General features: G+C 71.0%; 98 protein-coding genes, 5 tRNA genes, 1 other RNA gene and 3 pseudogenes (2 of these 107 only partly in view). 59 read left to right on the top strand and 48 right to left on the bottom strand.

Annotated features, from left to right (window positions below; translation table 11 throughout):
- From cydD to STSP_RS08310, 3 genes are all read left to right on the top strand, one after another.
- On the top strand, positions 1-2733 hold the 3' portion of the coding sequence (gene cydD, locus STSP_RS08320; protein WP_067274091.1) for a thiol reductant ABC exporter subunit CydD. Its footprint begins 819 nt before the window's first position; only the last 2733 of its 3552 coding nucleotides appear in the window; its start codon lies beyond the left edge, outside the window; it ends in the stop codon at positions 2731-2733.
- A 95-nt stretch (positions 2734-2828) separates the two neighbouring features.
- A complete protein-coding gene (locus STSP_RS08315; protein ID WP_078066985.1) occupies positions 2829-4595 on the top strand; it encodes a sensor histidine kinase in 1767 nt (588 codons plus the stop codon).
- 145 nt (positions 4596-4740) lie between these two features.
- Positions 4741-5832, top strand: a complete 1092-nt coding sequence (locus STSP_RS08310; RefSeq protein WP_067274149.1) for a M23 family metallopeptidase — start codon at positions 4741-4743, stop codon at positions 5830-5832.
- 83 nt (positions 5833-5915) lie between these two features.
- On the opposite strand, the gene STSP_RS08305 is transcribed toward STSP_RS08310, so the two are convergent.
- The 3 genes from STSP_RS08305 to STSP_RS08295 all read right to left on the bottom strand — a co-directional run bounded on the left by STSP_RS08305 (position 5916) and on the right by STSP_RS08295 (position 8559).
- The gene (locus STSP_RS08305) at positions 5916-6782 is read right to left on the bottom strand and encodes an HAD-IIB family hydrolase (protein WP_067274087.1); all 867 of its coding nucleotides are present in this window, start codon (positions 6780-6782) and stop codon (positions 5916-5918) included.
- 160 nt (positions 6783-6942) lie between these two features.
- On the bottom strand, positions 6943-7848 hold the full coding sequence (locus tag STSP_RS08300; protein ID WP_078066984.1) for an LLM class flavin-dependent oxidoreductase: 906 nt from the start codon (positions 7846-7848) through the stop codon (positions 6943-6945).
- Positions 7849-8010: 162 nt separating this feature from the next.
- Entirely contained in the window at positions 8011-8559 is a 549-nt protein-coding gene (locus tag STSP_RS08295; protein ID WP_067274147.1) for an RNA 2'-phosphotransferase, read from the bottom strand.
- 528 nt (positions 8560-9087) lie between these two features.
- On the opposite strand from STSP_RS08295, the gene STSP_RS08290 reads away from it, so the two are divergent.
- The 5 genes from STSP_RS08290 (at position 9088) to STSP_RS40040 (ending at position 13004) form a co-directional block, all read left to right on the top strand.
- Positions 9088-10095, top strand: coding sequence for an ABC transporter ATP-binding protein (locus STSP_RS08290; protein WP_067274082.1), 1008 nt, complete (start codon positions 9088-9090; stop codon positions 10093-10095).
- On the top strand, positions 10085-10990 hold the full coding sequence (locus tag STSP_RS08285) for an ABC transporter permease (RefSeq protein ID WP_067274079.1): 906 nt from the start codon (positions 10085-10087) through the stop codon (positions 10988-10990). Before STSP_RS08290 ends, STSP_RS08285 begins: the two co-directional genes overlap by 11 nt.
- A complete protein-coding gene (locus STSP_RS08280) occupies positions 10987-11898 on the top strand; it encodes an ABC transporter ATP-binding protein (protein WP_067274077.1) in 912 nt (303 codons plus the stop codon). Before STSP_RS08285 ends, STSP_RS08280 begins: the two co-directional genes overlap by 4 nt.
- Positions 11899-11908: 10 nt before the next feature.
- Positions 11909-12628: an ABC transporter permease gene (locus STSP_RS08275; RefSeq protein WP_067274075.1), complete on the top strand. Its 720-nt coding sequence runs from the start codon at positions 11909-11911 to the stop codon at positions 12626-12628.
- 109 nt (positions 12629-12737) lie between these two features.
- Positions 12738-13004 (top strand): SGM_3592 family protein, encoded by a 267-nt coding sequence (locus STSP_RS40040; protein WP_078066983.1) that lies wholly within the window; start codon positions 12738-12740, stop codon positions 13002-13004.
- Between the two features lie 468 nt (positions 13005-13472).
- Here STSP_RS40040 and STSP_RS08270 read toward each other — a convergent pair whose 3' ends face one another.
- From STSP_RS08270 to STSP_RS08230, 9 genes are all read right to left on the bottom strand, one after another.
- The gene (locus STSP_RS08270; RefSeq protein WP_067274072.1) at positions 13473-14300 is read right to left on the bottom strand and encodes an HAD family hydrolase; all 828 of its coding nucleotides are present in this window, start codon (positions 14298-14300) and stop codon (positions 13473-13475) included.
- Positions 14297-15574 carry a serine--tRNA ligase gene (gene serS / locus STSP_RS08265; protein ID WP_067274070.1) on the bottom strand — a complete coding sequence of 426 codons (1278 nt, stop codon included), beginning with the start codon at positions 15572-15574 and terminating at the stop codon, positions 14297-14299. Before serS ends, STSP_RS08270 begins: the two co-directional genes overlap by 4 nt.
- 623 nt (positions 15575-16197) lie before the next feature.
- Positions 16198-17133 carry a prephenate dehydratase gene (pheA, locus tag STSP_RS08260; protein WP_067274068.1) on the bottom strand — a complete coding sequence of 312 codons (936 nt, stop codon included), beginning with the start codon at positions 17131-17133 and terminating at the stop codon, positions 16198-16200.
- Between the two features lie 79 nt (positions 17134-17212).
- Positions 17213-18460 (bottom strand): iron uptake transporter deferrochelatase/peroxidase subunit, encoded by a 1248-nt coding sequence (efeB, locus tag STSP_RS08255; protein ID WP_067274066.1) that lies wholly within the window; start codon positions 18458-18460, stop codon positions 17213-17215.
- 5 nt (positions 18461-18465) lie between these two features.
- Entirely contained in the window at positions 18466-20532 is a 2067-nt protein-coding gene (locus tag STSP_RS08250) for a copper resistance CopC/CopD family protein (RefSeq protein ID WP_067274063.1), read from the bottom strand.
- A gap of 25 nt (positions 20533-20557) precedes the next feature.
- Positions 20558-21022, bottom strand: coding sequence for a copper chaperone PCu(A)C (locus tag STSP_RS08245; protein WP_067274144.1), 465 nt, complete (start codon positions 21020-21022; stop codon positions 20558-20560).
- A 71-nt stretch (positions 21023-21093) separates the two neighbouring features.
- Positions 21094-21750 carry an SCO family protein gene (locus STSP_RS08240; RefSeq protein ID WP_067274060.1) on the bottom strand — a complete coding sequence of 219 codons (657 nt, stop codon included), beginning with the start codon at positions 21748-21750 and terminating at the stop codon, positions 21094-21096.
- 158 nt (positions 21751-21908) lie between these two features.
- Positions 21909-22655 carry a YcnI family copper-binding membrane protein gene (locus STSP_RS08235; protein WP_408646244.1) on the bottom strand — a complete coding sequence of 249 codons (747 nt, stop codon included), beginning with the start codon at positions 22653-22655 and terminating at the stop codon, positions 21909-21911.
- Positions 22656-22764: 109 nt separating this feature from the next.
- Positions 22765-23610, bottom strand: coding sequence for a hypothetical protein (locus tag STSP_RS08230; RefSeq protein WP_067274058.1), 846 nt, complete (start codon positions 23608-23610; stop codon positions 22765-22767).
- 251 nt (positions 23611-23861) lie between these two features.
- Between STSP_RS08230 and STSP_RS08225 the strand changes: the two genes are divergently transcribed.
- The 3 genes from STSP_RS08225 (at position 23862) to STSP_RS08215 (ending at position 26276) form a co-directional block, all read left to right on the top strand.
- Positions 23862-24317, top strand: a complete 456-nt coding sequence (locus STSP_RS08225) for an ATP-binding protein (protein ID WP_067274056.1) — start codon at positions 23862-23864, stop codon at positions 24315-24317.
- A 141-nt stretch (positions 24318-24458) separates the two neighbouring features.
- Positions 24459-25427: an intradiol ring-cleavage dioxygenase gene (locus STSP_RS08220; protein ID WP_067274054.1), complete on the top strand. Its 969-nt coding sequence runs from the start codon at positions 24459-24461 to the stop codon at positions 25425-25427.
- A 21-nt stretch (positions 25428-25448) separates the two neighbouring features.
- Entirely contained in the window at positions 25449-26276 is an 828-nt protein-coding gene (locus STSP_RS08215; protein ID WP_232789559.1) for a triphosphoribosyl-dephospho-CoA synthase, read from the top strand.
- Positions 26277-26357: 81 nt separating this feature from the next.
- Here the strand turns inward: STSP_RS08215 and STSP_RS08210 are convergent, their stop codons facing one another.
- Positions 26358-27818 carry an aminopeptidase P family protein gene (locus STSP_RS08210; protein WP_067274048.1) on the bottom strand — a complete coding sequence of 487 codons (1461 nt, stop codon included), beginning with the start codon at positions 27816-27818 and terminating at the stop codon, positions 26358-26360.
- 132 nt (positions 27819-27950) lie between these two features.
- Positions 27951-29441 carry a PP2C family protein-serine/threonine phosphatase gene (locus STSP_RS08205; RefSeq protein WP_232789558.1) on the bottom strand — a complete coding sequence of 497 codons (1491 nt, stop codon included), beginning with the start codon at positions 29439-29441 and terminating at the stop codon, positions 27951-27953.
- A 470-nt stretch (positions 29442-29911) separates the two neighbouring features.
- On the opposite strand from STSP_RS08205, the gene STSP_RS08200 reads away from it, so the two are divergent.
- Entirely contained in the window at positions 29912-30577 is a 666-nt protein-coding gene (locus STSP_RS08200) for a bifunctional DNA primase/polymerase (RefSeq protein ID WP_067274046.1), read from the top strand.
- A 459-nt stretch (positions 30578-31036) separates the two neighbouring features.
- Here STSP_RS08200 and STSP_RS08195 read toward each other — a convergent pair whose 3' ends face one another.
- Together STSP_RS08195 and STSP_RS08190 are read right to left on the bottom strand one after the other, a co-directional pair.
- Entirely contained in the window at positions 31037-32026 is a 990-nt protein-coding gene (locus tag STSP_RS08195; protein ID WP_067274043.1) for a DUF5926 family protein, read from the bottom strand.
- Between the two features lie 166 nt (positions 32027-32192).
- Positions 32193-32732 (bottom strand): ATP-binding protein, encoded by a 540-nt coding sequence (locus STSP_RS08190; RefSeq protein ID WP_067274041.1) that lies wholly within the window; start codon positions 32730-32732, stop codon positions 32193-32195.
- Between STSP_RS08190 and STSP_RS40735 the strand changes: the two genes are divergently transcribed.
- Positions 32689-32814, top strand: coding sequence for a hypothetical protein (locus STSP_RS40735; protein ID WP_269801031.1), 126 nt, complete (start codon positions 32689-32691; stop codon positions 32812-32814). The genes STSP_RS08190 and STSP_RS40735 overlap by 44 nt on opposite strands.
- Before the next feature lie 79 nt (positions 32815-32893).
- On the opposite strand, the gene STSP_RS08185 is transcribed toward STSP_RS40735, so the two are convergent.
- On the bottom strand, positions 32894-33730 hold the full coding sequence (locus tag STSP_RS08185; RefSeq protein ID WP_067274038.1) for a glycerophosphodiester phosphodiesterase: 837 nt from the start codon (positions 33728-33730) through the stop codon (positions 32894-32896).
- Between the two features lie 304 nt (positions 33731-34034).
- Here STSP_RS08185 and STSP_RS08180 point away from each other — a divergent pair, with 304 nt between their 5' ends.
- The gene (locus STSP_RS08180) at positions 34035-35627 is read left to right on the top strand and encodes a S1C family serine protease (RefSeq protein ID WP_067274036.1); all 1593 of its coding nucleotides are present in this window, start codon (positions 34035-34037) and stop codon (positions 35625-35627) included.
- Between the two features lie 122 nt (positions 35628-35749).
- Positions 35750-35834: transfer RNA gene (locus STSP_RS08175), tRNA-Ser, on the top strand.
- Positions 35835-35971: 137 nt separating this feature from the next.
- Here the strand turns inward: STSP_RS08175 and STSP_RS08170 are convergent.
- On the bottom strand, positions 35972-36352 hold the full coding sequence (locus STSP_RS08170; RefSeq protein ID WP_107441230.1) for a site-specific integrase: 381 nt from the start codon (positions 36350-36352) through the stop codon (positions 35972-35974).
- 127 nt (positions 36353-36479) lie between these two features.
- Between STSP_RS08170 and STSP_RS40035 the strand changes: the two are divergent.
- Positions 36480-36641 (top strand): annotated as a pseudogene (locus tag STSP_RS40035) (DNA-binding protein); the annotation flags it as partial.
- Positions 36642-38413: 1772 nt separating this feature from the next.
- Here STSP_RS40035 and STSP_RS40935 read toward each other — a convergent pair.
- Together STSP_RS40935 and STSP_RS40930 are read right to left on the bottom strand one after the other, a co-directional pair.
- Entirely contained in the window at positions 38414-38722 is a 309-nt protein-coding gene (locus STSP_RS40935) for a site-specific integrase (protein WP_067274034.1), read from the bottom strand.
- A gap of 479 nt (positions 38723-39201) precedes the next feature.
- Positions 39202-39435 (bottom strand): hypothetical protein, encoded by a 234-nt coding sequence (locus STSP_RS40930; protein ID WP_198547294.1) that lies wholly within the window; start codon positions 39433-39435, stop codon positions 39202-39204.
- Between the two features lie 118 nt (positions 39436-39553).
- Here STSP_RS40930 and STSP_RS08155 point away from each other — a divergent pair, with 118 nt between their 5' ends.
- Entirely contained in the window at positions 39554-40054 is a 501-nt protein-coding gene (locus STSP_RS08155; protein ID WP_107441229.1) for an RICIN domain-containing protein, read from the top strand.
- 170 nt (positions 40055-40224) lie between these two features.
- Here the strand turns inward: STSP_RS08155 and STSP_RS08150 are convergent, their stop codons facing one another.
- Positions 40225-41076, bottom strand: coding sequence for a tetratricopeptide repeat protein (locus STSP_RS08150; RefSeq protein ID WP_067274026.1), 852 nt, complete (start codon positions 41074-41076; stop codon positions 40225-40227).
- A gap of 129 nt (positions 41077-41205) precedes the next feature.
- On the opposite strand from STSP_RS08150, the gene STSP_RS08145 reads away from it, so the two are divergent.
- Entirely contained in the window at positions 41206-41724 is a 519-nt protein-coding gene (locus STSP_RS08145) for a GNAT family N-acetyltransferase (protein WP_067274136.1), read from the top strand.
- A 19-nt stretch (positions 41725-41743) separates the two neighbouring features.
- Here the strand turns inward: STSP_RS08145 and STSP_RS08140 are convergent.
- Positions 41744-41896 (bottom strand): annotated as a pseudogene (locus tag STSP_RS08140) (IS5/IS1182 family transposase); the annotation flags it as partial.
- 171 nt (positions 41897-42067) lie between these two features.
- The gene (locus STSP_RS08135; RefSeq protein WP_067274024.1) at positions 42068-42616 is read right to left on the bottom strand and encodes a GNAT family N-acetyltransferase; all 549 of its coding nucleotides are present in this window, start codon (positions 42614-42616) and stop codon (positions 42068-42070) included.
- 275 nt (positions 42617-42891) lie between these two features.
- Here STSP_RS08135 and STSP_RS39055 point away from each other — a divergent pair, with 275 nt between their 5' ends.
- The gene (locus tag STSP_RS39055; RefSeq protein ID WP_157902792.1) at positions 42892-43281 is read left to right on the top strand and encodes a hypothetical protein; all 390 of its coding nucleotides are present in this window, start codon (positions 42892-42894) and stop codon (positions 43279-43281) included.
- 417 nt (positions 43282-43698) lie between these two features.
- Positions 43699-44286, top strand: a complete 588-nt coding sequence (locus STSP_RS08130) for a hypothetical protein (RefSeq protein WP_067274022.1) — start codon at positions 43699-43701, stop codon at positions 44284-44286.
- A 29-nt stretch (positions 44287-44315) separates the two neighbouring features.
- On the opposite strand, the gene STSP_RS08125 is transcribed toward STSP_RS08130, so the two are convergent.
- A complete protein-coding gene (locus tag STSP_RS08125; RefSeq protein WP_067274019.1) occupies positions 44316-45182 on the bottom strand; it encodes a bifunctional DNA primase/polymerase in 867 nt (288 codons plus the stop codon).
- Between the two features lie 219 nt (positions 45183-45401).
- On the opposite strand from STSP_RS08125, the gene STSP_RS08120 reads away from it, so the two are divergent.
- From STSP_RS08120 to STSP_RS08090, 7 genes are all read left to right on the top strand, one after another.
- Positions 45402-46577: an acyl-CoA dehydrogenase family protein gene (locus tag STSP_RS08120; protein ID WP_067274016.1), complete on the top strand. Its 1176-nt coding sequence runs from the start codon at positions 45402-45404 to the stop codon at positions 46575-46577.
- A 146-nt stretch (positions 46578-46723) separates the two neighbouring features.
- Positions 46724-47659: a bifunctional MaoC family dehydratase N-terminal/OB-fold nucleic acid binding domain-containing protein gene (locus STSP_RS08115; protein WP_067274132.1), complete on the top strand. Its 936-nt coding sequence runs from the start codon at positions 46724-46726 to the stop codon at positions 47657-47659.
- Position 47660: 1 nt separating this feature from the next.
- The gene (locus STSP_RS08110) at positions 47661-48875 is read left to right on the top strand and encodes an acyl-CoA dehydrogenase family protein (RefSeq protein WP_067274013.1); all 1215 of its coding nucleotides are present in this window, start codon (positions 47661-47663) and stop codon (positions 48873-48875) included.
- Positions 48872-49354, top strand: coding sequence for a MaoC family dehydratase (locus STSP_RS08105; RefSeq protein ID WP_067274010.1), 483 nt, complete (start codon positions 48872-48874; stop codon positions 49352-49354). The genes STSP_RS08110 and STSP_RS08105 overlap by 4 nt, the downstream gene beginning before the upstream one ends.
- A complete protein-coding gene (locus STSP_RS08100) occupies positions 49351-50517 on the top strand; it encodes a lipid-transfer protein (RefSeq protein ID WP_067274007.1) in 1167 nt (388 codons plus the stop codon). Before STSP_RS08105 ends, STSP_RS08100 begins: the two co-directional genes overlap by 4 nt.
- A 223-nt stretch (positions 50518-50740) precedes the next feature.
- Positions 50741-51346, top strand: coding sequence for a SigE family RNA polymerase sigma factor (locus STSP_RS08095; RefSeq protein WP_067274004.1), 606 nt, complete (start codon positions 50741-50743; stop codon positions 51344-51346).
- Between the two features lie 109 nt (positions 51347-51455).
- Entirely contained in the window at positions 51456-53111 is a 1656-nt protein-coding gene (locus STSP_RS08090; RefSeq protein ID WP_067274002.1) for a long-chain fatty acid--CoA ligase, read from the top strand.
- Positions 53112-53183: 72 nt separating this feature from the next.
- Here the strand turns inward: STSP_RS08090 and STSP_RS08085 are convergent, their stop codons facing one another.
- Both STSP_RS08085 and STSP_RS08080 read right to left on the bottom strand, forming a co-directional pair.
- Positions 53184-58016: a PAS domain-containing protein gene (locus STSP_RS08085; protein ID WP_078066978.1), complete on the bottom strand. Its 4833-nt coding sequence runs from the start codon at positions 58014-58016 to the stop codon at positions 53184-53186.
- 327 nt (positions 58017-58343) lie between these two features.
- Entirely contained in the window at positions 58344-58793 is a 450-nt protein-coding gene (locus tag STSP_RS08080) for an SSI family serine proteinase inhibitor (RefSeq protein WP_067273999.1), read from the bottom strand.
- 230 nt (positions 58794-59023) lie between these two features.
- On the opposite strand from STSP_RS08080, the gene STSP_RS08075 reads away from it, so the two are divergent.
- The 3 genes from STSP_RS08075 (at position 59024) to STSP_RS08065 (ending at position 62008) form a co-directional block, all read left to right on the top strand.
- A tRNA-Ser gene (locus STSP_RS08075) sits at positions 59024-59114 on the top strand.
- A 244-nt stretch (positions 59115-59358) separates the two neighbouring features.
- Positions 59359-59431 (top strand) — tRNA-Arg (locus tag STSP_RS08070).
- Between the two features lie 198 nt (positions 59432-59629).
- Positions 59630-62008, top strand: a complete 2379-nt coding sequence (locus STSP_RS08065; RefSeq protein ID WP_067273996.1) for an MFS transporter — start codon at positions 59630-59632, stop codon at positions 62006-62008.
- Between the two features lie 91 nt (positions 62009-62099).
- Here the strand turns inward: STSP_RS08065 and STSP_RS08060 are convergent, their stop codons facing one another.
- Complete coding sequence (locus STSP_RS08060; protein ID WP_157902791.1) at positions 62100-62819, bottom strand: hypothetical protein; 720 nt, start codon at positions 62817-62819, stop codon at positions 62100-62102.
- Between the two features lie 276 nt (positions 62820-63095).
- Between STSP_RS08060 and STSP_RS08055 the strand changes: the two genes are divergently transcribed.
- The 6 genes from STSP_RS08055 (at position 63096) to STSP_RS08030 (ending at position 70694) form a co-directional block, all read left to right on the top strand.
- The gene (locus tag STSP_RS08055) at positions 63096-64022 is read left to right on the top strand and encodes a DUF2797 domain-containing protein (protein ID WP_067273991.1); all 927 of its coding nucleotides are present in this window, start codon (positions 63096-63098) and stop codon (positions 64020-64022) included.
- Positions 64023-64144: 122 nt separating this feature from the next.
- On the top strand, positions 64145-64525 hold the full coding sequence (locus tag STSP_RS08050) for an antibiotic biosynthesis monooxygenase family protein (RefSeq protein WP_067273988.1): 381 nt from the start codon (positions 64145-64147) through the stop codon (positions 64523-64525).
- A 163-nt stretch (positions 64526-64688) separates the two neighbouring features.
- Positions 64689-65429, top strand: a complete 741-nt coding sequence (locus STSP_RS08045) for a response regulator transcription factor (protein ID WP_067273986.1) — start codon at positions 64689-64691, stop codon at positions 65427-65429.
- The gene (locus STSP_RS08040) at positions 65426-66991 is read left to right on the top strand and encodes a sensor histidine kinase (RefSeq protein ID WP_067273984.1); all 1566 of its coding nucleotides are present in this window, start codon (positions 65426-65428) and stop codon (positions 66989-66991) included. Before STSP_RS08045 ends, STSP_RS08040 begins: the two co-directional genes overlap by 4 nt.
- 26 nt (positions 66992-67017) lie before the next feature.
- Positions 67018-68415 carry a bifunctional glycosyltransferase family 2/GtrA family protein gene (locus STSP_RS08035; protein ID WP_067273981.1) on the top strand — a complete coding sequence of 466 codons (1398 nt, stop codon included), beginning with the start codon at positions 67018-67020 and terminating at the stop codon, positions 68413-68415.
- Positions 68416-68528: 113 nt separating this feature from the next.
- Positions 68529-70694 carry a mannosyltransferase YkcB-related protein gene (locus STSP_RS08030; RefSeq protein WP_067274127.1) on the top strand — a complete coding sequence of 722 codons (2166 nt, stop codon included), beginning with the start codon at positions 68529-68531 and terminating at the stop codon, positions 70692-70694.
- Here the strand turns inward: STSP_RS08030 and STSP_RS08025 are convergent, their stop codons facing one another.
- Complete coding sequence (locus STSP_RS08025) at positions 70695-71552, bottom strand: endonuclease/exonuclease/phosphatase family protein (protein ID WP_067273978.1); 858 nt, start codon at positions 71550-71552, stop codon at positions 70695-70697.
- A gap of 243 nt (positions 71553-71795) precedes the next feature.
- Here STSP_RS08025 and STSP_RS08020 point away from each other — a divergent pair, with 243 nt between their 5' ends.
- Positions 71796-72590, top strand: coding sequence for a TetR/AcrR family transcriptional regulator (locus tag STSP_RS08020; protein ID WP_067273976.1), 795 nt, complete (start codon positions 71796-71798; stop codon positions 72588-72590).
- An 83-nt stretch (positions 72591-72673) separates the two neighbouring features.
- On the opposite strand, the gene STSP_RS08015 is transcribed toward STSP_RS08020, so the two are convergent.
- The 5 genes from STSP_RS08015 to STSP_RS07995 form a co-directional block, all read right to left on the bottom strand.
- The gene (locus STSP_RS08015; protein ID WP_067273974.1) at positions 72674-73144 is read right to left on the bottom strand and encodes a PPOX class F420-dependent oxidoreductase; all 471 of its coding nucleotides are present in this window, start codon (positions 73142-73144) and stop codon (positions 72674-72676) included.
- A gap of 56 nt (positions 73145-73200) precedes the next feature.
- Positions 73201-74019, bottom strand: a complete 819-nt coding sequence (locus tag STSP_RS08010; RefSeq protein ID WP_067273971.1) for a YceI family protein — start codon at positions 74017-74019, stop codon at positions 73201-73203.
- Between the two features lie 231 nt (positions 74020-74250).
- On the bottom strand, positions 74251-76821 hold the full coding sequence (locus STSP_RS08005) for an MFS transporter (protein ID WP_078066977.1): 2571 nt from the start codon (positions 76819-76821) through the stop codon (positions 74251-74253).
- A gap of 32 nt (positions 76822-76853) precedes the next feature.
- Entirely contained in the window at positions 76854-77345 is a 492-nt protein-coding gene (locus STSP_RS08000) for a MarR family winged helix-turn-helix transcriptional regulator (protein ID WP_067273968.1), read from the bottom strand.
- 273 nt (positions 77346-77618) lie between these two features.
- Positions 77619-77894, bottom strand: coding sequence for a hypothetical protein (locus STSP_RS07995; protein WP_067273967.1), 276 nt, complete (start codon positions 77892-77894; stop codon positions 77619-77621).
- A gap of 273 nt (positions 77895-78167) precedes the next feature.
- On the opposite strand from STSP_RS07995, the gene STSP_RS07990 reads away from it, so the two are divergent.
- Positions 78168-78377, top strand: a complete 210-nt coding sequence (locus STSP_RS07990) for a hypothetical protein (RefSeq protein WP_067273965.1) — start codon at positions 78168-78170, stop codon at positions 78375-78377.
- Between the two features lie 46 nt (positions 78378-78423).
- On the opposite strand, the gene STSP_RS07985 is transcribed toward STSP_RS07990, so the two are convergent.
- From STSP_RS07985 to STSP_RS39520, 5 genes are all read right to left on the bottom strand, one after another.
- Positions 78424-79281, bottom strand: coding sequence for a hypothetical protein (locus STSP_RS07985; RefSeq protein WP_067273963.1), 858 nt, complete (start codon positions 79279-79281; stop codon positions 78424-78426).
- Between the two features lie 111 nt (positions 79282-79392).
- On the bottom strand, positions 79393-80244 hold the full coding sequence (locus STSP_RS07980) for an RNA polymerase sigma factor SigF (RefSeq protein WP_067274123.1): 852 nt from the start codon (positions 80242-80244) through the stop codon (positions 79393-79395).
- A 244-nt stretch (positions 80245-80488) separates the two neighbouring features.
- Complete coding sequence (locus STSP_RS07975; protein ID WP_078066976.1) at positions 80489-81433, bottom strand: RNA polymerase sigma factor SigF; 945 nt, start codon at positions 81431-81433, stop codon at positions 80489-80491.
- 181 nt (positions 81434-81614) lie between these two features.
- A complete protein-coding gene (locus STSP_RS07970; RefSeq protein ID WP_067273957.1) occupies positions 81615-81908 on the bottom strand; it encodes a Dabb family protein in 294 nt (97 codons plus the stop codon).
- 52 nt (positions 81909-81960) lie between these two features.
- Positions 81961-82137, bottom strand: a complete 177-nt coding sequence (locus STSP_RS39520) for a hypothetical protein (RefSeq protein WP_198547292.1) — start codon at positions 82135-82137, stop codon at positions 81961-81963.
- A 515-nt stretch (positions 82138-82652) separates the two neighbouring features.
- On the opposite strand from STSP_RS39520, the gene STSP_RS07965 reads away from it, so the two are divergent.
- Positions 82653-83549 carry an arylamine N-acetyltransferase family protein gene (locus STSP_RS07965; protein ID WP_078066975.1) on the top strand — a complete coding sequence of 299 codons (897 nt, stop codon included), beginning with the start codon at positions 82653-82655 and terminating at the stop codon, positions 83547-83549.
- 54 nt (positions 83550-83603) lie between these two features.
- Here the strand turns inward: STSP_RS07965 and STSP_RS07960 are convergent.
- The 4 genes from STSP_RS07960 to STSP_RS07945 form a co-directional block, all read right to left on the bottom strand.
- Positions 83604-83688, bottom strand: a tRNA-Ser gene (locus STSP_RS07960).
- Between the two features lie 81 nt (positions 83689-83769).
- Complete coding sequence (gene tadA / locus STSP_RS07955) at positions 83770-84198, bottom strand: tRNA adenosine(34) deaminase TadA (protein WP_078066987.1); 429 nt, start codon at positions 84196-84198, stop codon at positions 83770-83772.
- 120 nt (positions 84199-84318) lie between these two features.
- A complete protein-coding gene (locus tag STSP_RS07950) occupies positions 84319-84858 on the bottom strand; it encodes a tRNA adenosine deaminase-associated protein (protein WP_067273952.1) in 540 nt (179 codons plus the stop codon).
- A gap of 251 nt (positions 84859-85109) precedes the next feature.
- The gene (locus STSP_RS07945; protein ID WP_067274121.1) at positions 85110-85289 is read right to left on the bottom strand and encodes a hypothetical protein; all 180 of its coding nucleotides are present in this window, start codon (positions 85287-85289) and stop codon (positions 85110-85112) included.
- A 129-nt stretch (positions 85290-85418) separates the two neighbouring features.
- Here STSP_RS07945 and upp point away from each other — a divergent pair, with 129 nt between their 5' ends.
- Positions 85419-86054, top strand: coding sequence for a uracil phosphoribosyltransferase (gene upp / locus STSP_RS07940; protein WP_067274120.1), 636 nt, complete (start codon positions 85419-85421; stop codon positions 86052-86054).
- 188 nt (positions 86055-86242) lie between these two features.
- On the opposite strand, the gene STSP_RS07935 is transcribed toward upp, so the two are convergent.
- Positions 86243-86878, bottom strand: a complete 636-nt coding sequence (locus STSP_RS07935; protein WP_078066974.1) for a LytR C-terminal domain-containing protein — start codon at positions 86876-86878, stop codon at positions 86243-86245.
- Between the two features lie 164 nt (positions 86879-87042).
- Positions 87043-87339, bottom strand: coding sequence for a type II toxin-antitoxin system VapB family antitoxin (locus STSP_RS07930; protein WP_003999914.1), 297 nt, complete (start codon positions 87337-87339; stop codon positions 87043-87045).
- 456 nt (positions 87340-87795) lie between these two features.
- Between STSP_RS07930 and STSP_RS07925 the strand changes: the two genes are divergently transcribed.
- Together STSP_RS07925 and STSP_RS39050 are read left to right on the top strand one after the other, a co-directional pair.
- Positions 87796-88146, top strand: coding sequence for a hypothetical protein (locus STSP_RS07925; protein WP_157902790.1), 351 nt, complete (start codon positions 87796-87798; stop codon positions 88144-88146).
- A 79-nt stretch (positions 88147-88225) separates the two neighbouring features.
- Positions 88226-88378 (top strand): hypothetical protein, encoded by a 153-nt coding sequence (locus tag STSP_RS39050; RefSeq protein ID WP_157902789.1) that lies wholly within the window; start codon positions 88226-88228, stop codon positions 88376-88378.
- 50 nt (positions 88379-88428) lie between these two features.
- On the opposite strand, the gene STSP_RS07920 is transcribed toward STSP_RS39050, so the two are convergent.
- Positions 88429-89019, bottom strand: coding sequence for an HhH-GPD-type base excision DNA repair protein (locus tag STSP_RS07920; protein ID WP_067273945.1), 591 nt, complete (start codon positions 89017-89019; stop codon positions 88429-88431).
- 217 nt (positions 89020-89236) lie between these two features.
- Between STSP_RS07920 and STSP_RS07915 the strand changes: the two genes are divergently transcribed.
- Positions 89237-89827 (top strand): rhodanese-like domain-containing protein, encoded by a 591-nt coding sequence (locus tag STSP_RS07915; protein ID WP_067274119.1) that lies wholly within the window; start codon positions 89237-89239, stop codon positions 89825-89827.
- 40 nt (positions 89828-89867) lie between these two features.
- Here the strand turns inward: STSP_RS07915 and STSP_RS07910 are convergent, their stop codons facing one another.
- Entirely contained in the window at positions 89868-92405 is a 2538-nt protein-coding gene (locus STSP_RS07910; protein ID WP_067273942.1) for a SpoIIE family protein phosphatase, read from the bottom strand.
- Between the two features lie 348 nt (positions 92406-92753).
- On the opposite strand from STSP_RS07910, the gene STSP_RS07905 reads away from it, so the two are divergent.
- From STSP_RS07905 to STSP_RS07880, 6 genes are all read left to right on the top strand, one after another.
- Positions 92754-94064: an ABC transporter substrate-binding protein gene (locus STSP_RS07905; protein WP_067273941.1), complete on the top strand. Its 1311-nt coding sequence runs from the start codon at positions 92754-92756 to the stop codon at positions 94062-94064.
- Complete coding sequence (locus tag STSP_RS07900; protein WP_067273938.1) at positions 94061-95038, top strand: carbohydrate ABC transporter permease; 978 nt, start codon at positions 94061-94063, stop codon at positions 95036-95038. Before STSP_RS07905 ends, STSP_RS07900 begins: the two co-directional genes overlap by 4 nt.
- Entirely contained in the window at positions 95035-95934 is a 900-nt protein-coding gene (locus tag STSP_RS07895; RefSeq protein WP_067273935.1) for a carbohydrate ABC transporter permease, read from the top strand. Before STSP_RS07900 ends, STSP_RS07895 begins: the two co-directional genes overlap by 4 nt.
- A 27-nt stretch (positions 95935-95961) precedes the next feature.
- The gene (locus STSP_RS07890; protein WP_067273932.1) at positions 95962-97275 is read left to right on the top strand and encodes a glycoside hydrolase family 36 protein; all 1314 of its coding nucleotides are present in this window, start codon (positions 95962-95964) and stop codon (positions 97273-97275) included.
- Positions 97272-99299, top strand: coding sequence for a beta-galactosidase (locus STSP_RS07885; protein ID WP_067273929.1), 2028 nt, complete (start codon positions 97272-97274; stop codon positions 99297-99299). Before STSP_RS07890 ends, STSP_RS07885 begins: the two co-directional genes overlap by 4 nt.
- An 89-nt stretch (positions 99300-99388) precedes the next feature.
- Positions 99389-100177 carry an Fpg/Nei family DNA glycosylase gene (locus tag STSP_RS07880; RefSeq protein WP_067274118.1) on the top strand — a complete coding sequence of 263 codons (789 nt, stop codon included), beginning with the start codon at positions 99389-99391 and terminating at the stop codon, positions 100175-100177.
- Positions 100178-100310: 133 nt separating this feature from the next.
- On the opposite strand, the gene STSP_RS40925 is transcribed toward STSP_RS07880, so the two are convergent.
- Positions 100311-100667, bottom strand: coding sequence for a CAP domain-containing protein (locus tag STSP_RS40925; protein ID WP_332835352.1), 357 nt, complete (start codon positions 100665-100667; stop codon positions 100311-100313).
- Between the two features lies 1 nt (position 100668).
- Between STSP_RS40925 and STSP_RS40920 the strand changes: the two genes are divergently transcribed.
- The 6 genes and pseudogenes from STSP_RS40920 (at position 100669) to STSP_RS07850 (ending at position 108365) form a co-directional block, all read left to right on the top strand.
- Positions 100669-101136, top strand: a complete 468-nt coding sequence (locus STSP_RS40920) for a hypothetical protein (RefSeq protein WP_332835351.1) — start codon at positions 100669-100671, stop codon at positions 101134-101136.
- A gap of 824 nt (positions 101137-101960) precedes the next feature.
- Positions 101961-102719, top strand: a complete 759-nt coding sequence (locus STSP_RS07870) for an IclR family transcriptional regulator (RefSeq protein ID WP_067273924.1) — start codon at positions 101961-101963, stop codon at positions 102717-102719.
- A gap of 164 nt (positions 102720-102883) precedes the next feature.
- Positions 102884-104017, top strand: a pseudogene (locus STSP_RS07865) (PP2C family protein-serine/threonine phosphatase); the annotation flags it as partial.
- A gap of 546 nt (positions 104018-104563) precedes the next feature.
- Positions 104564-105517, top strand: coding sequence for an SMP-30/gluconolactonase/LRE family protein (locus tag STSP_RS07860; RefSeq protein WP_067273921.1), 954 nt, complete (start codon positions 104564-104566; stop codon positions 105515-105517).
- 219 nt (positions 105518-105736) lie between these two features.
- A complete protein-coding gene (locus STSP_RS07855) occupies positions 105737-107023 on the top strand; it encodes an LPXTG cell wall anchor domain-containing protein (protein ID WP_067273919.1) in 1287 nt (428 codons plus the stop codon).
- A gap of 388 nt (positions 107024-107411) precedes the next feature.
- Positions 107412-108365, top strand: a complete 954-nt coding sequence (locus STSP_RS07850) for a DMT family transporter (RefSeq protein WP_067273917.1) — start codon at positions 107412-107414, stop codon at positions 108363-108365.
- A gap of 82 nt (positions 108366-108447) precedes the next feature.
- Here the strand turns inward: STSP_RS07850 and STSP_RS07845 are convergent.
- A tRNA-Ser gene (locus STSP_RS07845) sits at positions 108448-108532 on the bottom strand.
- Positions 108533-108603: 71 nt separating this feature from the next.
- Here STSP_RS07845 and ffs point away from each other — a divergent pair.
- The 4 genes from ffs to STSP_RS07825 all read left to right on the top strand — a co-directional run.
- An RNA gene (ffs, locus tag STSP_RS07840) (signal recognition particle sRNA small type) lies at positions 108604-108702 on the top strand.
- Between the two features lie 156 nt (positions 108703-108858).
- Entirely contained in the window at positions 108859-111258 is a 2400-nt protein-coding gene (locus STSP_RS07835) for a DNA polymerase III subunit gamma and tau (RefSeq protein ID WP_067273915.1), read from the top strand.
- 247 nt (positions 111259-111505) lie between these two features.
- The gene (gene purD, locus STSP_RS07830) at positions 111506-112765 is read left to right on the top strand and encodes a phosphoribosylamine--glycine ligase (protein WP_067273912.1); all 1260 of its coding nucleotides are present in this window, start codon (positions 111506-111508) and stop codon (positions 112763-112765) included.
- Positions 112766-113080: 315 nt separating this feature from the next.
- A protein-coding gene (locus STSP_RS07825; protein ID WP_408646245.1) for a hypothetical protein crosses the window boundary here: on the top strand, positions 113081-113947 show its beginning. Its footprint extends 1203 nt past the window's final position; only the first 867 of its 2070 coding nucleotides appear in the window; its start codon is at positions 113081-113083; its stop codon lies beyond the right edge, outside the window.

Genomic DNA, 113947 nt, shown 5'->3' with positions numbered 1-113947 from the left:
CTGTACATCGGCCTGGTGATCCTGGTGCTCGCTCCCGAGGCGTATCTCCCGGTACGGCAGGGGGGCGCGCAGTACCACGCGGCCGCGGAAGGGCTGGCTGCCGCCGAGGAGATCTTCGACGTCCTGGAGACGCCGGTGCCGGCCACCGGGACGGGAGTCGTGCCGGATGGGCCGATCAGCTTCGAGCAGGTGACGGTCCGCTACCCGGGCCGGTCGTCGGCGGCGGTCACCGATGCCTCCTTCTCGGTCGCCCCGGGGGAGACCGTGGCGCTCGTCGGGCCGAGCGGCGTGGGCAAGTCGACGCTGTTGAACGTGTTGCTGGGGTTCGTGGAGCCGAGCGAGGGGCGGGTGCGCCTCGGCGGCGCGGAGCTCTCCGAGGTGTCGCGGGAGGCATGGCACGAGCGGGTCGCGTGGGTGCCGCAGCGTCCGCACCTGTACGCCGCGTCGATCGCCAAGAACGTACGGCTGGCGCGGCCCGACGCCGACGACGAGGCGGTGCTGCGCGCCCTGCGCGATGCGGGGGCGTACGACTTCGTGGCCGCGCTGCCGGAGGGCGTGGAGACGATGCTCGGCGAGGACGGTGCCGGGCTGTCGGCAGGACAGCGGCAGCGGCTTGCGCTGGCCCGCGCGTTCCTGGCCGACCGGCCGGTCCTGCTCCTCGATGAGCCGACCGCTTCGCTGGACGGGGCGACCGAGGCCGACGTGGTGGACGCGGTACGGCGGTTGGCGGTCGGGCGGACGGTGCTGCTGGTCGTCCACCGGCCCGCGCTGCTTGCGGTCGCCGATCGGGTCGTGCGACTGGAGGCGGCGGAAAGCGAGGACGGGGTGCGCCTTGCGGAGGCTTCCGGCGCGCGGCCGCTCTCTCGTACGGATCTGAGGGACCGGGGCGGCTCCGCCGGGCTCGCCGCGGTGGGCGCTCACGCGGACGCGGACGGGCCGGCCAAGGAGACGGAGGCAGAAGGGGCCGCAGACCGCCGCGGCCGGGCGCTGGCACGCGTGCGTGCCCTCGCCGGTGCCCGGCGCGGGCGGCTCGCGCTCGCCCTGCTGCTCGGCAGCCTCGCCCTCGGCAGTGCCGTCGGGCTCATGGCCACCTCCGGGTGGCTGATCTCGCGGGCGTCGCAGCAGCCACCGGTGATGTATCTGATGGTCGCGGTGACCGCCACGCGCGCGTTCGGCATCGGGCGGGCCGTCTTCCGGTACGCCGAGCGTCTCGTGTCGCACGACGCCGTGCTGCGGATGCTGGCCGACACCCGGGTCGCGGTCTACCGCCGTCTCGAGCGGCTCGCGCCCGGAGGGCTGCGCACCACGCGCCGTGGCGACCTGCTCTCCCGGCTGGTCGCCGACGTGGACGCGCTGCAGGACTACTGGCTGCGGTGGCTGCTGCCGGTCGGCGCGGCGCTCGTCGTCAGCGCACTCTCCGTCGGCTTCACCGCATGGCTGCTGCCCGAGGCCGGGGCCGCCCTCGCTCTCGGCCTGCTGGTGGCCGGGGTGGGCGTACCCCTGGTGAGCGGCGCCGTCGCGCGGCGCGCGGAGCGCAGGCTAGCCCCCGCACGCGGCGTCCTCGCGACCCGGGTGACCGACCTGCTCACCGGGACGGCTGAACTGACCGTCGCCGGTGCGCTCCCCGCCCGTACCGCCGACGTGAAGCAGGCCGACGCCGCGCTGACCCGGATCGCCTCCCGCGCCGCCACCGCCACCGCACTCGGCAACGGCCTCTCCGCGCTGACGTCCGGGCTGACCGTGGCGGCCGCTGCCCTGGCCAGTATCCAGGCCGTCCACGAGGGCCGGCTCAGCGGGGTGGCGCTCGCGGTCGTCGTGCTCACGCCGCTGGCCGCGTTCGAGGCCGTACTGGGACTCCCGCTGGCCGTGCAGTACCGGCAGCGGGTGAAGAAGAGCGCCGAACGGGTGCACGAGGTGCTGGACGCCCCCGTGGCCGTGCAGGAGCCTGAGCAGCCGCGGGAGGCGCCCGTGACGCCCTTCCCGCTGCGGGTCACCGGGCTGAGCGCCCGTTACGCCGGTCAGCACCGCGACGCGCTCGCGGGCGTCGACCTGACCCTGGAGCGGGGGCGCAGGATCGCCGTGGTCGGGCCGTCCGGATCCGGCAAGACGACGCTGGCGCAGGTCCTGCTGCGGTTCCTGGACGCGCGTGAGGGGACGTACACGCTCGGCGGAACGGACGCCCGCGCCCTGGACGGCGACACCGTGCGCCGCTTCGTCGGGCTGTGCGCGCAGGACGCGCATGTCTTCGACAGCTCCGTACGGGAGAACCTGCTGCTGGCCCGCAAGGACGCGACCGAGGCCGAGCTGCGCGAGGCCCTCGCACGGGCCCGGCTGCTCGACTGGGCCGACGCACTGCCCGAGGGCCTCGACACGCTCGTCGGCGAGCACGGGGCCCGGCTGTCCGGGGGGCAGCGGCAGGGGCTCGCGCTCGCCCGTGCGCTGCTCGCCGACTTCCCCGTCCTCGTACTGGACGAGCCCGCCGAACACCTCGACCTGCCGACGGCCGACGCGCTCACCGCCGATCTCCTCGCCGCGACGGAGGGCAGGACGACGCTGCTGATCACGCACCGGCTGGCCGGACTGGAGGCGGTGGACGAGGTGATCGTGCTGGAGGAGGGGCACCCGGTGCAGCGAGGCGAGTACGCGGCACTGGCTGCGGTGGACGGACCGCTGCGCCGGATGCGCGAGCGGGAGGCCGCGACGGAGGGGCTGGCCGCGGAGGCGGTCGCGTAAGGCCGACCGCCGACCCGACCGCTTTGCCGTGCGGCGGTCTGTCCCGTACGGCCGCCCGACTTTCCGCCTCAAAAAGTACTAATTACGCTCTTGGCATGGCAGCAGCAGCCACCCCAGGTCCAGGACCCGACCCCCACGGCGGGCAGCCGGTGGCCTCCGGCGCGGCAGCAGCCGCGGGGCCCAGCGAGACCGTCGCCCCGGCGACCCGGAGCCTGCAGGGGCTGCCCGCCGAGCTGACCGCGCGGCTGCCGCAGCTCCTCGAGGCGATGCGGTCCGTCGGCACCGGACTGGAGCTGCACACGACGCTGGACCGCATCTGCGAGACCGCCGCCGAGCTGGCGGACGCCCGCTACGCCGCTCTCGGGGTCGTCGCCGAGGACGGCAACGGGCTTTCGGACTTCGTCTACTACGGCGTCGACGAGAGCACGGCCTCGCTCATCGGCCGGCTGCCCGACGGGCAGCGAGGTCTGCTCGGGGCGCTCATCCACCAGCCGGAGCCGGTGCTGCTGGCGGATCTCACGGCCGATCCGCGCTCCTGCGGCTTCCCGCCCCACCATCCGCCGATGCGGTCCTTCCTCGGCGTTCCCGTCCGCGTCCAGGAGAAGATCTTCGGCAACCTCTACCTGGCCGAGAAGCGGGGCGGGCGCGAGTTCAGCGTCCACGACCGCGACATGGTCCGCGTGCTCGCCACCGAGGCGGGCATCGCCATCGGCAACGCCCGGCTTTACGACGCGGCCAAGCAGCGCGAGCGCTGGATCGACGGCTCGGTCGCCGTGACCACCGCACTGCTGTCGGGCGGCGATGCCGAGGACGCGCTGCAGATCGTCGCGGAACAGGCGCGCCGGCTCTCCGGTTCGGCGGCCGGGATCATGTCGCTGCCCGCGGACGACGGCGGACTCGAGATCGTCGCCGTGTCCTCGGAGCATGCATCGAGCCTCCTGGGGGCGGTCGTCCCGCCGGAGAGCCGAGCCGTCGCCGAACTCCTGGACGGTAAGGCGGTGTTCGTGGACGACGCGGCCACCGACCCGCGTCTGATCACCGATCTGTCCCGCGACTACGGGCCCATGATGATGCTGCCGCTGCAGAGCGGCGGCCGGATTCTGGGCGGTCTCGTCACGCCACGCGCGCGTGGCGCGCGGCCGTTCACCGAGACCGAGCGGACCCTGGCCACTCAGTTCGCCTCGCAGGCCGCCCTCGCGCTGATGATGGCGGAGGCGCAGCGCGACCGGGAGCGGCTCGCGGTGTACGAGGACCGCGACCGGATCGCCCGCGATCTGCACGACCTCGTCATCCAGCGCCTGTTCGCCACCGGGATGATGCTGGAGAGCGCCCAGCGCAGGTCCGTCGTGCCCGAGGTGCAGGACGGCGTCAGCAAGGCGGTCGACGAACTGGACGTCACGATCCAGGAGATCCGCACCGCGATCTTCGCGCTGCAGCAGGGCCCGGCCGAGGCGCCCTCGAGCCTGCGCACACGCGTGGTGCGCGAGATCAACATGGCGGCCGTGCCGCTCGGTTTCACGCCCTCGTACCGCTTCCTCGGCCCTGTCGACGCAGTGGTCGGGGAGATGACCGGCAAGAACCTCGTCGCGGCGCTGCGCGAGGCGCTCTCCAATGCGTTCCGGCACTCAGGGGCCTCTCGTATCGAGGTCGTCGTCGACGCCGGCGTGACCCTCCCGGACGGGCGGCAGGGCGTACGACTGACCGTCTCGGACGACGGCGTCGGCATCCCGGAGGGCGGCCGCCGCAGCGGTCTGAGGAACCTGAAGCGGCGGGCGGAGTCGCTGGGCGGGGACAGCTGGCACGGGCCGGGCATCGGCGAGGACGGGGGCGGCACGACGGTGGTGTGGCAGGCCGCCTGCTGAGCCGCAGCTCCTGGCGGGCCGAATGGGGCCGCAAAGGGCCTGATCGGCGGTACGGGTCTCGTCCGTACGGGTTATCGCTCCCCCCTCGTGCACGCGTTGCACCGGTATGTCCCGTTATATACGGACAACGATCCGACTCATGTTCATGCGCCTCTTTCACCGCCGCCCCCACCGTGTGCCGGTGCTGCTGTGTGCACTGCTCGCCCTCGCAGCCGGTGCCCTCGTAGCCGGGCCGGCTGCCGCTTCGCCCGACCCTGGTGGCCGGTTCGGCCCGGGCGACCCGGGCGTTCTGAGTGCCGGCGCCGAGGTGGCACAGCTGTACGAGGACGCATCGGCGGCCGCCCAGCAGTACGAGACGACCCGGCGCGCGGCGAAGGAGCAGGAGGCCAGGGCCCGGAGGCTCGAGGGGCTGCTCGCCAGGGAACGGCGGGAGATCGCCGCCCTACGCGGCGATCTCGGCCGGATCGCCCGCGCCCAGTACCGCAGTGGCGGGGGGCTGCCGCGGACCGCTCAGCTGCTGCTCGCGGACAGCCCGGAGGACCTGATCCGCGGCCAGCAGGCGGTATGGCAGGCCGATCTCGCCGTCGACAACGCGGTCTCGAAGAGCCGCAGGGCCGAGGCGCGGCTGTCGGCCGACGAGAGGAAGGCCGCCGCGGCCTGGCACTCCCTTGCGGAACGGAACGGAGAGCTGGCGCAGTTGAGGCGGGACATCGCGGCGAAGCTCGAACGGGCGCTGTGGAAGCTGCAGGGCGAGGCCGACCGGTCGGTGGCGACGGGCAAGTGCAGCAAGCCCGTCCGGCTGAAGCAGCCGAAAACGCGCACCACGCGCGCGTGGGTCGCGCCGGTGAAGTCGTACAGGCTCTCCGCCGGTTTCGACAGCGTCGGGCAGCACTGGGCGCACCGCCACACCGGGCAGGACTTCGCCGTGCCCATCGGCACTCCGGTGCGTGCGGCGGGCGCGGGCCGTGTGGTGAGCGTCTCGTGCGGCGGCGCCTTCGGCGTCGAGGTCGTGCTGGAGCACTCCGGCGGCTACTACACGCAGTACGCCCACCTCGCCGCCGTCACCGTCACCAAGGGGCAGCGGGTGCGGGCCGGGCAGTGGGTGGGGCAGTCGGGGACGACCGGGAACTCCACGGGGCCGCACCTCCACTTCGAGGTGCGGCTCACGCCGAAATGGGGTTCGGCGGTGGATCCGACGCGGTGGCTCAAGGAGCGCGGGGTGCGGCTCCGGCCGTGACGACCGTTGCCGTGCAGTTGCCGTCCAGCTGCTCGTAGCCTCTGCAGCTTCAGCCCGTGCAACCTGCCCCTGCTGCCGGACCCCTACAGCCCGGCCAGGATCTCCTCGATGACGATCGCCACGCCGTCCTCGTTGTTGGCGACCGTGTGGCCGGACGCGACGGCGAGCACGTCGGGATGGGCGTTCCCCATGGCGTACGAGGTGCCTGCCCAGGTGAGCATCTCCACGTCGTTCGGCATGTCCCCGAAGGCGACGACCTCCTGCGGTGTGATGCCGCGCTCGGCGCAGCACAGGGCCAGCGTGCTCGCCTTGGAGACTCCGGGTCCGCTGATCTCCAGCAGGGCGCTCGGGCTGGAGCGGGTGATCGCCGCCTTGTCGGCCGCGTGCGCACGGGCCAGCGTCAGGAACTCGTCCGGGACGAGCGTCGGGTGGTGCGCGAGCAGCTTCAGCACGGGCTGGTCCGCCACGTCGGAGTCCTCGGCCAGGAGCTTCTCGGCGGGTGCGACGCTCTCGCCGGGGTCGAGCTGCAGGGGCGGATACGTCGGTTCGTGGTGCAGCCCGCCGGTCCGCTCGACCGCGAACGAGGTGCCGGGCGCGGCGGCGCGCAGCGTGTGCACCACGTCGAGGGCGCTCGCCGGCTCGAGCGCCCGGATCTTGACGAAGCGGTGGCCGCCCGCGTCACCGTGCAGATCGACCACCGCCGCGCCGTTGCCGCAGATGGCGAGGCCGTGCCCATGGACGTGGTCGCTGACGACGTCCATCCAGCGTGCGGGGCGGCCGGTGACGAAGAAGACCTCGATCCCGGCGGCCTCGGCGGCGGCGAGAGCGGCGATGGTGCGCTCGGAGACGGACTTGTCGTCGCGCAGCAGGGTGCCGTCGAGGTCTGTGGCGATCAGCCGAGGCGGTACGGAGAAGGCCGGGGTCCGGGGCCGTGCGGAAGCTGAGGTCACGCCCCCCAGTGTCGCGCATATGCCAGCACGGCCGTGCGGTGGGGCGCACATCTGAGTACTTCTCGCCCGCTGAGCAGGCCGCCGGGCCCGTCAGTCGAGGTCTGTCAGCCGGGGCTCGTCAGTCGAGGCCCGTCAGTCCAGGCCCGTCAGTCCAGGCTCGTCAGCCGAGCTGCTGGACGGCCTCCGTGGCGATCCGCTCGAAGATCTTCTCGTCCGCTGCGAAGTCCGACTCGGGGATCGGCCAGTGGACCACGATCTCGTTGAAGCCGAGCGCCGCGTGGTTGCCCGCGAAGTCCACGAAGGCGTCGAAGGAGTCCAGCGGACGGTCCGGGGTGAACCCGGTGAGCAGGATCTTGTCGAGTTCCGCGACATCGCGGCCCAGCGTCTCGCAGGCCGCGCCCAGCTTCTCCACCTGGCCGCGGATGGCTTGCAGTGACTGCTCGGGGGTGCCCGTCTCGAACAGCTTCGGGTCTCCCGTCGTCACCCATGCCTGGCCGTGGAGTGCGGCCAGCTTCAGACCGCGGGGCCCGGTGGCGGCCACCGCGAAAGGCAGCCGGCGGCGCTGGACGCAGCCCGGGATGTTGCGCGCCTCGAAGGCGGAGTAGAAATCCCCCTTGTACGACACCCCCTCTGTACCGTCCTCGGTGAGCAGCGTGTCGAGCAGCTGGACGAACTCGGCGAAACGGTCCGCCCGCTCGCGCGGCGACCATGGGTCCTGGCCCAGCGCGGTGGCGTCGAAGCCCGTGCCGCCCGCGCCGATGCCCAGCGTGATCCGGCCGTTCGACACGTCGTCGAGCGAGATCAGGTCCTTGGCGAGCGTCACAGGGTGCCGGAAGTTGGGCGAGGTGACGAGCGTGCCCAGGCGCAGCCGCTCGGTGACGGCCGCGGCCGCGGTCAGCGTCGGCACCGCCCCGAACCACGGCCCGTCCCGGAAGGTGCGCCAGGAGAGGTGGTCGTAGGTGTACGCCGCGTGGAAGCCCAGCTCCTCGGCCTGCTGCCACGTCGCGCGGGCACCCTCGTGCCAGCGGCGGTACGGGAGGATCACTGTGCTCAGACGCAGACTCATGCCTCCGAGCCTAAGCGGCGGCGGAGCGTGAGCGCTGCCGGGACCGTGTGCGGGAGCGCTGTTCGGATCGCGTTCGTGAGCGCTGCCGGGACCGTGTGCGTGTGCGCTGACGGGAATGTGCCGGAGCCGCCAGGGCCTCCTTCGAGCAGGAGGCCGGTGCCGTCAGTGCTGGTCCGGAAACCGCAGGTACTCCGGGGGTACCTCCGCCGTGAGCCATACGCCGTTGGCGCTGACGCGGAACACGTGTCCCGCGCGGTGCATGGTCCCGGCGTCGACAGACAGCACGACGGGGCGGCCGCGCCGGGCACCGACCCGCGTCGCGGTCTCGCGGTCGGCGGAGAGGTGCACGTCGTGGCGGGCCATCGGCCGCAGTCCCTCGGCGCGGATCGCGGACAGATTACGGGCCACGGTGCCGTGGAAGAGATACGTGGGCGGGGTTGCCGGGGGCAGCCCCAGGTCGACGTCCACGGAGTGTCCCTGGCTGGCGCGGATCCGGCTGCCCTCGATCGCGAACCGTCGTTTGTCGTTGACGGCGACCACATGGTCGAGCTCCTCCCGCGTGAAGCGAAAGCCGTGCGCGGCGGCCGCGGCGATCAGCGTGTCGATCTCCACCCAGCCGCCCTCGTCCAGGGTGAGGCCGATCCTCTCCGGCTGATGACGCAGATGCTTCGCCAGGTACTTCGACACCTTCACGGTGCGTCTCTGGTCCATCCGGCCAGCGTGCCCGTCGGCCGGGCCGGCGCGCACTCGGTTTTGACTCACTCTTTCCGGGTCGGATGTTTGATCCACAAGCAACTGCGTTTTCCACAGGGAGAATTGACGGTTCTGTGGACAACTAGCGGGAGGAATCAGGAACGTTGATCAACTAACCTGACTGCTTCGCAAACTTGTCCACATACGTGCCTAATATTCCTATCGGTGCAGTCTGTTCGGCGGGAAGTTCGGCCGATGGTGATGGGCGTTCAAGTGAATCAGGCGAAGAGTCAGGGCCGTTGGTCAACTAGTCAGCGAACACGGATAGTTCGCTAGGCGCGCTGCCAGACGCTCCGAACTTTGACCTGCAGGTCCCCGAATGTGAACTATGCGCAGTATGCGTAGATATGCCCAACTCATTCCCCAACTCGCCCATGCAAGACCTGAGGGTGACCCCTACGGGCCCGTACTACCGAAGTCTGACCACGGACAACCCCCTGGTCTGACGACCGCCGTTGCCCTCGCCACTAGTTTCGAAACGTGACTGTGATCTCGACCGAAAGCCTGAGCAAGCGGTTCCCGAGGGTGACCGCGCTTGACCGGCTCTCCGTGGACATCGGGCCCGGTGTGACCGGACTCGTCGGAGCCAACGGGGCCGGCAAGTCCACACTGATCAAGATCCTGTTGGGTCTTTCCCCCGCCACCGAGGGCCGCGCCGACGTGCTCGGGCTCGACGTGGCGACCGAGGGCGCCGCCATCCGTGAGCGCGTTGGCTACATGCCCGAGCACGACTGCCTGCCGCCCGACGTCTCGGCCACCGAATTCGTCGTCCACATGGCGCGCATGTCCGGGCTGCCGCCCACAGCCGCCCGCGAACGCACGGCGGACACGCTGCGCCACGTCGGTCTGTACGAGGAGCGCTACCGCCCCATCGGCGGCTACTCGACCGGTATGAAGCAGCGCGTCAAGCTCGCCCAAGCGCTCGTGCACGACCCGCAGTTGGTTTTCCTGGACGAGCCGACCAACGGCCTCGACCCGGTCGGCCGTGACGACATGCTCGGCCTGATCCGGCGCGTCCACACCGACTTCGGCATCTCGGTCCTCGTCACCTCGCACCTGCTGGGCGAGTTGGAGCGCACCTGCGACCATGTCGTGGTCATCGACGGCGGCAAGCTGCTGCGCTCCAGCTCCACCACGGACTTCACGCAGACCACGACGACCCTCGCGGTCGAGGTCACCGACACCGACGAACACCCGGACGGCACACGCGCGTTGCGCGACGCGCTGCACGCGCGCGGGGTGACCACAGACGCGGGCGGCGGCCTGCCGGGCGCCGGGCACACGCTGCTGCTCACGGCGGAAGGCGAGGAGACGTACGACCTCGTGCGCGACCTCGTCGCCGACCTCGGCCTGGGACTTGTCCGCATGGAACAGCGCAGGCACCACATCGCGGAGGTGTTCCGGCCGGACCAGACGCAGCAGCGCGAGGGAACGGACCGTCGGCACCAGGGCACGGACAGTGAGCGGAAGGAGGCGGTCCACCATGGCGGTTGAGCAGCCCCTCGCGGGCGCCGGTGAGCAGACGCGGATCCACAACATCGGCTACCGCACCTACGACGGCCCCCGACTGGGCCGTGCGTACGCCCGCCGTTCCCTCTTCTCGCAGTCCCTGCGCGGCGCGTACGGACTCGGCCGCTCGGCCAAGTCCAAGGTGCTGCCGATGCTGCTCTTCGGGGTGATGTGTGCCCCGGCGGCGATCATGGTCGCGGTCACGGTCGCGACCAAGCTGAAAGACCTGCCGATGGACTACACCCGCTACGCGATCGTGATGCAGGCCGTCATCGGCCTCTACATCGCATCGCAGGGCCCGCAGTCCGTCTCGCGGGACCTGCGCTTCAAGACGGTCCCCCTGTACTTCTCACGGCCCATCGAGCGCGGCGACTACGTCCTCGCGAAGTACGGGGCGATGGCCTCCGCCATGTTCGTCCTCACGGCGGCGCCGCTGCTCGTGCTCTACATCGGGGCGCTGCTGGCCAAACTTGACTTCTCGGACCAGACGGAGGGCTTTCTGCAGGGGTTGGTCTCGGTGGCGCTGCTCTCGCTGCTCTTCGCCGGAATCGGTCTCGTCATCTCGGCGGTCACACCCCGCCGCGGCTTCGGCATCGCCGCCGTGATCGCCGTCCTGACGATCTCGTACGGCGCGGTCTCCACCCTCCAGGCCATCGCGCACATGCAGGGCAGCGACGGCGCGGTGGGCTGGCTCGGCCTCTTCTCGCCGATCACACTCATCGACGGCGTGCAGACGGCCTTCCTGGGCGCCACGTCCTCCTTCCCCGGAGGGGAAGGACCCTCGACCGGCGCGGGCGTCGTCTACCTGCTCGTCGTCCTGGGACTCATCGCCGGAAGCTACGGCATCCTGATGCGCCGCTACCGAAAGGTCGGACTGTGACCACGATCGACATCGACCACGTCTCGCGCTGGTTCGGCAACGTGGTGGCCGTCAACGACATCACCATGACCGTCGGCCCCGGCGTCACCGGACTCCTCGGCCCCAACGGCGCCGGCAAGTCCACCCTGATCAACATGATGGGCGGCTTCCTGTCCCCCTCCACCGGCTCCGTCACCCTCGACGGCCGCCCGATCTGGCGCAACGAGCAGATCTACCGGCACATCGGCATCGTCCCCGAGCGCGAAGCCATGTACGACTTCCTCACGGGCCGCGAATTCGTCGTCGCCAACGCCGAGTTGCACGGCCTGAACGAACGTGCCGCCCAACGGGCCCTCGCCACGGTCGAGATGGAGTACGCACAGGACCGCAAGATCTCCACGTACAGCAAGGGCATGCGGCAGCGCGTCAAAATGGCGTCCGCGCTGGTCCACGAGCCGTCCGTGCTGTTGCTCGACGAGCCCTTCAACGGCATGGACCCGCGCCAGCGCATGCAGCTGATGGACCTGCTGCGGCGCATGGGCGACGAGGGCCGCACCGTCCTCTTCTCGTCGCACATCCTCGAGGAGGTCGAGCAACTCGCCTCCCACATCGAGGTGATCGTCGCCGGACGGCACGCGGCGAGCGGCGACTTCCGCAAGATCCGCCGGCTGATGACCGACCGCCCGCACCGCTATCTCGTGCGCTCCAGCGACGACCGCGCCCTCGCTGCCGCGCTGATCGCCGATCCGTCGACGGCGGGCATCGAAGTGGACGTCACGGAAGGCGCGTTGCACATCCAGGCCGTCGACTTCGGCCGGTTCACCGCGCTGCTGCCGCGGGTGGCCAGGGACCACGGCATCCGGCTGTTCACGGTCTCGCCGTCCGACGAGTCCCTCGAGTCCGTCTTCTCGTATCTGGTCGCGGCGTAGGAGGCCGAAGATGTACGACCCCACAGTCGCCCGGCTCACCTACCGGGCCCTGCTCGGCCGCCGCCGGGCCCTCATCCTCTTCGCGCTGCCCGCCCTGCTGCTCGTGATCGCAGGTGCGGTACGCGCCCTCACCGGCGCCGACGACCAGATCGCATCGAACGTACTCGGCGGGTTCGCGCTCGCCACGATGGTGCCGATCATCGGCGTCATCGCCGGCACCGGGGCGATCGGACCGGAGATCGACGACGGCTCGGTGGTGTATCTGCTCGCCAAGCCGGTCAAGCGGCCCACGATCATCTTCACCAAGCTGATCGTCGCCGTCGCCGTGACGATGGTCTTCTCCGCGATCCCCACCTTCGTCGCCGGGCTGATCCTCAACGGCAACGGCCAGCAGATCGCCGTCGCCTACACCGTCGCGGCGCTGATCGCGTCCATCGCGTACGCCGCGGTCTTCCTGCTCCTCGGCACGGTCACCCGGCACGCGGTGGTCTTCGGACTCGTGTACGCCCTCGTCTGGGAGGCCCTGTTCGGGTCGCTGGTGCCCGGGGCGCGCACGCTCAGCATCCAGCAGTGGTCGCTCGCGGTGGCCCAGAAGGTCGCCGGCTCGGACCTTGTCACCTCGGACGTCGGGCTGCCGCTCGCGACGGTTTTGCTGGCGGGCGTCACGGTGGCCGCCACCTGGTACGCGGGGCAGAAGCTGCGGACGCTGACGCTGGCCGGAGAGGAGTGACGCGGCGGCACGCGTGCGTGCCGGTTCTGCGATCTTGACGGCGCTTTCACCCTCCCATCCGGACACTGGGTGGGAGGCGAGCGCTTCCGCCATGCAGGAAGGAGCCACGATGGCATCGGAACCGAGGCCCGAGCGGGGGGCCGATGAGGGTACGCCGGGTGGGGCTGAGGGTACGCCGGGTGGGGCCTGGGACGACGTCGTACTCGACGAGGGGTTCATACGATCCGCAGAGGCGTCCGAGCCCTCGGCACGCGCCCGTATGCTCGCCGCCCGGTGGCGCAAGCAGCCTCCGGAGCCGGAGCCCTGGCGTAGCGACGAGCCTCCGGCGGGGTGGTTCTGGAGCCGGGCGCGGCGGCGCAGGTGGCGCAGGGGGTAGGCGGTCGGTCGGGCTCGGACTTCTTCTCGGACTCGGTCTCGATCTCGGAAATAAATGGGTGGCGGCCGACTTCCCGTGTGGGCACAGTAGTTCTGTCCACGCGCCGCCATCGGCGCCATCTTCTGGGAGAGGAGCGCGACGGTGTCCATCAGTGGTCCGTCGAGCTCCCGGCAGGGCAGCCCGCGGCAGGCTCCGGAGTAGTCACTGCACTCCGTGGAGCCGCCGCGTGGGAGTTGCCCGGGGCGGCCGCTTCGAGCGCGCGAATCGCTTCGCGCGGGCCGCCCACCCAGGCGCTTCGCTGTGATTCGGCGGGTTCTGTTGTCCTGGTGGACGTTGTGCGTCGGGTGGGCGCACGTCGTGGGGCTGTGCCCACCCTCCCCCCCAGCTACCGCTGGGAGGTGCCTCCAGCCCTGCGGAACGCCTGCCCACAGCGGGAGCGGTAGCGGCAGGGCGCGGCTTAGCCGCCAGCTACGTCAGCAGGCGTTCCAGGACCACCGCGATGCCGTCTGTTTCGTTTGATGTTGTTTGTTCGTCTGCTACTGCCTTCAGTTCCTGGTGGGCGTTGGCCATGGCTACGCCGTAGGAGGCCCAGGCGAACATCGGGATGTCGTTGGGCATGTCGCCGAAGGCGATCGTCTCCGCGGGGTGGGCGCCGAGCCGGCGGGCGGCCAAGGAGAGGCCGGTCGCCTTCGTGAGGCCGAGGGGGAGCAGTTCGACGATGCCTTCGCCGGCCATCGTCACGCCCACCAGATCGCCCGCGGTCCGCAGAGCCACCGAGGCGAGCTCGTCGTCGGTGAGCCCCGGGTGCTGGATGTACAGCTTGTTCAGCGGTTGCGACCAGACGTCGGAGATGTCGGTGAAGGGGACGTACGGCAGCGGGCCGTCGTGCGTTTGGTAGCCGGGGCCCACCAGCACCTGGCCGTCGATGCCGTCGCGGCTCGCGGCCAGCGCCAGCGGGCCGACCTCCGCCTCGATCTTCGCCAGCGCCAGGCCGGCGACCCGGCGGTCCAGGGTCACGGAGGTGAGCAGACGGTGCTCGCCCGCGTGGTAGACCTGCGCGCCCTGGCCGCACACCGCGAGTCCCTCGTAGCCGAGGTCGTCGAGGATGTGCCGGGTCCAGGGCACCGCCCGGCCGGTGACGACGATGTGGGCGGCGCCCGCCGCGGTGACCGCGGTGAGCGCCTCACGCGTGCGTGCCGACACCGTCTCGTCGGAACGCAGCAACGTTCCGTCGAGATCGGTGGCGACCAGCTTGTAGGGAAAGGGGGCGGCGGAGGGAGCAGCGGAATCGCTCACTTGGCGACCGGCTCCAGAAGCTCACGTCCTCCGAGATACGGACGCAGCACCTCCGGCACCCGCACGGAGCCGTCGGCCTGCTGGTGGTTCTCCAGGATCGCCACGATCGTGCGCGGTACGGCGCACAGCGTGCCGTTGAGCGTCGCGAGCGGGCGGACCTGCTTGCCGTCGCGGACACGGATCTGCAGGCGGCGGGACTGGAACTCCGTGCAGTCCGAGGTCGACGTCAGCTCGCGGTACTTGCCCTGGGTCGGGATCCACGCCTCGCAGTCGAACTTGCGGGCGGCCGAGGAGCCCAGGTCGCCCGTGGCCACGTCGATCACGCGGAACGGCAGCTCCAGCGAGGTCAGCCACTGCTTCTCCCACTCGAGGAGACGCTGGTGCTCGGCCTCAGAGTCCTCCGGTGCGACGTACGAGAACATCTCGACCTTGTCGAACTGGTGGACACGGAAGATGCCGCGGGTGTCCTTGCCGTGCGAGCCGGCCTCGCGGCGGAAGCACGGCGAGAAGCCCGCGTACCGCAGGGGCAGCCGGTCGGCGTCGATGATCTCGTCCATGTGGTACGCGGCGAGCGGCACCTCGGACGTGCCGACCAGGTAGAGGTCGTCGTCGTCCAGGTGGTAGACGTCCTGCGCCGCCTGGCCGAGGAAGCCGGTGCCGGCCATCGACTGCGGGCGGACCAGCGCCGGAGTGAGCATCGGCGTGAAGCCGGCCGCAGTGGCCTGGGCGATCGCGGCGTTCACCAGGGCGAGCTCGAGCAGCGCGCCGACACCGGTGAGGAAGTAGAAGCGGGAGCCGGACACCTTGGCGCCGCGCTCCACGTCGATGGCGCCGAGCGTCGTGCCGAGCTCCAGGTGGTCCTTGGGCTCGAAGCCCTCGGCCGTGAAATCACGGATCGTGCCGTGCTTCTCCAGGACCTTGAAGTCCTCCTCGCCGCCTACGGGCACGTCGGGGTGCACGAGGTTGCCCAGCTTGAGCAGCAGCTCCTGGGTCTCCGCGGCGGCCTGATCCCGTTCTGCGTCGGCTGCCTTGACCGCGGCGGCGAGCTCGCCCGCCTTCTTCAGCAGCTCCTGCTTCTCGTCGCCGGAGGCCTTGGGGATGAGCTTGCCGAGCGACTTCTGCTCGGAGCGCAGCTCGTCGAAGCGGACGCCGGACGACCTGCGCCGCTCGTCGGCGGAGAGCAGGGCGTCGACGAGCTCGACGTCCTCTCCACGGGCGCGCTGGGAGGCGCGAACACGGTCGGGGTCCTCACGAAGCAGGCGAAGGTCAATCACACAGCAAGGCTACCGGTGCGCGCTTCCCGCTCACGAACCGATATCTGGGTATGTGTGTTTTGAGCGATATGCCGGAATGGGAATTCGTGCGGGCCCGGGTGGATGTGCGCCGGGGAAGCGACATCGCAGCGTACCGTCAATAAACGGGGCGCGATTCCCTGAATCGGGGCAGATGCGATGCGGTGTCTTGACTCGATCACCTTGTGTGGGGCGGCACTTGGGGCTCCGTTGTCCACAGGAATCCATGCGCGGAAAAGTTATCCACAGGCTGTGTGCAAGATCTGTGGATGCCGGAAGTGATCATTCCGAAAGCCGCAAGCGGGACGGCGCATTCCCGGTTCAAACCGCCCGTGGGTCCCCTTTCGGGTGGAAATGGTTCGCCCCAAAGGGTTGATCAAGTGAAACGGGTGGACGACGGGTGATGTGGGTGAGAGTGGAGAGACATGGGCGGCGGAGAGCGATTTGTCGACTGTGTCGTGCGTAGTGCACTTCGTTGTCGACTTGTCCCCAGGTCGAGAAGCCAACCTGTGGATAACTGCTGTGGATGAGGAAAATCTGCAGGTAGGACCGTAGGGGGTACCGGTGGATAACTCTGCTCAGAGCCGCCCGTGCCGGCGGACCAGTCAGAACCGCCCGTCCCGGCAGCGCGTCAGCCAGTCCGACGCCTCCGCGAAGTCGCCGTCGGACGTCCCGGGCCTGAGAGCCCGCACATCCTGGGGCGAGACATCGGCCTGGGGATACGACCCGAGGAACCGCACCTTCAGGCAGATCCGCTTGAGCCCCATGAGGGCCTCGCCGACCCGGGGGTCCGAGACGTGCCCCTCGGCGTCGATCGCGAAGCAGTAACTCCCGATGCCCTCGCCGGTCGGCCGGGACTGCAGCAGCACCAGGTTGACCCCGCGTACCGCGAACTCCTGGAGCAGTTCCAGCAGTGCACCCGGGTGGTCGTCGCGCTGCCAGATGACCACCGACGTCTTGTCCGCCCCGGTCGGGGCCGCGGGCCGGGCGGGGCGGCCGACCAGCACGAAGCGGGTCTGCGCGTTCGCCGCGTCGTGGATCTCGGTGACCAGAGGCTCCAAGCCGTAGGTCGCCGCCGCGAACTCGCCCGCGAAGGCCGCGTCGTAGCGGCCCTCCTGCACCAGTCGCGCGCCGTCGGCGTTCGATGCGGACGACTCCCACACGGCGTCCGGGAGGTTCGCCGCCAGCCAGTTGCGGACCTGCGTCTGCGCAGCCGGATGCGCGGTCACCGTCTTGATGTCGGCCAGCTGCGTGCCGGGCCGGACCAGCAGCGCGAAGGTGATCGGCAGCAGCACCTCGCGGTAGATCATCAGCGGCTCGCCCGCGATGAGCTCGTCGAGGGTCGTGGTGATGCCGCCCTCCACGGAGTTCTCGATCGGCACGAGCGCGGCCGCGGCCTCGCCGGCGCGCACGGCGTCGAGAGCCGCGGACACGGTCACCATGGGGACGAGCTCCCGCGTGGCGGCTTCCGGGAGCTTGCGGAGTGCGGCCTCGGTGAAGGTGCCTGCGGGGCCGAGGTACGTGTAGCGGGTGGCGGACATACCGTCACCCTAATGCCAGCCGCCACTGCGGCTTCCGCACGCGGCCTCCGACCCCGCTCGATCAGGCTTATCAGGCTGATCAGGCTTCCAGCAGCCGCTGTCCGACGTACTCGCCCTTGGCCGCGCCGCCCGGCACGGCGAAGAGGCCGCTCGACTCGTGCCGGATGAACGGAGACAGGGCGTCGCCGCGGTCGAGCTTGCGCTGCACCGGTACGAAGCCGCGCAGCGGGTCGGCCTGCCAGCAGATGAAGAGCAGGCCCGCGTCCGGCACTCCGTCCGCATCGAAACCGTCGTGGAAGGAGAACGGCCGGCGCAGCATCGCGGCCCCGCCGTTCTGGTCGGGCCGTGTGATGCGGGCGTGCGCATTGATCGGGATGACGAGGTTGCCGTCGGCGTCGGTCTGCTCGAGCTTCGGTTCGGTCGTCTCGGTGCCGCCGGTGAGGGGCGCGCCGTCGGACTTGCGCCGCCCTATGACGTTCTCCTGGTCCTTCTGGGACAGCTTCTCCCAGTCGTCGAGGAGCATCCGGATGCGGCGTACGACGGCGTAGGAGCCGCCCGCCATCCAGGACGGGTCGCCGGAGGTCGGCACGAAGATGCGCTGGTCGAAGTCGTCGTCCGTCGGCTTCGGGTTGTTCGTGCCGTCGATCTGGCCCATCAGATTGCGGGCCGTCATGGGTCGGGCGGTCGCGCCGGGCGAGCGGTTGAAGCCGTTCATCTGCCAGCGGACGCGTGCGACGCCACGGGCCTCCGTCTGGACGGCGCGCAGCGCGTGGAAGGCGACGAGCGCGTCGTTCGCCCCGATCTGCACCCACAGGTCGCCATTGCTGCGCGCCTGGTCGATGTGGTCCGAGGAGAAGTCCGGCAACGGATCGAGGGCCACCGGGCGCTGCTTCTCCAGGCCCGTGCGCGAGAAGAAGGTGGAGCCGAAGCCGAAGGTCACGGTCAGGGACGAGGGCCCGGCATCGCGCGCGACGTCGGTGTCATCGCTTGCGGCGGCCTCGCCCGCCATCAGCCGCTCCGCCGTCGCCGACCAGCGGCGCAGCAGCGCGGCCGCCTCCTTGCGGCCCGCACCGGCCACCAGGTCGAACGCGATGAGATGGCCGTGGCCCTGCATCGGCGTCGTGATGCCTGGCTGATGTTTCCCGTGAAACATCACCTCTTCGGAGCCGAGGGAGGTAAGCGGCGCGGCGGCCGTGCCGCCCGAGCCCTCACCGGAGCCCGAGGACGCCACGGCGTACCCCGCGGCACCGCCTGCGGCGCCCAACGCGATGCCGGTGGCGCCGGCCGTACCGAGGAGGCGTCGTCGGGAAATGGACTGGTCAGGCATGGTGGTCAGCCGATCTTCACGTTCTTGTTGACGGTCACCTGGTCGATGTCCGAGGTCCGCACGGTCACGGCGACCTTCCAGTCGCCGGCCATCGGGATCTGCACCCCGCGTGCGCTCCAGTGCCCGGTGAGGAGGTGGTCGGGGGTGACGGGCAGCGGCCCGATGTCCTTGGACGTGAGCGTGAAGGACACCTTGATCTCGGGGATGTCGAAGGGCTTGCCGTTCGGGCGCTTCACATAGACATGCATCTCGTTGCTGCCGGTCCGGCCCGGCGTCAGATCGAGCGACACGGTGCCCTTGCCGTCCTCGCCGCCCGTGTCGAACGGAATGTCCAGGGAGACGGGTCCGCTCAGCTCCGATGCCGCGCTGGTGGCACGCGCGGCCTCCTGCTCCGTACGGCCCGGCTCGGTGGACGTCAGTACCGTGGTGACCGCGAGCAGCACCACGGCGACGCCGGCTTCGGCGAGCACGGAACGGCGCAGGCCGAAGCGGTGCGGATCGGCGTCCCGGATGCGCTTCTTGCGCGCGGTGGCCATGGCGGCCTGCTGGCGGGCGAGTTGGGCGGCGCGTGCGGCGTCCCCGCCCGCCTTCCCCTCGGCGGACCCCGGTCCCTCGGGCGGCACGGTGACGCGCTCGCTCGTACTGTGTGCCGATGCGGCCTGCGCGGCGTGTGCCGATGCGGCCTTCGCGGCGGTTTCGGCGCCCAGCTCGTCCTCGGCGTCCACACCGGGTGTGTCCGTGAGTCGCGCGGTCCACCGGCGGGAGATCCAGGCGATGCCCACCAGTACGGCGACCAGCCCGACCTTCACGAGCAGCAGCTGCCCGTACGCCGTACCGGTGAGCGCCGACCAGGAGCCGACCTGGCGCCACGACTGGTAGATGCCGGTCGCCGCCAGCACGGTGACGCTGCCGAGCGCGATGCGCGAGAAGCGGCGTACGGCTGAGGCCTCGATCGAGGGCGCGCGGTACAGCGACACCAGCAGCGTCGTCAGACCGCCCAGCCAGGCCGCGACCGCTAGCAGATGCAGCACGTCGACGGGCATCGCGAGCCCTGCCTGGATACCGGTCGAGGCGTGCTCGGCCATGGCCCAGGTGGCGGCGAGGCCCGCCGCGACGACGGTGCCGCCGATGGCGAGGCCGAAGGCGAGGTCGCTCTTCCGGCTGTCGGCCTCGGCGTGCTGGTCGGTCCCGCCGTGCCGGTCGGTGTCGCCGTGCCGGTCGGTGTCGCCGTCACCGCCTGCGGCATCGTGGGTTGCCTCGTCCCCCTGGTCTCCCTGCTCCCCGTCTTCCGCATGCCTGACGTACGCCCCGAACAGCACCGCGATGAACAGAGCGGCCGCGGCGAGCAGCAGCAGGCGTGAGCTGAGTGCCGCTCCGGTCTTGGTCTGCAGCACCGTGCCGAGCTGCCCCAGGTCGAAGACGTCGGCGAGCTTCCCCGAGCCGGTGTACGCGCCCCGCATCAGCAGCATCGCGAGGGTGGCCGCGGTCAGCGCGACCCAGCCGGAGACCACGACCCGCTGCACCGCCCGCACTCCGGCGCCGCGCGGCCAGCAGGCCAGTACGAAGGCGGCCCCGCCGACCATGACGATGAACCCGGCGTACGACACATAGCGCGCAATGCCGTAGAGCCCGCCGACGATACCGCCGCCCGCCGTCTGGTCCCCCAGCGCGACCGAGGTCTTGGACGGCGCGCCCACCGAGAACGTGAAGGCGCCGGAGACCGGGTGGCTGTCGGCCGACACCACCTGGTAGGCGACGGTGAACGTGCCGTTGGGCAGCCCCGAGTGCAGCTTCACGCTGTAGACGTCGCTGCCGAGGTTCTCGGGGCTGCCGGTGTCGACGCGCTTGCCGGCCGGGTCGAGCACCCGGATCGAGCCGTCCGACATCGCCACGTCCTCCGAGAACGTGAGCGACACCTGCTTCGGCGCCGTGGCGACCACTGCCCCCTGCTTGGGGTCGCTCCCGAGCAGCGCGGCATGCGCCGATGCGGGCGCGGCACCGGCGAGGAGCGCGCCCGTCACGGCGATCAGCAGCGCCAGAAGATGCCCGAAGCGAGGAGCGATGGACCTCATGGACTCTCCGTCCTCTGACTGCGTCTCAGTGATGGCTTGACGGGTTGTACGTGGCGGCCTTCACCGGCACCTCAACGGTGATCGTGCCGGACTCGGCGAAGTGCAACTCGACGGAGACCTTCTCGCCCAGCTTCGGCCTGTGCGTGAGCTTGTCGAACATCACGTGGTTTCCGCCGCGTGCGAAGTCGAGCCTGCCGCCCGCGGGTACGTCGAAGGACTTCTGCTCCTTCATCGCCCCGCCGTCGGTGGTGTGGAGGGTGACGTCGGCGGCTATGTCGCTGGTGACGGAGGTGAGCTCGTCCGCGCCGCCCGAGTTGGTGACGGTGAAGTATCCCGCGGCCATGTCGGCCGTCGGCGGCACCGGCATATAGGCCCCGCTCACCTTCAGGTCGGGCTTCTTCGAGGCCGCGTCCGTCTGCGCCGAGCCGTCGGCGGAGCCGCAGCCGGTGAGCACGAGCCCGGCGGCGACGAGCAGCGCGCCGCCGGTCATGAGTCCCTTGGCGCCGCCGGTCGCGAGTCCCCTCGCGTCGCGGGCGCCGGTCCGCGTGCGGACCCCGCGCCTCACGGCGTCTCCCCCTTGATCAGCTTCGGCAGGTCCTTCGTGTAGTCGTCGACCGTGGCGTCCTCGCCGTACAGGACATAGCCCGCGTCGGTCTTCGGGGAGAAGGCGACGACCTGGGTGCCGTGCATCGAGACGACCTTGCCGTTCTTGTCCTTGGTCGGCGGCTCGATGGAGATGCCGAGCTGCCGGGCGCCGGCCTGGATGGTGGAGAAGTCCCCGGTCAGGCCGATGAAGTCGGGGTCCTGCGCCTTCAGCCAGCTGGCGAGCGCGGACGGGGTGTCCCGCTCCGGGTCGGTGGTGACGAAGACGACGCGCAGCTTGTCCTGCTCGGCCTTGGGCAGCTGCTTCTTGGCGACCGCGATGTTGCTCATGGTCAGCGGGCAGACGTCGGGGCAGTGGGTGTAGCCGAAGTAGATCAGCGTCGGCCTGCCCTTGGTCTGCTCGACCAGGTCGTACTTCTTGCCGTGGGTGTCGGTGAGAACCAGGTCCGGCTTGGTGAACGGCTTGTCCAGCACGGTCGCGGCCTTGTCCGAGCTGCCCGACTCCACGGACACCTCGGCGACGGGCTTCTTGCCGTCGTCACCGCTGCCGCACGCGGAGAGGGTCAGCGTTGCGGCGGCCACCAGCGCGGCGGCGAGGAGGGTGTTCTTGCGCATACGAAAATGTCCCAGATGTGAGGTGTCCGGTCGGCGCCGGGGTCGTCCGCAGCCATGAGCCATCGGCGCGACCCCGGGCCCACCGGGTGGTTGCTCAGCTGCCCAGCCGCTCGGCGCCCGGCAGGCGCATGTCCGGCATGGGCAGCTGCCGGTCGAGATCAGCTGCTGGGGCGCCTGCGCCGGGCCAGCACGCCGAACGCCACGCCCGCTACGCCCACGGCGATGCCGACGATGCCGAGGACGCGTGCGGTGGTGTCGCTGGAGTCCGCCGAGGCAGCCGCCGTCTCGGCCGTTCCCGAGTCCGGCGTGGACTCGTCCGAGGAGGCCGTGTCGCCCGAACCGCCGCCGTGGTGGCCGTCGGTCGCCGCCGACAGCTCCAGCACCGGCGCCGGGTTCTCCGGCTCCTCCTGGCCCTCCTGCTGCACCTCGATCCAGCGCACGACCTCCTTGTTGGAGTACGTCTGGATCGCCTTGAAGACGAGCTCGTCGGTGTCCTCCGGCAGCTGGCCGACGGAGAGCGGGAACTTCTGGAAGTAGCCGGGCTGGATGCCCTTGCCGTCGGCGGTCCAGGTGACCTTGGAGACGGCCTCGGTGATCTTCTCGCCGTGCATCTCGAGCGGCTTGTCGAGCTTGGACCTGGTGACCTCGACCTTCCAGCCGTCGACGGGCTGGGGCATCACGGAGGCGAGCGGATGGTCGGTCGGGAAGCTCACCTCGAGCTTCGTCGTCGAGGCGTTGTCGCGCTCGTTCGGCACCTTGAAGTCGATGACGGCGTACCCGCCCTTGGCCGCCTCGCCCTCCGGCTGCACGGTGACGTGCGCGAAGGCAGGGGCGGAGAACAGCAGGACGGCGGCGCCGGCCGCGGCGACCACGACGGGCAGACGGGAAACCTTCAGAGGGTTCATGCGGGAGAACACTCCACTTCAGCAGTGTTGTCGTCGGAAGGTGGCGCGCCCCATGGGCACGCGCGCGTGCCGCACGGCACCTCCTCCGTCGAGTGGAGTGGTGCGCGTGTCAGGCAGCGAGAAGGAACGCGGCCGCGGATGGCGGCCCGCGCCTGATCACCGTGTGCTGAAGTGCGGAGACACGCGGCTTCGCGGGCCGGAGCAACGCGGTGCGCGGCGTACGCGGACCCAGCTCCGGCGCCGTGGGAAGCCCGGTGAGCAGGGCGCGTACGAGCGCGAGGGCACGGCGCAGCGACCGTACGCGCGCCGCTTCGGCGACTCCGTGCGCGGAAAGCCGCAGAAGGCGCCCCAGTGCGATGTCGCCGCGGCGCAGCAGCCAGCCGGCGACGACGGCCGCGAGCACGTGCGCGAGAAGCATGGGCAGGGACGGCAGCAGCGAGGCCGCGGAGCCGGTGGCGGTGGACGCCGCCGCGGTGTGGTCGTGCAGGGACCCGCCCGGTTCGAGGCCCGCGCCCGAGAGGATCCGCTGGGCCTGGGCCGGGCTGATCGCCGCGGCTCCGGCTCCGCACACCAGCCGTGCGGCCCGCTCCACCAGTGCGGCATCCGTGAGCGCCGACGACGAACCGGCGCCCCCCGCAGACGAAGTCCCGCCGACGACGCCCATGGCCATCTGCGTACCGCCCTGGGCGAAGCCGAACAGCGTGTGCAGCGCGGCCTGACCCACGGCCAGCACCGCGGCGATACCGGGCAGGGCACGCTCACGCCCGGCGAACGGCACCGCGACGGCGAAGACGGCGAAGGACGACACCCCGAGCGCCCACAGCGGGAGCGCCTCGCAGGAGGCGAGCACATGGCCTGCCGCGGACAGCGCGACGCAGACCGCGGTGAACACCGCGGCCCTGAGGATCCGGAGATCGACTCCGTCGTGCGCCGTGCGCTGGCGGGGGGCAGTCATGGCCGAGCCATCATCGCACTGGCCCTGACCGCTCCGTACGGCAGGTCCGCAAGGTCACGCCACGCCTGGAGAATCCCGATGTATACGCAAGATTCCTTTCGGTCCAGATCTCCAGCCGGCCTGCCCATACACCGACTCGCCCAGCCGCCGCATCCGCCGTCCGAGCGGCATCGCGTCAACCCTGTGCTTACTTCGTGCGCTTGTGGCAATACGTATCCGTATGTCGAGCCGCAGCCAGGAGGCTGGAGAGCATGAGCATGTGGTGGTCCCTCCATTTGCGGCGTGAAGCTGCGAGCGTGCCGCTCGCCCGGCGCCTGCTGATCGGGACGATGGAGACCGCGGGCGTGGACCCCGATATCTCGTACGACCTGTCCGTCGCTCTGAGCGAGGCCTGCGCCAACGCCGTGGAGCACGGAGGGGAAGCGGCCCCCGGCGGATCCGCGGGCGCGTACCGGGTGACGGCCTACCTCGACGGCGAGAAGTGCCGCATCGAAGTCGCCGACTCCGGCCCCGGATTCCCGGCCGGACGCCCCCGCCCGGCGGCACGTCCCGCCGCCGCCGACGCCGAACACGGCCGGGGCCTGTGCCTCATTCGGGAGCTCGCCGATCATGTGCAGTTCGGCAACAAGCCGGGCAGAGGCGGCGCGGTGGTCAGCTTCGACAAGACCCTCAAGTGGCGGGAGGACGCGCCGCTGGTGACGGTGTAGCGGTCACCGCAGCCGGTGTAGCGGTCACTGCGGCAGATGGAGCCGTCACCGCAGCCGATGTAGCCGTCACCGCAGGCCACCCAGGACATCCACAGCTTGCGCCGATGCCCTTCCGAGGAATCCTCCCTAGCGTCCCGTCACATGACGGGAAAACACTCTGACAAGTCCCTCACCAGACGTCGCGCCCTCGCCGTCGGCGGCGGCGTGGCCGGAGCCGGCGGCCTCGCGCTCGCCGGGTACCAGGGAGCCTTCGCCGACGAGGTGGGCGACGCGGCCACGGCCGCCGCCAGCTCCACCAGCTCGTCCAGCGGGACGTGCGTCCTCATGTCGAGCGTCACCGAAGGGCCGTACTACCTGGACGGCGCCCTCGTGCGGAAGGACATCACCGAGGGCAAGGCGGGCGTCCCGCTGACCCTCCGCATCACCGTCCAGGACACCACCGAGTCCTGCGCGCCGGTCGCCGGAGCGGCCGTCGAGATCTGGCACTGCGACGCCTGGGGCTACTACTCGGGCTACACGACAGCCAACCCGGGCGGCAGCGCCCCCGCCGAGAGCGAGGACGGCTCCACCGCCAACGACCAGACGTATCTGCGGGGTTATCAGATCGCCAATGCCAGCGGGGTGGTGAAGTTCGAGACGATCGTCCCCGGCTGGTACACGCCGCGCACCTGCCACATCCACGTCAAGGTGCACACCGGCGGCGAGAAGGAGGACGGCACCTACGAGGGCGGGAAGGTCAACTACACCGGCCAGCTGTTCTTCGACGACGACGTCGCCGAGGCGATCTTCGAGCTGGAGCCGTACGCGAAGCACACCGGTTCCTACACGAAGCTCGACGACGACATGGTGTACGACGGCGGGGGCGCGTCCAGCGGACTGCTGACCCTCAAGCCGGTGCACAAGAGCGACCCCTCGAAGGGATACAAGGGGTTCATCACCCTGGGCATCGACGCCGACGCCGAGAACGACGGTGCGGGCAGCGGCGGCGACGGCGGCACGCCCCCGAGTGGCGCCCCAGGTGACGCACCCAGCGGTGCCCCGAGCGACGCGCCCAGCGGTGCCCCGAGCGACGCACCCAGCGCCTCCGCATCCGAGTCCGCCTCCTCGTAGCCGTATGGAACGCGTAACCGAATGAAAACCGCCATGGACCGCAAGGACGAGGCGCTGGCGACGGCCGCCGTGGACGCCCTGATCGAGCAGCTCCGGCTCACCCCCAAGCCGGGACTGCCCGACGCCCGCGACCTCGAGGCACTCGCCACCCGCCAGGACCTGAGTTCCCTGCGCTGGTCGGCCAAGGCGCTGGCGCCCGGCCTTGCGGCCATGGCGGCGGCCGCGCGCCGTATCGGTGAGCCCGGCCGCGCCCTCCGCGAGGAGCTCGGCGCGATCGGCCGGGCCACCGAGCGCTCGGCGCGGCTGGCGGGCGCCGGCCACCGCGGGGCGCTGTGGACGCTCGGCCTGCTGGTCGCCGCGGCCGCCCTGGAACCCCGGGCCGTACCGAGCGACATCATGGCCACCGCCAAGCGCATCGCGGCCCACCCGGACCGCCGCGCCCCGCGACGGCCCTCCGTGGGCTCGACGGTCTCCGCCAAGTACGGCGCGGCGGGCGCACGTGGCGAGGCGCGCGCCGGTTTCCCGCATGTGCGCCGGGCGTCGGAGGCGCTGGCCAGGGCAGGCGCCGACGGGACCTGCGCCCGGCTGGACGCCCTGCTCACCGTGATGTCCATGCTCCAGGACACGGGGCTGCTCTACACCGCGGGCCCCCACGGTCTGCGCCGTGTCCAGGCGGGCGCCCGTGCCGTCCTCGACGCCGGAGGCACCGCCACAGAAGAGGGCCGCGCGGCGCTCGCGCAGTTCGACGCCGGCCTTCGGGGCGACGGTCTGCACCCCCGCGGCAGCGGCAGCCTGCTCGCCGGCGCGCTCTTCCTGAACTCCCTGCCCGTCATGCCGGCCCCCGTGTGACGGGCAGGGCCGTACGCACCCCGGATACGGCAGCGGCCGGGCGCCGCCAAAGCGCCCGGCCACCCCGTACGAACGGTCTTCTCAGCCCTTGAGCTTCGCCATCCACAGCTCGACCTCGTCGGATCGGCGCGGCAGCCCCGCCGACAGGTTCCGGTTGCCGTCCTCCGTCACGAGGATGTCGTCCTCGATACGGACACCGATGCCGCGGTACTCCTCCGGCACCGTCAGATCGTCCGCCTGGAAGTACAGGCCCGGCTCCACAGTCAGGCACATACCGGGCTCCAGCGTGCCGTCCACGTACGTCTCGGTCCGCGCGACCGCGCAGTCGTGGACGTCCAGGCCGAGCATGTGACCGGTGCCGTGCAGGGTCCAGCGGCGCTGCAGCCCCAGCTCCAGGACGCGCTCGACCGGGCCCTCGACGAGCCCCCACTCGACCAGCTTCTCGGTCAGCACGCGCTGCGCCGCGTCATGGAAGTCGCGGTACTTCGCGCCCGGCTTCACGGCCGCGATCCCGGCCTCCTGGGCCTCGTACACGGCGTCGTAGATCTTCCGCTGGATCTCGCTGTACCGGCCGTTGATCGGCAGCGTGCGAGTGACGTCGGCCGTGTAGAGGGTGTGGGTCTCCACGCCCGCGTCCAGCAGGAGCAGGTCGCCGGAGCGCACCGGGCCGTCGTTGCGCACCCAGTGCAGGGTGCAGGCGTGCGGCCCTGCCGCGCAGATCGAGCCGTAGCCGATGTCGTTGCCCTCGACGCGGGCGCGCAGGAAGAACGTGCCCTCGATGTAGCGCTCGCTGGTCGCCTCGGCCTTGTCGAGGACCTTCACGACGTCCTCGAAGCCGCGCACCGTCGAGTCGACGGCCTTCTGCAGCTCGCCGATCTCGAACTCGTCCTTCACCAGGCGGGCCTCCGAGAGGAAGACGCGCAGCTCCTCGTCGCGCTCGCCCGTCACCTTGTCGGTGAGCGCGGCCTCGATCCCGGCGTCGTAACCCCGCACGACCCGGACCGGGCCCGTGGCCTCGCGCAGCTTGTCGGCCAGCTCACGCACATCGGCGGCGGGCAGGCCGTACAGCTGCTCGGCCTCCGCGAGGGAGTGGCGGCGGCCGACCCACAGCTCGCCCTGGCCGTCCAGCCAGAACTCGCCGTTCTCACGGTTGGAGCGCGGCAGCAGATAGATCGTCGCCTCGTGGCCCTCGGCCTTCGGCTCCAGGACGAGGACGCCGTCCTCGGTCTGGTTTCCGGTGAGGTACGCGTACTCGACGGAAGCGCGGAACGGGTACTCGGTGTCGTTCGAGCGGGTCTTCAGGTTGCCCGCGGGGATGACGAGGCGCTCGCCGGGGAAGCGCGCGGAGAGCGCGGCGCGGCGGCGGGCGGTGTGCTCGGCCTGGGGGATCGGCTGCAGGTCGCGCAGCTCGGTGTCGGCCCAGCCGGACTTCATGTTCTCGGCGAGCTCATCGGAAACGCCCGGGTACAGGCCGTTCTTGCGCTGCTTGATCGGCTCTTCGGTCTCGGTCTCCGGCTCCGGGAGCTCGTCGGCCACGGTCATCCTCCTCGATACGGCACTGGATCTTCCCCCAGGCTCTCAGCTGTGGCGGAGCAGAGGGGCCCCCACCATCGTACGGCCGCATGTAAGGGCGACCAGGCCCGAAGGACCTGTCGCGCTACGCGAGCGCCCGGCTCACTCGAAGCGGGCCGCCAGCAGCACCACGTCCTCCTCGCTGTCGGCCTCCGCGAGCCCGCCCGGCAGCATCTGGCGCAGCACATGGTCGGCGATGCCGCCGGGATCCTGGCGCAGCAGCCGCGGCACGCCGGCCGCCGCCGCGTGCAGCCGCGCGAAGGCCCGGTCCATCGGATCGCCGGTGCGCTGCAGCAGTCCGTCGGTGCACAGAAGCACCGTTTCTCCTGGCTGCGGCCTGATCTCCACGCTCGGCGCCTCCCAGCACGCGAGCATCCCCAGCGGCGCGGACAGCGAGGTCTCCACGAACTCCGTGCGCCGCTCACCGACGATCAGCGGCGGGCTGTGCCCGGCCCCGGCCAGCGTGATCTTGCGCAGCCCGGGTTCGCAGTACGCGAACAGGGCGGTAGCGCTCCGGGCCGGCTCGGTCAGCCGCATCAGCAGCTCGAGATCGGACAGCACCGCGACGGGATCCTCGCCCTCCATCACCGCATACGCCCGCAGGGACGCCCTCAGCCGCCCCATCGCCGCCACCGCGCTCGGCCCGGACCCGGTGACGGAGCCGACGGCGAGTCCGAGCGCGCCCTCGGGCAGCGGCAGCGCGTCGTACCAGTCGCCGCCGCCGCACGGGCCGGTGCGATGGCGGGCGGCCAGCTGCACTCCGGCGACCCGGGGCAGCCTCGTCGGCAGCAGCTCGCCGGTGATGGTCGCCACCGTGGAGCGGGCCCGCTCCAGTTCGAGCAGCCGGGCCAGGTGCTCGGTGGCGTAGTGCGCGTAGAGACCCACGAGGTGCCGCTGTCGTTCGACGGGCTCGGCCGGCTCGTCGTACAGCCAGACCACCGCGCCGAGCAGGCCCGCCGCGTCCGTGGCCAGCGACAGCGTGTAGCTCGCGGCGAAGCCGAGGCGGGACGCGACGGCGCGGTGGCGCGGATCCAGCCCTTCTTCCGCGAACAGGTCGGGGTGGGCGATCTCGGCATCGCCGCCCGGCAGACCCTCCAGGATCCGGCCGTACGCGGTGGAGCTGCGCGGCACCGTCTCCATGTGGCCGAGGTCGGCGCGGCCCAGGCCGAGGCCGATCGTGGTGTCAGGGCCGCGGCCGTCGGCCGGCTCCAGGACCACGAGCCCGCGGCGGGCGCCGACGAGAGCGGCTCCGGCGTCCAGCAGTTCGTGCAGGGCGCCGTCCAAGGACGCCGTGCGGGCCAGCCGTTCGGTGAGTTCGTGCAGCGTGGTGAGGTCGGAGACCCAGCCGGCGAGCCGGTCCTGGAGCACGGTGCAGGGGGCGCTGGGGGAAGCAGTGGACGGGGAGTCCGATGCGGAGGATGCGGGCGCGACAGTGTGTGCGGGCTGGGGAACCGTTGAATCGATTCCAGCCACTTTCGGAAGGTGCGGGGCGTTCATGGCGTCCGGCTTCCGGGACGGTGCGTATTGCCCAATAGCATCGCAAACCCCCATGTCAATCTGCGCCGCTAGCAGTGTCTCCACATCTACACGCACTCATGAGGGGATGTCCAGCATTGTCCTGCGGGATTCGTGGTGTCCATGAGGTGCGCTCGATGATAGGAACTTGGCTGAAAATTGCCCCAGGTAACGGCATATTGCGGTCGACTGGTTTTCGTTCGACGGAGCGTCATCGCGGTTGTGATGGGTACGTACTCGGTGAAGGCCAGGGGCAGTTGGGACCATCCCGGAACCTGGCGCCGGAGCCGGGCGTCTTAACCATCGACGACCGCGACCCCATCCTCCCGTGGTGGAGGCGGCAAGAACCACGCGCGACGGCAAACGCCAGGCGCCGCCACCCCACGCCATGCTTTTAATGGACGCAGCCGACGCTTGGCTGTAGCGGCTACTCGGGGTTTCCCCCTGCCCTCAGGCTGGGGTGTGATGCGCCTGCTTGTACGCACAGTAAGTGATGCACACATGGTGTGACGTGACCCTCGGCGTTCAACGGAAAGGAACGAGCGCTCATGCGCGAGATCCCCGGAAGGCGACGCAGGTTCCTCTCCAGGCGAACCAACGGGAGGCCTGAGTTGATCAGCGCGGCCCTGACCTTCGCGACCGCATGGCAGTGGCCCGTACTCCCGGGCGTGGGGCTCCGGACGGGGGGCGGTGCCCTCTGCGCCTGCCCCGACCCGGAATGCACGGTGCCCGGCGCTCATCCCTTCGACCCTGCTCTGCTGGCCGCCACCACCGACGAGCGCATGGTGCGCTGGTGGTGGACCAACCGGCCCGAGGCGCCGATCGTGCTCGCCACCGGAGGCCGCGCCCCGTGCGCGGTCAGCCTGCCGGCCGCCGCGGGCGCCCGCGCCCTCGCGGCGCTCGCCCGCGGGGATGTGCGGCTCGGCCCGGTCGTGGCCACGCCTGACCGCTGGTTCGTGCTGGTCGCGCCTTACTCCCTGGAGCGGCTCGGCGAGCTGCTGTACGCCAAGGACCACGTGCCCGGCTCGCTCCGCTTCCACGGCGAGGGCGGCTATCTGCCGCTGCCTCCCTCGGTGACCGGCCAGGGCCAGGTCCGCTGGGAGCGCGCTCCGCTCCCCGGCTCCGCGGCCCCCTGGGTGCCGGATGTCGAGGCCGTCGTGGACGCCGTCGTGGAGGCCCTCACTCGTACGGGTGTGAGCGCGCCCGAGTTGTAGGGCCGACCGGCGCGCGGCGAACTGTGCATGTGCGAACCGCCGTTATCTTCGGGCCATGGTCTGTTCCCGGCGGGCGTCCCCGGATCTCCGGAGACGTTCGAGGCGTTGCCCCGGCCGCGGTGGCGCTCAGGACGCGATAGCCGGCTCGCGACCGGCTCGGACCGAGGAACGGACCGCACGGCTGCGCATCCAGACGCGGCCGCCGCCCGGTGCGGCTGCGAACTCTCGTCCCACGACGGCCTCGAGACCCCGGGCCGCGAGGTGGACATGGAAGCGCCCGGTTGCTGGCGACGGGGGATGCACCAGCAACCGGGCTCAATTGAACGGTAACAAGAGATCGGCTATTCGCAAATTCGATCTCGTGGATCCCGGGGCCGAATTACCTGCATTCGCAGGGAGTTGTGACAGGTCTCACGACCGATCCAAGGATCTCCGGCCGACGGTTCGCGCAGCTGTGCGTCAGCTGAGCGTTACCTGTCGATTCGTGAGGCCACCGCGGGCGCGGCGCTCGTCCGCCGTGAGCGGCGCATCGGAGGCGAGTGCCCCGGCGAGCCGCTCGGCGAATTCAGCCGCCGGCTTCTCGATGTCGTCCGCCGAGACGCCCGAGGGCAGATCCCAGACCGGAACCGTGAGTCCGTGCGCGCGGAACGAGCCGACCAGGCGCGTGCCCTCGCCGAGCCCCGACGCACCGGCCGCGTGCAGCCGCGCGAGCGCGTCGATGAGCTGCTCCTCCGGATACGGCATGACCCAGCGCAGGTGGTTCTTCTCCGGGGTCTCGCACCAGTACGCGGCGTCGACGCCGGAGAGCTTCACGGTGGGGATCGCGGCGGCGTTCGCGCGCTCCAGCGAGGCGGTGACCTCCGGCGACGCGTTCTCGGAGTCGGGGACCCAGAACTCGAACCCCGAGTGGACGACCGGCTCGAAGGGCGCCTTCGGGTCGAGGAGGTCCTGCAGACGCGGGCCGTCCGAGGGGGCGCGGCGGCCCTGGATCGGCGTGCCCGGCTCGGCGGTCAGCGCGCGCTGCAGGGTGTCGGCGAGATCGCGGCTGATGTCGCCGGACGGGGTGTCGTTCTGCAGGCCGAGCAGTACGGAGCCGTCGTCGCGGCGCAGCGCGGGCCACGCCATGGGCAGCACGGTCGCGAGGGTCACCGACGGGACTCCCTCCGGAAGCCCCTCCTTGAGGGTCAGTTCGACCGTCGCGGCCGGCACCAGCTCGCGCAGCGCGATCCAGTCCGCCTCGCCGGCCAGGCCCTCGAAGGGGCGGTGCACCAACTCGGTCACGGCGTGTGCGGCGGCCCGGCCGTGGCATGCCTTGTAGCGGCGGCCCGAACCGCACGGGCAGGGTTCGCGGGCTCCGACCACCGGCACGTCACCCTCGGCGCCCGTGGCGCGGGCGCCAGTGGTGATCTGCGCCTTCTTGGCCTTGGTCTGACTGCGCTTCTTGGCCATCTTGGGTGTCTCCCGCCAGCGGCTGGTCCTGTTACGGGCGCGAGCCTAGCCGCTCGTACGGACAGCGGCGGGGATCAGCCCGGCACGACGGCCGTGGCGGCGGCACAACCGGGGCAAGTCGGTCCCATCGCGGACTCCACCGGACTCCGGCCCGGGCGGTGCCGGTTCAGTCCATGTCGTCGAAGGCGTCAGCGAAGTCCAGGTCCGGCAGGGCGGACACCGGTGGGGCCGCAATGCGCGTAGCGAAGTCTTCGCGCCGGTGCCCGTGCACATCGTCGTGGACCACGACCCAGACCGTGACCTCGCCGTGTGCGTCGTCCCGGACGCCCCAGTCGTCGGCCAGTGCCGTGATGATGTTGAGCCCGCGGCCGCCATGTGCGGTGACCGAGGGCGTGGCCGGAACCGGGCGGGTCGGACCACCGCCGTCCGTCACCTCGACCGTCAGCCGGCCGCCTGCGTCCACGCTCCACGCGGCCCTGACATCCCCATCACCTGCTAGGGCGTCGCCCAGCGGTCTGCCGTGTCGGCAAGCATTGCTGAGCAGTTCGGAAAGGATCAGTACTGCATCGTCTATGACCGAATCCGGTACGCCGCCTATGCGCAACTGATTGCGCATCCGGTGTCTTGCTTCCCCCACGCCCGCAGGGCCATGGGGTACGGCCATGCTTGACGACGTGGGCACCTCCTGTGCCACCACCAACGCCACCCCCGAGACCTCCTTCGCCCCACGCCACGGTGTGGATGCCCCGATGGGTTCGATGGGAAACCGGCCACTACGCGTCCTGTGACGCACTCGTCACGATCGAATACAGATCGAACGCGCCGGAGCACTCCCTGTAACAGGCGCTCGGTGCGGTGTAAGAGGAGCTAATTCCGGCCAAGCTGGGACAGAACCTGCCTGGGGCGGTTGGTGATGATCGCGTCGACGCCCAGTTCGGCGCAGAGCTCCACATCGGCGGGCTGGTCGACGGTCCAGACGTGCACCTGGTGGCCCGCCTGCTTCAGCCTGGCGACGTATCCCGGGTGGCTGCGGACGATACGGATGCCGGGACCTGCGATGCGCACCCCGACGGGCAGGCGTCCGTCGCGCAGCCGCGGGGAGAGGAACTGCATCAGGTATACGACCGGCAAGGTGGGCGACGCCGCCCGGATGCGGTGCAGGGAGCGCGCCGAGAAGCTCATGATCCGTACCGGCGAGGGCCCCTCCGCGGGCGGGGCGTCGAGTCCGAAGCGCTTGAGCAGGGACAGCAGCCGCTCCTCGACCTGGCCCGCCCAGCGGGTGGGGTGCTTCGTCTCGATGGCCAGCCCCACCGGACGACCCGCGTCGGCCACGAGTTCGAGCAGCCGTTCCAGGGTGAGGACGGAGGTGTCCTCCGGGTCCGGGCTCTCCTCCCAGTCCGGGCTCTCCTCCCAGCCGCGGTCCCCGGCGGGCGTCTGCGTCTTCTTCCAGGATCCGAAGTCGAGCGCGGCGAGATCGGCGAGTTCCAGGGCCGAGACGGCGCCGCGGCCGTTGGACGTACGGTTGACGCGTCGGTCGTGGACGCAGACGAGATGACCGTCGGCGGTCAGCCGCACATCGCATTCGAGCGCGTCGGCCCCGTCCTCGATCGCCTTCTTGTACGCGGCCAGGGTGTGTTCGGGAGCGTCCTCGGAGGCTCCGCGGTGGGCGACGACCTCGATCAGGTGCTGTCGTGCGTAGGTCACCGCGTCATGGTGCCACCGCCGCTGGGTAGATGTGCCAGGGGCGGGCCCGAAGCGGGTTCCGGAGACGCCGCCGGAGAGCGGCGGAGTGGAGCGGCCGGCTCCGGCCGGAGGGCGCTCCCCGGATGCGTCCGTTTCATCCGAGATAAAGGATGGCATCGGACGCACAGGAACGGCTTATGGTGCCCTGACGTCCCTTGGTAAAAGCTGGCCGCATACATATTGCACAGCTGGCCCGTGCCGGATCGTGCCCTTGGGCGAACCGAGTACGACCGAGAAGAACAGCCGTGGATCGAGGAGAAGAGCTGTGAGCACCGAGAACGAGGGCACTGCGGTACCCCCGGCCCCGTCTGCACCTCCCGTGCCGGTGGAAACTCCCGCCACATCCGCCGCATCGGCGGCGCCCGGCGGCTCGGCGCCCGGAACGCAGGGCGAGGGCACTGCGGGCGCCACGGCACATCAGCAGGGCGACACCGTGACGCAGGTCGCGCACGGGCAGGCCGCGCACGATCAGAGTGCCTTTGGTCAGGGTGCGGGTGCCCATGGTGCGGGTGCCCATGGTGCGGGGTACCCGCACGCCGGTGCCGCCGCTCATGGGACGCCGGGACAGGGCGCCCCGGAGCCGCACGGCGGTGCGGTGCCGAACGGTGGCGCGGCGTCGCACGGCAGTGCCGCCGCCGGTGACTGGCCGCCTCCCCCGCCGCCGGCCGTCCCCGCGCACGCAGGAGGAGGCGGCGGATCCGGCTGGGGATCCTCGTACCAGCCCCCGGAGCCGAAGCCGGGCGGGCGGCGCGGGGGACTTGTCGCCGCGGTGCTGGCCGCCGCGCTGCTGGCGGGCGGCGTCGGCGGCGGCGTCGGCTACTGGGCGGCGGAGCGCAACGACGCCGCCAGCGACTCGACCACGGTCTCCGCCTCGAACACGCCGCAGGACCTGAAGCGCGACCCGTCCTCGGTCGCCGGGATCGCCGCCAGAGCACTGCCCAGCGTCGTGACCATCGAGGCCACGGCCGGCGACGGAGAGGGTGGCACGGGCACCGGCTTCGTCTATGACAAGCAGGGCCATATCCTCACCAACAACCATGTGGTGGCCTCCGCGGCGGACGGCGGCAAGCTCACCGCGACCTTCTCCGACGGCAAGAAGTACGACGCCGAGGTGATCGGCCGCGCCCAGGGTTACGACGTCGCGGTCATCAAGCTCAAGAACGCCCCGGACAATCTGAGGCCGCTGCGGCTCGCCGACTCCGACAAGGTGGCCGTCGGCGACGCGACGATCGCCATCGGCGCACCCTTCGGCCTGTCGAACACGGTGACCACGGGCATCGTCAGCGCCAAGAACCGCCCGGTGGCCTCCAGCGACGGCACGGGCACCACCAAGGCGTCGTACATGAGCGCCCTGCAGACCGACGCCTCCATCAACCCGGGCAACTCCGGCGGCCCGCTGCTCAACGCGAACGGCGATGTCATCGGCATCAACTCGGCCATCCAGTCCGCGAGCAACGGCCTGGACGGCGGCCAGGCCGGCTCGATCGGCCTGGGCTTCGCGATCCCGATCAACCAGGCGGTGAACGTCGCCAACCAGCTGATCAAGACGGGCGAGCCGGTGTACCCGGTGATCGGCGCCTCGGTCTCCCTCGAGGAGAACGGCGACGGCGCGAAGATCACCGAAGAGGGTGCCGACGGCGCCGACCCGGTCACCCCGGGCGGCCCGGCCGACAAGGCGGGCCTCAAGCCCGGCGACGTCATCACCAAGCTCGACGACACGGTGATCGACAGCGGTCCGACCCTGATCGGCGAGATCTGGACCCACGAGCCCGGCGACACGGTCAAGATCACCTTCAAGCGGGACGGCAAGGAGCACACGGTCGACGTCGTCCTGGGCGAGCGCAAGGGCGACAGTTGACGCGACGGCGGCGGGGCCGGTCCCGCCGCCGCATGGGTCGTGGCGTCCCGGGGCGGGACGCTCCCGTCCCCATGTCCGTGACAGGTAGGCTGTAGCCGCTCCGTCCCAGGCGGCCGGGGCGAGGTGGGTTGCCCGAGCGGCCTAAGGGAACGGTCTTGAAAACCGTCGTGGCGCAAGTCACCGTGGGTTCAAATCCCACACCCACCGCGTGCAGGTCAGCTTAGGTGCTGGTCAGAAGGGGTGTCCTGGACAACGGGACACCCCTTCCGCGTGCAGCCTGTCTCACCCGTTCTCGCCCATATCCCACCCTTGACCAGTGCGTATGGGCCATCCGTGGGCCAGGATCAGGGCGCGTCCCCCTCGTCGAGCGCGCGGGAGATCAGGTCGTTGGAGCGCTTCTGACCGCCCTTGAGGATCTTCGCGTAGAAGCGGTACAGCACGGCGATGCTGTGGCCGGCGCGAGCGGCGACCTCCGCCGGGTCCACTCCCGATTTGATCCAGAGGGAAACGCCCGCGTGGCGCAGGGAGTACGGCACGGCCGCGAGGTCGGACTCGACCTCGCGCGGGGACAGTACCGCCTTTCGTGCTCTCTCCCAGATGTCGCAGTACTCGGTGGACGGGACCCGTCCGCCCCGAGCAGCCCGGAACAGTCGACCGTCATCGGCCGTGCCGTAGCGCGCGATGTGCTCCCGGAGCAGGTGCACGAGTACGGGCGGGATGGGCACTGTTCGCGTCGCACCACGCTTTCGCCGCTTGAGTCCGCGCGTCTCGTACGACGTTCCGTCAGACGCGCAGGTGTACGCGCCTTGGCCGGGGAAATCGCTGCCGACAGCCGAATAGTGGGAGAAGGCGGCGCGCGGTACCTCCGGCCGTACTTTTCCGTGGGGGGATCAGAGGACTGCCGCAAAGTGCAACGTCCGAGAGACCGGCGTGGAATGCACGACGTCCGTCTCTCGCTATCACAGCGGCGTTTCGCCCCTATGGTTCTACGACATGGTTGGCAACGTGTGGTAATGGCTCGCAACCGTCGGAGCTTAAGGGGCCGTGATCACTGGCCCCAAAGCAGCTCCAGCCCAAAGCCGCTCCACCGACCTGGGGTAGAGCTAGCGGGCCAAGCCGCCATGTTGCTGAGTACTTGAAGGACCGTCAGACCGTGTTGTGAGTGTGCTAACAAGCAACTTCAACCTCTCATACAGCAGCGGGAAGTTCTCCACACGTGGCGGATGGCGGGCTCGGCGAGCCGCTTCACACGCGCCCGAACTGGTGATCATTACGTGTTGTAGTCCTATTTACTCGCCCCTGGGGCGAAATGATTGTGGCGGGAAGCCCGGCGCTGGCCAGGCTCACCACGGCCTAGAGGAGTAACGCATGAGTCCTGCACGTAGGACCCGGCTTGGCCCGCTACCGCACTGGAGAACATTCCGCACCGGCGGCGCGATGGCTGCCGTGACTCTCGTGGTGCTGGGCGCGACCGGTGCCGCGACGGCGACGCTGCACTTGCAGGAGAAAACGGCGAGGGAGAACACGGCTGCCGCCCCGGCGGGCCTCCCGGCTGGCGGCGACGGGTGCCTCTACTACGACTGGGACAGGGGCGAGTACAAGGACAAGTGCGGCTCGAAGCCGCATTCGACGCACTACCGCAAGCCGCACCACCGGAAATCTCCGGGGCCCACGGGACCCTCAGGCCCCCCAGGACCCCCCGGACCCACCGGCCCTCCTGGAAGCCGTGGGCCCTCTGGGCCTAGTGGACCACCAGGAACTCCGGGCCCCTCTGGGCCCTCTGGACCTAGCGGGGCCCCAGGAGTGCAAGGCCCTTCTGGCCCTCCCGGGCCGAGCGGGTCCCCAGGAATTCAGGGCCCTTCTGGGCTCCCCGGGCCGAGCGGATCCCCAGGGATTCAAGGCCCATCTGGGCCCCCCGGACCTTGTATCGACAGCGACAGCGACTACCTGGGCGAACCGACCCGGGAAGTCACTGCAGTGGTAACCGAGGACGGCCGCCTCTATCTCGGCACAGCCGAGTACGACAAGGGATTCGATTCGTCCACGCCGACCCCGCTGCCATCACGCCATGTCGTGGAGTACACCTGGACAGATCTCACCGTGAATGATCCCTGGCCGGGAGGGACAGCCTGTCAAATCGGAGTCACCGAGCAAGCTGTCGATTGGAATACCACTGACGGCCTTGGAACTTCAGGGCACGCGGCATACATCAAGGTGATTGATCGCGCGCATAAGCAGTGGGAAAAAGTCTGCGTCGTTGGTGTTCAGGGAGCCCATTGCGACCCGACGATCCCGCTGCCCCAAAGCAACAATCCCCCAACGTGGATGGGTTGGAGGGAGGTTCCGCCGCTTCCCACATCCCTGGCAAGTAATCCATAACTCGACCGGGCTCGGGCCATACAAGACCCGCCCGGGACTTATCCTGCACCGGTAGTGCGGCGCCCGTCAGGCGCGGCTACTCGTCGCGCGCCCGTCGACTGGGCGCGCTCCTTCCCTCCGCCTCGACGGTGCTGCGGAGGAGATCCTGTTCCTCTCCGATCAGCACGCAGAGCGGATCAACGCACGTCTGCATGGCGTGGCGAGTCTGATTCCTGACCGCTGTGAGCCATGTGTGGGCCAAGGAGCCGTGGCCGGCGGTCGGACCCACCGCGTGCAGGTCAGCTTAGGTGCTGGTCAGAAGGGGTGTCCTGGACAACGGGACACCCCTTCCGCGTGCAGCCTGTCTCACCCTTTCTCGCCCATATCCCACCCTTGACCAGTGCGTATGGGCCATCCGTGGGCCAGGATCAGGGGGCGTCCCCCTCGTCGAGCGCGCGGGAGATCAGGTCGTTGGAGCGCTTCTGACCGCCCTTGAGGATCTTCGCGTAGAAGCGGTACAGCACGGCGATGCTGTGGCCGGCGCGAGCGGCGACCTCCGCCGGGTCCACTCCCGATTTGATCCAGAGGGAAACGCCCGCGTGGCGCAGGGAGTACGGCACGGCCGCGAGGTCGGACTCGACCTCGCGCGGGGACAGTACCGCCTTTCGTGCTCTCTCCCAGATGTCGCAGTACTCGGTGGACTCCGGAGCACCCCTTTCGCATGCTTCCTGTCTCACCCTTTTCTCGCCGGTATCCCAGCTCTGACCAGTACGTATGGGCCATCGGCAGGGCGACTCGGCCGCCCCGGGCCGCGCGGAATAGCCGTCCGTCGTCCGCGGTGCCATATCGGGCGATGTGCTCGCGGAGCAGGTGGACGAGAACGGGTGGGATCGGCACGGGGCGTGTGTCGCCGCTCTTTCGGCGCTTCAGCCCGCGCTTCTCGTACGACGTGCCTTCGTCGGTCCAACCTCCACCGACTTCTGGCCGGCTCTCCCCCAAGAGCAGCTCTTCCCATTCCTGCACGGTTTCCGGGGAGTTGGGCGGCAGGGTGCAGTCCGACTCTTTGAGCGCGACGATCTCCCCGGGCCGCATCGCCGAGTAGTAGAGGCAGCCGAAGAACGCGTGGAGGTGCTCGCCGCGCGGACCGGCGTCGCGAACGGCTCCGAGAAGAGCGCGCGCCACGGTGGGCCCTGGCACGAACCGGAAGTCAATCTCGTCATCGCTCTCGGGCGGCGTCCAGCCGACACGTGGAAGCGGGTTCGCGCTCTCGCGGATGTCTGCCGGCGCCTCCTCTACGGTGTGCCGTGGCGCGCTTGGTGGTGACGAACGTCGGGGTCACCACGGCGAGCGACTCGGCGATGCTCGCCCGGTGCTTGGCGGCGGCGCGGGGCCACTTCGTGAGTACATACGCGATGGAGTGCTCGTACCAGGACGGGGACGTGCGCGCCATCAAGTGGCCTGCTTTGTGTGGGCGAAGCCGCGAGGACTGCAATGAGAGAAACGTGGGCATTGTTGGCCCTGTGATTTAGGCGTTCCCTGGGTGGGGCGAGTGTGCGGGAGGAGTGCCGATGAATCGAAAGACAGCGTGGGCGGCAATGGCCGCGGTCCTGAGCGTGCTCGCGGTACTGGTGACCCCTACACCGGCGTCAGCCGCAGTGGCGGTGAACAGGTTCCGGAACTATGCCACGGGCCAGTGTCTAGACTACTACGCCGATAGGGGGTTGTACACGACTGGGTGCAACTCAGGAAAGTTCCAGGAATGGATCTGGAACAACACGCCCGGAATCGCCACCCCGATGCGGCAGGAAGCCAGCGATTGGTGCCTGACGGTGACCGGCGACTACGACTGGGTGCCGTTTATGGCCCCCTGCGACTCCTCCTGGGGCGCCAGGCAGCAGTGGTATGTGTCCCCGTCCCCGTCAGATGGTGGCATCCCATTCATCAGGAGCGTCCTGATGCTCGGCGGGGACGTCGCCATGTGCCTCTCTTATGTCAACAACGCCGTGAAGATGGAAGGGTGCGGCTCTGGTATCCCGCGGCAGCGGTGGGTCGTCCTCAAGGCCATTTGAGCGGACGGACATCAGGTTGAAGTAGCCGCCGAAGGTCTCGAAGCAGCGAGCTCAGTTCCTGACCTCCGTGGGCCATCTCTGGGCCAAGGGCCTGGGTAGTCGGTCGAAAGCGACTCAGACGCAGGTCCAGCTGGTGTGACTGAGCGCTTTAGTTGGCCCGACTGGCCAACTCAAGCGCTCAGCGCGCCGAACCAGAGTTTCAGTGGGACGTGCGCGACCTTCGCCCGGATGGTGCGGCGGTGGTCCGGGCCGAAGGTGGCCAGGCAGGCGTCGTGAGCGGCTGCGGCCCGGAGGCGGGCCTCGGTACCGCGGCCCAGCCCCAGGAGGGCGGTGGCCACGGCCAGCTCGACGGCGCCGGTCTCTGGGCGGCGCTGCTCCTCGGGCAGACTGCGGCGCAGCTCGTCGGCGCGCTCCGCCTCGGCGAGAGCTTCCTCGTGGCGGGCCTGGCCGTTGAGGCTGCGGGCCAGGCCGAGCCGCAGGACCAGGGTGAGCCGGCCCGGTACGGGAGGGGCGGTGAGCGCCTCGCGGGCGAGCGCCTCAGCCTCCGGGTGGCGGCCCTGCGCGTTGAGGGCGTAGATCAGTCCGTTGTGGGCGGCCGCTGCTATGAGCGGCATCTCCGGCCCCGTGCCGCGGGTCGCGGCCTGGGCGACGGCCGCGCACTCTGCCTCGCATTCGGCGTGCTGGTCAAGCGCGCTCAGCGTCGTCTGGGCGCGGTTCGAGCGCAGTTTCAGGGTCTGCGGGTGTTCGGCGCCGAAGATCCTGCCGAAGACCGGCAGTGCTGCGTCGTATGTGGCGAGGGCCTCGGCGTAGCGGCCCTGGGCGCTCGCTGCGAGAGCGGCGATGCTCAGCGCCAGCGGCACGTGCGGGTCGTCACGCGGCCGGGACCGGGCCGCGGCCACGGCGCGGGCCTCGGCCTCCGCCTCGGCATAGCGCCCGGCCTGGAACAGGGCTATGGCCTGGCCCAAGGGGGATCTCATCAACTGCCTGGCGTCGTTTCGGCCGCGCGGCCGGAAGAGTTTCATGGCCGGAGCATACGGATGCTGCGCACGCCGTTCGGCGAAGGGGCGAGAGCTGGTCGGCGGCCCCTGATGTCCCGGGGGCAGGCGGGCAGTGCTGACCGGACGGCGGTTGGGTTGTCTATATTCGTGTTCATGCCCGAGATGCAGCTGCTCGGTCCAGGCCACGCCCCCGCGCTACTCGCCTTCGAGCAGGAGAACCGGGCTTACTTCGCCGTGTCCATCCCTGACCGAGGCGATGACTACTTCGCTCGGTTCGACGAGCGGCACCGTGCCCTGCTTGCCGAGCAGGAAGCTGGTGTCTGTTACTTCCACGTACTGGTCGGCGCCGAAGGCGAGGTGCTGGGGCGGGTCAATCTCGTGGATGTGGCTGATGGCGGCGCCGAACTCGGGTATCGGATCGCAGAGCGTGCCGCGGGCCGAGGGCTGGCCACTTGGGCCGTGCGGGAATTGTGCGACCTTGCCGCCAACAGCTACGGGCTGACCATCCTGCGTGCCGCGACCACGCTCGACAATGCGGCATCGCGGGCCGTGCTGGCCCGCTCAGGGTTCGCCGTCGTCGGCGAGAGACAGCTCTCTGGTCGCCCTGGTCTGTCATATCTCCGCAGTCTTGCGGATTTCACCGCTCCGCCCGGTGCGCTGGCCGCCTGTTAGGGAGTGTCCTGGGCCGTGATCATCTGGCGGTTTGAAGGCTTCGGATCCAGATGATCGCTGCGCGGAGATGGAGTCCGGCGAGGTAGCTCTCGGGGGTCTTGTCGTAGCGGGTGGCGATGCCTCGCCAGTCCTTCATCTTGTTGATGGCACGCTCAACCGTGTTGCGGTCGCGGTCGCGGTAGCGGCCGCGGTCGGGTAGCCGAAGAAGTGAAGGGCTGAACCTCAGGCCTGCGGCCTTGTAATCGATCAACGCTGCGACCTGTGGCTTGGTGTCGTTGGTTGTCAGCGTTGGTCGTCGTTAAGTCGTTAAGTGCCCTTTGACGGCCCCGAGACGGCTCGGGACTCAACCGGACGGCGTGACCGGGGACCACACGCCGAACCACTGCTCGGCGCCCCACTCCTCGAACCGTTGCACCTCGGTGAACCCCAGCTTCGTGGCGAGGCGCATCGAGCGGTCGTTGGCAGTCTGGGTGCAGAGCACCACCGGCTCGCCGGGAAGCGCGTCGGCGAACCAGCCGAGCGCCGCCGCGCACGCCTCGGTGGCATACCCGCATCCCCACGCCTCTGGCAGGAACATATAGCTGAGCTCGGCCTCCCCAGCATCCGGACGGAGGTGTCCCGGACGCTCCGCGTCGCGCCGATCGAGCGTGACCGTGCCGATCATCGCTCCGTCGAGATCGATCACGAAGACGCCAGGGCGCCGCCCGGGCACTTCAGGCACCACGCTTTCGAGCTCATCGCGCGGTCGAGGACCACCGAGGTAGGTGCGCACCTCCGGCGATGCGAACAGCTCGATGAACGCCGCACGGTCTCGGGCCTCGGACTCGCGGAGCACGAGCCGTTCGGTCCTTATCGGGGCAGGTGGCCAGGCGACGGGGCCGAGTCCAGTCATGGCGGGCAACCTATCGCGCGCCCGTGAGAGCGATCCGAAAGAGAAGGCCTAGGTCGGCGGAACGACTTCGGCTGGAGCTGCTTCGGCGCGAGTGATCATGGCCCCTAAGCTTCCGGCGCGTCGGGCAGTCTGTTGACCTGCGCGGCGCTGTGCGGCACCCGATCGCCGTGTGATGCCCCCCTCTGCTCTGTGATGGCCCACGACGCCTGGCACGCATGCGCCGTGTCCAATTCACGTCTATGCGCTGGGCATATGCGCCGATACTCTGCGTGCCCATGGGGAAAGTAGTGCGTCTGTACTGGGGATATATGGTGGCGGCTGCCTTGGTCGTTGCTTGGAGCCAGCAATGGGCATTTCCGGTAATCGTGGCTCTGTCAGTCGGTGTCTCGACCTATGCCGCCTTCCAGGTACCGGTCTGGTGTGGAGCGGTTAACCGAGACGGGCAGACCTACTGCCGCAACAACGCTTATGGCGTGTTGATGGGGTGCTCGAAACGTCAGCACAGGTGGCAGAAGCTCAAGTTGATCGTTCTGCGCAGCAAGGTTGGGAACGTCAGTCGCTCCGTGTTCCCAACGGCCAAAGAGAAGTTCAATGGCGCTCTCGCTGTAGGCGGTCTGCTTTCGGCTGTCGCCGCAGTGATCGTTCCCGTTGTGACTGGCGGTTGAGCGGCACGACCGTGCGCCTGGGGCACGTAGCGGGCACCACAAGCATGGCTACGACTGCGGCGGAGTGGTGTCGCGGGCCTGACCTGCGCGGGAGTGGAGAGCCCGCCCGACCCCCGAAAGGTCTTGAAAACCGTCGTGGCGCAAGCCACCGTGGGTTCAAATCCCACACCCACCGCAGTGATTGAAGGCCTCTGACCAGCGAAGCCGGTCGGAGGCCTTCGCGCGTCGCCCGGGGGGCGCCCGGGCCCGGTGGCGCGTGGCCGGAGCCGCCGGGCACGGCGGGCGTGGCGGGGACAGCAGAGACGCGGAGCGTGGCCGCGTCGGCGCAGCAGTCAGCCAGGTGCAGGTCAGAAAGGGGTGCTGTGTGCTGTCCGGTTCCTCTTTTCTCGTGTGCGGGTGAGTTGTCATGATGTGTGCGTGGCTGCCGAGTCCCCGGCGTACGAGGTCCGCTACGGATGGAACCGGCGCAGCGCCCCGCTGGCCGTCGCGCTGATCGCCTGTTGCGCCGCCCTGTTGCTAGCTCTGGTCGTAGAGCTGGTGGAGAACCAGCTCTCTGCGGGGGACGCGCTCGCGTACCTCCTGGGGCTGGTGATCAGTGGCGGTGGCGGGCTGTTCGTCGCCCTGCAGGCGCGGAGCCGGGCGGTGGCTCTGCGGGTGGACGAGAAGGGTGTCCTGCTCGGCGGCATCCCGCCGCGGTACCGCTCCACCACGGCCTTCGTGCCGTGGAGCGAGATCGAGGCGGTCGTGCTGTACAGGTACGTGTACCCGTACATAGGTGTGCGGCGGCACCCCGGCCTGCCGCCGTTGCCAGGCAGCCTGGGCACCGGCAGGATCAGTCGCTGCATCAGCCACATCAACACGTCGCTGGTAGACGGTGTTTCGGCCGACGTCATGCAGTCCGGCCGGGCAGCCGTCTGCTGGAAGCTGGACAAGGAGCGGCTGGCCGGGGCGGTGGCCCGCTACGCGCCGCAGGTCGAACTGGTCGACACTGACGCGTCGACGTGACCGTCTGTGTCACCACGCGCGCGTGCCGTTCACGGGCGGTGCCCCGTCAGCCGGGCCGCCGAGGCGACCGTGGCGCGGGCCTCCCGTTCCGTGAGGCCGGTGTGGATCGCCGCTTCGACGAGTGGGGTGGCGAGTTCGTCGCCGATGCCGTTCTCGTACGCGCGGCAGGCGGCCCAGAACAGGCGCGTGTTGCGCTGTCCCTCGTGGGCCGCGAGGACGAACTGCACGAGTCCCTGGCCGTGTTGGCCGGTGGACAGGGGCGTCGGGTGGTGCGGGCGCGGTGGGGGAGTGATCAGGCGCAGCAGGGCGGGCGGGCAGGGAGCGACGGGCAGATGGGCGGTGCCCGGCGCGGTGCTGTAGACGCCGTGGTCGGTGCGTGAGCCCGGGCCGACGAGGTATCCGCCGGCGCCGCGGATGTCGATGCCGGGAGCGAGCCGCCCCGCGGAGTTGGGGACGACGATGTCGGGCGGGCCCGAGAGCCACACATGACGGCCGCCGCTCGGGGTGATCACGACGACGGTGTCCGGGATGGTGAAGAGGTGGCGCAGCGCGAGTTCGCGCAGGGCGGCCGAGGAGTCCGTACCGGACTTGGTGTCGAGGTCGACGCCGATCAGGTGGTATGGGGGCAGCCCGCAGGCGATGCCGTAGCCGGTGGCCCAGGGCGCGGCGGCGAAGAGCTCGCGGATGCGCCCGGGGTCGCTCGACGCGTCGTACACGCCGTGGCCGAAGCGCCCGCATTCGCCGCGGCAGAGCGCCGGTGCGGGGTCCGCGCGGTGCGGTGAGGGCAGGGCGGGGAGCTTGGTGCGGGACAGCGGTATGACGGCCAGTCCGCGTTCGGCTGCGGAGAGGGCATGGGCTAGGGCCAGGGTCGTGACATGCCGGTCGATGGTGGCCATGCTCCTATGTTCGTACGTACGTTCGATAAAGGGAAGGGGTGATCCGTCCCTCGTGTCGGTTCCTGATCTCCTTCGTCCCCGTGTGGGGAGGTTCGCCGGTGTGCGGTGGGGCCTGAGCTCCTGGTTGTCGCCCTGACGCCGGTCGTGTGTCTTGACACCGGTCACGTATCTGACGGACAGTCAGAAACTCTTGCCGGTACGAAACGGGAGGCCGCCGCCGTGCACCTCGCCCCCACCGTCCGCCAGCAGCACCTGCGTACCGAACTGCGCGCGTACTTCCGGGACTTGATGCCGGACGGGCCGCCCTCCGCCGGGGACGCCGCAGGCCGGCGGCGTCTGCTGCGCCGCATGGGCAGGGACGGGCTGCTCGGCCTCGGCTGGCCCGTCGAGTACGGAGGCCAGGGGCGCGGCCCCGACGAGCAGTTCGTGTTCTTCGACGAGGCGTACCGCGCGGGTGCCCCGGTCTCGATGGTGACGCTGAACACCGTCGGACCGACCCTCATGAAGTACGGCACACAGGAGCAGAAGGACCGCTTTCTGCCGGGCATCCTCAGCGGCGACATCGTCTTCGCGATCGGGTACAGCGAGCCGTCGGCTGGAACCGATCTTGCCTCGCTACGCACGCGTGCCGTGCGGGACGGGGGCGGGGACGGCGGGGACTGGCTGATCGACGGGCAGAAGATCTTCACGTCGAACGCCCAGCACGCCGACTGGATCTGGCTGGCCTGCCGCACCGATCCCGACGCGCCCAAGCACCGCGGCATCTCGATCATCCTCGTGCCGACCGACGCGCCCGGGTTCTCCTGGACGCCGATCGAGACCGTGGGCGGCCTGACGACGACGGCGACCTACTACGACGGAATACGCGTCCCGGCCTCCCACCTCGTCGGCGAGGAGAACGGCGGCTGGGGTCTCATCACCAACCAGCTCAACCACGAGCGGGTCGCGCTCGCCGCGCTCGGGATGCAGGCCGAGGACGCGTACGAGGCGGTACTGGCGGCCGCGCGGGCACCCGATCCAGTGACGGGTGAGCGGCGCATTGACGCGCCTTGGGTGCGGTCACGACTGGCCGAGGTGCATGCCCGGCTGGCGGCAACACGCCTGCTCAACTGGCGTTTGGTGGGGGATGTGGGGGCGGGCCGGCTGGCCCCTGGCGATGCCAGCGGTGTGAAGTTCGCGGGAACGGAATCGGCGGTCGAGGCGTATCGCATGTGTCAGGAGATCGCGGGGGAAGCGGGCCTGGTGCGGTCCGGATCGCCTGGCGCCTTCGGGGACGGCGAGCTGGAGCGCATGAACCGGGCGGCGCAGATCAACACCTTCGGGGGCGGGGTGAGCGAGGTGCAGCGGGAGATCGTCGCGACGATGCGGCTCGGGATGCAGAGGGGGCGGCGGTGAACGCGGCGGGCCGGGCGGATTCGGGCGGTCCCGCGGTCGACACGGCGGGCGGGGCGGATTCCGGTCGCTCCTCGGCCGAGACGGCGGCCGGCGCGGGTTCGGGTGGCCCTTCGGCCGAGACGGCGGGCGGCGTTTCGTACGAGCGGCTGAAGGCGTACGAGGGGCGGCCGGCCGCGGTCGCGGGTGTGGGCAAGGACCGGGTCAACGAGCCGATGATCAGGCACTGGTGCGAGGCGATGGGCGACACCAACCCCGCGTACGCAGGCCCGGACGCCATAGCGCCGCCGACCATGCTCCAGGCCTGGACGATGGGCGGCCTCTCCGGGCACGACGGGCGCAGCGCCGCGTACGACGAGCTGTTCGCCCTGCTGGACGGCGCGGGGTACACGTCGGTGGTCGCCACCGACTGCGAGCAGGAGTATCTGCGGCCACTGCGGCCCGGGGACGAGATCACTTTCGACGCGGTGATCGAGTCGGTGTCGGAGCGGAAGACGACCAAGCTGGGGACCGGGCACTTCGTCACGACGCGGATGGATGTCAGGGCGGACGGTGAGCTCGCCGGGACGCACCGGTTCCGGATCCTCAAGTACGCGCCGGCGGCCCGCCGGGCGACCGAAGCACGCCGGGCCGGCGAGCCGAAGCCGGGGCGGCCCCGACCGGTGATCAACCGGGACAACGCCGGCTTCTGGGAGGGCGTTGCGCAGCACCGGCTGCTGATCCAGCGCTGCCGCGCGTGCGGCACCCTGCGTTTCCCCTGGCTGCCGGGGTGCAACGCCTGCGGCGGGCAGGAGTGGGACGCGGTCGAGGCGAGCGGCGAGGGCACCGTTTTCAGTTACGTCGTGATGCACCATCCGCCCTTCCCGGCCTTCGACCCTCCGTACGCGGTGGGGCTGATCGAGTTGGCGGAGGGGGTGCGGATCGTCAGCAACGTGGTCGGCGTTCCGTACGACAAGGTGCGGATCGGGATGCCGGTGCGGCTGGAATTCCTGCGGGTGGACGACGAGTGGGAGCTACCGGTCTTCCGTGCGACCTTCTCTGCGACCGAGGATGCGGCCGGGTCGGTCGCAGGAGGGGCGGTCTGACATGGACTTCACTCCCACGCCGGAACAGGCGGCCGCCCGAGAGCTCGCCGCGCAGATCTTCGGCGACCTGTCGACGCCCGAGCGGCTGGCCGCGGCCGGCGGCGGCACCGACGCGGAGCTGTGGAAGGCCGTGTGCGCGGCGGGCCTGCCGGGCGCGGTCGAGGAGACCGGGCTGCTCGGGCTGGTACTGATGCTGGAGGAGCAGGGACGGACCACGGCCCAGGTGCCGTTCGCCGCGAGCTGTGTGTACGGGGTTCTGGCGGTGGCCGCGTACGGCACGGAGGAGCAGCGGGAGCGGCTGCTGCCCGGGCTGCGGGACGGCACGGAGGTCGCCACGGGTGCGTTGGGGCCGCGCGGAGCGATACGGGCGGCCGGGGAGGCACCGGGTCGCGGGGCGGCTGAGGGCGCCCGGGGCACCTTGAGCGGGACGGTGCCCTGGGTCCCGTGGTTGCGCGATGCCACCCATGTCCTGGTCGTCGACGCCGACGACGTCCTGTGGCTGGTGCGGGCCGCCGACGCGCTGACCGAGCCGGTCGAGCTGACCGCGCCCTGGTCGGCGGGACGGCTGACCCTGGACGGGACGCCTGCCGAGCGGCTCGGGGCCGGGCGGCCGGCGGCCGGGCGGCTCGGGGCCGGGGGGACGCAGGACCCGACACCCGGCGCCGCGTCCGCTTCCGGCGCCGCGTCCGCTTCCGGCGCCGCGTCCGCTTCCGACCCCGCCTCCGTCTCCGCGTACGCCTCCGCCTCCGTGTCCGCCTCAGCGTACGCAGACGTGCTCGCCACCGCCCGCACTGCCTTCGCCGGGCTGCAGGCCGGCGTGTGCGCGGGTTCGCTCGCGCGCGCAGTGGCGCACACCAACGCCCGCGAGCAGTTCGGCAGACCCCTCGCCGCCAAACAGGGCGTCCAACTCCGCGCCGCCGACGCGTACATGGACACCGAGGCGATACGGGTCACGGCGTACGAGGCGGCGTGGCGGCGCGACGAGGGGCTCGAGTACGCCACGCACGCCCTGACCGCCGCCTGGTGGGCCTCCGAGGCGGGCAAACGCGTCGTCCACGCGGGTCAGCATCTGCACGGCGGCGCGGGCGCCGACCTCGACCATCCCGTGCACCGGCACTTCCTGTGGGGACGGCAGCTGGACGCGTATCTGGGCCCCGGAAGCCAGGTGCTGGAGGAACTGGGCGACGTGATCGCGAAGGGAGGAGACCGCACATGAGCGCGGGCAGCACACAACCCGGTCATGCGTTCAGCCGTGGCGACGAACTGCCGCCGCTGGAGATTCCGATCACCCGCACCCTGATCGTCGCCGGAGCCATCGCGTCGCGCGACTACCAGGACGTGCACCACGATGCGGAGCTCGCCAGGGAGAAGGGCGCCCCCGACATCTTCATGAACATCCTCACCACGAATGGGCTGGTCGGGCGCTACATCACCGACCACTTCGGTCCCGCGGCCGTGCTCCGCAAGGTGGCGATACGGCTCGGGGCGCCCAACCATCCGGGGGACACCATGGTGCTGACCGGCACGGTGGAGGAGACCGACGGCGAGACCGCCGTGGTCCGCGTCGTCGGTGCCAACGGCATCGGCAGACACGTCACGGGCACGGTGGCGGTGACCCTCCCGCGCACCGTGTCCGGCCCGCAGCCGCCCGCGTACGCCGCACCCTCAGCTCCTGCTCCAGGGGGTGCGGCATGAGCCTGCGCAGACGGGACAGTCTCGGCGGACGGGCCGCGATCGCCGGGATCGGCGCCACCGAGTTCTCGAAGGACTCGGGACGCAGCGAGCTGAAGCTGGCGGTGGAGGCCGTGCGGGCGGCACTCGACGACGCCGGGCTCACCCCCGCGGACGTCGACGGCATGGTCACGTTCACCATGGACACGAGCCCGGAGATCACCGTCGCCCAGGCGGCCGGCATCGGCGAGCTGTCCTTCTTCTCCCGGATCCACTACGGAGGCGGCGCGGCCTGCGCCACCGTCCAGCAGGCCGCGCTGGCGGTCGCCACAGGGGTGGCAGAAGTCGTTGTCTGCTACCGCGCGTTCAACGAGCGATCGGGCAGGAGGTTCGGCTCCGGCGTGCAGCAGCGGGAGCCGTCGGCGGAAGGCGCGGCGCTCGGCTGGTCGCTGCCGTTCGGACTGCTCACACCCGCCTCCTGGGTGGCGATGGTGGCACAGCGCTATCTCCACGCGTATGGCCTGACTCCGGAGGCGTTCGGCCATGTCGCCGTCATGGACCGTGCGTACGCGGCGACGAACCCGGCCGCGTACTTCCACGGGAAACCGATCACGCTGGAGGACCACGCCGCGTCGCGCTGGATCGTCGAGCCCCTGCGGCTGCTCGACTGCTGCCAGGAGACGGACGGCGGCCAGGCGATCGTCGTGACGTCCGTGGAGCGCGCCCGCGATCTTCCGCAGCGGCCGGCGGTGATCGCTGCCGCGGCGCAGGGTGCCGGGCGCCGCCAGGAGCAGATGACCAGCTTCTACCACGACGACCTCACGGGACTGCCCGAGATGGGCGTGGTGGCGCGCCAGTTGTGGCGCGGCTCGGGGATGACGACCGGGGACGTGGACGTGGCGATCCTGTACGACCATTTCACGCCCTTCGTGCTGATGCAGCTGGAGGAGTTCGGCTTCTGCGTACCGGGGGAGGCGGCGGACTTCGTCGCCGAGCGACGGCTGCCGCTGAACACGCACGGCGGGCAGCTCGGCGAGGCGTATCTGCACGGGATGAACGGCATAGCGGAAGCGGTACGGCAGCTGCGCGGCACATCGGTGAACCAGATACCGGGCGCTGCCCGGGCCCTGGTCACGGCGGGTACGGGCGTGCCCACGTCGGGGCTGGTCCTGGCGGCGGACGGTTGAGGGAAGGGGTGGGCCGCACGCCCGGATCGCCGTGCGGTCCACCGGACACCCGGTGTCCGTACTGCCAGGGGATTCGCGGCTCGGTAGTGAACCCTGAGTACCACCCGTCTTCTCCTCCATCTCCAGGAGGTGGGGATGGCCTCAGCCCTACAACCTGAGCAGGACGGGCCTTCGGCACCTCCGGCCGATCCGCCGGAGGCGGGCTCGCTCCTAGCGTTGAGCCATGACCACGCCTGTCTGCACCAGCGCATCCAAGGCCGCGGGAAAGGCACACGCGGCGCACCAGGGCCAGCCGACACCGCACTTGACATATCAGGCACATCCGGTGAATCAGGGCTATCCGTCGTTCGTCTCCTTCGTCCAGGCCCGCGGCCCCGTGCTGCTGCGCACGGCACGGTCGTTGACCGGGAACCCCAACGATGCCGAGGACCTGCTGCAGACGGCGCTCACGAAGACGTACGTCGCATGGGACCGGATCGAGGACCACCGGGCCCTCGACGGCTATGTGCGGCGCGCCCTGCTCAACACGCGTACGTCGCAGTGGCGCAAGCGCAAGGTCGACGAGTTCGTGTGCGACGAGCCTCCCGAGCCGGAGGCCGTACCGGTCGGCGACCCGGCCGAGAACCAGGCGCTGCGGGACGCTATGTGGCGCGCGATCATGAAGCTTCCGGCCCGGCAGCGCGCGATGGTCGTCCTGCGGTACTACGAGGACCTCAGCGAGGTCCAGACGGCCGAGGTGCTCGGGGTCTCCGTCGGCACGGTCAAGAGCGCGGTGTCGCGGGCGCTCGGCAAGCTGCGCGAGGACCCGGAGCTCGCCCCCGTGCGCTGACCTGGCCTGATCGATCATTCCCAGGGCTAGTGACATACCGCGCGGTATGTGCGCAGAATTTGCACAACCCTTACTGCCGCGTAGGCAATGTCGCCCCCGGGAGGATGCCGTGCTGAGCACCATGCAGGACGTACCGCTGCTGATCTCGAGGATCCTGGAACACGGATCCACAGTCCACGGGACCTCCCAGGTGACCACATGGACCGGCGAAGGCGAGCCGCAGCGCCGCAGCTTCGCCGAGATCGGCGCACGGTCCGCCCAGCTCGCGCACGCCCTCCGGGACGACCTCGGCATCGCGGGCGACGACCGCGTCGCGACGCTCATGTGGAACAACGGCGATCACGTCGAGGCCTACTTCGCCATCCCCTCCATGGGCGCCGTCCTCCACACGCTCAACCTGCGCCTGCCCGCCGAACAGCTCGTGTGGATCGTCAACCACGCCGCCGACCGCGTCGTCATCGTCAACGGCTCGCTGATCCCGCTGCTTGCACCGCTCCTCCCCCACCTGCCCACGATCGAGCACGTCGTCGTCTCCGGCCCCGGCGACCGTTCCGCCCTCGACGGTGCCGCCGCCCGGGTGCACGAGTACGAGGAGCTGCTCGCCGGCAAGCCCACCGCCTTCGACTGGCCGGAGCTGGACGAACGCCAGGCCGCGGCCATGTGCTACACCTCCGGCACCACCGGCGACCCCAAGGGCGTCGTCTTCTCGCACCGTTCCGTCTATCTGCACTCCATGCAGGTCAACATGGCCCAGTCGATGGGCCTCACCGACCAGGACACCTCGCTCATCGTGGTCCCCCAGTTCCACGTCAACGCCTGGGGACTGCCGCACGCCACCTTCATGACCGGCGTCAACATGCTGATGCCGGACCGCTTCCTGCAGCCCGCACCGCTCGCCGAGATGATCGAGAGCGAGCGTCCGACGCACGCGGCCGCCGTGCCCACCATCTGGCAGGGCCTGCTCGCGGAGCTGACCGCGAAGCCGCGCGACGTCAGCTCGCTCGGGCAGGTCACCATCGGCGGCTCGGCCTGTCCGCCGTCCCTGATGGAGGCGTTCGACAAGCTGGGGATGCGGGTCTGCCACGCCTGGGGCATGACGGAGACGTCGCCGCTCGGCACGGTCGCCCGTCCCCCGGCCCACGTCGTGGGCACCGACGAGGAGTTCGCGTACCGCCTCACGCAGGGCCGATTCCCGACGAGCGTCGAGGCCCGGCTGCGCGGGCCCGACGGCGAACAGCTGCCGTGGGACGGCGAGTCGGCGGGTGAGCTGGAGGTCCGGGGCCCGTGGATCGCCGGTGCCTACTACGGCGGGGCGGCAGGCGAGCCGTTCCGGCCGGACGACAAGTTCAGCGAGGACGGCTGGCTGAAGACGGGTGACGTCGGCACGATCAGCCCTGAGGGCTACCTGACGCTCACCGACCGGGCCAAGGACGTCATCAAGTCCGGTGGCGAGTGGATCTCGTCCGTCGAGCTGGAGAACGCGCTCATGTCGCACCCGGACGTCGCGGAGGCCGCGGTCGTCGCCGTCCCGGACGACAAGTGGGGCGAACGCCCCCTCGCCACCGTGGTGCTGAAGGAGGGCGCGACCGCCGACTTCGAGACGCTGCGGTCCTTCCTCGCCGACGAGGCCAAGATCGCCAAGTGGCAGCTGCCCGAGCGCTGGACGGTCATCGGTGCGGTGCCGAAGACGAGCGTCGGGAAGTTCGACAAGAAGGTGCTGCGCAAGCAGTACGCGGACGGCGAGCTGGACGTCACGCGGATCTGACCCGGGCACAGAGTGCGGCGGGCGGGCACCTGGTGCCCGCCCGCCGCACGCCGTCTGTCCCTCAACCAGTACTCAGTTCGTGCCGATCTTCGCCAGCAGGTCCACGATGCGGGTCTGCACCTCGGCGCTGGTGGAGCGCTCCGCAAGGAACAGAACCGTCTCTCCGGCGGCGAGCCGGGGCAGTTCGGCCTGGTCGACGGCCGCGGTGTAGACGACGAGCGGAGTGCGGTTCAACTGGCCGTTCGCGCGCAGCCAGTCGACGATTCCGGCGCGCCGGCGGCGTACCTGCAGCAGGTCCATCACGATCAGGTTCGGCCGCATCTGCGCCGCCAGCGTCACCGCGTCCGCGTCGTTCTGCGCCCGCGCGACCTGCATGCCGCGCCGCTCCAGCGTCGCGGTGAGCGCGAGCGCGATCTCCGCGTGCTCCTCGATGAGCAGGACGCGCGGCGGATGCTGCTCGCTGTCGCGCGGCGCCAGGGCCTTCAGGAGTACGGCGGGGTCGGCGCCGTACGCCGCCTCGCGGGTCGCCTGGCCGAGTCCGGCGGTCACCAGCACCGGCACCTCGGCGGCGACGGCGGCCTGGCGCAGCGACTGCAGCGCGGTACGCGTGATCGGGCCGGTCAGCGGGTCGACGAAGAGAGCGGCCGGGAACGCTGCGATCTGTGCATCGACCTCCTCGCGGGAGTTCACGATCACCGGCCGGTAGCCGCGGTCGCTGAGCGCCTGCTGCGTGGGGACGTCGGGCGCGGGCCAGACGAGAAGGCGGCGCGGGTTGTCCAGCGGCTCGGGCGGCAACTCGTCGTCCATCGGCTGCGGCACGGGCTGGTCGGCGACCTCGACGGCGCCGCCGGGTCCGTCGAGCGGCTCCGGTCCCTCGTCGGCGTCCTCGTCGGGCGCCTGGATGGCGTACGAGCGGCCGCCGCCCTCCGTCGAGCCGGCCAGCCGGGACTGCGGCTGGGCGGCAGGGCCTGTCGCACCCGGGGTTCCCGGGTGCGGCCGGGCCGTTTCGGGCCGGTCGCCGCCCGGCTCGGGCGGGGTCGCGAGCTTGCGGCGGCGGCCCGAGCCCGTGGGGTGGGCGGGCGGCGGCGTCGTCTGCTGCTGGTGTGCGGGTGCCGGTTGCTGTGCGGGCAGCTGGGCGGAACGCGCGGCAGCATCCTGCGGAGAGGCCTGCCCCGGTGCCGCCGCTGCCGCCGGTCCCGCGGGTGCCGGTGCGGGTGCGCTCGCCTGCCGGGGTACCTGGGCCTGCGGCGTCTGCACGGAGGACGCGGACAGAGGCTGCGGGACCCCGGGTACGGGAGCCTGCTGGGCCCCCGGCCTGCCCTGCGAGCGCTGCTGCTCGGCGATCTCACGGCCGAACGGCACGCCCTGTCCCAGCGTGCGGACGCTGATCGCGCGCCCCTGAGTCGAGTTCCCGTCACCGGCCGGCGCCTCGGCGGGCAACGGCTGAGCTGCCCGCGGCTGGGCCCCGAGTTGCGGCGGGAGCGCGACGCCGCGGCCGCGGGTCGTCGGGCCGTTCGGCGCGCCGGCGGGCTGCCGGGCCGCGGGCTGCTCTGCGGGCGCGGCCTGTGCACGCCCCGGTTCGGCAGTGGCCTGCGCCGGTACGCCCGCGGCGGGGGTTCCGCCGTTCGGCCAGGGCTGAGCCGCGGCCGGGGAGGGCTGGGAACGCTGTGCGTCCGGGCCGGGCGGGGTGGGCCGGCCCGGCCCGCCCGGCTGGAAGGACGGGGCAGGCATCGGCTGCCCGTTGTGCGTGGCGTCGGCCGCCGGAACGGGCATGCCGGACGCGGGCGTTGCACCATTCGGCGTTGCACCGTTCGGCCAGGGCTGAGCCGTGGGTACGGAGTGGGGGCTCTGCACGGACTGGCCGTTCAGCGCCGCCTGTCCGGGCTGTCCGGGCTGTCCCGGCTGACCTGGTGGCACGGCCTGCCCGTTGAGCGCGGCCTGCGCAGACCGAGCGGGCTGCGCACCCTGAGCCTCCTGTGCCCCATGAGGCTGCTGCGCGGCCTGGCCGCGAGGAGCATTCCGGGCGGGAACACCGGACGCAGGCACCGGGACCGACGCCGGTCCGGTACCGGTACCCTCCGCCGCCCCCGGCACCGGAGGGGCCACGGGCGCCGCCCCCGGCAGTGCCCCGGGGACCGGCATCGAAACCGGCTGTCCGGGCGTGACGCCCTGCTGCCCCTGCCCCTGCCCCTGCGCTTGCGTCTGCGGCGTGTTCGGGTCCTGCTCGGCCGGAGCGGCGCGGCGGGCCCGGCGGCGTCCCGTCGGCGCCGAGGTCGGGTGGGGCTGCGGCGGCGTGTGGTCGTCAGCCGGGTCGTGGAGCGCCGTCGCGTGCTGACCGGAATCGTCATCGCTGCCCGGAGCCCGGTCGGCCTCGGCGGGCGGCAGCGCGAAGGCGGCCCGGGGCCCCTCCTGGGCCGCGGCCCGATCCGTGGCGGCCCCCAGCGCGCGCCGGGCCCGACGCCCCGCGGGCTGCCCGATACCGGAACCCGAAGTGCCGCCGCCGTTCCCGGCGGCCCCGTTCGCGCCGGGGGCGCCGGGAACACTCAGCCCGGCGGGCGGGACAGCCCCCAAGGCCTCCCCGGACCCGGACCCGGACCCGGACTCGGCGCCTGCCGACGCCGCCGGTCCCTCACCACGCGCCTCGGCTCCCTGCGCCGTCGCCTCCGCCGAGGCGGCAGGCAGAGCAGGCAGCGCCCGCTGTTCGGTGTCACGCCGCGCACGTCGGCCGGTGGGCACCGGTACGCCCTGGGGCGGCACCGCCTCACCGAGCGCCGCGGACCCTGCGGCATGCTCGGCGGCGGTCACCACGGCGCCCTCCGCAGGGCTCGGCCGCCCGCGCCGCCGCCCCGTACCACCGCCGGACGGGCCCGCAGCCTGCGCAGGCAGCTGCGGCTGTGCCGGGTCCCCGGCGTCCGCCGGCTCCTCCGCGCGCCGCCCCCGCCGACGCCCGGTCGGCGCGGCTCCGCCGTCCGCCGAGCCGGAACCGTCCGCGCCGGCCCCCTGCGCACCGGACTCACCCGGCCCGCCGGGGCTGTCCAGGAACGCGTCCACCGAGGCGCGCCGGGCCCGCCGGCGGCCACCGCCCGCGGTCGCCTGTGCGGGCACCATCGCCGTCGCGCCCGCCTGGCCCGCTTCGGCCCCGGAGGCTCCCGTACCGGACCCCGCAGCACCGGAACCGTCGGTCCCGGAGGCGGCCGCAGCCAATTCCGCGGCCGGATGCGCGGGAGCAGCGGGAACCGTCCCGGCCCCGCCCCCGATCGGCACCTCGAGGACGTACGCGCTGCCGCTCATGCCCGGCACCTCGTGCGTCTGCAGCACACCGCCGTGCGCCCGCACGATGCCCTGCACAATCGGCTGGTGCACCGGGTCCCCGCCGGAGTACGGACCCCGCACCTCGATGCGTACGACCTCGCCGCGCTGGGCCGCCGCCACGACGACCGTCGAGTCCATGTAACCGGCCGCCGAGACCGGCGCGTTGCCCGTGGCGTCGACGCCCGCGACATCGGCGACGAGATGCGCGAGTGCCGTTGCGAGCCGCTCCGGGTCGACCTCGGCCTCGAGCGGCGGGGCGTGGACGGCGAACTGTGCGCGCCCGGGGCCGATCAGCTCGATCGCCCCCTCGACACCGGCCGCCACGACCCCGTCGAGCATGACCGCGCGCCTGGCCAGCTGCTCGGCGCCCTCGTCGAGCCGCTGGTAGGCGAGGACGTTGTCGACGAGGGTGGTCATCCGGGCGTACCCGGCGGCCAGGTGGTGCAGGATCTGGTTCGCCTCGGGCCACAGCTGGCCCGCGTCGTCGGCGGCCAGCGTGGAGAGTTCGCGCCGCAGTTCCTCCAGCGGCCCGCGCAGCGATCCGCCGAGCACGGCGAGCAGCTGCTCGTGCCGCGCCGTCAGCTCCTCGAAGCGGTCCTTTTCGCGCTCGGCCAGCGCCGCGTACCGCTCCTTCTCGGCCGCGAGCTCCTCCGCATGCCGCTCCGCGATCCCGGCGAGCTCCTCGGCGTGCTCCTCCTCGGCCTGCGCGAGCTCCTCCGCGTGCTGCCGCGCCGCGGCCTCCTGCTCCTCCGCATGCTTACGGGCGGCCTCCTCCTTCTCCGCGGCGAGGGCCTCGTACGGCCTGCGGTCGGTGAAGGTCAGCACCGCGCCGACGAGCTGGTCCCCGTCCCGCACCGGCGAGGTCGTCAGATCGACCGGCACCTTGTCGCCGCTCTTGGACCAGAGCACCTGGCCGCGCACCCGGTGCTTGCGCCCGGACCTGAGCGTGTCGGCGAGCGGCGACTCCTCGTACGCGAAGGGCTCGCCGTCGGCGCGTGAGTGCAGCACCAGCGTGTGCAGGTGCTGCCCGCCGAGGTCGCTGGCCCGGTACCCGAGGATCTGCGCGGCCGCGGGATTGACGAGGACGACGCGCCCGTCGGTGTCGGTCCCGACCACGCCCTCGGCCGCGGCCCGCAGGATCATCTCGGTCTGCCGCTGCGAACGCGCCAGTTCGACCTCGGTGTCGACGGTCCCGGTGAGATCGCGTACGACGAGCATCAGCAGCTCGTCGCCGGTGTAGGCATGGCTTTCGTACGCCTGCTGGCCGTTCTCCAGGTTCGCGCTGCTGACCTCGACGGGGAACTCGCTGCCGTCGGTGCGCCGCGCGATCATCCGGGTCGGCTTGGTGCGTCCCTGCGCGTCGATCGTGTCGGGCCGCCGCATGGACCCGGGAATCAGCCGCGAGTCGAACTCGGGCAGCAGATCGAGAAGTCCGCGCCCGACGAGCGCCGTGCCAGGTGCCTCGAAGGTCCGCAGGGCGATGGTGTTGGCGTTGACGACGGTGCCGTTGGCGTTGACCAGGACGAGGGCGTCCGGCAGTGCGTCGAGTATGGCTGCGAGGCGAGCAGCGCCTCGGGATGGCCTGCTGCTCACGACGACGCTTCCTCCCTGTTACCGCACCTTGCCGACCGCTCGGGCCATCTTGCCCCGCGGCCCGCGGCGTGTCACGGGAGGGAGTCTACGGGCAGACGTTGCGCTCGCGGCGCCGGATGAGAGGGAGGTCGCACGCAGAACACTCGCAGATGCTGTGACCATGGCCCCGACCTGCCGACGCACCGGCTATATCCGGACGACTGCCTGACGACCGCACGCTTGAGCCACGACCGAGCCACGTCCGGACCACGGTCGGACACGGTCGGGTCACGGACCGGCGACGGGACCACGGCGGACCTGCCCGGCCGCCACCGGAGCGCGATGGATCTACGCCCGGACAGCCGGCAGCACCGGCACCACCGCGTCCCACCGCGCGACCTCGCACCCGTCACCCCGGTCGTACGTCGCGTCGACGGGCCTCCCGTGCCAGATGCCCGTGACGTGGGCCGTGGCCGGGCCGCCGTACTGCATGGTGCACATGGCGCCCCGCTGCCGGGGCGCGAACGGATCGCGGCCCTCCGCCGCCTGCTCGTCCAGCCGCCGGCACGCTCCGGCCGCATTCGGATGCGTACCGCCCGCCGGTCCGCACTCCAGCTCATACGTTCCATCGGCATCCCCGCCCACGCCCTGGACCGTGATCGTCAGCTGGTCCGGCGCGGTGAACAGCGGGGGCAGCGGCAGCAGGTCGGTGTCCGCGGCCGCCGTGGGCGCAGCGGACAGCGCGGCGGCGGAGGCGGCGGCCGCCGTGGCGGCGGTGAAGGCGAGACGGCGCAGCATGACGACACTCCACGGGGTTGGGTGAGCGCCGCGCACGGACTTCGGTGCGGGTACGCGCGCGGCGCACGGCTCTGCCCGTTCAACGCCCTGCGCGCCGCGACGTTGCGGTACCGCAGTGCTTTGCCCTGCGGCCTGCCTGCCTAGTACCGTGGGAACCGATTGGTGACACCCCGCCTGGCTGTGTCATCATCTGCACGCACCCACTCGCGCTTGCGCGAGCTGACTGCGCTGGAGGCGTCGCCTAGTCCGGTCTATGGCGCCGCACTGCTAATGCGGTTTGGGCCTTAAAGCCCATCGAGGGTTCAAATCCCTCCGCCTCCGCTCCTTGATCTCGAAGCCCCGGTCGTCCGACCGGGGCTTCGGGCGTTTCGGGGTCGACGATCTCGGGCCGCCGCGTGCCGCGCCATCCCAGCACCGCTCGGCCGCAGTCTGATTATTTGCCCAGGTCAGGCGGGGTGCGGGATACGGATTTCGCCTCAGGCCGCCGTTCATGTAATGTTGTTCCCGCAACGCCGACCGGGCCGAAAAGCCCGGGAGGAAGAGCGAACAACACAACAAAACACAGGCACTCGTAGCTTAACGGATAGAGCATCTGACTACGGATCAGAAGGTTGCAGGTTCGAATCCTGCCGAGTGCACACCGATCAGAGGCCCCGGAGAGATCCGAGGCCTCTTGCGTTGAGGCGTACAGGCGCACCCCCCTCGCCGGCCCGGCATGCCCGCTCGGCGAACCCGTCACCGTGGCACCATAAAATCCAGCGACAGTTGCTTAAGTCAATCAATGGACCTACCGTGAGGAATCGCGTGTATCAGATCGCCCACACGGAGGCTCGACCATGACCCATGCCCACTCCCGACCCGCCGACGACGGGGAGTCCGCAGCGCCGCGGGCCGATGCCGTCGTGGCGGTCCTGGCCTTCGGCGGGATCGTGGTATCGCTGATGCAGACCCTGGTGATCCCGATCGTCCCGGAGCTCCCAAAGCTTCTGGACGCCACGTCGTCGGACACCGCCTGGGCCGTCACCGCCACGCTGCTCGCCGCCGCCGTCGCCACACCGATGATGGGGCGCCTGGGAGACATGTACGGCAAGCGCCGCATGCTCCTGTTCAGCATGGTCATGCTGGTGGTCGGCTCGGTCGTCTGCGGTCTCAGCGAGTCCCTTGTCCCGATGATCGTCGGACGCGTGCTGCAGGGCCTCTCCTCCGGTGTCATCCCGCTCGGGATCAGCATCATGCGCGACGAGCTGCCCGCCGAACGGCTCGGCTCGGCAACCGCGATGATGAGCGCCTCGCTCGGCATCGGCGGTGCCCTCGGCCTGCCCATCGCCGCGCTCATCGCGGACAACTTCGACTGGCACGTGCTGTTCTGGTCCTCGGCCGCCCTCGGCGCCGTCGCCACCGTGCTGGTCCTGATCCTCGTACCGGAGTCCAAGGTCCGCGCCGGTGGGCGCTTCGACTTCCTCGGTGGCCTCGGCCTGTCCGCCTCGCTGGTCTGCCTGCTGCTGGCGATCTCGAAGGGTGCCGACTGGGGCTGGACCAGCGGCACGATCCTCGGCCTGTTCGCGGCCGCCGTCGTCGTCCTGCTGGTGTGGGGCTGGTGGGAGCTGCGCACCTCCGCGCCGCTGGTGGACCTGCGCACCACCGCACGCCGTCAGGTGCTGGTCACCAACCTCGCCTCGGTGGCGATGGGCTTCTCCATGTTCGCCATGTCCCTGGTCATTCCTCAGCTCGTACAGTTGCCTGAGGCGACCGGCTATGGTCTGGGCGAGTCGCTGCTCGTCGCCGGCCTGACCATGGCGCCGTCCGGCCTGGTGATGATGGCCACGGCCCCGGTGTCCGCCGCCATCTCCAAGGCCAGGGGCCCGAAGACGGCCCTGATCATCGGCGCCGTGATCGTCGCCGGCGGCTACGGCCTCAACATCCTGATGATGTCCGAGGTCTGGCACTTCATCCTGGTCTCCTGCGTCATCGGCGCCGGTATCGGATTCACCTACGGCTCGATGCCCGCGCTCATCATGGGCGCGGTTCCCGCGTCCCAGTCGGCCTCCGCCAACAGTCTCAACACCCTGATGCGGTCCCTCGGCACCTCGGTCGCGAGCGCCGTCGCCGGCGCCATCCTGGCCCAGATGACCACAACCTTCGGCTCGTTCGCCGTGCCCTCGGAGGACAGCTTCAAGGTGGTCATGGCCATCGGCGGCGGCGCTGCCCTGGTCGCCGCCCTGGTCGCCTCGTTCATCCCGCGTCAGCAGCCGGCCGCCGCCGGGGCGCAGGTCCCCGCGTCCGCGACGCCGTCCGCCGGGGAGCCAGCTATTGCCGCCGCAGTGAAGACGTCGCCGAGCCCATCGGCCGCCGCCCTGCAGTCCCAGGGTGCGCTCACACAGCGTGTGCAGCCGACGGCGGCGCCGGCCGTGGTCGCGACGGGCCAGGGTGACTCCGCGGCCGGGTCCGCCGGTGGCGGGATTCCGGTACGGGGCTTCGTCCGTGGTGCGGAGAGCGTGCCCGTGGCCGGAGCCGCGGTGACGCTGATCTCGCTCGGCGGGCGGCAGCTGGGCCGGTCGGTCGCGCACGGAGACGGCTCGTACGGGCTGGATGCGCCGGGCGCGGGCTCTTACGTCCTGATCGCCTCCGCCGACGGCTTCCAGCCGCAGGCCTCGACGATCGTCGTCGACGATGCGCCGGTCGCGTACGACATCCTGCTGAGCGGTACGAGCGGCTTGGCCGGTGTGGTGCGGTCGGCGGGCAGCGGGGTCCCGGTCGCCGGGGCCGTGGTCATCGTGACCGACGTCCGCGGTGACGTCCTGGCCACCGGGCAGACCGACGCCTTGGGCGAGTTCGCCATCTCCGACCTGGTGCCGGGCACGGCGACCCTCGCGGTCAACTCGCCCAAGCACCGGCCGCTGGCCCTGCCCGTCGAGATCGGCGGCGCCGGCACCACGCGGATAGACGTCGAGCTCCGGCCCGGTGCGCACGTGCGGGGCACAGTGCGCGGCGCGGGCGCACCGCTGAGCGACGCGCGGGTGACGCTGGTGGACGCCGCGGGCAACGTCGTCGCCACCGCGACGACGGGCATCGACGGGGCGTACGCCTTCTCCGACCTGGACAGCGGCGCGTACACGGTCATCGCGACCGGCTACCCGCCGCGGGCCGCCGCACTGACCGTCTCCGGCAGCGGTGTCGACGGCCACGACATCGAACTTACCCACACCAGCGAGTAGTTCGATCAGCACCGGCAACGACATGCTGAAGCCCCTCGGGATCATTCCGAGGGGCTTCAGGAGCGCGAGGGGGCACGCGTCGAGGTCCGGATCAGATGGATTCCTTGGAATTCGACGACCCGGAACTCGGTGATCCAGAATCCGATCCGGAATCCGATGATTCCGAAGAGGGAATGCTGACGCTGTCGGAAACCTGCTGATGGATTTCGGCCATGGCCTGCTCCTCCGTGGCAGGACCGAGGGACAGGAACTCGACGATGTGGGCGTCATCGGCGGCGATGAGGGAAGCGGCACCCACGTCCGTCTGGCTGGAGAGCTGTGCCTCCCGGGCAGGGCGGCCATCGACTTCGGTCTCCTGGCTGCTGGTGGCGGCGGCCGGGTCGGAAAGGTCCTCGTAGTTCTTGCAGATCTGCTTGATGCCCATGTCGAGGTTCTCCTGGGTGCCGGGCACGTCGTAGACGGTGAAGACAATGGCCGCAGACCCGTCATTCGTTTCCACCGAGTACTGGCGACCGGTGTAGGTCCCGCCATCGACGTAGGGTTCGGTGACTTCCTGGACCGTGGGCTCCGCGGGCAGCCGGAATGTGATTCCTGTGGGTTCATCGGTGATCTCCACCCAGTTCTCGGCAGGATCGGCGACGCCGTTGGGATCCTGACCGTCCTGCGTGGCCGTGATCGTGGTCACCGTGCCGACGTGCGGCGACGTCGCCGGGGCGGCGAAGGCGCTGGTGGGCAGCAGTACGCCTCCGGCAACCACGGCGGTCGAGGCGGCAAACATCGCAAAGCGCTGCGTCCGAATGCGGAGAGCCATAGAAATCAATTCCAATCACAGGGGAGGAAGGTTTTTTGAAAATGACCCGCTTTTGATGTGCGGGCTTCCGGCGGTCCGTTTTGAACCCATGTCCTAGTCAAGCCGCGGCGCCACATCGCGTCATGCCCCTGCTTCGCGTGACAGGAGAACTCGGGACTTGTCGGACGGCGGCTTTCCTGATAGGCGCGGGCGCCGCCGGTGACCCGGGCGCTTATCCGGGCGCTGTCAGTGGCCGGGCCTACGCTCGTGAGCGAGGGCACATGTGAGGGTGCGGCGATGCAGAGGGCGCAGGCGTGGCGATGCTCGGGGGTTCGGTGGTCAGCGGCATGGGGATCCCTCCTGCTCGAGCGAAGCCAAGAGCTTGGGGGAGGGCCCGTGCTGGTGTGGGACGGAGGGCGGAGAAGCAGGCTGACGTGGGGAAAGCGGGTGGCGTTCGCCGTCGTGGGCGGCAGCGCCCGGCGATGCGTGGGGGCGCGCGGGCACGAGTGCCCCGTACGGGCGCAGGTGCCGGGGCGGAGTACGGGGGCGCGGTGCGAGGAGTGCCGGCGGCTGGAGCGGGCGCATTCCGTGGCCGCCGACACGCTGCCGGATGATCCCCGGCCGTATGCGGTCTATCTGGCCTGGTTCGGGCCGGGCATGGTCAAGGTGGGGATCACCGCGGTCGAGCGGGGGTCCGCGCGGCTGCTCGAGCAGGGCGCGGTGGTGTTCACCTGGCTGGGGCGCGGGCCGCTGATGGCCGCGCGGCGGACCGAGGACCTGCTGCGTACGGCGCTGGGCGTGCCGGACAGGATTCCGTACGACGCCAAGCGGGCGGTGCGGGCCGCGCTGCCGGAGCCGGACGCCCGGGCGGCGGAGATCGCACAGCTGCACGCCCGTGCCGTGCGGCTCGAGGGGTGGCCGGAGTCGGTGCTGCGCGCGCCGTTCGAGGCGGTCGATCACGCCGGGGTGTTCGGGCTGGAGGGGTTGCCGCCCGCCGTGGGGGCCGTGTCCGAGCTCGTCGCCAGTGGTGTGGTGAGCGGTGAGCTGGTGGCTGCCGCCGGGCCGGATCTTCATCTGGCCACCGGGCGCGGAGTGGTCGTGCTGGACACGCGGCTCATGGCCGGATGGGAGTTGACCGGGGCAGTAGGAGATGGCGGGGGTGGACGGGGTGGATTGACGGTGCCTCTGCGGGAGTTCGGGGGTGTGCAGGACGGGTTGTTCTGAGGTCGGGCGGAGCGGGCGCCGCCCTCCGTGTGCCTGACGTCGAAGGTCAAGGATCGATCCTTTGCGGCTCCCCTTCGGAAAGTGCCTGGACGGCTGGGATCGTCCGGCGCGACAGTCTGGTCATGACCGATTCATCTGCGACGCCTTCATCCGCGACGCCTGACGTCGCCCCCGGGCCCGCTCCCCAGCCTGCCTTCGAAGTCCCGTACTACGCCGTGGTCTTCACCTCCGTCCGGACGGAGGGGGACGGCGGTTACGGCGAAACCGCCGGACGGCTGGAGGAGTTGGTGAAGGACGTCCCCGGGTTCCTGGGGATGGACACGGCGCGGACGCCTGGTGGGCTGGGCATCACCGTCGGGTACTTCCGCGACGAGGACGCCATCAAGGAGTGGCGGAGCAACATGGAGCACCGCGCCGCCCAGAAGCGCGGGCGGGAAGAGTGGTACGAGAGCTACACCCTCCACATTGCGAAAGTTGAGCGGAGTCATGGGTTCCGCACGTAGGTTGCGGAGCGCTCACCTGCGGCCGGGCTGATGCTTCGGCCGGTCGGCACGCCGCGCGGGACAGCGGTTCCCAGCTGTCCCCTGAGAGCTCCCTGTGTGCTTCTCAGAGAATTCACAGGTTCCCGAAAGCGTGCTCTCAGAGCGGCGGTTGAAGGTGTGCACCATGACCACGATCTCGCCCCAGGGGCGCACCGAACTGCTGAGGCCGGACGGGAGCCCCGTCCGCGTGCTCGTCGTGGACGACGAGCCGTCGATCACCGAGCTGCTGTCCATGGCCCTCCGCTACGAGGGCTGGCAGATCCGCACCGCGGGCGACGGAACGGGTGCGGTGCACACCGCACGCGACTTCCGGCCCGACGCCGTGGTGCTGGACATGATGCTGCCCGACATGGACGGGCTCACCGTGCTCGGCCGGCTCCGCCGTGAACTGCCCGACGTTCCGGTGCTGTTCCTGACGGCCAAGGACGCCGTCGAGGACCGTATCGCCGGGCTCACGGCGGGCGGCGACGACTACGTCACCAAGCCGTTCAGCCTCGAGGAGGTCGTGGCCCGGCTGCGCGGGCTGATCCGCCGCACCGGCGCCGCCGACCGGCGCAGCGAGTCCCTGCTGGTCGTCGGCGACCTGACCCTGGACGAGGACAGCCACGAGGTGACCCGCGGGGGCGACTCCATCCACCTCACCGCCACCGAGTTCGAGCTGCTGCGCTTCCTGATGCGCAATCCGCGCCGGGTGCTCAGCAAGGCGCAGATACTCGACCGCGTCTGGTCTTACGACTTCGGCGGCCAGGCCAACGTCGTCGAGCTCTACATCTCGTATCTCCGCAGGAAGATCGACGCCGGACGCGAGCCCATGATCCACACGCGGCGCGGCGCCGGCTATCTGATCAAGCCCGCGGCGTCATGAGCACGGCGCAGCAGCCGCGGTCGCGCAGGCTCGGGGGAAAGCCGGGGAAGCAGCGGCAGCCGCGGTCGCTGCGTACACGGCTCGTTCTCGGGTCGGTCGCGCTGATCGCCGTCGTGTGCGCGGTGATCGGAACGGTGACGACGATAGCCCTGCACACCTATCTGTACGACCAGCTGGACAATCAGGTGCGCGGCGTCGCGACCATCTCCGACCGCGGCCCCGACCCCAGCCGGCCGGGCGGGCAGGGGGCAGCGCCGGCGCCCGATCAGCCGACGGACGACCCCCTGAACTTCCTGGGAGGCCCCATCCGGGAGGACGCGGTGGCCGCTGTGGTGTCGTCGGCCGGCACCATCACCGAGGCCGCGAGGAGTGACCAGACCAGCGCCAGCAAGATCACCGAGCTGACCGATGCACAGCAGGCCGCCCTGCAGTCCGTACCGCAGGACGGTCAGGCGCACAGCGTCTACCTCCCGGGCCTGGGCGACTACCGGGTCGTCTTCTCCGACCGGAGCAGCACCCTGGTCGGCCTCCCTGAGACCGACGTCCAGGACACCATCAGCACCCTCATCGCCGTCGAGGTCAGCGTCACCGCCGCAGGCCTCGTCGCCGCGTCGATCGCCGGTGTCGTCATGGTCGGCGTCGCCCTGCGCCCTCTGCGCCGCGTCGCTGCGACCGCGACCCGGGTCTCCGAACTGCCGTTGCACAGCGGCGAGGTGGCGCTGCACGAGCGCGTCCCGGAGTCCGAGGCGGATCCGCGTACCGAGGTCGGCCAGGTGGGCGCCGCGCTCAACCGCATGCTCGACCACATCCACCACGCGCTGGACGCGCGGCAGCGCAGCGAGATGCGCGTGCGGCAGTTCGTCGCGGACGCCAGCCACGAGCTGCGTACGCCGCTCGCGTCGATCCGCGGGTACGCGGAACTGACCAGGCGCGGCCGCGAGGAGACCGGGCCCGACACGCGGCACGCCCTCGGACGGATCGAGTCCGAGGCGGCCCGGATGACGGGGCTCGTCGAGGACCTGCTGCTGCTCGCCCGGCTCGATTCCGGACGCCCGCTCTCGTACGAGAGCACTGATCTCTCTCCACTGGTCGTCGACGCCCTCAGCGACGCGCGCGCGGCCGGGCAGGACCACAAGTGGCGCCTGGAGCTGCCCGACGAGCCCGCGCTCGTGCTGGCCGACGCGCCACGGCTGCAGCAGGTGCTCGTCAACCTCCTCGCCAACGCCCGTACGCACACGCCACCCGGCACGACGGTCACCGCGCGTGTGCGCCGGCAGGGCTCCTGGGTATGCCTGGACATCGACGACGACGGGCCAGGTATCCCGCCGGACCTGCTGCCGCACGTCTTCGAGCGGTTCGCGCGCGGCGACTCCTCGCGTTCGCGCGCCTCCGGCTCCACCGGCCTGGGCCTGGCGATCGTGCAGGCCGTGGCGTCAGCGCACGGCGGCACCGTGACGGTCGACAGCGTGCCCGGACGCACGGTCTTCACCGTCCATCTGCCCGCGTGCCACGAGTCGGTTCCCTACTCACAGGCAGGCCACAGCCTCAGCACACAGGCATAACAGGGCGGTTGGCGAATCTCGGTGCCATGCGAACCGACTCTTCTTCAGGCACCTCCCCCTCCCCGGGTGCCTTGCCGGCCCGGGAGCACATCGCGGCCGGTGAGGGCGGGGTGCCGGTACTCGACGTAGTGATCCCCGTCTACAACGAGGAGAAGGACCTCCAGCCGTGTGTGGAACGGCTGCACGACCACCTCGTCCGCACCTTCCCCTACCGCTTCCGCATCACGATCGCGGACAACGCCTCCACGGACAGCACTCCGCAGGTGGCGGACTGGCTGGCATCGACGATGGAGTCGGTCCGGTACGTCCGGCTGGAGCAGAAGGGGCGCGGCAGGGCGCTGCGCACCGTCTGGTCCGCCTCGGACGCTCCGATCCTCGCCTACATGGACGTCGACCTGTCGACGGACCTCAACGCCCTCCTCCCGCTGGTCGCCCCGCTGATCTCCGGCCACTCGGACCTGGCGATCGGCTCGCGGCTCGCCCGCACCTCGCGGGTCGTGCGCGGGCCCAAGCGGGAGTTCATCAGCCGCGCGTACAACCTCATCCTCCGCGGGTCGCTGCAGGCCCGTTTCTCCGACGCCCAGTGCGGCTTCAAGGCGATCCGGCGCGATGTCGCGCAGGTGCTGCTGCCGCTCGTCGAGGACACCGGCTGGTTCTTCGACACCGAGCTGCTGGTCCTGGCCGAGCGCGCCGGGCTGCGGATCCACGAGGTGCCGGTCGACTGGGTCGACGACCCGAACTCGACCGTGCACATCGTGAAGACCGCGACCGACGACCTCAAGGGCGTGTGGCGCGTGGGCCGCGCGCTGGCCACCGGATCCCTGCCGCTGGACCGGCTCGCCCGGCCCTTCGGCGACGACCCGCGCGACCGGCAGCTGCCCGGGGTGCCGCGCGGTCTGGCCCGCCAGCTGGTCGGCTTCTGCGTGGTGGGCGTCCTCTCCACTCTCTTCTACCTGCTGCTCTACTCGCTCTGCCGCACCTTCGCCGAGCCCCAGCTCGCCAACGCGCTGGCCCTGCTGGTGTCCGCGGTCGCCAACACGGCGGCCAACCGGCGGCTCACCTTCGGAGTGCGCGGCCGCGAGCGCGCCGTACGCCATCAGGCACAGGGCCTCGTGGTCTTCGGCATCGGCCTCGCGCTGACCAGCGGCTCCCTCGCCGCGCTGGACGCCGCGACCGGCGACCCGTCGCACTCCACCGAGCTGGCGGTGCTCATCGCCGCCAACCTCGCCGCGACCGTACTGCGCTTCCTTCTCTTCCGGGCGTGGGTGTTCCCGGACCGGTGTGACGACACGCCTCCGGTGCCCCGGCCCGCGTACGACATGCACAAGGTCCCCGCCGGAGTGGGCGCGGACCATCCCTGGGACGCGACCGTGCAGCTGCACGCGGTGCGCCCGCACGACCACGATCCGAGGAACGCCCGATGACGACATCAGAGAAGCACTATCCGCCGGCGGGGCCCGCCTGGGGACCGCCGGACCCCCAGCTCATGGCCGCCCGCGGCGGCACCCTCGTACAGCCCACCGCCCAAGCGCCCTCGATGCCGAGCGCGCCGACCGCGTACACCGCTCAGGCCGGCGGCACCAAGGCCCCGTTCCCGCGGCGCGTCTGGCGCGGCCGCCCCGAGGACCCCCGCTGGGCGCGCCCCGCGTTCCTCGCGCTGCTGCTGGTCACCGGGCTGCTCTACCTGTGGAACCTCAGCGCATCCGGATACGCCAACTCCTTCTACTCCGCCGCCGTCCAGGCCGGCAGCCAGAGCTGGAAGGCCTTCTTCTTCGGCTCGCTCGACGCGGCCAACGCCATCACCGTCGACAAGCCCCCGGCCGCCCTGTGGCCGATGGCGCTCTCCGTCCGCCTCTTCGGCCTCAGCTCGTGGGCGATCCTCGTTCCCGAGGTGCTGATGGGCGTGGCCACGGTCGGCGTCCTGTACGCGGCTGTACGCAGGCGCTTCAGCGCCGCCGCCGGTCTGATCGCGGGCGCCGTGCTCGCGCTCACCCCGGTCGCCGCGCTGATGTTCCGCTTCAACAACCCGGACGCGCTGCTCGCCCTCCTGATGACCGTCACGGTCTACTGCGTGCTGCGCGCCCTGGAGGACGGCCGCACCAAGTGGCTCGTCTGGGCGGGCGCCGCCGTCGGCTTCGCCTTCCTGACCAAGACCCTGCAGGCGTTCCTGATCCTTCCGGCGCTGGCCGCGCTGTACGCGGTGTGCGCGCCGGTGAAGCTGAGGAAGCGCATCGGCCAGCTGCTGCTGTCCGGCCTGGTGATGGTCGTCGCGGGCGGCTGGTGGGTCGCGATCGTCGAGCTGTGGCCCGCGTCCTCACGGCCGTACATCGGCGGCTCGCAGAACAACTCCTTCCTGGAGCTGACCTTCGGCTACAACGGGCTCGGCCGTATCAACGGCAACGAGACCGGCAGCGTCGGCGGCGGTGGCGGCCAGGGCGGCGGCCAGTGGGGCGAGACCGGCATCGACCGGATGTTCAACTCCGAGATCGGCGGCCAGATCTCCTGGCTGCTGCCTGCCGCACTGATCCTCCTCGTCGCGGGCGTCGCGCTCACCTGGAGGGCGAAGAGGACGGACGCCACCCGAGCCGCGTTCCTGGCCTGGGGCGGCTCGCTGCTGATGACCGGCCTGATCTTCAGCTTCATGGCCGGCATCTTCCACCAGTACTACACGGTGGCCCTCGCGCCCTACATCGCGGCGCTGATCGGCATGGGCTCGACGGTGCTGTGGGAGGAACGCACGAAGAAGTGGGCGTCGTTCGCCCTGGCGGGCGCGGTGGCGGCGACGGCGATCTGGTCGTACGTCCTGCTGAACCGCACCGCGGACTACCTGCCGTGGCTGAAGTGGTTCGTGCTCGTCGGCGGTCTCGTGGCCGCGCTCGGCCTGCTGGTCGCGGCGCGCCTCGGCCGGCAGCTGGCGCTCGCCGCGGTGGGCCTCGGCCTGGTGACGTCGCTCGCCGGACCGACCGCGTACACGATCAGCACGCTCCAGGAGGGCCACACGGGCTCCATCGTCACCGCCGGTCCGGCGGGCGCGAGCATGATGGGCGGCCCGGGCGGCGGCCGCGGCGGTGGTCCCGGCGGCGGCACGCAGCCGCCTGGCCAGAACGGCCAGAACGGCCAGAACAGCCAGAACGGCCAGAACGGCCAGACGGGCCAGCAGGGTCAGGGCCAGCAGCAGGGCGGCGGCACGGGAGGCCAGTTCCCGGGCGGCGGCACGGGCCAGCCCCCGACCGGCCAGCAGGGCCAGAACGGCCAGGCGCAGGGCCAGGGCCAGCAGCAGGGCGGCATGCCCGGCGGCGGCACCATGGGCGAAGGCGGCATGGGCGCCGGTGGGATGGGCGGCCTGCTCAACGGCGCGAACGTCGGCTCCGAGGCCAAGGCGCTGCTCGAGAAGAACGCCGGTGACTACACCTGGGTCGCCGCGGCCATCGGCGCCCAGAACGCCGCCAGCTACCAGCTCGCCACGGGCGACCCGGTCATGGCGATCGGCGGCTTCAACGGCAGCGACCCGTCCCCGACGCTCGCCCAGTTCCAGCAGTACGTCGAGGACGGGAAGATCCACTACTTCATCGCGGGCGGCATGGGCGGCGGAGGCGGCGGCAACGGCACCGCGTCCCAGATCAGCTCGTGGGTGGAGGAGAACTTCACGACGGTGACCGTGGGCAGCGCCACCTTCTACGACCTGACCCAGCCCAAGAGCTGATCAGCGTCCGCGCCGCATCGACAGATCGGCGACGACGGGGCGGTGGTCCGAGGCGAGCGTCTCGGCCACCGCCCCGCCTCGTACCCGGACTCCGTCGCCGACCGCCACGTAGTCGATCCGCTTCACGGGATTCAGCGCGGGGAAGGTGAGACCGGCCGGCGCGGAGTCGGTCAGGTCCTCCCACAACGGCGCGAGTTCGGGCGCGGCCGGCTCGGCGTTGAAGTCACCCAGCAACACCTGCCGCGGGCAGCGGCCGTGCCCGTCGCAGTCCTCGGCCATGATCCTCCGGGTGTCGGCGACCTGGGCGGCACGGACGGACGGATCGGGCCGGTAGTCGAGATGCGTCACGTAGACGTGCACGGGAACGCCCTTGACGCGCAGCACCACTTCGGGAAATCCAGGCGCCGGTGCGGGCACCGGGTCCGGATCCTGCGTCGACAGCCGGGTGATCTCGTGGTTCTCGGCATCCGCGATCGGATACCGCGACAGCACCGCGAGCCCGTACTCGCGCCGGGGCGCGCCCTCGGCAGGCGGATCCAGGCTGTATATGGGCGCGAAATACGCGTACATCCCCAGCCGCGCCGCCAGCTCGCCGGCCAGATCGCGCCATCCGCTGCGCGCGCCCCAGTGCACGTCGACCTCCTGCAGGCCGATGACGTCGGCGTCCAGCGCACGCAGCGCCGCCTCCTGACGGTCGAGATCGAAGACGTTGTCCATGCCCGCTCCGGCATGGATGTTGTACGAGACGACGCGCAGCGGCACTTCACGGCTGCCTTCGTCGGCGTGGGCGGGCGGTGCCGCGAGGGCGCCCAGGAGCCCGGCTGCCAGGGCCAGTTGAACCGTACGACGCGTTGACATGGCCTCTCCAGATGTCGGAAGCGCGCAGAACGGTACTCCTCAACCGCCTTGTACGCGGCGGACATCGGGACATCACGGCGTACGCCCCTGCGCCGGCCGGTGCAACCAACTCCCTCCTCCGGGATGCGGGGACGCGGGCGGAGGGGGCGAAGTACGCGGCTGACCCGCATAGCATCGAGAAGGGGCGGACCAGCCGATTCCGGTCCGCCCGGCAGATCCATGAGCTCTCAGGAAGGTGCCGCCATGGTGAGGGCAGCCGACCGGACTGGGCGTCCGGCGCGGACCAGCGTCTGGCTGGAGGGCAAGAGGCCCCGCGGCGCCGCGGCGGCCTCCCGGGGCACCGCGCCGAGGGGGAGCGGCCAGCCGTCCGGTCTCGACCGGGACCGCATCATCCAGGCCACGGTCCGGCTGCTCGACGCGGAGGGGCTCCCCAAGTTCTCCATGCGCCGGCTCGCCGCGGAACTCGATGTCACGGCGATGTCGCTCTACTGGTACGTGGACACCAAGGACGACATCCTCGAGCTCGCCCTCGACGCGGCCTTCGGCGAACTACGGCTGCCCGAGCCGGAATCCGGCGCGGACTGGCGCGACCAGCTGCGCGAACTCGCCAAGGGATACAGGGACTTGCTCGTCCGCCATCCCTGGGTCTCCCCCCTGGCGGGGACGTTCCTCAACATCGGGCCGCACTATCTCGACTTCCTGCTCACGGTGCAGCGGGTCGTGCGCCGCACGGGGCTGCCTCCGGAGGCGCTCGGCGGGGCGATCTCCGCGGTCTTCCAGTTCGTGTACGGCTTCGGGACGATCGAGGGGCACTTCGTGCGGCGGTGTGCCGCGGCCGGGATGAGCCAGGACGAGTACGTGCGGGAGGCCATGGCCAGGGTCGAGGGGACTCCCGCACTCGCCGAGCTCGTCCGGGAGTCCGGGGACCTCATGGCGGCCCGGGCGGGGGCGACGGTCGAGGAGACGCGGGAGCGGGACTTCTCGTTCGCGCTGGATCTGCTCGTTGCGGGGATCGAGGCGAGGGTCGCTGACGCGTAGGTCCCGTATGTCCGGGCTGGACTACGGTCGGTACGGCCCCGACCCAGCCACCGGCAGGTGGCGCACCAGCCGACGACGACCCGCTACTCCGGCGGAGCCACCCGCGCCGGGAAGCCCCCCGTAGCCACCGGCCCCCACCGCTCCGGAGTGATCCGGATGATGGACTTCCCCTGCTTGATCATCGCCGCGCGGTACTCGTCCCAGTCGGGATGCTCCCCCGCGATGTTCCTGTAGTACTCGACGAGCGGCTCGACCGAGTCCGGTGTGTCGATGACCTCGGCGGTTCCGTCGATCTGGACCCAGGGCCCATTCCAGTCGTCGCTCAGCACAAGAATCGTCACGCGCCCGTCCCGCTTCGCGTTCCGCGTCTTGGCGCGTTCCGGGTACGTGGAGACGACGATCCGCCCCGAGTCGTCGACGCCGCAGGTGAGGGGCGAGCCCTGGGGTCCGCCGTCGGCCCGCCGGGTCAGGAGGATGGCCCGGTGCCGGGGCCGTACGAAGTCCAGCAGCTCTTCCAGAGAGACTTTGGTGTTCGTAGCGATGTTGGGTGCCATAGCGGGCACCCTACGCCGCGCACCCCCGACACGGCCGCGTACACCTACGCCGACTCCTACGCCTGCGGGAGTGCGTCGCCCTGGACGGCCTGGATGTCGAGTTCGACCTTCAGTGTGGTGCCGATCGCGGCGATCCCGGCCTGGACGACCTGGTTGTAGTTCATGGCGAAGTCTTCGCGGTGGAGTTCGGTGGTGGCGCGGAAGGCGGCGCGGACGCCGCCCCAGGGGTCGGGTCCGGTGCCGAGGTAGGCGAGGTCGAGGTCGACGGGGCGTACGACGCCGTGCAGGCCGAGTTCGCCGTGGACGGTCCAGCGGTCGGACCCGGCGGGGGTCAGGCCGGTGGAGCGGTAGGTGATCTCGGGGTAGCGCTCGATGTCCAGGAAGTCGGGGCTCCTGAGGTGCCCGTCGCGCATGTCGTTGCCGGTGCTGATCGAGGCGGCGCGGATGACGGCCTCGACGCGGGACTTCTCCACGTCCTGGGCGATCTCGATGCGTCCGGAGAAGTCGGTGAAGCGGCCGTGCACGCTGGAGATGCCCAGGTGCTGTGCGACCGCCCCGACGGAGGAGTGGGCGGGGTCGATGGACCAGGGCCCGGGCGGCGGCAGCTCGGTACCGCCCTGACGGGCCAGGACGACATTGCCGATCTCCGCACGGCCGGTGGCCGTGACGATGGCGGTGGATGCGGTGGGTGCGTAGCCGACGGCGGTGACGATCACCGTGTACGGACCGGGCGCGAGGGGCGTCGCGTCCCGGACGGCACCCTCGCTGTCGGTCCCGGTGCGCAGCACCTGCGTTCCGGTCATGTCGGTCACCGTGACCACCGCGTGGGGCACGGCCCAGCCGTCCCGCGTCCGAATGCGTGCGCTGAGCGCCATGCGTTTTCTCTCCTTGCGTGGTTGGGGGGATTTCCCCCCGTGCCGTACCAGGGCGGAACCCGCCGTCGTGGTGGTGTGCCCACCACAAACGACGCATCCGCCGACAGCACCCTGGCCTCCGGCCGGGCCGCAAGGGCCGTCCCCTGCCCACTGCGACCCGGCCGGAGGCCTCCGTACCGGTCGCGCAGGGCGCGCCTCCGCTCAAAGAACGCGCCCTGGCGACCGGGCCTGCTACTCGCCCGGGTGGGCGAGTTCGATGTCGTGGCCGTCGACGCCGCGTCCGCTCACCGAGAGCCCGGTGGCCACCGGCGGGTAGCCCGTCGCGATGACGGTGTACTCGCCGGCGTCCAGGTCGGTGAAGGCGTACGCCCCGTCCGACCCGGTCGTCGCCGTGCCGACCACGTTGCCCGCGGCGTCCACCAGCGTGACGCGCGCGTCGGCCAGCGGACCGCTCGCGGCCCGTACGGTGCCCTGCACCCGGGCACCGGCGTGGAGGGCGACCTCGATCCGGGTGACCCCGGTGCCGCCGACCTCGACGGGGAGGGCCAGCGGACGGTGTCCCGCCGCGTTGACGGCGACGGTCACCTGACCGGGTACCAGCTCGGCGAAGTCGAATTCGCCGTGCTCGCCGGTGAGGCCGGTTGCCAGGACGTCGCCGCGGACATCGGTCACGATGACCATCGCGCCGGTGACCGGCGTCCCGCCGTCGGCGGACCGCACCACGCCGCTGAGGCCGCTCGTGCCGCTCAGCAGGATGTCGTACGCCAGGGGCTCGTCGTTGACGGTGATCGTCGAGGCCTGCGGCTGGAAGCCGTCGGCGGAGGCGATCAGGACGTAAGAGCCCGCGCCCGGCGCGTCGAGTGCGTACGCGCCGTCGGCCTGTGCGACGGAGCGGCCGAGCTGACGTCCCGCGAGGGAGATCAGCGTCACCGCGGCCCGTGCCACGGGCACGCTCTCGGCGCCCCGGACGTGACCCCGTACCGGAATCCCGCCACCGGCGGACCCGGCCGCGAAGTCACCCTGGGCCGTCGCGACGGTGGCCATCGCGGCCAGCCGCTGCGTGCCATCGGGGCCGGCCTCCGTCTGCGAGGCGGCGACGGCCCAGCTCGGCACCTTCTCCTCCGGGGCCGCGGCGGCCGCGGCGGTGACGGGGGCGTCGGCGGTCACGGAGGCGCCGGCGGCCTGCGCCGGGACGGCACCCGGCTCCTGCGCGGCGGCCTGCTGCAGCGCGCCCGCCGTCTTCAGCGGGACCTCCTTGATGAACAGGGTGACCAGGAAGGCGAGGAAGGCGATCGGCGCGGAGTAGAGGAAGACGTCGGCGATGCCGTGCCCGTAGGCGCTCTCCAGCCAGGTCCGGATCGGGCCGGGCAGCAGGTCCATGTCGGGGATGCCGCCGCCCAGGGCCTTGCCGGCCTCCAGCTGCTGCTTCGGGCTCAGCTCGGAGATCGTGTCCGTGGCGTAGTGGGAGATACGGCTGGACATCACGGAGCCGAGCGCCGAGACACCGACCGCACCGCCCAGCGAGCGGAAGAAGGTGACGACGGAGCTGGCCGCGCCGAGGTCCTGCGGGGCGACCTGGTTCTGCGTGCACAGCACCAGGTTCTGCATCATCATGCCGATGCCGAGACCCATGATCGCCATGAACACGGCGACGTGCCAGTACTCGGTGTCGTACCGAAGAGTGCCCAGCAGACCCAGACCCGCCGTCACCAGCGCACCGCCGGCGACCAGCCAGGCCTTCCACTTGCCGGTCTTGGTGATGATCTGGCCGGACACGGTCGAGGAGACGAACAGGCCCGCGATCATCGGGATCGTCATGACGCCGGACATCGTCGGCGACTTGTCGCGCGCCAGCTGGAAGTACTGGCTGAAGTACACGGTGCCGGCGAACATCGCGACACCGACGAACAGCGAGGCCAGCGAGGCCAGCGTGATGGTGCGGTTGCGGAACAGCCGCAGCGGGATGATCGGCTCGCTCGCCTTGGCCTCGACGAGCAGGAAGATCAGCGTCAGGACGATCGCGCCGCCGACCATCGCGTACGTCTGCCAGGACAGCCACTCGTACTTGTCGTCGGCGAAGGTCACCCAGAGCAGCAGCAGGGAGACCGCGGCGGTGATGAAGAAGGCGCCGGCCCAGTCGACCTTGACCTTCCGCTTGGTCACCGGCAGCTTCAGGGTCTTCTGCAGCACGAAGACAGCGATCAGTGCGAACGGCACACCGATGAAGAGGCAGTAGCGCCAGCCGAGCCAGTCGGTGTCGGTGATCACGCCGCCGAGCAGCGGGCCGCCGACGGTGGCGACGGCGAAGACCGCGCCCAGGTAGCCGGAGTACCGGCCGCGCTCACGCGGGGAGATCATCGCGGCCATGATGATCTGGGCCAGGGCGGCCAGACCGCCGGCGCCGAGACCCTGGATCACACGCGCGGTGATCAGCATGCCCGGGTTCTGCGAGAGACCGGCGACGATCGAGCCCACGATGTAGATGGAGAGGCCTATCTGGATCAGGGCCTTCTTGCTCATCAGGTCGGCGAGCTTGCCCCACAGGGGCGTCGAGGCCGTCATCGCCAGCAGCTGCGCGGTCACGACCCAGGTGTAGGCGCTCTGACCGCCGCCGAGATCGGTGATGATCTCGGGCAGGGCGTTGGAGACGACGGTCGACGAGAGGATGGCGGCGAACATGCCGAGCATCAGCCCGGACAGCGCCTCCATGATCTGCCGGTGCGACATGGGGGCGCCGCTCTCGGCGTCCGCCCCGTGCTTGGCATGGCTGCCCCGCACACCGGCCGGTGTGGATGTTGCCATGGACTTCCTTTTCTTACTTCTGCGCGGGCTTGTCACGCGGGTGTACGGGTGGTCACTTCCGTGGGATCTGCGGCGTAGCCGAGGCGCGGTGTCGCGCGGCAGTCACCGAAGCTGTCGCGCAGCCGCGCGAGCAGGGCGTTGAGCTGGTCGACTTCGTCGTCGGACCAGTCCGCCAAGTAGTGAGCGAGGGCATGGACGGCGCCCTCGTTGAGCTCCGCCAGCTTGTTCCGGCCGGCGGGCGTGAGCTTCACGATCCGTGAGCGTTTGTCCGCGGGGTCGGGGGACCTGTCGATCCAGCCCCGATCCGCTACATGGGCGACGTGCCGGCTCGTCACCGACATGTCGATCGCGAGCAGTTCCGCCAGTCGGCTCATCCGCATCTCGCCCTCGCGGTCGAGCACGAGGAGAACGGCGGCGGAGCCGCCAGGACAGTCGTGCGGGAGCACGCGCCCGAGGCCGCGCTTGATGGCGCCGATGGCGCTGAGTCGCCGGGCCAGCTCTTCGTACTGCCGCTGCGTGGCCATCACACTCCCGTTTGTTGCTTAGGGCAACCATAATCCCGGTTGGTTGCTACAGGCAAATTAAAACGGGCGTACGGGATTAAAGACCTGGAAAAGCAACAGTGGGGAAAGGTAAAACAACTACTCAGTGCCCGAGTTGGGCGGGAAGAGCCCGTTCCGGGCCCACAGGACAAGGGGGGGTGCCCCTGATGAGGGGCACCCTCCCTTGCGCGTACTTACGGGCGAGCCTGCGCTTCCGTCCCTATGCGGCTCCACCGCACGGCCGCCGGCTCATCATCAACACGTGACCACCGTGACGCCGCCGACAGCGACGACGCGGGGGATGCACCCGTAGCCGTAGAAGCCGGGGTTGTAGAACCCGAGGTTGTTCCCGTAGAAGCCGAGATTGCCGAAGCCGAGATTGCCGAACCGGCATCCGTACGGGTCGCGGCCGCACCAGCCGCCGTTGATGAAGGAAGGCTGCGTCTGGACCGGGGATGCGGTCGGTGCCGAGGTCTGGGGTGCCGCGCTCGCGGCAGGTACCGCTACTGACAGCGCGAGCACCGAGGCCAAGCACGATGCACCTATGAGACCGGAGATGCGCCGCCGGACAGTTCTGGCCATAGTGAGTCCTCACATGGTGGGTGTTGCCGCGTTCCGCGGTCGTCCCCGAGCGGACTTGGGTGAATGGGCCTGGACACCGAGGGTCCCGTCCCATGACAACAGGCTCCGCCCGTCCCGGAGGTCTCGCAACATCACTCTGCGTGACGGTCTCACTCTGGGTGGCGGTGCGACCACGTACCCGGCACTTGGGCAGCCCGCACGCATTCGCTAGGGTCCTGCCCCATGGCACACAACCCCCACGCCCCGCAGGGCCCCGAGGGCAACTACGACCCCGCGGGCAGCACACAGATGTTCCGCGCCTTCGTCGACGAGGGTGCCCCGCAGCCGGGCCGCCAGGCCGCCGCTCCCGCCGGCCCGCGGATCGGCCTGATCGTGGGCGTGGTCGTCGCCGTGGCGATCGTGGCCGCCGTCGCCTGGCTCGCGCTGTCGTAGAGCCGCGGCTTCTGCTGCCGTAAGTCCGCAGCCCCGGCTGCTTCCCCTACTTCCACTCCACGGAGACGTCCTGCGTCTCGATGTGCATGCCCAGCGGTACCCGCCAGGCGTCCACGCACACCGTCCAGGTCTTCTTCTCCGTCTCGCCGGCTTCGATCGGCGCGGGGAGTTTCCGCGTCGACTCGATCGTCGCCCAGTCCACGCCGAGTGCGCCGATGACGTGCGTGCCGAAGGTCACCGTGCCCGAACGCACGGGTGAGCCCCCGGAGTTGTGGAAGGCGACGGTCACCTTCTCGCACCACCGCTCGTCCGCGGGCGCCCGCTGCACGTCCCCGATGTCGAGGACCGCGGGTCCCAACGGTGTGCCGGAGCCGGAGCCGGAGCCGGGGCTGGACGGCGTGCTCGATCCTCCGCTGCCGCCGGTCGAACCGCCCACCGTGCCGGAGGAGGATCCGCCCGAGGAACTCCCGTTCGTACGGCTGGAGTCGGCGCCGTCCTCGCCCGGGCCGCCGTCACCGCCGCCGGACGCGCCGGAGCCTCCTGTGCCGCCGTCCGAGGACGCCGAGCCGGTCGCCGGGCTGCCTCCCGGGCCCGGGGTGCCCGCGTTCTCCGATGTGCCGGGCTGTGCGCCGTCCGCCGAGGGGCTGCTGGAACCGCCGTCGTCGAGCGGCACCAGTTCCACGTCGCCCGTCGGCGCCACGCCCTTGCCGGGGGGTCTCTCGGGGGTGGCGGCGGCCGCACCGACCGCCACGTAGCCGTCATCGGCACCGTCTCCGCCGGCGCAGGCGGCCAGCAGGACGCCCAGGCAGACGACAGCCGCCGAGGCGCCGGCCAGGGCGCCTCGGCGGCTGCGCTGAGGATTCGGGGTCTGCTCCCGGGTGAAACACTGCCAAGCGTTTCGCATCGCGTCAGTGTGTCTGACGATGCGTCAAATAGGAACCTCCCGGAGCGGATCTACGACCGGACTCGGACCGGACTCGGAGCGGGACTCGGACCGGACCTCGACGAGGGTCGCCTACTCCGCGATCAGGCCGTCCCTCAGCTGCGCCAGCGTCCGGGTCAGCAGGCGGGAGACGTGCATCTGCGAGATGCCGACCTCCTCGCCGATCTGGGACTGCGTCATGTTGGCGAAGAAGCGGAGCATGATGATGCGGCGCTCACGCGGCGGCAGCTTGGCCAGCAGCGGCTTGAGCGATTCGCGGTACTCCACGCCCTCCAGCGCGCTGTCCTCGTACCCGAGGCGGTCGGCGAGCGAGCCCTCTCCGCCGTCGTCCTCGGGGGCCGGGGAGTCGAGCGAGGAGGCCGTGTACGCGTTACCGACGGCCAGGCCGTCGACCACGTCCTCCTCGGAGACGCCGAGTACGGCGGCGAGTTCCGGCACGGTCGGGGAGCGGTCGAGCTTCTGGGAGAGCTCGTCGCTTGCCTTGGTCAGGGCGAGCCGCAGCTCCTGGAGCCTGCGCGGCACGCGGACCGACCACGAGGTGTCGCGGAAGAACCGCTTGATCTCGCCGACGACGGTCGGCATCGCGAACGTCGGGAACTCCACGCCGCGCTCGCAGTCGAACCGGTCGATGGCCTTGATCAGGCCGATCGTGCCGACCTGGACGATGTCCTCCATCGGCTCGTTGCGGCTGCGGAAGCGCGCCGCCGCATACCGCACGAGGGGGAGGTTCAGTTCGATGAGGGTGTCTCGGACGTAGGCGCGCTCCGGGCTGTTCTCGTCGAGTGCGGCCAGCCGCAGGAACAGGGAGCGGGACAGGGTGCGTGTGTCGATGGCTTCGGAGCTGTGGAGGTCCTGAAGCGCGTCGGGCTCGGTCTCGCTCCTGCTGAGCGTGAGCACCTTCGAGCTGCCCTGGTCTGCGGACATGCCACCCCCTTGAGGTCGCTGATGGTCGCGGCCGGCGATCCGGTCGAGGAACGCAGCCTCCACCTGAATACCGGAGGCTGAGCCCCGGCAAACGCGGTTCCAGCAGAATGTCACATGTCGGCAACACGCTGTAGTGACATGTCGACATGTACGGGGTGAATCGGTGCAGGAAAAGATGGGTTCGGCGGGATTTCGGTGGTCGCTCTGTCGGAAACTGCGCCCCTGAGTGGACCACTCCTGGCGGTTACGAATCGATTCGATTTGCGGATCGCAGGCGCGCGAAACTTCGGGCGAGGAGCCTTGACACATGCATCTGCGAGACACCCAGCTCGGCGCTGATCTGCGACTGGGTCAGATTGCTGTAGTACCGGAGCAGAAGGATCCGCTGTTCGCGCTCCGGCAGCTGGACGAGCAGGTGGCGGACGAGATCGCGGTGTTCTACACCGTCGAGCGCCGGGTCCTCGTAGCCGAGCCGGTCGAGCAGTCCGGGCAGCCCGTCGCCCTCCTGGGCCGCCTCGAGCGAGGTGGCGTGGTATGAGCGGCCGGCCTCGATGCAGGCCAGGACCTCGTCCTCGGAGATCCGTAGGCGTTCGGCGATCTCGGCGGTGGTCGGTGAGCGCCCGAACGCCGTCGTGAGGTCCTCGGCCGCGCTGTTCACCTGCACCCACAGCTCGTGCAGCCGGCGCGGTACGTGGACCGTGCGGACGTTGTCGCGGAAGTACCGTTTGATCTCGCCGACGACGGTGGGCATCGCGAAGGTCGGGAACTGCACGCCCCGGTCCGGGTCGAACCGGTCGATGGCGTTGATCAGGCCGATCGTGCCGACCTGGACGACGTCCTCCATCGGCTCGTTACGGCTGCGGAAGCGGGCGGCCGCGTACCGGACCAGCGGCAGGTTCGCCTCGATGAGCGCGCTGCGTACCCGGGTGTGCTCGGACGTGCCGGGTTCGAGCTCCTTGAGCTCGGCGAAGAGCACCTGGGTGAGGGCGCGTGTGTCGGCGCCCCGGCGCTTCTCGGGTGCTGCGCCCTCCGGCGGTGCGGACGATGCCCCCTCCGGCGGTGGGGACGGTGCCCCCTCCGGCGGTGGCGACGGCGGTGCCTCCCTGCCCGGGCGAAGCCGAGAGCCTGGGGGAGCATCCTGGGGCGGCGGGGCTTGAGGCGCGGTACTGGCCGACACGGTCAACGCCACCCCTTCACTGCGTTTCGAAAGGCTGTTCCACTCGTCCGTCAAAAGCGGTCATAGCATCACAAGACATGTGCACTGTGTGCAAGCACCGCATAACGCCGTGTTGAAGGCGAGTTGGGCTGCGAAAACGCCGTCGTCCCGCACCGGAAGCGGTGGTGGGGAGGGGCTCTGCCGTGCGGCCTGCTCAGAACTCGTAGTCGGCGATCACCCAGGTGGCGAACTCTCGCCACAGGGCGACGCCCGCCTGGTGGGCCGGATGCTCGAGGTAGCGCTTCAGGGCGTCGGTGTCGTCGACCGCCGAGTTGATGGCGAAGTCGTATGCGATCGGGCGGTCGGTGATGTTCCAGTCGCACTCCCAGAACCTCAGTTCCGGGATCTGCTCGCCGAGGGCCTTGAAGGCCTTCACGCCCTCGACGACGCGCGGGTCGTCGCGATCGACGCCGTCGTTGAGCTTGAAAAGGACCAGATGGCGGATCACGGGGACTCCTTGCTGGGGAACGGCTCGGGGATACGGTCCGCCCCGGCCCCCGTCAGCTCTTGCCGCCGTTGGCGATCCACGTCATGAAGTCGCCGATGGCATGGGCGGCGCTCGAAATGCCCTCGAAGCCTATCTGGACGTAGTCGGCGGCCTTGGCGGGGTCCGTGATGATCACAAAGGCCACGAAGACGATCGCGGCGAAGAGCCCGATCTTTTTCGCCTGCACCACGCTCTGACCTCCCTGCCTGCTGTGCTTCGGTCCGGCCGCTGTGGCCGGCGGTGAGTGTAACCCGGCCGTGTGACGGCCAAGGTCGTGCCGGAGCGCCTACGTCGCGGTGCACCCGCCCGGAGATAAGGGACCAACGGCCCGGCGGTAGGGGTCCTTTGCCTGTCCGTACCGGGTGGCCGGACGCGCAGGATGGAGGAGAGCCCGGCGGATCTGGCAGGAGTCCGCGGGGCAGGGACGGGCCCCGCTGCGGGGTCCGCGCCGCGGGACCTCCCCTGGACCGTGGCGTGGACATGGGGCCTGCCTCGTCGGGGGGAGCGGCTGGTCCCCATGGGCCGCTCCCCCCGCCCCGATGGGATGGGCACCCCCGGCGTCTGCACGGCGCCGGGGGTCTTCTGTATGCACGGCGCCGGGGGTCTTCTGCGCGGCCTAGGACCTGCCGCCTAGGCCCTGCGGCCCATACCGTTCCGTCCCCCCTCCGACGCGGACGCCCAGCCTCCGCGGATACGGTCGACGGCATGTCTCACACGACCGCACCGGCGACCTCCCCCGCCTCATCCCCCTCATCTCGCAGCACCGTCGACGTCTTCAGCGAGTCACCGCGGCTCGATCTCGACGCGTATCTCGCGCGTATCGGCTGGTCGGGACAGGGCGAGGCGAGCGTGGAGATGCTGCGGTCGGTACACCGGGCTCATGTGCACGGCATCCCGTTCGAGAACGTCGAGCCCGTCCTCGGCTCCGCTCCCTCCCTCGCGCTCGCCGACCTCCAGGCCAAGCTGGTCCGCAGCCGCCGCGGCGGCTACTGCTTCGAGCACAACACCCTCTTCGCCGCCGTCCTCGAAGCGCTCGGCTTCGGCGTCACCCGCCTCGCCGCACGCGTCCGCGTCGGCGCGCAGGGCGCCGTCCGCCCGCGCACGCACATGCTTCTCCTGGTCGACGTACCGGGCGCATCCCGGCAGTACCTCGCCGACGTCGGCTTCGGCAGCATCGGCGGCCTGCTCGAGGCCATTCCGCTGACGGCCGGCACCGAGGTCCACGACGGCGGCCGCAGGCACCGGCTGGTCCGGGAGCCGCATCACGGCCTGGAGGACCTGTGGGTGCTGCAGGCGTTCCAGGGCGGCGCGTGGTCCGACCAGTACGCCTTCAGCCGGGAGCCGTTCGAGCCGGCCGACTACGAGGTGATCAACTGGCACGTGGCGACCAATCCCCGCTCGCCCTTCCAGCACACCCTCTACGCCCAGCGCACCACACCCGACACCCACCTCGCCCTCGCCGGACGCGCCCTGGTGATCATGCGGGCCGACGGCACACGCGAGGAGCGGGAACTGGCGGACTCGGCCGAGCTGCGCCAGGTGCTGGACACCGACTTCGGCATCGAACTGCCGGAGGGTGCGCGGCTGGAAGCCGGACACTGAGACGGAGCAACGCGAAGGGCCCGGTCCAATCGGACCGGGCCCTTCGTCTACCAGCGGTAGCGGAGGGATTTGAACCCTCGGTGACTTGCGCCACACTCGCTTTCGAGGCGAGCTCCTTCGGCCGCTCGGACACGCTACCGAGGGAGATCCTAGCCCAAGGTTGGCCGTGGTCCGAAATCCGTTTCCCGGGGACTGCGGCCGCCGGTCCTCGGCGCCCGCGTCAGCGCTCGCGGAAGAAGTCCGTCAGCAGGCGCGCGCACGCGTCGTCGAGTACGCCGCCGATCACCTCCGGACGGTGGTTGAGCCGCCGGTCGCGTACGACGTCCCAGAGCGAGCCCGCCGCGCCCGCCTTCTCGTCGCGGGCGCCGTAGACCACGCGGTCCACGCGGGACTGCACGATCGCGCCCGCGCACATCGTGCACGGCTCCAGCGTCACGACCAGCGTGCAGTCCGTCAGCCGCCACCGGCCGAGCTTCGCCGCGGCGCGCCGGATCGCCAGGATCTCGGCGTGCGCCGTCGGATCGCCCGTCGCCTCGCGCTCGTTGTGCCCGGTGGCGAGCAGTGCGCCGTCCGCGCACAGCACGACGGCGCCGACGGGCACGTCACCGCCCCGGACGGCCAGTGCGGCCTCGTCCAGGGCGAGCTGCATCGCCGCCCGCCAGCGGTCGCGTACCGGATCGAGCTGCTGATCCTTCGACTGGTCCTTCTGGTCCTTCGCTGTGCTCACCCGCGGAACCTACCCGCCGCCCGCCCGGAACGCCGGACGGGCCTAGCGGACCGTCTCCAGTACCTCCGATGCCCCGAGGACCTCGGCGATCTCGTTCAGGGCGTCGCCGCCGTCCAGGGCGAGCAGTTCCTTCTCGTCGACGCCGAGGTCGGCCAGGATCTCGGTGTCGCCGATGGGGCCCGAGGGCACGGTGTCGGCGGCCTCGGCGGGCTCGTCGTCGTCCTCGGACTCGTCGGCCTCGGGCTCGCCCTCCTCGGTGCCGTCGAGGTCGAGTGCGTCCAGGACGTCATCGGCGTCGGGGTCCCGGCCGAGCAGTTCGTCGGTGAGCAGGATCTCGCCGTACGAGCTGCGGGCGGCGGCGGCCGCGTCCGAGACGTAGATACGAGGGTCCTCCTCGCCGTCCACGCGGACGACGCCGAACCACGCGTCCTCCTGCTCGATGAGCACGAGCACCGTGTCCTCGTCGACGGAGGCGTCACGGGCCAGGTCGGTCAGATCCGACAGGGTCTCCACATCGTCGAGCTCTGTGTCGCTCGCTTCCCACCCGTCTTCGGTGCGCGCGAGCAGTGCGGCGAAGTACACCGTGACTCTCCCACTGGTCCTAGGCGTGCCGGTTGGGGGTCCCCCCGGCGGAGGTTGAGGGCGGGGAGTGCAGTTCAAGCCCCGCCCAATCGGAATCGTGGCAGAAACCCGGCGTTCAGGAGAGGTCTTCCGCCCGCTGTGTCCCGCCTTGTTGTCACTGGATGGGCCTTTGGGGGGCACTGGCACCGATCCCACGGCACCTGGCGCTACGCCGGTCGGCAGCAGGCGCTACGCCGGTCGTGGAGGTGCGGCTACCAGCGGAACGTACGCATGCGCATCGCCTGGCGCATCCGTGCGGCCCGGGCGCGGCGCGGCTGGACACGGGCGCGCAGCTCCCGCGCCTCCTTGAGGTCGCGAAGGAACTGCGCACGGCGCCTCCTGCGTTCGGCGTCGCTCTCCCGCTGTTCCGCGTCCCGCTCCCGGTCCGGCATCGTCCCCACCACCCCAGTCCGTCCTTCCCACTTTCCCTCCGCCGGCCCGTTCGATGCCAGAGCAGGCGGGAGGTCCGGCCGTCGCGATGCCGGAGCGGGGCGGGTGCGGGCCCGGTTACTGTTGTGGACATGCGTCTCCACGTCGTCGACCACCCCCTGGTCGCCCACAAGCTCACCACCCTGCGCGACCAGCGCACGGACTCCCCGACCTTCCGGCGCCTCGCCGACGAGCTGGTCACCCTCCTCGCGTACGAGGCCACCCGGGACGTGCGTACCGAGCAGGTCGACATCACGACGCCCGTGACCGCGACCACCGGGGTCAAGCTGTCCCACCCGCGGCCGCTCGTCGTGCCGATCCTGCGGGCGGGCCTGGGCATGCTCGACGGCATGGTGCGGCTGCTGCCGACGGCCGAGGTCGGGTTCCTCGGGATGATCCGCAACGAGGAGACGCTGCAGGCGTCGACGTACGCCACGCGGATGCCCGAGGACCTGTCCGGGCGCCAGGTGTACGTCCTGGACCCGATGCTGGCCACCGGCGGCACCCTCGTCGCGGCGATCCAGGAGCTGATCAAGCGCGGCGCCGACGACGTGACGGCCGTGGTGCTGCTGGCCGCGCCGGAGGGCGTCGAGGTGATGGAGCGCGAGCTCGCGGGCACGCCGGTGACGGTGGTGACCGCGTCGGTCGACGAGCGCCTCAATGAGAACGGCTACATCGTGCCGGGGCTGGGCGACGCGGGGGACCGGATGTACGGGGCTGCCGAGTAGCGGTCAGCCGTCAGGCGGGCGGTCGGTCAGGCGTCAGACGGTCGGCCGGTCAGCCCATCAGGCGGTCGGCCGACCGGGAGGACGCGCCTGGGCGGCCGCGCTGGGCAGGGCGGCGCGGGAGGCGGTCGTCAGCACTTCCGGTTCGGCGTCAGCACTTCCCGTTCGACGTCAGCACTTCGGGTTCGACGTCAGCACTTGCCGTTCGTAGCGGAAGGCGCCGGGGAGGGGTCGGCCAGCGCGGCAAGGGCCTGCTCGGCGTCCTGCTTCTTCGCCAGTTCCTTGAAGCCCGTACCGATGATCAGATCGACGTCGGCGCCCTTGCGCGTGTCGGTCTGCCGCTCGGCACCGGCCAGCTGCGTGGCGAGCACCGGGAGGGCGGTGTCGGCGGCGGATTCCGAGCCGAGCAGCACTCCTGGGCCCTTGACCTTCTTGTCGTACGCCTTCGTCGCGTTGCCCACCTTGCCGATGGTGAAGCCGCGCGCCTTGAGCTCATCGGCGGTCTTCTTGGCGAGGCCGCTCCGGGGCGTGGCGTTGAGGACGTTGACCGTGATCTGAGCCGGTTTCGGCAGGGGTCCCGTCCTCTTCGCGGACGGCGTCGCCGTGGGCGTGCAGTGGCGGCCGGAACCCGCGGCGCTGGCCTCGCCTCGGCCCGAGAAGACGTCGATGAGCTGCAGCGTTCCCCAGCCGATCAGAGCGATCGCGGCGGCGGATGACACGGCCGCGAGCACGATCCTGCGACGCCGGCCCCGCCGGCGCATACGCGGATACTTGTCCCCCTTGATCCGGTACTGCCCGCCCATGCCGGGGGGAGTGAGCATGCTCATGAGCGCAGAGTAGTGCGGCTGGGCTGGGATTCCTACTAAATGATCATTGACTCGCGTCCGGTGCAACCCGAAAGGGTCAATGCGCGCCGGTGTCCGGGCGCGCGTGTCCGGCCGGCCCTGAGCGGGATGCGGGCCGGAGCGGGGCCGGTATCAGTCAGCCGGTGTCAGTCCAGCTCGAGGACGCGGGCGTGCAGCACCTGGCGCTGCTGGAGGGCGGCCCGGACGGCGCGGTGCAGGCCGTCCTCGAGGTAGAGGTCGCCCTGCCACTTCACGACGTGCGCGAACAGGTCGCCGTAGAAGGTCGAGTCCTCGGCGAGCAGCGTCTCGAGGTCCAGCTGGCCCTTGGTCGTCACGAGCTGATCGAGGCGGACCGGGCGCGGCGCGACATCCGCCCACTGCCGGGTGCTTTCCCGGCCGTGGTCGGGGTACGGCCGGCCGTTTCCGATGCGCTTGAAGATCACACGGAAAGCCTACCGGGCGAGGCTCATCGGGCGCAGCCTCGCAGACGGAGTGCGGCGGCGGAAAATTACGTGGTAATGCCCGCAAAACGGTAACGGCGAGCCGGGAGCCCGGTCTCAGGGGGGCGGCAGCGCCGCCGTTCGCGTCCACGCGCGTTGACCGGGACCCGCGGATGAGGGATGAGCGGAGCGGCGGAGTCCGCCCGGAAGGGTGCGTCCGATGAGGCTGTGGGGCGCCGCCATGGGAAGGGCGCGGTGACGGTGCCGCCATGGGCGGGACCGCGGCGACGGCGCCACCGTGGCAGGACCGCGGCGCGAGCGGGCGGGCCGCCGCGGCATGGGTTGGCGCACTCGCGGCCCCACGGGTGGGCACTCTCCAGCCCCGCGCCCGTACGCCATGCGGGCGGTTCTCGGCGTCCCCCCGGTGCGTCGCCGTCGTCCCCGGGGACATGACGTCCTATGAGCACCACCGGCTCCTGTGCCCGACGCCGTATGCGCCGGTGCGCCTGGGGGAGGGTGATCGTGCTGCTGGCGCTGCTCGTCGGTACGTCCGTCGCGCTGACCGACCGCGCCGGGGCCGACGCCCCGCTCCCGCTCGTGGCCGTCACCGGCGAGACCGGCGGTGAGTTCGCCCACGACCCGCCCGAGTCCGCCCTCCGGCTGCCCACCCGGCATCCCGTCCGTCTGCCGGACGCCCCCTCCGCGACCGGGACAGGAGAGGTCCGTACCCGGCCGTGGCCCTTTCGCGCGCCCGCAGCGGCGCACGCACCCTCCTCGTACGTGTCGCGCTGCATCGTCCTGCGCTGCTGAGCGGGCACGGTCGCGCAGACCCGATTCCGCACCTGCCGGCAGTGAACGCAGAGAACGACGAGCAGAAGGAAGCACACTCATGGCCCACGATCCCTACGCAGCCCTGCAGGCACTTGTGCGTGCCGAGGCTCTGCGCACCTCGCACCCCGAGCAGCGGCCGGCCGACCCGGAACGCACGGCCGATCCCGAACACCCCAGGGAACAGCAGCCCGACGAACGTGACCGCGGCTGACGCGGCGCACTGAGTCACGGCCCGGAACCGTGGGGGTTCCGGGCCGTGGCTCACTTCGCGGCCTTGGCCGCCTTCGCGGCGGCCTTCATCTCCTGCTTGTGCGCGCGGACCTTCGCCAGCGAGTCCGGGCCCGTGATGTCGGCGACGGAGCGATGGGAGCCCGCCTCGCCGTACGGGCCCGCGGCCTCCCGCCAGCCCTCGGGTTGTACACCGAGTTGCTTGCCCAGCAGGGCGAGGAAGATCTGGGCCTTCTGCTTGCCGAAGCCGGGCAGGTCGGTGAGGCGCCCGAGGAGTTCCCTGCCGCTGTCCACACCGTCCCAGACGGCGCTCGCATCGCCGTCGTAGTGCTCGACGAGGTACTGGCACAGCTGCTGGATGCGCTTGGCCATCGAACCCGGGTAGCGGTGCACGGCAGGCTTCGCGGAGAGGAGCCCGGCGAACGCCTCGGGGTCCTGCGCCGCGATCTCGTGCGCGTCGAGATCGTCCACGCCCATGCGCTGGACGATCGTGTACGGCCCGGCGAACGCCCACTCCATGGGGATCTGCTGGTCAAGGAGCATTCCCACGAGTGCGGCCAGCGGACTGCGGCCGAGCAGTTCGTCCGCCTCGGGCTGCTGGGCGAGGTGAAGGGTGACATCCATGTCCCGATGATCGCTCGCCCGCGTGCGCGGCGCAGCACACGGGCGTACGGCGTGACGCGGTGGGGTCGTACGGCGGGGTCCTACGGCGGTGGCCTTCACGAACACTCCGCCAGGCGGTCACATACTCCGCCAGGCGGCCACATACCCCAAGGGGTATATCCTCGGGGCGGGCTCCCTACGGACCACACGCGAACTCGAAGGATGGATGACAGCCGACATGAATGCTCCCCTCGCCATCGACGTCACTCAGGCCCATGCCCGGTTGCACGAGCTGACGGTGATCGACGTCCGCACGGCGGGCGAGTTCGCGTCGGGGCATCTGCCCGGAGCGCTCAACATCCCCCTCGACCAGCTGTCGCGGGCGCTGCCGGCGATCAAGGAGGCCGCGGAGGGCGGCGAGATCCTGGTGGTCTGCGCCTCGGGTGCCCGTTCCGAGAACGCCTGCACCACGCTGGCGGGGCACGGCGTGACCGCCGCGACGCTGACCGGAGGGACCATTGCCTGGGCCGAGGGCGGCCATGAACTGCACCGGCCGGAGGACAAGCCGCGCGCCGTATGGGGCATGGAGCGGCAGGTCCGCTTCACCGCCGGCACCATCGTCCTGATCGGCCTGCTCCTCGGCCTGCTCCACCCGGCCTGGCAGCTGCTGTCCGCCGGCATCGCGTGCGGCCTGATCTTCTCGGCGCTCACGAACACCTGCGGTATGGCCGCCGTTCTCGCCAAGCTTCCCCACAACCGTCCCCGCCCGGGAGATCTCGACGACGCCCTGGCGGCTCTGCGTCAGCGCGGCGCGCAGCGGGCCGGCTGACGGCGGGAGCTCCCATGTACTCACCTGCGCGTGCCGCCCGTCAGGCGGCTGCGCGCGCAGGGACGTACTCGGTCAGCAGCAGTGCGATGTCGTCCACGCGGTACGGGGTGTGGCGGGCCTCGCTCAGCAGACGGTCCGCCAGCTCCTCCAGCGACGAGGCGTGCGCGTGGGCCAGCGAGGAACGCAGCGCTTCGATGCCGGAACCGATGTCCGAGCCCCGCCTCTCGATCAGCCCGTCCGTGTAGAGCGCCAGGACCGAGCCGGGGGACAGGTGCACCTCCGACTCGGGGTAGTCCGGCGCTTCCTCCACGCCGAGGATCGGGCCGCACGGCAGGTCCAGAGCCTGCGTCCGGCCGTCGGGCCGGCGCAGCAGGGGCGGGCAGTGGCCCGCGCGGACCAGGTGTGCGGCTCCGGTACGGGGCTGGAACAGGACGTAGCAGCAGCTGGCCAGGAGCCCGGGATCGAGGCCGAGGAGCAGCCGGTTGGTGCTGGCGACCACGTCGCGTGGCCGATGGCCGGCGGTGGCGAAGGCCCGTACGGCGCTGCGCAGCTGGCCCATGACGGCGGCGGCGGCGACGTTGTGGCCCTCGACGTCCCCGACGATCAGGGCGACACCGTCGCCGGCGGCGATCACGTCGTACCAGTCGCCGCCGATGTCCATGCCGCGGGTGCCGGGGAGATAGCGGCCGGCGACGTGCAGGTCCGGCAGCCGGGGCAGGCGGTGCGGCAGCAGGGCGTCCTGCAGACCGCGGGCGATGGCGGACTCGGCGTCGTAGAGGCGGGCGCGTTCCAGCGCCTGGGCGATCAGTCCGCCGAGTGCCGTGAGGACGCCCCGCTCCTCGCTCGGGAACCGGTGGGTTTCGTTGAAGCCGAGGATGCAGACGCCCACGGGGCGGTTCGACGCGATGAGCGGGAGGAACGCCCAGGCGCTGGAGTCGATCGCCTTGGTGTTGAAGGCGGGATAGGACGTGAGGAGTTCCGCACGGTCCTCGACGAACTGGGGAGTGCCGGAGGTCAGGGAGTCCGTCGCGGGCTGGCACGCCTGCAGCGGTATGCCTTCGAACTGGTCGAGGAACCCCTCCGGGTAGCCCTGCTGCCAGAGCAGGTGCAGGCGCCGCTCGTCCACCCCGAAGACCGCCAGCTTCTGGCCGCCGAACGCCGGCAGCAGCTGGTCGGCGACGGCACCGCACACCTCGCGCGCGGTCACCGCCTCGGTCAGCGCGCTGCCCAGGTGGAGCACGCGGTAGAGCGAGCCGAGGCGCGGAGCGGCCATCGGCGCGGAGGCCGGTACGGTCGCGCCTTCCTCCACCGTCGCACCCGCTTCGGCGAGCTGTTCCACCCCCCTCTTGCCCGCGACCGGTGCGGCCCATCCGGTCATGCCCTGGGTGCCGGGGTGGAAGGAGAACACCAGCCACTGGTCGGGCGGGCGGCGGACCAGGAAGGACACGGGCTTCTGGGAGATGAGGGCGGCTCGGTAGCGGTCCTCGTAGACCGGGTCGGACAGCCAGGGCAGCACCTCCCAGGGGCGATGGCCGAGCAGGTCCTGCTGGCCGACCCGCAGCACACGCTCCAGACCGCGGTTGGCGTAGGTGACGCGCCCGTCAGGGGCGAGCGCGAAGAAGCCGTCCGAGAGCCTTTCGATGGCTGCGACCGCGGCCAGACCGGTTCCGGAGTCGAGGACGGCGCCGACGAGGCGGGGCGGGGGCCGGGCCCCGGCGCGCCGGTCCTCGGGCACGTCGGCCGCATGGCCCCACATCTCGACGGTCCGGCTGCCGCCGCCGTCCCGCATCCGCATGTACTGCGCGAGGACGCGGCCCTCGTCGATCGCGACGCGGGCGGCGCTGCGGAAGGCGCGGACGTCCGCGGGGTCGAGCCTGGCCTCCAGCGTGGCCGCCCGGCCGTCGAACTCGTGAGGCGCGATGCCGAAGATCGCGCACATTTCGTCGTCCGCCGTGACGGCCCCGGTGTCGAGGTTCCAGTCGAACAGGCCCACCCGGACCGCCGGGCCGGACGACAGCGGGACCACCAGCGGGACGGTCGTGGCGTCGGGTCCGTCGAGCGCACCGTGTTCGTCCAGCGCGGCGAGCGCCGCGCCGAGGCGGTCGGCGGTGGCGCGCAGCTGCCGTCGCTGCGCCGTGGACAGGCCCTCTCCGCCGGGGCGGGAGGTCCACACCACGGACATGGCGCCGAAGACCTTCGGGCCCGACGTCACCGGTACGGACGCCGAGCCGAAGGGGTACGGCATGGCCACCGCGAAGTGGGGGAACCGCCGTACGGTTTCGTCCGCGTCGGCCAGATGGACCGTCTGCCCCGACCGGTACGCCTCGGCCAGGGGGATGCGGCTGTTCACCGGGACCCGGTGCCAGCCGCCGATCAGGGCGGGCGGCGTGCCGGCCGCCGCGGTGAGCACGAGGGAGGTCCCGTCGCGCGCGACCAGGAAGGCGCTGGCCGCGTGCGCTCCGGTCACCTCGGCGGCCCTGATCACGGCCGCTACCAGGGCGTCGTCGCGTTCCGATGCGCCGCCGACGCCCTCGGTACCGAGCGGCTGCGCCCCTCGTTCCGCACCGCTGGACCCCATGCTGCCTTCAATCGGTCGCAAGACGGCTTTTTCGTAGTTTAGACAGAATTCAGGGTGCGCCACCTGCCCGGTGGGTGGGGGTGCGTCCGGCCGGTGGGTGGTACGCCACCTGTCGGTGGGGTGGGTCGGGGCCGCGCACATCCGCTGAGACGCGTCGGAACCATTACAGATCCGAACACCCTGGGTGTCCATCACGTTTCGACAAAGACGGACAAGAGGCCTTGACGCATGACAGGACATCCGGCTGTTATGGCGTTCCCGATGTGCGGTCAAGTTGTTTTCTGGTTGTTTCTGATCACGACCGTCGACGCACGTCCTTGTGGCTGACCCTTGCCCTCAGGAGCCGTCATGCACCTCTCTCCCTCTGGTCTCTCCGTCCCCGGCCCGAGCCGCCGTACCCTGCTGCGCGGCGTCGGTGGCGCGGCAGCGCTCGGCGCAGGCATACCCCTGCTGAGTGCGTGCGGCGGCAGCGGCACGGCCGCCGACCCGAAGACCGTCACCCTCGGCTCCAAGGCGTCCGACCCGGTGCCCAAGAAGGCGTTCGCCGACATCTACGCGGCCTACAAGAAGAAGTCCGGCATCACGGTCGACGTGAACACCAAGGACTCGAACACCTTCCAGGAGCAGATCAACTCCTACCTCCAGGGCACGCCGGACGACGTGTTCACCTGGTTCGCCGGCTACCGGATGCAGTTCTTCGCGGCGAAGGGCCTCGCCACCCCGATCGACGACGTGTGGAAGACCATCGGGGGCAACTTCCCGGAGGCGATGCACAAGCTCAGCAAGGGCGAAGACGGCAAGTACTACTTCGTCCCGCTGTACACGTACCCGTGGGCGATCTTCTACCGGAAGAGCGTCTTCAAGCAGTACGGCTACGAAGTCCCCACCACCTGGGACGAGTTCATCGCGCTGTGCAAGCAGATGCAGAAGGACAAGCTGGTCCCGATCGCCTTCGGCGACAAGGACGCCTGGCCCGCGCTCGGCACCTTCGACCAGATCAACTTCCGTAAGAACGGCTACGACTTCCACGTCGACCTGATGGCCGGCAAGGCGTCCTGGACCGACGCCAAGGTGCGCGCCGTCTTCGACCTGTGGACCGAGATCCTCCCGTACCACCAGGACGGCGCCGTCGGCCGCACCTGGCAGGACGCCGCGCAGACCCTGGTGTCGAAGAAGGCCGGCATGTATCTGCTGGGCACCTTCGTGGCGCAGCAGTTCACCAACAAGGCCGACCTGGAGGACCTCGACTTCTTCGCCTTCCCGGAGATCGACCCGTCGTACGGGCAGGACACCGTCGAGGCGCCGACCGACGGCTTCATGATGAGCAAGAGCCCGAAGAACAAGTCGGGTTCCGTCAAGCTGCTCGAGTACCTGGGCTCCCCCGCGGCCGAGGAGATCTACCTCAAGTCCGACCCGAGCGTCGTCGCCGCCTCCACCAAGGCCGACACCTCCTCGTACAGCCCCCTGCAGAAGAAGGCGTACGAGATGATCAGCGGTGCGAAGAGCCTCACCCAGTTCATGGACCGCGACAGCCGGCCGGACTTCACCTCGACGGTCATGCAGCCCGCGCTGCAGAAGTTCATCCGTAACCCCAAGGGCGTCGACAGCCTGCTCTCGTCGATCGAGCGCCAGAAGAAGACGATCTTCGCGTCCTCATGAGCACCCAGACGACCACCGAGATACCGGAGGCGGCCGCCGTGCCGCCTCCGGGCGCTGCCCCCGCCAAGAAGGTGCCCCAGGGGCACCGCCGGCTGCTGACCCGTCGCGACCGGCTCACGCTGGGCCTGATGGCGACCCTGCCGACGATCCTGCACGTCGCCCTGGTGTGGGTGACCGCGCTCGCCTCGATCGCGCTCGCGTTCACCACCTGGAACGGCATCGGCTTCGACTCGATCCAGTGGGTCGGGCTGCAGAACTTCAAGGAACTCTTCACCAACAACCCGCAGTTCTGGCCCGCCGTCGAGCACAATGTCATCTGGTTCGTGGCGCTGATCCTGGTCCCGACCCCGCTCGGCCTGTTCCTGGCCGTGCAGCTGGACAAGAAGATCCGGTTCAGCCGCGTCTACCAGACGGCGTTCTTCCTGCCCGTCGTGATGTCGATGGCCGTCATCGGCTTCGTCTGGCAGCTCGTCTACAACCCCGACACGGGCCTGATCAACAGCATCATCGGCGCCAACAAGCCCGGCCACTACATCGACTGGATCGGCGACCCGGACCTCAACCTCTGGGCAGTGCTGGTCGCCGCCTCCTGGCGGCACACCGGCTACATGATGATCCTCTACCTGGCCGGTCTGAAGGGCGTCGACCCGTCCCTGCGCGAGGCGTCCGCGCTCGACGGCGCGGGCGAGTGGCAGACGTTCAAGAACGTCATCTTCCCGACCCTGCGCCCCACCAACACCATCGTCCTGGTCGTCACCATCATCGAGGCCCTGCGTTGCTTCGACCTGGTGTACGTCTTCAATGGCGGTGCCCAGGGCACCGAGCTGCTGTCGATCCTTGTGACCAGCAACATCATCGGTGAGTCGAGCCGCATCGGATACGGCTCTGCGATCGCGGTCGTCCTCCTCCTGATCTCGCTCGTCGTGATCATTCCTTACCTGGTGAGCACCTTCCGGAAGGAGCGGCGAGCATGAGCACCACCACCGCGGCCACCCCCGTCGCGCTGAAGAAGCGCACGCCGGTACGCCCCGCCCGGGTCGTGCTGCACGTCGTTCTCGCGTCCATGGCGCTGGCCTGGCTGGCGCCGCTGCTCTGGGCGGTCTACGCGGCCCTGCGCCCGTACGCCGAGACGAGCGAGAAGGGCTACGTGTCCCTCCCGGACACGCTGAACCTCGACAACTTCATCAACGCGTTCACGCAGTCGGACATGACGCACTACTTCATGAACACGCTGGTGATCGCCGTCCCGGCCGTTCTGCTGACGCTGTTCCTGTCGTCGATGGTCGCCTTCTACGTCAGCCGCTTCGACTTCCGGGTCAACCTGTTCCTGCTGCTGGTCTTCACGGCGGGCAACCTGCTCCCGCAGCAGGTCATCATCACCCCGCTGTACCGGATGTACCTGCTCATCGACCTGCCCGGCATCACGATGAGCGGCAAGCTGTACGACTCCGCGCTGGGCCTGGTGCTCATCCATGTGGCGTTCCAGTCGGGCTTCTGCGCGTTCGTGCTGAGCAACTACATGAAGATGCTGCCGCACGAGCTGACCGAGGCCGCACTGGTCGACGGCGCCTCGGTGTGGCGCCTCTACTGGCAGATCACCCTGCCGCTGTGCCGCCCGGCGATGGCCGCCCTGGCGACGTTGCTGTCCATCTGGATCTACAACGACTTCTTCTGGGCCCTCGTCCTGATCTCCACCGGCGAGAACATGCCGATCACCTCGGCCCTGAACAACCTCTCCGGCCAGTACTTCACCGACCCCAACCTGGTCGCCGCCGGCGCCCTGCTCACCGCGATCCCGACGCTGATCGTGTACTTCCTGCTCCAGCGCCAGTTCGTCAGCGGTCTCACGCTCGGCGCCAACAAGGGCTGACGCCCGCCTGTTCGAAAGAGAACCACCGTGCCCCACCCCTTCACGCCGCTCGCCTCCGTGCCCGTGGACGTCAGTACCGCGCGCGTCCACGAGGAGGGCTGGCAGTCCTGGAGCCCCAGCGGCGCCTACGCCCTCGGCGACAAGCCGTACCGCCCGGCCACCGACAACTGGGCGACGGTCTGCTACCGCCCCGGCCACACCGTCCCGGACGACACCTTCCAGGGCGAGGGCCTGCTCGCCCTCGACCCCGGGGACGGCTCCCCGGTCCGCCTGTGGGCGGCGGCCGACCCGACCCGCGAGGTGCCGTCGATCCGGCTGGTCGTGACGGACGGCACCGCTGAGGTGAGCGCGAACGGCCCGGTGAAGGAGTGGACGGGCGCGGACATCCAGTCGACGCTGGCGGACTGGGCCGGTGGGCTCGGCCTCGAAGCCCCTCGCACCGCACCCACCGTCTGGTGCTCCTGGTACGAGTACTTCACCGCCGTCACCGAGGACGACATCCACGAGAACCTCCGTGCGATGGACACCCTCGACCTGCCCATCGACGTCGTCCAGATCGACGACGGCTACCAGAAGGCCCTCGGCGACTGGCTCACCCTCTCCGGTCGCTTCCGCTCCCGCGCCGGCATCGCGGACGCCATCCGCGCCCGGGGCCGCCGGGCGGGCATCTGGACGGCGCCGTTCCTGGTGGACCCGGCGAGCGAGCTGGCCGCCGAGCACCCCGACTGGCTCGTACGGTCGTCCGACGGCGCCCCGCTGCACGCGGGCCGCAACTGGGGCCACGACCTGTACGTCCTGGACACCACCCACCCGGGGGCGGCGGCGTACCTGACGGAGGTCTTCACGACCCTGCGCTCCGAGGGCTACGACTACTTCAAGGTCGACTTCCTCTACGCGGGCGCCCTGGAGGGCGCCCGGCACGCGTCGGTGGACGCGCTCGCCGCGTACCGCTCCGGGATCGAGCTGATCCGCGAGGCGATCGGCCCCGACGCGTATCTGCTGGGCTGCGGCGCGCCGATGCTGGCGTCGATCGGCCTGTTCGACGCGATGCGGGTCAGCCCGGACACCGCACCCCACCGCCACCCCGAGGCCGACGACTACAGCCAGCCCGGCCAGGACCCCGCCGAGTTCACCGGCGTCGGACGCCAGTGGCAGCACGGCCGTCTCTGGATCAACGACCCCGACTGCCTGATGGCCCGCCCGGCCGTGGAGACCCGCGAGCGCTGGGCCGCGCATGTCGAGGCGACCGGCGGCCTGATGGCCTCCAGCGACCGCCTGCTGTCCCTTGACGAGTGGGGCGTGGCCACAACGCGCCGTCTGCTGGGCGGTGCTGCCCGATGAAGCGGGTGCTGAACGTCCCCGGCATCGCCTACGGCGGCGACTACAACCCCGAGCAGTGGCCCGAGGAGGTCTGGGCCGAGGACGTGCGCCTGATGCGCGAGGCGGGCGTGACGATGGTCAGCGTCGGCATCTTCTCGTGGGCGCTGCTGGAGCCGTCCGAGGGCGAGTACGACTTCTCCCGCATGGACAAGATCCTCGACCTGCTCCACGAGAACGGCATCGCCGCCGACCTGGCCACGCCCACGGCCGCGCCTCCCGCCTGGTTCTTCCGGGCCCACCCGGAGGCGCTGCCCGTCGACCGCGACGGCCGTACCCTGTCGTACGGCAGCCGCCAGACGTTCTGCCCGAGCAGCCCGGCGTACCGCGAGGCCGCCCTGCGGATCGCGGGCGTGATCGCCGAGCGGTACGCGGACCACCCGGCCGTCGTCATGTGGCACGTGCACAACGAGTACGGGTGCCACAACGCCGCCTGCTACTGCGACACCAGCGCGGCGGCCTTCCGGCGCTGGCTACGCGCCCGGTACGGGGACGACCTGGACGCGCTGAACGACGCCTGGGGCACCACCTTCTGGAGCCAGTGGTACTACGACTGGGACGAGATCCTGCCGCCCCGCCCCACCGGCGCCGTCCCCAACCCCACCCACCAGCTGGACTGGCGCCGCTTCTGCTCCGACGAGTTGCTCTCGCTCTGCACCGCCGAGCGGGACGTGCTGCGCGAGGCGGCGCCCTCGATCCCCGCCACCACCAACTTCATGGTGATGCAGAACTTCGACGCGCTCGACTACTGGCGCTGGGCGCCCGAGCTGGACGTCGTCTCCAACGACCACTACCTGATGTCCACCGACCCCGAGTCGGAGATCGACATCGCGCTCAGCGGCGACCTGGTGCGCTCGCTGGCGGGCGGCCCGTGGCTGCTGATGGAGCACTCGACGGGCGCCGTCAACTGGCAGCCCGTCAACCGTGCCAAGCGCCCCGGCGAGCTGCGCCGCAACGCCCTCGCCCATGTCGCGCGGGGTGCGGACGGCATCGCGTACTTCCAGTGGCGGGCCGCCAAGGCGGGCGCCGAGCAGTGGCACTCGGCGATGCTGCCGCACGCGGGCACGGACAGCCAGATCTGGCGGGACGTGGTCCGGCTCGGCGCCGATCTGAAGGCCATCGCCGAGGTGCGCGGCAGCACCGGTACGGCCGAGGTGGCGATCGTCTGGGACTGGGACGCCCGCTGGGCCCTGGAGCTCCCGTCGCAGCCCAATGGCGAGCTGCGCTTCCAGGACCTCGTCCGGGACTGGTACGAGCCGCTGTGGCGGGCCGGGATCGCGGTGGACTTCGTACGCCCCGACGCCGACCTCTCCGGATACCGGCTCGTCCTCGCCCCGAGCCTCTACCTGGTCGACGACGCGGGCGCGGCCAACCTCACCGGTTTCGCCGAGCGCGGCGGCACCCTCGCCGTCGGCTTCCACAGCGGTGCGGTCGACGAGAACTGCCATGTCCGGCTGGGCGGTTACCCGGGCGCCTTCCGGGATGCGCTCGGCGTCCGCACCGACGAGCTCTTCCCTCTGCTGCCGGGCGAGTCCGTGGGCCTCACCGGCGACGTGCCGGACGGCGCCACCGGCACCCTGTGGTCGGAGCGGCTGCGGCTCGCGGGCGCGCAGACGGTCGCGTCGTATGCGGACGGGCCCCTGACCGGCGTCCCGGCCGTGACGCGGCACGCCCACGGCGCCGGTGCCGCGTGGTACGTGGCCACCGGCCCGGACCCGGCCACGCTCGCCGCCCTTCTTGACCGGGTGTGTGCGGAGGCGGGGGTCCAGCCGGTCCTCCGTACCGGCACCGTCCCGCCCGGAGTCGAGGCGGTCCGTCGTCGCGGCACGGACGCCGACTATCTCTTCCTGATCGACCACGCCGGTCAGGGCGCGGAGGTCGCGGTCGGGCCTGACGCCACCGAACTGCTGACCGGCAAGCCCGTCGCCGGGTGGGTCGTCGTCGCGCCCGGGGACATCGCCGTCGTACGGGAGCCGCACGGCTCCTGAGGAGGCCTGGCGCCGGTCCTGGGTACTCGGCCGCTGTGGATCCCCCCCGGGATCCACAGCGGCCGAGTGCGCGGATGGCGGTGGACGGTATGCCTGAGCTGCCGGATGTCGAGGCGTTCCGGGAAGTTCTCGCCTCCTGCGCGCAGGGCAGGCGGATCGAGCGGGTCGAGGTACGCGACGCGGGCGTTCTGCACGGGGTCAGCGCGCGGAAGCTGCGCCGCGACCTGGAGGGCCGGAGCTTCGCCGAGCCCGAGCGGCACGGAAAGTGGCTGCTCGCCCGCACCGACGGCGGGCCCACCGTCATGCTGCACTTCGGCATGACCGGGCAGCTGGTCTGCTGCGGCCCCGACGACGCGCCCCATCCGCATGACCGCGTGGTGTTCGCCGTGGCCCGCGACCGCCTGCTCCGCTACCGCGACCAGCGCAAACTGCAGGGAGTGTGGCTGGCCGACGACGTCGGCGTGGCGGGCATCCTGGACCGGCAGGGCCCCGACGCGATGGTGGTGGACCGCAAGGGCTTCGACGCCGTGCTCTCCGGGCGGCGCGGTCGCGTCAAATCCGTGCTCACGGACCAGTCCGTACTGGCGGGACTCGGCAACCTGCTGGCCGACGAGATCCTGTGGCGTGCACGGCTGCACCCCGCGACCCCGGCCGCTGACCTCACCGATGCCGAGCGCGGCCGGCTGTATACGGAGATGCGGCGCACCCTGCGGTCGGCGATCAGGGCGGGCTGCGTACCGCCCCGCAACTCGTGGCTCACGGGCCGCCGCGACGACCCCGATGCGCCCTGCCCGCGCTGCGGCGAGCCGCTGCGCCGCCGGCGCATCGCGGGACGCGGCACCGTCTGGTGCCCGCGGTGCCAGCCGTCCGCCTCGTGACCGCTTCTCTCGGTCTCTGCCGCTGAGGAAGCTGACGGGACAGTACGGCTCTGACGAACAGTACGGCTCTCGGCGTACGAGCCATGCGTACGCCGAGAGCCGTCCCCTCCTGCTGGTGTGGCTGGTGAGCCGCCTACCGGGCCGTACCGAAGTCCTGGGTCCAGTAGTCGTTGGGCTGTGCGAGACCGACGCCGATCTCCTTGAACGAGCAGTTGAGGATGTTGGCCTTGTGGCCGGGGCTGGCCATCCAGCCCGCCATGACCTGCTCGGGGGTGGAGTATCCGTACGCGACGTTCTCGCCGTAGGTGCTCCAGCTGTAGCCGGCCCGCGTGATGCGGTCGCCGGGGTTGGACCCGTCGGACCCGGTGTGCGACATGTTCTGGTGGGAGGCCATGTCCTCGCTGTGGGCCTGAGCGGCCTTGGACAGGGTCGCGTTCAGGGTCACGGGCGAGCATCCGGCCTTGCTGCGCTCGTCGTTGACGAGCTCCACGATGCGGGCGAGCTCCCCGGACGCCGACGCGGTGGTGGCCGGGGTGCTCGGGGACGCCGTGGCCGTGGACTTCGGAGCGGAGGTCTCGGGGGCGCTGGGCGTGCTGGGAGCCGTGGTGGTCCCGGCCTTGGGCGCGGTGGTCTTCGGCGTGCTCGGAGACGTTGTGACCGTGGCCTTCGGAGCGGAGGCCTTCGGAGCGGAGGTCTGCGGCGCGGAGGGCTTCGCGGTGCTCGGAGACGTGGTGGGGGTCTTCGACGCCGCCGAGGAGGGCTGGCGGTCCCAGTTGCGGGCCCAGCGCTGCCAGTCGGCTTCCGTCCACCGCTGCTGGAAGTACGTGTTGTTCGCGTTCGCGGCACTGTGGGACCGGGCGTCGCCGCCACTGCCGTCCGGCCACTGGTTGCAGGCCACGGCGACGGACGGCACGCCCACGGCGCCAATAGCGACGACGGCGACGGTTATCCGCCGGTAATGGTTCTTCTTGCGGTGCTTCCCCATAGGTGACCTCACTCGGTAATCGCAAAGCGCCCCTTGTGCGGCTGGTGCCTTGCGCAGACTCCGCTCCTGAACTGCGGAGACGTACTGCGGACCGCCATTCTTAGGACCGCTGCCAATACAGGGCAAAGGGCTCTCGTACTACCTCGCCTCGTAGGCCAGGACGGTCCTTGCCATGGGCCTACGAGCGTGCTGGCCGGGATCGCGTGCCCTGCCGGGAATACTGAGGTACCGTCAGAAAGCCTTTATGCGCCATGAACGGGCGAACGTGCCGAGCGGGTGGAATGCCGGAAAGTCGGGCGCGATATGCCTCCCTGACAAGCCGGACAAGTCCCATATGTCGCCAGAACGACATCTACTAATCGGCCCGCTTAGTGCCCGAGGCCGCTATGACGGATGTCACGGAACCATGGCTTCCGCTTAGGCGTCCTGCGCCGGATCGCGCCCGTGTGCGCCCTCCGCCGGGTCGTGCTCCGTATGCCCTCCCGGGGCTCGTGCCCCGTGTGCGGCCTCCGCCGGGGCGTGCTCCGTGCGCGTCCTCCGCGGGTCGTGCTCCGTGCGCGTCCTCCGCGGGGTCGTGCCACGTGTGCGGCCTCCGCCGGGTCGCACCCCCGTGCGTGTCGGCCGCCGGGTCGCACCCCGTGTGCGCCCTCCGCCGGGTCGCACCCGTTGCGCGTCCTCCGCCGGGCCGCACCCCGTGCGTGTCGGCCGCCGGGCCGCGCCCCGGGCCTCGCCCGCGGGTCGCGTCCGCGAGCGGCGAGCGACCTTGCTCGCTCGCCGCTCGCGTCGCAGGCTGGTGGCATGGGTGCTGAAGGCGGCCCCACGCTCATCTCGTCCGTGCAGCGGGCCTTCCGTCTGCTGGAGGCGGTGGGCGCGCACGCGGGCGGCGCACCGGCGAAGCAGCTGGCGCGCGAGACCGGCCTGCCCATCGCCACCACGTACCACCTGCTGCGCACCCTGGCCCACGACGGGTACGTGCAGAAGCTCGACGACGGCGGGTACGTGCTCGGGGACAGGCTGCACGTCCTGCAGACGGGGAGCCGCGACCAGGCGCTGCTCAGTCGCATCCGCCCCACGCTCGCCGCGCTGCGGGACGAGGTGTCGGCCGCCGCCTATCTGACCTTCTACGAGGAGGGCGAGATCCGCGTCGCCGAGATCGTCGACAGCCCCAGGGCTCCGCGGGTCGATCTCTGGGTGGGGTTCGAGGACGCCGGTCACGCGACCGCGCTGGGCAAGTCCGTCCTGCGGGAGCTGGACGACGAGTCCCGCAAGGACTACCTGTCCCGGCACCCGCTCGCCGACCTCACGCCGCGCACCATCACCCAGGCCGCTGAACTGCTGCGCAGGCTCGACTCGAATGCGGCCACTCCTGCGGTCCTGGACCTGGAGGAGTACTCCCTCGGCACCGTCTGCATCGCGGTGCCCGTCTACAGCGGGGGCAGGCTCGGCTCCCTCGGCGTCTCCCTGCGGGCGGACCGGCTGGCCCGTATCGACCGGGTACGGGAGCGTCTGATCCCGGCGGCGGAGCGCGTGACGCGGGGCCTGTCGCTCACTATCTGAAAAATCCCTGCTTGATGCGGGTACGAAGACCCTGTTCTCTGGACGAAACGGACATTCGTGCGTCCTGTCGCCCCCGGACGAGGAATCCATCAGGTGCGGCGGCGTCGGACGTGGATTCCGTCGGGTGCGGCAGCCCAGCAGGTGACGATTTCGGAGAGGCATGAATGAGGCAGGCGGACCATCAGCATGATCGGCGGCGGCCGGTGCGGCGGTTCACACAGCGGCTGACCGGCCGGGGGCGACGGACCAGCTGCGGCTCCGGGGCGCTCGTCGCCGCCGGTGCACCCGCGCTGATCGTCTTCGCCGTCGTGATCCTGGCCTTCGTCGGCGGAGCCAGGCTGTGGCTGCCGCTGCTGCCCGTCGGCCCCGCACTGGCCGCCGCCGTCAGCAGGCCGCGGGCCGTCCTGTGCGTCGGATTCCTCGCCGCCGCCCTGGGCGCACTGCTGGGCAGCCTGGACGGCATGTCGGTGGACGGGCTGCTGATCGTGCTGGGCACCGTCGTCGCCGTCACGCTGGCGAGCGTCCTGGCCAGCGCGTTGCGCGGGCGGCGCGAACGCGTCCTGGCAGCGGTGCGCTCGGTCGCCGAGGCAGCGCAGCACGCTCTGCTGAGGCCCGTCCCGGCCGCCGTCGGCCCGTTCCAGGTGGCGGTCCGCTACAGCGCCGCCGCGGCGGAGGCCCGCATCGGCGGCGACCTCTACGCGCTGGTGCCCACCCCGTACGGAGTGCGGCTGATCGTCGGCGATGTGCGGGGCAAGGGGCTGCCCGCCGTGAGCACCGCCGCCCTGGTGCTGGGTGTCTTCCGCGAGGCGGCGTACGACGAACCCGACCTCATCGACGTCGTCGCCAGGATCGAGCGGAGCCTGACGCGCAACCTCGCGGCCGACGACTTCGTCACCGCCGTGGTCGCCGGATATCCGAAGGACGGGCGCATCGAGGTCGTGAACTGCGGGCACGCCCCGCCGCTGCTGGTGCGCGACGGCGAGGTCACGGCCGTCGAGCCGATCCGTCCTGCGCCGCCGCTGGGCCTCGGCGCCCTCGGCGGGGAGACCCCGGCCCTCCACGTGCTGCCCTTCGACGACGGGGACCAGCTGCTGCTCTACACCGACGGGGTCACCGAGGCCCGCGACCACGGCCGCGAGTTCTATCCGCTCACGGAGCGGCTCGCCCGGCATGTGTCCGACGATCCGTCCCGTACCGTCGCCGCACTCCACGAGGAACTGCTGGCGCATGTGGGCGGACGCCTGCACGACGACGCGGCACTGATCATGCTCAGGAAGCCGGTGGAGTCCCCGGTCGGGGCGACCGGGTCCGGGGACGGGGACGGGACCGCCGGCTCGTCGGGAGCGGGTGTCGGCGGGTCGGGCCGGGGGGTTCCCGGGGCCGGGGCCGGCATCGGTGGGCCCAGGGACGGAGCCGTCGATCAGGGGGCTGCGGTTGTCGACTTCGGGGCAGGTCCTGGCGGACCCAGGCCCGGACCCGGACCCGGACCTGGATTCGGATTCGGATTCGGGTCGAGGGGTGCAGGGGCGGCCGGATCCGGCGCAGGGGCCGCCAGATACGGGGTGAGGTCCGCCGAGGGTGGCGTCGTCGGCTGCCAGTCGCCGACCCGGCTGCGGCGTATGCCGTGTGGTTGACGGCGCCGGGGTGCCCGCCCCCTGGGCGGGGCGCGGGCGTACGGGGAACGGGGAACTCCGCCGGACCAAGGCCCGTTACGAACGGGCGGAACCTGAAACCCGATTGAACCGAGTGCACGGAGTTCATCGAGTTTCGGTCAGGTTCGGAGAGTTCGCTGAGGTACCGAGTCCGCAGACCCCCACTCCCACTCTTCACGGAGGCACGGAACCATGACCCGGAACCACCCCCAGCCGTCCCGGCGCGCCGTCCTCGGCGGTGCCGCCGTCACCGCGCTCGCAGTCGCCACCGGCGCCGGCACGGCGAGCGCCGCTTCCGCCGCCCCGGCTGCCGCGTGGCCGACCGAGTTCCCGCTGCCCGACGGTTTCCTCCCCGAGGGGATCACCATCGGCAGAAAGCCGTACGCCTACATGGGCTCGCGCGCCAACGGCGCCGTCTACCGCACCGATCTGCGCACCGGCGAGGGCCGCTTCCTCTACGAGGGCGCCACCGGCACGGTGGCCATCGGCCTGAAGCTGGACCGTGACGGCCTGCTCTACGTCGCCGGAGGCGGCGGAGGATCGGCGCGGATCATCGACAGCCGCACAGGCCGACTCGTCACCACCTACCAACTGACCGGCACGACCGGCCACTTCATCAACGACGTCATCCTGCTCGGCGACCGCGCCTGGTTCACCGACTCCCGCGACAGCGTGCTCTACGGCGTACCGCGCGGCCGCGACGGAGAGATCCGGGCCCTGCCTCTCAGCGGCGACTGGGTGCAGACGCCCAACGTCAACAACGCCAACGGCGTCGTCGGCACCCCCGACGGCCGAGGACTGATCGTCGTCAGCAGCTCGCCTGGCAAGCTTTACCACGTGGACCTCGAGACCGGTCACGCCACCGAGATCGCCCTGGAGGGCGCGGACAACGTCGCCAACGGCGACGGCCTCGTCCGCATCGGCCAGGCGCTGTACGTCGTCCAGAACCGGCTGAACCTCATCAACGTGTTCCACCTCGACACCGGCATCCGCTCGGCCACCCTGCGCCGCGCCATCACGGACCCCCGCTTCGACGTCCCCAGCACCGCCGCCCGCTGGGGCGACCGCCTCTACCTGGTCAACGCCCGCTTCACCAGCCCTCAGACTCCGGAGACGACATTCAACGGCGTCGCCGTCTCGATCTGACCAGAGGTGACATGAGTCACACAAAAAGTGTGGAGGTGCTGAGCAACCATCCTCGTCCATCCGTTTTGTTCCGGCGAAGTCTCCTGAGGGGTAACGGGTAGCCGAGGAAATCACTGAACCTTCCTTTACCTGCCGTATACAGTCAGCGGCATTCAGGCCGCCCTGCGCTCGTTTTCGGCGGCGGTTCTCCTTTCTCTCTCATCAGGGAAGGTCCCCCCAGTGAAGCTTCGTCGTTCCCTCGCTGTGGCCGTCGCCGTCGCGGCGACCGCGCCCGTCGCGTTCTTCACCTCCGCTCCGGCACTCGCCATCGGGACGTCGTCCGCGGCGCAGATACAGGACCAGCCGACGTACGCGGAGCTGGAAAAGGCCGCCGCCGACGCGAAGAAGGCATACGAGGAAGCCGTCATCGCGAAGGAAGAGGGGCAGAAGGAGCTCGAGGCCACCCTGGCCGCCCTGGACTCCGACGAGCACCCGCTCAAGGCGGCCACGATCGCCGCGGACAAGGCGGCGGAGGAAGCGGCCGACGCCAAGGCCGCTGCGGAGAAGGCCGTCGCGGATGCCCAGGCCGAACTCGAAACGGCCGAGAGCGACGACGAGAAGGCCGCGGCCCAGCAGGCCCTCGAAGCCGCCGAAGCCGATCTGGAGAAGGCGGTCGAGGCCAAGAAGAAGGCCGACGCCGAGGTCGCGGAGGCCCAGACCGCGCTGGACGACGCCAGGGTGGCGGCCGTCCGCAAGTACAGCCTGGTCCAGGACGCCCCCGAGAAGGCCCTCAAGGCCAAGGAGGCCGCCGACGAGGCGCTCGCCGCCGCCAAGGAGTGCGTCCGTGAGGACGGGCTGACCTCGCTCGCGGTGGGGCTGCCGTCGAAGGTCGTCGCGGGGACCACCGTCGACTTCAGCCTGCGCGTGACCAACGGCACCGAGCGCACGCTGACCGTGGACCCTCTGGTGTTCTTCCACGCGGACGGCGAGAGCAGCGGTGAGAAGAGCCGGCTGACGGTCGAGTGGTCCAACGGCTCGGGCTGGGAGACCCTCGACGGCAACGAGTCCCAGCACATCGCGCGCATCGACACCATGAAGCCGGGCGCCCACAGCGACGTGAAGATGCGCATGAAGGTCGACTCGGAGGCCCAGGCAGCCGACGCCTTCGCCCTGTTCGCCGGTGACGCCTCCGATGCGTACAACCCCTGCATCCTGGGCCCGATGAAGCGCTACGACTTCGCGCTGCTGCCCGAGGGCAGCGATCCCGGTCCGGTCGACGAGGCCAAGCCCGGCCCGCCCGGCAAGAACGACGACACGCGGCCGGGTGCCGAGAAGCCCGGCGCGGGTTCGGACCCGTCGGCGCAGGGCGGCGCGTCCGAGCAGGCAGCGGCCACCAAGGGCGACCTCGCCACGACCGGTTCGTCCTCCGCGATGGTGCCGCTCGCCCTGACGGGCGCCGCCACCGTCGTCCTCGGTGCCGGAGCGGTTCTCGCCGTACGCCGCCGCAAGGCCGCAGCCGACAGCTGACGCGGGTACCCGGTCCAGCGGTCCGCCCGGACACGGACCGGACCGACGACGAAGGCCCCGACCTGATCGGTCGGGGCTTTCGTCTGCCCTGGCAGGCGGCTGCCGGCGTCGGGCAACAGGCGTAGGCGCAGTCGTGGGCGACTGTCCCGGCCCAGCGTCGTAGGGGGACCGTCCCGGCCAGCGCTCTCGGGTACGTGCCAGGCAGCTAGCATGGAGTGGTGAACACTTACTGGCACGTCGTTCTGCCGCCTCTCTGCGCCTGACCGGGCGCAGGCACTGGCGGTGTGATCCCCCGCCCCCACCGATCTGAAGGTCGGTCAGGGGCGTTTGTCGTGCGCCCGTTTCGGATCCAGTCCCCAGACGAATGCGACGACGGAAGTTCACGACTGTGCCGAACCGCACCACCCCCCTTACTCCCGCGCGCCCGGCCGCCGTCGGCGTGCGCCCTTCTCGCGCCGGCCTCCTCAGCGGCCCTGCACCCATCCTGACCTCGGCCGTGCTGTGGGGCACGACCGGGACCGCCGGCTCCCTGGCACCCGCGGGCGCGCCGGCGGCCGCCATCGGCTGTGCCGGCCTCGCCCTCGGCGGCATCCTGCTGTTCCTCACGTCCCGAGGCGCCCGATGCCTGCCAGCCGCCTGCACAGGCCGTGAGCGGTGGCTGCTCGTCGTGGGCGCGCTCGCGGTGGCGGGCTATCCGGTCACCTTCTATCCGGCTGTGGCCCGGACGGGAGTGGCGGTGGCCACCGTGATCGCGCTGGGCAGCGCGCCGGTCTTCGCCGGACTGTTGTCCTGGATCACCGGACAGGCCCGGCCGACCACTCGCTGGGCAGGCGCGACCACGGCCGCGGTGCTCGGCTGCGTCCTTCTGGTACTGGGCCCCGAGCTCACCGAGCATGCCACGCCGATGGATCCGACAGGCGTCGTGCTCGCCGCATGCGCCGGCCTGTCGTACGCCGCCTACTCGATGATCGGCGGCAGGCTGATCACGAACGGACACCCTTCCAGCGCCGTGATGGGCGTGCTGTTCGGCGCGGCCGGGCTGCTCGTCCTGCCGCTCGTGATGTTCGTCGACATGCACTGGCTCACCACCACCCGCGGCGCGGTGGTGGCGGTGTATCTCGCCCTGTTCACCGTCTACCTGGCCTACCGCCTCTTCGGGCACGGACTGCGCCGTACTCCCGCGTCGGTGGCCACGTCGCTGACCTTGGCCGAGCCGGCCGTGGCAGCCGTCCTAGGCGTCACCGTGCTCGGCGAACGCCTTCCGCCCGCCTCCTGGTGCGGCATGGCCGTCCTCGGCCTGGGCCTGGTCCTCCTTACCTCCCCCGACCGCCGACGCCGATAGCCCCGGGCGCCGCCGGCGGAGCACGACGAAGGCCCCGACCGGCGAACGGTCGGGGCCTTTCATCTGCCCTGGTGGGCGGCTGCGGAGGATACGAGATTCGAACTCGTGAGGGGTTGCCCCCAACACGCTTTCCAAGCGTGCGCCCTAGGCCTCTAGGCGAATCCTCCGCCGGAAACATTACATGACGGCGGGGAGTGGTCGCGAACTCGTTCGCGCCCTCAGGATCCGGTACTCTGTCCAGAGCCCCTCACGTGGCGCTATCTGACTGAACTCCCCCAGGGCCGGAAGGCAGCAAGGGTAGGTCGGCTCTGGCGGGTGCGTGAGGGGCGCTTTGTTGCGTCTGCACCGGGTGACCCTTCGTAGCGCGCAGGCGGGGCGCAAACGAGATGCGGGCCCGACGCGAGCGGGACGCAGGCGGGAGGGCCCTTCGGAGCCTGCCACGGGCGAACCGCGCGCAGTCACGTTGTCAGTGGGCGCCTATAACCTCGTATGCGTGTCGTCTCTCGCGCTGTACCGCCGCTATCGCCCGGAGTCGTTCGCCGAGGTCATCGGGCAGGAGCATGTCACCGGCCCGCTGCAGCAGGCGCTGCGGAACAACCGGGTCAATCACGCGTACCTGTTCAGCGGGCCGCGCGGCTGCGGCAAGACGACCAGCGCCCGGATCCTGGCGCGCTGTCTGAACTGCGAGCAGGGGCCCACGCCGACGCCCTGCGGCGAGTGCCAGTCGTGCCGGGACCTCGCGCGGAACGGGCCGGGTTCCATCGACGTCATCGAGATCGACGCCGCGTCGCACGGTGGCGTGGACGACGCCCGTGACCTGCGAGAAAAGGCGTTCTTCGGGCCGGCCGCCAGCCGGTACAAGATCTACATCATCGACGAGGCGCACATGGTCACCACGCAGGGCTTCAACGCCCTGCTGAAGGTGGTCGAGGAGCCGCCGGAGCACCTCAAGTTCATCTTCGCCACGACCGAGCCCGAGAAGGTCATCGGGACGATCCGGTCGCGGACGCACCACTACCCCTTCCGGCTCGTCCCGCCGGGGACCCTGCGGGACTATCTGGCCGAGGTCTGCGGGAAGGAGAACATCCCCGTCGAGGACGGCGTGCTGCCGCTCGTCGTGCGCGCAGGCGCCGGATCCGTGCGTGACTCCATGTCCGTCATGGACCAGCTGCTCGCCGGGGCCGGTGAGGAGGGTGTGACGTACGCCATGGCGACGGCCCTCCTCGGGTACACGGACGGGTCCCTGCTCGACTCGGTCGTCGACGCCTTCGCCTCGGGTGACGGCGCGGCGGCCTTCGAGGTCGTGGACCGCGTCATCGAGAGGGGCAACGACCCGCGGCGGTTCGCCGCCGACCTGCTGGAGCGGCTGCGCGACCTCGTCATTCTGGCGGCGGTGCCCGATGCCGCCGAGAAGGGGCTCATCGACGGCCCTGCCGACCTCGTGGAGCGGATGCAGGCGCAGGCCGGTGTCTTCGGCAGTGCCGAGCTGACCCGCGCCGCCGACATCGTCAACGAGGGCCTCACGGAGATGCGCGGCGCGACATCGCCACGCCTCCAGCTCGAGCTGATCTGCGCGCGTGTCCTGCTGCCCGCCGCGTACGACGACGAGCGTTCCGTGCTGGCCCGCCTGGACAGGCTGGAGCGCGGGGGGAACGTCGTACCGGGCGGGGCCGGGCCCGCCATGGGGTACGTTCCCGGGCCCGGCGCCCATGCCCCGATGCCGCCGGCCGCCGGACCGGTTGTTCCTCCCGGCGGGGGACCCGCGGCGGCGCGCGCGGCGGTACGCGGGGGTGCCGGCGGAGAGGTGGCCCAGCAGGCGCCTCCGGCTCCCGCGGCCGCGCCGGGAACCCAGCAGGTCAACGCTCCGCAGGGCGCTGCCCCCATAGGCGCCCCGGCGCCCAGTGGCGCGTCCGCGCCCGCAGCTCCGCATGATGCCTCCGACTCCGACTCCGACTCCGACTCCGACTCCGACTCCGCCTCCCCGTCCGCTTCCGTGTCCCGGTCTCCGGCTCCCGCGTCGAATCCGGCGGAGGCCCCTTCCGGGCACGCCCCCGGGGCCTGGCCGACGGCGGCAGGTGCGGGCTCGGGCAGCGGGCGGCGCCCCGGCGGCTGGCCCACGGCGGCAGCGGCGGGCAGCGGGACCGCGGGAGCCACCCCGTCCGGCGGCCACGCGCCGTCCGTGACCGCGTCGGCTCAGTCCGCTGCGCAGCCGACTGCCCCCTCGGCACGGCCGCCGCAGCCGCCGGCATCGCCCCCGCAGCAGCCCGCCTCCGGCGGGCTCGACCCACGCTCCCTGTGGCCGAACATCCTCGAGGCCGTCAAGAACCGCAGGCGCTTCACCTGGATCCTGCTCAGCCAGAACGCGCAGGTCGCAGGGTTCGACGGGACCACCCTGCAGCTCGGCTTCGTCAATGCCGGCGCCCGGGACAACTTCGCGAGCAGCGGCAGCGAGGACGTACTGCGCCAGGCACTGGCCGAGCAGTTCAACGTCCAGTGGAAGGTCGAGGCGATCGTCGACCCGTCGGGCGGCGGCGCCGTACCGCCGGCCGCCTCCGGCGGAGGGTTCAACAGCGGCTTCGCCGGGGGTGGCGCCGGACCGGCCGCGTCGCGCCCGGCAGCCGCACAGCAGCCGCTGGCCTCGGCCCCGCGGCCGCCTGCTCCGTCGGCCCCGGCGGCTGCGGCCTCCGCTCCGGCGGCGCCCGTGCGTCCAGGGCCGCAGCAGTCGCCGCCTGCGGAGCCGGCGCCCCGCGAGCCGGAGCGGCCCCATGTCGCTCCCGAGGACGACATCCCCGAGGCCGACGACCCGGACCTCGACGAGTCGGCCCTCTCCGGCCACGACCTGATCGTCCGCGAGCTGGGCGCGACGGTCGTGGAGGAGTACTCCAACGAGTAGGGGCGGGCGAAGGAGCGGAGAGCAGGGCGAGGGAGCGCAGCGAGTCCGCTGCCCGCCGCCCTCCGCCGGCCGCCCGGGCCGTGCCACGCGCGCGTGACGGGTCTTGACCGACGCACGCGCGCGGCTTCCTGGAACGCGCGCGACCTCTTAGCGCGCGACCTCTTAGGAGGAACGCACGAATGCCCGCCGCCCCCGCCTTCGGAAGCCCGTACAAGCGCATACGCCGACGGCGGTTAGGCTGGCTGCCGTGAAGGTCCTCGTCATCGGCAGCGGCGCCCGCGAACACGCCCTGTGCCGCTCTCTGTCCCTCGACCCCGACGTCTCCGCCCTGCACTGCGCTCCCGGTAACGCGGGCATCGCCGAGGTGGCCGAGCTGCACGCGGTCGACGCCCTCGACGGCGCTGCCGTGGCCGCCCTGGCCACGGAGGTGCAGGCCGACCTGGTCGTGGTCGGCCCCGAGGCGCCGCTCGTCGCCGGCGTCGCGGACGCCGTGCGCGAGGCGGGCATCCCCTGCTTCGGCCCGTCGAAGGAGGCCGCGCAGCTGGAGGGGTCCAAGGCCTTCGCCAAGGAGGTCATGGCGGCGGCCGGAGTCCCGACCGCCCGCAGCTACGTCTGCGCCACGCCGGAGGAGGTCGACGAGGCGCTCGACGCGTTCGGCGCCCCGTACGTCGTCAAGGACGACGGCCTCGCCGCGGGCAAGGGCGTCGTCGTCACAGGCCACCTCGAGGCGGCGAAGGCGCACGCGAACGCGTGCGACCGCGTGGTGATCGAGGAATACCTCGACGGCCCCGAGGTCTCGCTCTTCGCGATCACGGACGGTACGAGCGTCGTCCCCCTGCAGCCCGCGCAGGACTTCAAGCGCGCCCTCGACAACGACGAGGGCCCCAACACGGGCGGCATGGGCGCGTACTCGCCGCTGCCGTGGGCCGACCCGAAGCTGGTCGACGAGGTGCTCCAGACCGTCCTCCAGCCGACGGTGGACGAGCTGCGGCGGCGCGGCACGCCGTTCTCCGGCCTGCTCTACGCCGGTCTCGCGATCACCTCGCGCGGCGTACGGGTCATCGAGTTCAACGCCCGCTTCGGCGACCCCGAGACCCAGGTGGTCCTGGCCCGTCTGAAGACGCCGCTCGCCGGAGTGCTCCTCGCCGCCGCCAACGGCACGCTGGCCGACCTCGAGCCGCTGCGCTGGAGTGACGACGCCGCCGTAACCGTGGTCGTCGCCTCGCACAACTACCCGGACACGCCGCGCACCGGTGACCCCATCGAGGGTCTTGACGAGGTGGCGGCGCAGGACGCCCCCCAGGCGTACGTCCTGCATGCCGGTACGAAGCTGGACGGCCCCGCCGTCGTGAGCGCGGGCGGGCGCGTCCTGTCCGTGACGGCGACGGGCGCGGACCTCACGCAGGCGCGCGAACGTGCCTACGCGGCGCTGTCCCGCATCCGGATGGAAGGCTCCCAGCACCGCACGGACATCGCCGCGAAGGCGGCGGCGGCCGCCGGGGACTGAGCTCGTTCTCCGGAGAGGGGGCTGCGAAGCTCGCTCTCCGGAGTCCGTCTCCGGCGGCGCCGGACCCCACCCGACTGTCATCCACCTCTACCCAAAGCCCCTCCATCGAGTGAGCGCTGATCCATCCGGCTGACGCGGACGGAAGCCCCAACTAGGGTGCGGCGCAAGCGTTCCGGCACTTGGCCCACCGGCATTGCGATGTCAGTGGCGGGTGCCACAGTGGGGGAGTGAGCAACGCCAAGGACGTCCGACGGCGGTGGCTGGCAGAGCACGCGCCGGGCGGGCAGTAGGGGGTGACATCCGGTCGTGTCCGGTATGGCTGTGGAGGTGAGCGCGCAGTCCGCGCGGTCCCGGGCCCTCGCCGTGCTGCGTGTCCGCAGCAGGGCGCTGGCTCTCGCTCTGCTGCCCGCCGCCGTCGCCGTCGTATTGCTGACCGGCGGCGCCACCGGGCACATGAGCGGCCGCGGCTGGGACGCCCTCCGGTGGATCGTGACGCTGCCCGCCGTCGTCGTGCTGGTCGCCGCTGCGGGCGTCGCTGTCGTCATCGCCCGCTCCAGGCCGGCGGTCAGCCCCACCGTGCCGGTCCAGGAGGCGTCCGCCCCCGACCTCTACCGGATGGTGCGGGACCTCGCGGACCGGCTCGACGTGCCCGCACCCTCGGCGATAGCCCTGACCCCGGACTGCGACAGCTGGCTCGAGGACCGCACACACCCGGCGCACGGCCCGCCGACCGCCGAAGGCACGGCCGGGACACGTGGCGTCATACGCGTCATACGTGTCATTCGCGGGGTCATACGCGGCCTGATACGCGGCGTGGTGACGGTCCCGGCCCGTTCCCGGCGGGGCACGGCGGCACCCGTCCTGGTCATCGGATCCCCGTTCCTGTGGTGGATGCGCGTCGGTGAACTGCGGGCCGTCCTCGCCCCAGTCGTCGCCGGCACCGGGCCCTCCGCGCACCCGGACATAGCTGCGGCTCGTCGCTTCGTACGAGGGCTGGACGCGGCGGTCGCGGTGACGTCGGTACCGGCGAGAGGGCCGCTGTCCCGGGTGGTTCTCGCGGCCGTCGGGTGGGTCGCCCGCTTCCTGCTGCGCAGCTGCCGCGCGCATGCGGCCGAGATGGAGCGGGGTGTGGCGGCGGCGGCCGCCGAACGTGCACAGGCTGTGGACTACGGCCTGCGGATC

Source organism: Streptomyces jeddahensis (genome assembly GCF_001642995.1).
In the GTDB taxonomy this organism is placed as follows: domain Bacteria; phylum Actinomycetota; class Actinomycetes; order Streptomycetales; family Streptomycetaceae; genus Streptomyces; species Streptomyces jeddahensis.
This window is presented reverse-complemented; position numbering and strand designations above follow the sequence as displayed.

What these genes read in the sequence shown, in the direction of transcription:
- STSP_RS40920 (WP_332835351.1), top strand. Translation starts at nt 100,669, where the DNA reads ATGCGGGCGAGCTCCCCGGACGCCGACGCGGTGGTGGCCGGGGTGCTC.
- STSP_RS08195 (WP_067274043.1), bottom strand. Translation starts at nt 32,026, where the DNA reads ATGGCCAAGAAGCGCAGTCAGACCAAGGCCAAGAAGGCGCAGATCACC.
- STSP_RS08225 (WP_067274056.1), top strand. Translation starts at nt 23,862, where the DNA reads ATGAGCATGTGGTGGTCCCTCCATTTGCGGCGTGAAGCTGCGAGCGTG.
- STSP_RS08300 (WP_078066984.1), bottom strand. Translation starts at nt 7,848, where the DNA reads ATGAGTCTGCGTCTGAGCACAGTGATCCTCCCGTACCGCCGCTGGCAC.
- STSP_RS08025 (WP_067273978.1), bottom strand. Translation starts at nt 71,552, where the DNA reads ATGTCAACGCGTCGTACGGTTCAACTGGCCCTGGCAGCCGGGCTCCTG.
- STSP_RS07895 (WP_067273935.1), top strand. Translation starts at nt 95,035, where the DNA reads ATGAGCACCACCACCGCGGCCACCCCCGTCGCGCTGAAGAAGCGCACG.
- efeB (WP_067274066.1), bottom strand. Translation starts at nt 18,460, where the DNA reads ATGCCTGACCAGTCCATTTCCCGACGACGCCTCCTCGGTACGGCCGGC.
- STSP_RS08210 (WP_067274048.1), bottom strand. Translation starts at nt 27,818, where the DNA reads ATGACCGTGGCCGACGAGCTCCCGGAGCCGGAGACCGAGACCGAAGAG.
- STSP_RS07880 (WP_067274118.1), top strand. Translation starts at nt 99,389, where the DNA reads ATGCCTGAGCTGCCGGATGTCGAGGCGTTCCGGGAAGTTCTCGCCTCC.
- STSP_RS08110 (WP_067274013.1), top strand. Translation starts at nt 47,661, where the DNA reads ATGGACTTCACTCCCACGCCGGAACAGGCGGCCGCCCGAGAGCTCGCC.
- STSP_RS08315 (WP_078066985.1), top strand. Translation starts at nt 2,829, where the DNA reads ATGGCAGCAGCAGCCACCCCAGGTCCAGGACCCGACCCCCACGGCGGG.
- STSP_RS08275 (WP_067274075.1), top strand. Translation starts at nt 11,909, where the DNA reads ATGTACGACCCCACAGTCGCCCGGCTCACCTACCGGGCCCTGCTCGGC.
- STSP_RS07905 (WP_067273941.1), top strand. Translation starts at nt 92,754, where the DNA reads ATGCACCTCTCTCCCTCTGGTCTCTCCGTCCCCGGCCCGAGCCGCCGT.
- STSP_RS08235 (WP_408646244.1), bottom strand. Translation starts at nt 22,655, where the DNA reads ATGAACCCTCTGAAGGTTTCCCGTCTGCCCGTCGTGGTCGCCGCGGCC.
- STSP_RS07885 (WP_067273929.1), top strand. Translation starts at nt 97,272, where the DNA reads ATGAAGCGGGTGCTGAACGTCCCCGGCATCGCCTACGGCGGCGACTAC.
- STSP_RS08015 (WP_067273974.1), bottom strand. Translation starts at nt 73,144, where the DNA reads ATGGCACCCAACATCGCTACGAACACCAAAGTCTCTCTGGAAGAGCTG.
- STSP_RS08095 (WP_067274004.1), top strand. Translation starts at nt 50,741, where the DNA reads ATGACCACGCCTGTCTGCACCAGCGCATCCAAGGCCGCGGGAAAGGCA.
- STSP_RS07985 (WP_067273963.1), bottom strand. Translation starts at nt 79,281, where the DNA reads ATGCGAAACGCTTGGCAGTGTTTCACCCGGGAGCAGACCCCGAATCCT.
- STSP_RS07980 (WP_067274123.1), bottom strand. Translation starts at nt 80,244, where the DNA reads ATGTCCGCAGACCAGGGCAGCTCGAAGGTGCTCACGCTCAGCAGGAGC.
- STSP_RS08155 (WP_107441229.1), top strand. Translation starts at nt 39,554, where the DNA reads ATGAATCGAAAGACAGCGTGGGCGGCAATGGCCGCGGTCCTGAGCGTG.
- STSP_RS08000 (WP_067273968.1), bottom strand. Translation starts at nt 77,345, where the DNA reads ATGGCCACGCAGCGGCAGTACGAAGAGCTGGCCCGGCGACTCAGCGCC.
- STSP_RS08295 (WP_067274147.1), bottom strand. Translation starts at nt 8,559, where the DNA reads ATGGACCAGAGACGCACCGTGAAGGTGTCGAAGTACCTGGCGAAGCAT.
- STSP_RS08100 (WP_067274007.1), top strand. Translation starts at nt 49,351, where the DNA reads ATGAGCCTGCGCAGACGGGACAGTCTCGGCGGACGGGCCGCGATCGCC.
- STSP_RS08240 (WP_067274060.1), bottom strand. Translation starts at nt 21,750, where the DNA reads ATGCGCAAGAACACCCTCCTCGCCGCCGCGCTGGTGGCCGCCGCAACG.
- upp (WP_067274120.1), top strand. Translation starts at nt 85,419, where the DNA reads ATGCGTCTCCACGTCGTCGACCACCCCCTGGTCGCCCACAAGCTCACC.
- STSP_RS08230 (WP_067274058.1), bottom strand. Translation starts at nt 23,610, where the DNA reads ATGACTGCCCCCCGCCAGCGCACGGCGCACGACGGAGTCGATCTCCGG.
- STSP_RS07990 (WP_067273965.1), top strand. Translation starts at nt 78,168, where the DNA reads ATGGCACACAACCCCCACGCCCCGCAGGGCCCCGAGGGCAACTACGAC.
- STSP_RS08245 (WP_067274144.1), bottom strand. Translation starts at nt 21,022, where the DNA reads ATGACCGGCGGCGCGCTGCTCGTCGCCGCCGGGCTCGTGCTCACCGGC.
- STSP_RS08135 (WP_067274024.1), bottom strand. Translation starts at nt 42,616, where the DNA reads ATGACTGGACTCGGCCCCGTCGCCTGGCCACCTGCCCCGATAAGGACC.
- STSP_RS07860 (WP_067273921.1), top strand. Translation starts at nt 104,564, where the DNA reads ATGACCCGGAACCACCCCCAGCCGTCCCGGCGCGCCGTCCTCGGCGGT.
- STSP_RS08105 (WP_067274010.1), top strand. Translation starts at nt 48,872, where the DNA reads ATGAGCGCGGGCAGCACACAACCCGGTCATGCGTTCAGCCGTGGCGAC.
- STSP_RS08150 (WP_067274026.1), bottom strand. Translation starts at nt 41,076, where the DNA reads ATGAAACTCTTCCGGCCGCGCGGCCGAAACGACGCCAGGCAGTTGATG.
- STSP_RS08040 (WP_067273984.1), top strand. Translation starts at nt 65,426, where the DNA reads ATGAGCACGGCGCAGCAGCCGCGGTCGCGCAGGCTCGGGGGAAAGCCG.
- STSP_RS08145 (WP_067274136.1), top strand. Translation starts at nt 41,206, where the DNA reads ATGCCCGAGATGCAGCTGCTCGGTCCAGGCCACGCCCCCGCGCTACTC.
- STSP_RS07910 (WP_067273942.1), bottom strand. Translation starts at nt 92,405, where the DNA reads ATGGGGTCCAGCGGTGCGGAACGAGGGGCGCAGCCGCTCGGTACCGAG.
- STSP_RS07915 (WP_067274119.1), top strand. Translation starts at nt 89,237, where the DNA reads ATGAATGCTCCCCTCGCCATCGACGTCACTCAGGCCCATGCCCGGTTG.
- STSP_RS39055 (WP_157902792.1), top strand. Translation starts at nt 42,892, where the DNA reads ATGGGGAAAGTAGTGCGTCTGTACTGGGGATATATGGTGGCGGCTGCC.
- STSP_RS07945 (WP_067274121.1), bottom strand. Translation starts at nt 85,289, where the DNA reads ATGCCGGACCGGGAGCGGGACGCGGAACAGCGGGAGAGCGACGCCGAA.
- tadA (WP_078066987.1), bottom strand. Translation starts at nt 84,198, where the DNA reads ATGCAGCTCGCCCTGGACGAGGCCGCACTGGCCGTCCGGGGCGGTGAC.
- STSP_RS08045 (WP_067273986.1), top strand. Translation starts at nt 64,689, where the DNA reads ATGACCACGATCTCGCCCCAGGGGCGCACCGAACTGCTGAGGCCGGAC.
- STSP_RS39050 (WP_157902789.1), top strand. Translation starts at nt 88,226, where the DNA reads ATGGCCCACGATCCCTACGCAGCCCTGCAGGCACTTGTGCGTGCCGAG.
- STSP_RS08215 (WP_232789559.1), top strand. Translation starts at nt 25,449, where the DNA reads ATGAAAACCGCCATGGACCGCAAGGACGAGGCGCTGGCGACGGCCGCC.
- STSP_RS08020 (WP_067273976.1), top strand. Translation starts at nt 71,796, where the DNA reads ATGGTGAGGGCAGCCGACCGGACTGGGCGTCCGGCGCGGACCAGCGTC.
- STSP_RS08005 (WP_078066977.1), bottom strand. Translation starts at nt 76,821, where the DNA reads ATGGCAACATCCACACCGGCCGGTGTGCGGGGCAGCCATGCCAAGCAC.
- STSP_RS07920 (WP_067273945.1), bottom strand. Translation starts at nt 89,019, where the DNA reads ATGGATGTCACCCTTCACCTCGCCCAGCAGCCCGAGGCGGACGAACTG.
- STSP_RS08055 (WP_067273991.1), top strand. Translation starts at nt 63,096, where the DNA reads ATGCAGAGGGCGCAGGCGTGGCGATGCTCGGGGGTTCGGTGGTCAGCG.
- STSP_RS07935 (WP_078066974.1), bottom strand. Translation starts at nt 86,878, where the DNA reads ATGAGCATGCTCACTCCCCCCGGCATGGGCGGGCAGTACCGGATCAAG.
- STSP_RS40930 (WP_198547294.1), bottom strand. Translation starts at nt 39,435, where the DNA reads ATGGCGCGCACGTCCCCGTCCTGGTACGAGCACTCCATCGCGTATGTA.
- STSP_RS07900 (WP_067273938.1), top strand. Translation starts at nt 94,061, where the DNA reads ATGAGCACCCAGACGACCACCGAGATACCGGAGGCGGCCGCCGTGCCG.
- STSP_RS40040 (WP_078066983.1), top strand. Translation starts at nt 12,738, where the DNA reads ATGGCATCGGAACCGAGGCCCGAGCGGGGGGCCGATGAGGGTACGCCG.
- STSP_RS08250 (WP_067274063.1), bottom strand. Translation starts at nt 20,532, where the DNA reads ATGAGGTCCATCGCTCCTCGCTTCGGGCATCTTCTGGCGCTGCTGATC.
- STSP_RS08050 (WP_067273988.1), top strand. Translation starts at nt 64,145, where the DNA reads ATGACCGATTCATCTGCGACGCCTTCATCCGCGACGCCTGACGTCGCC.
- STSP_RS07925 (WP_157902790.1), top strand. Translation starts at nt 87,796, where the DNA reads ATGAGCACCACCGGCTCCTGTGCCCGACGCCGTATGCGCCGGTGCGCC.
- STSP_RS08060 (WP_157902791.1), bottom strand. Translation starts at nt 62,819, where the DNA reads ATGGCTCTCCGCATTCGGACGCAGCGCTTTGCGATGTTTGCCGCCTCG.
- STSP_RS07870 (WP_067273924.1), top strand. Translation starts at nt 101,961, where the DNA reads ATGGGTGCTGAAGGCGGCCCCACGCTCATCTCGTCCGTGCAGCGGGCC.
- STSP_RS08220 (WP_067274054.1), top strand. Translation starts at nt 24,459, where the DNA reads ATGACGGGAAAACACTCTGACAAGTCCCTCACCAGACGTCGCGCCCTC.
- STSP_RS08125 (WP_067274019.1), bottom strand. Translation starts at nt 45,182, where the DNA reads ATGGCCACCATCGACCGGCATGTCACGACCCTGGCCCTAGCCCATGCC.
- STSP_RS08010 (WP_067273971.1), bottom strand. Translation starts at nt 74,019, where the DNA reads ATGGCGCTCAGCGCACGCATTCGGACGCGGGACGGCTGGGCCGTGCCC.
- STSP_RS07965 (WP_078066975.1), top strand. Translation starts at nt 82,653, where the DNA reads ATGTCTCACACGACCGCACCGGCGACCTCCCCCGCCTCATCCCCCTCA.
- STSP_RS08065 (WP_067273996.1), top strand. Translation starts at nt 59,630, where the DNA reads ATGACCCATGCCCACTCCCGACCCGCCGACGACGGGGAGTCCGCAGCG.
- STSP_RS08035 (WP_067273981.1), top strand. Translation starts at nt 67,018, where the DNA reads ATGCGAACCGACTCTTCTTCAGGCACCTCCCCCTCCCCGGGTGCCTTG.
- STSP_RS08200 (WP_067274046.1), top strand. Translation starts at nt 29,912, where the DNA reads ATGCGCGAGATCCCCGGAAGGCGACGCAGGTTCCTCTCCAGGCGAACC.
- STSP_RS08030 (WP_067274127.1), top strand. Translation starts at nt 68,529, where the DNA reads ATGCCGAGCGCGCCGACCGCGTACACCGCTCAGGCCGGCGGCACCAAG.
- STSP_RS08310 (WP_067274149.1), top strand. Translation starts at nt 4,741, where the DNA reads ATGCGCCTCTTTCACCGCCGCCCCCACCGTGTGCCGGTGCTGCTGTGT.
- STSP_RS08285 (WP_067274079.1), top strand. Translation starts at nt 10,085, where the DNA reads ATGGCGGTTGAGCAGCCCCTCGCGGGCGCCGGTGAGCAGACGCGGATC.
- pheA (WP_067274068.1), bottom strand. Translation starts at nt 17,133, where the DNA reads ATGTCCGCCACCCGCTACACGTACCTCGGCCCCGCAGGCACCTTCACC.
- STSP_RS40735 (WP_269801031.1), top strand. Translation starts at nt 32,689, where the DNA reads ATGCTTGACGACGTGGGCACCTCCTGTGCCACCACCAACGCCACCCCC.
- STSP_RS08080 (WP_067273999.1), bottom strand. Translation starts at nt 58,793, where the DNA reads ATGCTGCGCCGTCTCGCCTTCACCGCCGCCACGGCGGCCGCCGCCTCC.